At 55.0% G+C, this 110,869-nt stretch carries 117 protein-coding genes, 2 tRNA genes and 3 pseudogenes (2 of these 122 running past the window's edge); 60 read left to right on the top strand and 62 right to left on the bottom strand.

Annotation, left to right across the window (positions count from 1 at the left end; translation table 11 throughout):
- Positions 1 to 924 carry the 5' portion of a hypothetical protein gene (locus ABSB80_RS07410; protein WP_428369682.1) on the bottom strand. The gene continues 204 nt to the left of window position 1, outside the view, so the window shows 924 of its 1,128 coding nt (coding positions 1-924); its start codon is at positions 922 to 924; its stop codon lies beyond the left edge, outside the window.
- A gap of 171 nt (positions 925 to 1,095) precedes the next feature.
- On the opposite strand from ABSB80_RS07410, the gene ABSB80_RS07405 reads away from it, so the two are divergent.
- The 3 genes from ABSB80_RS07405 (at position 1,096) to ABSB80_RS07395 (ending at position 2,806) form a co-directional block, all read left to right on the top strand.
- Complete coding sequence (locus ABSB80_RS07405; RefSeq protein WP_428369680.1) at positions 1,096 to 1,611, top strand: RDD family protein; 516 nt, start codon at positions 1,096 to 1,098, stop codon at positions 1,609 to 1,611.
- Positions 1,612 to 1,814: 203 nt separating this feature from the next.
- On the top strand, positions 1,815 to 2,186 hold the full coding sequence (locus ABSB80_RS07400; protein WP_428369678.1) for a HEAT repeat domain-containing protein: 372 nt from the start codon (positions 1,815 to 1,817) through the stop codon (positions 2,184 to 2,186).
- Positions 2,187 to 2,242: 56 nt separating this feature from the next.
- A complete protein-coding gene (locus ABSB80_RS07395; RefSeq protein WP_428369676.1) occupies positions 2,243 to 2,806 on the top strand; it encodes a hypothetical protein in 564 nt (187 codons plus the stop codon).
- Between the two features lie 8 nt (positions 2,807 to 2,814).
- On the opposite strand, the gene ABSB80_RS07390 is transcribed toward ABSB80_RS07395, so the two are convergent.
- Positions 2,815 to 3,807, bottom strand: coding sequence for a histone deacetylase family protein (locus ABSB80_RS07390; RefSeq protein WP_428369674.1), 993 nt, complete (start codon positions 3,805 to 3,807; stop codon positions 2,815 to 2,817).
- 228 nt (positions 3,808 to 4,035) lie between these two features.
- Entirely contained in the window at positions 4,036 to 4,575 is a 540-nt protein-coding gene (locus ABSB80_RS07385; protein WP_428369672.1) for an archaemetzincin family Zn-dependent metalloprotease, read from the bottom strand.
- Between the two features lie 17 nt (positions 4,576 to 4,592).
- Here ABSB80_RS07385 and ABSB80_RS07380 point away from each other — a divergent pair, with 17 nt between their 5' ends.
- Positions 4,593 to 5,012, top strand: a complete 420-nt coding sequence (locus tag ABSB80_RS07380; protein ID WP_428369670.1) for a UPF0146 family protein — start codon at positions 4,593 to 4,595, stop codon at positions 5,010 to 5,012.
- Here ABSB80_RS07380 and ABSB80_RS07375 read toward each other — a convergent pair.
- Positions 4,989 to 6,389 carry a replication factor C large subunit gene (locus tag ABSB80_RS07375; RefSeq protein WP_428369668.1) on the bottom strand — a complete coding sequence of 467 codons (1,401 nt, stop codon included), beginning with the start codon at positions 6,387 to 6,389 and terminating at the stop codon, positions 4,989 to 4,991. The genes ABSB80_RS07380 and ABSB80_RS07375 overlap by 24 nt on opposite strands.
- Positions 6,390 to 6,494: 105 nt before the next feature.
- On the opposite strand from ABSB80_RS07375, the gene ABSB80_RS07370 reads away from it, so the two are divergent.
- The 3 genes from ABSB80_RS07370 (at position 6,495) to ABSB80_RS07360 (ending at position 8,660) form a co-directional block, all read left to right on the top strand.
- Positions 6,495 to 7,508 carry a methanogenesis marker 2 protein gene (locus ABSB80_RS07370; RefSeq protein ID WP_428369666.1) on the top strand — a complete coding sequence of 338 codons (1,014 nt, stop codon included), beginning with the start codon at positions 6,495 to 6,497 and terminating at the stop codon, positions 7,506 to 7,508.
- Positions 7,493 to 8,257 carry a methanogenesis marker protein Mmp4/MtxX gene (gene mtxX / locus ABSB80_RS07365; protein ID WP_428369664.1) on the top strand — a complete coding sequence of 255 codons (765 nt, stop codon included), beginning with the start codon at positions 7,493 to 7,495 and terminating at the stop codon, positions 8,255 to 8,257. Before ABSB80_RS07370 ends, mtxX begins: the two co-directional genes overlap by 16 nt.
- 196 nt (positions 8,258 to 8,453) lie before the next feature.
- Entirely contained in the window at positions 8,454 to 8,660 is a 207-nt protein-coding gene (locus ABSB80_RS07360) for a histone family protein (protein ID WP_292544835.1), read from the top strand.
- A 426-nt stretch (positions 8,661 to 9,086) separates the two neighbouring features.
- Here ABSB80_RS07360 and hisB read toward each other — a convergent pair whose 3' ends face one another.
- From hisB to ABSB80_RS07315, 9 genes are all read right to left on the bottom strand, one after another.
- A complete protein-coding gene (hisB, locus tag ABSB80_RS07355; protein ID WP_428369662.1) occupies positions 9,087 to 9,668 on the bottom strand; it encodes an imidazoleglycerol-phosphate dehydratase HisB in 582 nt (193 codons plus the stop codon).
- A complete protein-coding gene (gene hisA, locus ABSB80_RS07350; protein WP_428369660.1) occupies positions 9,665 to 10,375 on the bottom strand; it encodes a 1-(5-phosphoribosyl)-5-[(5-phosphoribosylamino)methylideneamino]imidazole-4-carboxamide isomerase in 711 nt (236 codons plus the stop codon). The genes hisB and hisA overlap by 4 nt, the downstream gene beginning before the upstream one ends.
- Positions 10,376 to 10,379: 4 nt before the next feature.
- The gene (hisG, locus tag ABSB80_RS07345) at positions 10,380 to 11,294 is read right to left on the bottom strand and encodes an ATP phosphoribosyltransferase (protein ID WP_428369658.1); all 915 of its coding nucleotides are present in this window, start codon (positions 11,292 to 11,294) and stop codon (positions 10,380 to 10,382) included.
- A 7-nt stretch (positions 11,295 to 11,301) separates the two neighbouring features.
- Positions 11,302 to 12,504 (bottom strand): methionine adenosyltransferase, encoded by a 1,203-nt coding sequence (locus tag ABSB80_RS07340; protein ID WP_428369656.1) that lies wholly within the window; start codon positions 12,502 to 12,504, stop codon positions 11,302 to 11,304.
- A gap of 545 nt (positions 12,505 to 13,049) precedes the next feature.
- Positions 13,050 to 13,550 carry an HD domain-containing protein gene (locus tag ABSB80_RS07335; RefSeq protein ID WP_428369654.1) on the bottom strand — a complete coding sequence of 167 codons (501 nt, stop codon included), beginning with the start codon at positions 13,548 to 13,550 and terminating at the stop codon, positions 13,050 to 13,052.
- On the bottom strand, positions 13,543 to 14,064 hold the full coding sequence (locus ABSB80_RS07330) for a transcription factor (protein ID WP_428369652.1): 522 nt from the start codon (positions 14,062 to 14,064) through the stop codon (positions 13,543 to 13,545). The genes ABSB80_RS07335 and ABSB80_RS07330 overlap by 8 nt, the downstream gene beginning before the upstream one ends.
- Positions 14,064 to 15,140 (bottom strand): ATP-grasp domain-containing protein, encoded by a 1,077-nt coding sequence (locus ABSB80_RS07325; protein WP_428369650.1) that lies wholly within the window; start codon positions 15,138 to 15,140, stop codon positions 14,064 to 14,066. Before ABSB80_RS07325 ends, ABSB80_RS07330 begins: the two co-directional genes overlap by 1 nt.
- The gene (locus ABSB80_RS07320) at positions 15,137 to 15,667 is read right to left on the bottom strand and encodes a tRNA (cytidine(56)-2'-O)-methyltransferase (RefSeq protein ID WP_428369648.1); all 531 of its coding nucleotides are present in this window, start codon (positions 15,665 to 15,667) and stop codon (positions 15,137 to 15,139) included. Before ABSB80_RS07320 ends, ABSB80_RS07325 begins: the two co-directional genes overlap by 4 nt.
- 1 nt (position 15,668) lies before the next feature.
- Positions 15,669 to 15,941: a MarR family transcriptional regulator gene (locus tag ABSB80_RS07315; protein WP_428369646.1), complete on the bottom strand. Its 273-nt coding sequence runs from the start codon at positions 15,939 to 15,941 to the stop codon at positions 15,669 to 15,671.
- A 102-nt stretch (positions 15,942 to 16,043) separates the two neighbouring features.
- Here ABSB80_RS07315 and ABSB80_RS07310 point away from each other — a divergent pair, with 102 nt between their 5' ends.
- On the top strand, positions 16,044 to 16,454 hold the full coding sequence (locus ABSB80_RS07310) for a hypothetical protein (RefSeq protein WP_428369644.1): 411 nt from the start codon (positions 16,044 to 16,046) through the stop codon (positions 16,452 to 16,454).
- Positions 16,455 to 16,585: 131 nt separating this feature from the next.
- Here the strand turns inward: ABSB80_RS07310 and ABSB80_RS07305 are convergent, their stop codons facing one another.
- The 3 genes from ABSB80_RS07305 to ABSB80_RS07295 are packed head-to-tail and all read right to left on the bottom strand — an operon-like array spanning position 16,586 to position 19,187.
- Positions 16,586 to 17,299, bottom strand: coding sequence for a UPF0280 family protein (locus ABSB80_RS07305; RefSeq protein ID WP_428369642.1), 714 nt, complete (start codon positions 17,297 to 17,299; stop codon positions 16,586 to 16,588).
- Complete coding sequence (locus ABSB80_RS07300) at positions 17,296 to 17,682, bottom strand: DUF362 domain-containing protein (RefSeq protein WP_428369640.1); 387 nt, start codon at positions 17,680 to 17,682, stop codon at positions 17,296 to 17,298. Before ABSB80_RS07300 ends, ABSB80_RS07305 begins: the two co-directional genes overlap by 4 nt.
- A complete protein-coding gene (locus ABSB80_RS07295) occupies positions 17,679 to 19,187 on the bottom strand; it encodes a homocysteine biosynthesis protein (RefSeq protein WP_428369638.1) in 1,509 nt (502 codons plus the stop codon). Before ABSB80_RS07295 ends, ABSB80_RS07300 begins: the two co-directional genes overlap by 4 nt.
- 90 nt (positions 19,188 to 19,277) lie before the next feature.
- Here ABSB80_RS07295 and ABSB80_RS07290 point away from each other — a divergent pair, with 90 nt between their 5' ends.
- The 3 genes from ABSB80_RS07290 (at position 19,278) to ftsA (ending at position 21,872) form a co-directional block, all read left to right on the top strand.
- Positions 19,278 to 19,985 carry a Nif3-like dinuclear metal center hexameric protein gene (locus tag ABSB80_RS07290; protein WP_428369636.1) on the top strand — a complete coding sequence of 236 codons (708 nt, stop codon included), beginning with the start codon at positions 19,278 to 19,280 and terminating at the stop codon, positions 19,983 to 19,985.
- Complete coding sequence (locus tag ABSB80_RS07285; RefSeq protein WP_428369634.1) at positions 19,982 to 20,320, top strand: SWIM zinc finger family protein; 339 nt, start codon at positions 19,982 to 19,984, stop codon at positions 20,318 to 20,320. The genes ABSB80_RS07290 and ABSB80_RS07285 overlap by 4 nt, the downstream gene beginning before the upstream one ends.
- Before the next feature lie 190 nt (positions 20,321 to 20,510).
- A complete protein-coding gene (gene ftsA, locus ABSB80_RS07280; protein ID WP_428369632.1) occupies positions 20,511 to 21,872 on the top strand; it encodes a coenzyme F390 synthetase in 1,362 nt (453 codons plus the stop codon).
- A gap of 70 nt (positions 21,873 to 21,942) precedes the next feature.
- On the opposite strand, the gene ABSB80_RS07275 is transcribed toward ftsA, so the two are convergent.
- Positions 21,943 to 22,992, bottom strand: a complete 1,050-nt coding sequence (locus ABSB80_RS07275; protein WP_428369630.1) for a cobalamin B12-binding domain-containing protein — start codon at positions 22,990 to 22,992, stop codon at positions 21,943 to 21,945.
- Positions 22,993 to 23,527: 535 nt separating this feature from the next.
- Here ABSB80_RS07275 and ABSB80_RS07270 point away from each other — a divergent pair.
- A complete protein-coding gene (locus tag ABSB80_RS07270) occupies positions 23,528 to 24,262 on the top strand; it encodes a hypothetical protein (RefSeq protein ID WP_428369628.1) in 735 nt (244 codons plus the stop codon).
- Between the two features lie 25 nt (positions 24,263 to 24,287).
- On the opposite strand, the gene ABSB80_RS07265 is transcribed toward ABSB80_RS07270, so the two are convergent.
- Complete coding sequence (locus ABSB80_RS07265) at positions 24,288 to 24,437, bottom strand: DUF7557 family protein (RefSeq protein WP_428369626.1); 150 nt, start codon at positions 24,435 to 24,437, stop codon at positions 24,288 to 24,290.
- An 87-nt stretch (positions 24,438 to 24,524) separates the two neighbouring features.
- Between ABSB80_RS07265 and ABSB80_RS07260 the strand changes: the two genes are divergently transcribed.
- The 3 genes from ABSB80_RS07260 to ABSB80_RS07250 all read left to right on the top strand — a co-directional run bounded on the left by ABSB80_RS07260 (position 24,525) and on the right by ABSB80_RS07250 (position 29,505).
- Positions 24,525 to 25,787, top strand: coding sequence for an IS5 family transposase (locus ABSB80_RS07260; RefSeq protein ID WP_428369624.1), 1,263 nt, complete (start codon positions 24,525 to 24,527; stop codon positions 25,785 to 25,787).
- A gap of 384 nt (positions 25,788 to 26,171) precedes the next feature.
- Entirely contained in the window at positions 26,172 to 28,913 is a 2,742-nt protein-coding gene (gene alaS, locus ABSB80_RS07255; RefSeq protein WP_428369802.1) for an alanine--tRNA ligase, read from the top strand.
- Positions 28,906 to 29,505: an ArsR/SmtB family transcription factor gene (locus ABSB80_RS07250; RefSeq protein WP_428369622.1), complete on the top strand. Its 600-nt coding sequence runs from the start codon at positions 28,906 to 28,908 to the stop codon at positions 29,503 to 29,505. Before alaS ends, ABSB80_RS07250 begins: the two co-directional genes overlap by 8 nt.
- Positions 29,506 to 29,876: 371 nt before the next feature.
- On the opposite strand, the gene ABSB80_RS07245 is transcribed toward ABSB80_RS07250, so the two are convergent.
- The 3 genes and pseudogenes from ABSB80_RS07245 to ABSB80_RS07235 all read right to left on the bottom strand — a co-directional run.
- On the bottom strand, positions 29,877 to 30,698 hold the full coding sequence (locus tag ABSB80_RS07245; protein ID WP_428369620.1) for a hypothetical protein: 822 nt from the start codon (positions 30,696 to 30,698) through the stop codon (positions 29,877 to 29,879).
- Positions 30,699 to 30,873: 175 nt separating this feature from the next.
- Complete coding sequence (hisH, locus tag ABSB80_RS07240; protein ID WP_428369618.1) at positions 30,874 to 31,479, bottom strand: imidazole glycerol phosphate synthase subunit HisH; 606 nt, start codon at positions 31,477 to 31,479, stop codon at positions 30,874 to 30,876.
- A 217-nt stretch (positions 31,480 to 31,696) separates the two neighbouring features.
- Positions 31,697 to 31,935: pseudogene (locus ABSB80_RS07235) on the bottom strand (phosphoadenosine phosphosulfate reductase domain-containing protein); the annotation flags it as partial.
- Positions 31,936 to 32,072: 137 nt separating this feature from the next.
- Between ABSB80_RS07235 and ABSB80_RS07230 the strand changes: the two are divergent.
- Positions 32,073 to 32,333, top strand: a complete 261-nt coding sequence (locus ABSB80_RS07230) for a hypothetical protein (protein WP_428369616.1) — start codon at positions 32,073 to 32,075, stop codon at positions 32,331 to 32,333.
- A complete protein-coding gene (locus ABSB80_RS07225; RefSeq protein ID WP_428369614.1) occupies positions 32,330 to 32,701 on the top strand; it encodes a hypothetical protein in 372 nt (123 codons plus the stop codon). Before ABSB80_RS07230 ends, ABSB80_RS07225 begins: the two co-directional genes overlap by 4 nt.
- 93 nt (positions 32,702 to 32,794) lie before the next feature.
- On the opposite strand, the gene ABSB80_RS07220 is transcribed toward ABSB80_RS07225, so the two are convergent.
- The 4 genes from ABSB80_RS07220 to ABSB80_RS07205 form a co-directional block, all read right to left on the bottom strand.
- Positions 32,795 to 33,133: a hypothetical protein gene (locus ABSB80_RS07220; RefSeq protein ID WP_428369612.1), complete on the bottom strand. Its 339-nt coding sequence runs from the start codon at positions 33,131 to 33,133 to the stop codon at positions 32,795 to 32,797.
- Between the two features lie 655 nt (positions 33,134 to 33,788).
- Positions 33,789 to 34,868, bottom strand: coding sequence for an alkene reductase (locus ABSB80_RS07215; RefSeq protein ID WP_428369610.1), 1,080 nt, complete (start codon positions 34,866 to 34,868; stop codon positions 33,789 to 33,791).
- Positions 34,869 to 34,994: 126 nt separating this feature from the next.
- Positions 34,995 to 35,468: a YbhB/YbcL family Raf kinase inhibitor-like protein gene (locus ABSB80_RS07210; protein WP_428369800.1), complete on the bottom strand. Its 474-nt coding sequence runs from the start codon at positions 35,466 to 35,468 to the stop codon at positions 34,995 to 34,997.
- 166 nt (positions 35,469 to 35,634) lie between these two features.
- Positions 35,635 to 37,914 (bottom strand): PGF-pre-PGF domain-containing protein, encoded by a 2,280-nt coding sequence (locus ABSB80_RS07205; RefSeq protein WP_428369608.1) that lies wholly within the window; start codon positions 37,912 to 37,914, stop codon positions 35,635 to 35,637.
- A gap of 353 nt (positions 37,915 to 38,267) precedes the next feature.
- Here ABSB80_RS07205 and ABSB80_RS07200 point away from each other — a divergent pair, with 353 nt between their 5' ends.
- From ABSB80_RS07200 to ABSB80_RS07190, 3 genes are all read left to right on the top strand, one after another.
- A complete protein-coding gene (locus ABSB80_RS07200) occupies positions 38,268 to 39,884 on the top strand; it encodes a hypothetical protein (RefSeq protein ID WP_428369606.1) in 1,617 nt (538 codons plus the stop codon).
- A 142-nt stretch (positions 39,885 to 40,026) separates the two neighbouring features.
- A complete protein-coding gene (locus ABSB80_RS07195) occupies positions 40,027 to 40,452 on the top strand; it encodes a hypothetical protein (RefSeq protein WP_428369604.1) in 426 nt (141 codons plus the stop codon).
- A gap of 1,014 nt (positions 40,453 to 41,466) precedes the next feature.
- Positions 41,467 to 41,874, top strand: coding sequence for a hypothetical protein (locus ABSB80_RS07190; protein WP_428369603.1), 408 nt, complete (start codon positions 41,467 to 41,469; stop codon positions 41,872 to 41,874).
- 88 nt (positions 41,875 to 41,962) lie between these two features.
- Here ABSB80_RS07190 and ABSB80_RS07185 read toward each other — a convergent pair.
- Positions 41,963 to 42,034, bottom strand: a tRNA-Gly gene (locus ABSB80_RS07185).
- Between the two features lie 146 nt (positions 42,035 to 42,180).
- Between ABSB80_RS07185 and ABSB80_RS07180 the strand changes: the two genes are divergently transcribed.
- Together ABSB80_RS07180 and hemA are read left to right on the top strand one after the other, a co-directional pair.
- The gene (locus ABSB80_RS07180) at positions 42,181 to 42,807 is read left to right on the top strand and encodes a precorrin-2 dehydrogenase/sirohydrochlorin ferrochelatase family protein (protein ID WP_428369601.1); all 627 of its coding nucleotides are present in this window, start codon (positions 42,181 to 42,183) and stop codon (positions 42,805 to 42,807) included.
- On the top strand, positions 42,800 to 44,074 hold the full coding sequence (gene hemA, locus ABSB80_RS07175) for a glutamyl-tRNA reductase (protein WP_428369599.1): 1,275 nt from the start codon (positions 42,800 to 42,802) through the stop codon (positions 44,072 to 44,074). The genes ABSB80_RS07180 and hemA overlap by 8 nt, the downstream gene beginning before the upstream one ends.
- Positions 44,075 to 44,112: 38 nt before the next feature.
- Here the strand turns inward: hemA and ABSB80_RS07170 are convergent.
- The 6 genes and pseudogenes from ABSB80_RS07170 to ABSB80_RS07145 form a co-directional block, all read right to left on the bottom strand.
- Positions 44,113 to 44,576 (bottom strand): annotated as a pseudogene (locus tag ABSB80_RS07170) (TATA-box-binding protein); the annotation flags it as partial.
- A 78-nt stretch (positions 44,577 to 44,654) separates the two neighbouring features.
- Positions 44,655 to 46,922: a hybrid sensor histidine kinase/response regulator gene (locus tag ABSB80_RS07165; protein ID WP_428369798.1), complete on the bottom strand. Its 2,268-nt coding sequence runs from the start codon at positions 46,920 to 46,922 to the stop codon at positions 44,655 to 44,657.
- 236 nt (positions 46,923 to 47,158) lie between these two features.
- Positions 47,159 to 47,548, bottom strand: a complete 390-nt coding sequence (locus tag ABSB80_RS07160; RefSeq protein ID WP_428369597.1) for a response regulator — start codon at positions 47,546 to 47,548, stop codon at positions 47,159 to 47,161.
- 124 nt (positions 47,549 to 47,672) lie between these two features.
- Positions 47,673 to 48,212: a chemotaxis protein CheW gene (locus tag ABSB80_RS07155; protein ID WP_428369595.1), complete on the bottom strand. Its 540-nt coding sequence runs from the start codon at positions 48,210 to 48,212 to the stop codon at positions 47,673 to 47,675.
- A 15-nt stretch (positions 48,213 to 48,227) separates the two neighbouring features.
- Positions 48,228 to 49,679, bottom strand: coding sequence for a methyl-accepting chemotaxis protein (locus ABSB80_RS07150; protein WP_428369593.1), 1,452 nt, complete (start codon positions 49,677 to 49,679; stop codon positions 48,228 to 48,230).
- A gap of 32 nt (positions 49,680 to 49,711) precedes the next feature.
- On the bottom strand, positions 49,712 to 50,317 hold the full coding sequence (locus ABSB80_RS07145; RefSeq protein WP_428369591.1) for an acetate uptake transporter: 606 nt from the start codon (positions 50,315 to 50,317) through the stop codon (positions 49,712 to 49,714).
- Between the two features lie 177 nt (positions 50,318 to 50,494).
- Here ABSB80_RS07145 and ABSB80_RS07140 point away from each other — a divergent pair, with 177 nt between their 5' ends.
- The 4 genes from ABSB80_RS07140 to ppcA all read left to right on the top strand — a co-directional run bounded on the left by ABSB80_RS07140 (position 50,495) and on the right by ppcA (position 57,450).
- Positions 50,495 to 52,540, top strand: a complete 2,046-nt coding sequence (locus ABSB80_RS07140; RefSeq protein WP_428369589.1) for a PAS domain S-box protein — start codon at positions 50,495 to 50,497, stop codon at positions 52,538 to 52,540.
- A 1,028-nt stretch (positions 52,541 to 53,568) separates the two neighbouring features.
- Positions 53,569 to 53,850: a DUF1922 domain-containing protein gene (locus ABSB80_RS07135; protein ID WP_428369587.1), complete on the top strand. Its 282-nt coding sequence runs from the start codon at positions 53,569 to 53,571 to the stop codon at positions 53,848 to 53,850.
- 545 nt (positions 53,851 to 54,395) lie between these two features.
- Positions 54,396 to 55,646, top strand: coding sequence for a BaiN/RdsA family NAD(P)/FAD-dependent oxidoreductase (locus ABSB80_RS07130; RefSeq protein ID WP_428369585.1), 1,251 nt, complete (start codon positions 54,396 to 54,398; stop codon positions 55,644 to 55,646).
- A gap of 337 nt (positions 55,647 to 55,983) precedes the next feature.
- A complete protein-coding gene (gene ppcA / locus ABSB80_RS07125) occupies positions 55,984 to 57,450 on the top strand; it encodes a phosphoenolpyruvate carboxylase (RefSeq protein WP_428369583.1) in 1,467 nt (488 codons plus the stop codon).
- Between the two features lie 1,292 nt (positions 57,451 to 58,742).
- Here the strand turns inward: ppcA and ABSB80_RS07120 are convergent.
- From ABSB80_RS07120 to ABSB80_RS07095, 6 genes are all read right to left on the bottom strand, one after another.
- A complete protein-coding gene (locus tag ABSB80_RS07120) occupies positions 58,743 to 59,192 on the bottom strand; it encodes a phosphate-starvation-inducible PsiE family protein (protein ID WP_428369581.1) in 450 nt (149 codons plus the stop codon).
- Complete coding sequence (gene cobA / locus ABSB80_RS07115) at positions 59,167 to 59,952, bottom strand: uroporphyrinogen-III C-methyltransferase (protein ID WP_428369579.1); 786 nt, start codon at positions 59,950 to 59,952, stop codon at positions 59,167 to 59,169. The genes ABSB80_RS07120 and cobA overlap by 26 nt, the downstream gene beginning before the upstream one ends.
- Positions 59,949 to 60,833, bottom strand: coding sequence for a hydroxymethylbilane synthase (gene hemC, locus ABSB80_RS07110; protein WP_428369577.1), 885 nt, complete (start codon positions 60,831 to 60,833; stop codon positions 59,949 to 59,951). The genes cobA and hemC overlap by 4 nt, the downstream gene beginning before the upstream one ends.
- Complete coding sequence (hemL, locus tag ABSB80_RS07105) at positions 60,824 to 62,074, bottom strand: glutamate-1-semialdehyde 2,1-aminomutase (protein WP_428369575.1); 1,251 nt, start codon at positions 62,072 to 62,074, stop codon at positions 60,824 to 60,826. Before hemL ends, hemC begins: the two co-directional genes overlap by 10 nt.
- Complete coding sequence (gene hemB / locus ABSB80_RS07100; RefSeq protein WP_428369573.1) at positions 62,067 to 63,044, bottom strand: porphobilinogen synthase; 978 nt, start codon at positions 63,042 to 63,044, stop codon at positions 62,067 to 62,069. Before hemB ends, hemL begins: the two co-directional genes overlap by 8 nt.
- 119 nt (positions 63,045 to 63,163) lie before the next feature.
- Complete coding sequence (locus tag ABSB80_RS07095; RefSeq protein ID WP_428369571.1) at positions 63,164 to 63,892, bottom strand: flavodoxin family protein; 729 nt, start codon at positions 63,890 to 63,892, stop codon at positions 63,164 to 63,166.
- Positions 63,893 to 64,064: 172 nt separating this feature from the next.
- Between ABSB80_RS07095 and ABSB80_RS07090 the strand changes: the two genes are divergently transcribed.
- The 3 genes from ABSB80_RS07090 (at position 64,065) to ABSB80_RS07080 (ending at position 65,699) form a co-directional block, all read left to right on the top strand.
- Positions 64,065 to 64,286: a DUF2769 domain-containing protein gene (locus tag ABSB80_RS07090; protein ID WP_428369569.1), complete on the top strand. Its 222-nt coding sequence runs from the start codon at positions 64,065 to 64,067 to the stop codon at positions 64,284 to 64,286.
- A gap of 79 nt (positions 64,287 to 64,365) precedes the next feature.
- A complete protein-coding gene (locus tag ABSB80_RS07085) occupies positions 64,366 to 65,028 on the top strand; it encodes a hypothetical protein (protein WP_428369567.1) in 663 nt (220 codons plus the stop codon).
- Positions 65,029 to 65,099: 71 nt separating this feature from the next.
- Positions 65,100 to 65,699: an NAD(P)H-dependent oxidoreductase gene (locus tag ABSB80_RS07080; RefSeq protein WP_428369565.1), complete on the top strand. Its 600-nt coding sequence runs from the start codon at positions 65,100 to 65,102 to the stop codon at positions 65,697 to 65,699.
- A 216-nt stretch (positions 65,700 to 65,915) separates the two neighbouring features.
- On the opposite strand, the gene ABSB80_RS07075 is transcribed toward ABSB80_RS07080, so the two are convergent.
- The 4 genes from ABSB80_RS07075 to ABSB80_RS07060 all read right to left on the bottom strand — a co-directional run bounded on the left by ABSB80_RS07075 (position 65,916) and on the right by ABSB80_RS07060 (position 69,208).
- Positions 65,916 to 66,776 (bottom strand): metal ABC transporter permease, encoded by an 861-nt coding sequence (locus tag ABSB80_RS07075; protein ID WP_428369563.1) that lies wholly within the window; start codon positions 66,774 to 66,776, stop codon positions 65,916 to 65,918.
- Positions 66,776 to 67,531, bottom strand: a complete 756-nt coding sequence (locus tag ABSB80_RS07070; RefSeq protein ID WP_428369561.1) for a metal ABC transporter ATP-binding protein — start codon at positions 67,529 to 67,531, stop codon at positions 66,776 to 66,778. Before ABSB80_RS07070 ends, ABSB80_RS07075 begins: the two co-directional genes overlap by 1 nt.
- The gene (locus ABSB80_RS07065; RefSeq protein WP_428369559.1) at positions 67,522 to 68,472 is read right to left on the bottom strand and encodes a metal ABC transporter substrate-binding protein; all 951 of its coding nucleotides are present in this window, start codon (positions 68,470 to 68,472) and stop codon (positions 67,522 to 67,524) included. The genes ABSB80_RS07070 and ABSB80_RS07065 overlap by 10 nt, the downstream gene beginning before the upstream one ends.
- 313 nt (positions 68,473 to 68,785) lie before the next feature.
- Complete coding sequence (locus ABSB80_RS07060) at positions 68,786 to 69,208, bottom strand: metal-dependent transcriptional regulator (protein WP_428369557.1); 423 nt, start codon at positions 69,206 to 69,208, stop codon at positions 68,786 to 68,788.
- Positions 69,209 to 69,427: 219 nt separating this feature from the next.
- Here ABSB80_RS07060 and ABSB80_RS07055 point away from each other — a divergent pair, with 219 nt between their 5' ends.
- Complete coding sequence (locus ABSB80_RS07055) at positions 69,428 to 69,577, top strand: hypothetical protein (protein WP_428369555.1); 150 nt, start codon at positions 69,428 to 69,430, stop codon at positions 69,575 to 69,577.
- A gap of 2 nt (positions 69,578 to 69,579) precedes the next feature.
- On the top strand, positions 69,580 to 70,332 hold the full coding sequence (locus ABSB80_RS07050; RefSeq protein ID WP_428369553.1) for a coenzyme F420-0:L-glutamate ligase: 753 nt from the start codon (positions 69,580 to 69,582) through the stop codon (positions 70,330 to 70,332).
- Here ABSB80_RS07050 and ABSB80_RS07045 read toward each other — a convergent pair.
- On the bottom strand, positions 70,326 to 70,484 hold the full coding sequence (locus ABSB80_RS07045; protein ID WP_428369551.1) for a preprotein translocase subunit Sec61beta: 159 nt from the start codon (positions 70,482 to 70,484) through the stop codon (positions 70,326 to 70,328). The genes ABSB80_RS07050 and ABSB80_RS07045 overlap by 7 nt on opposite strands.
- Positions 70,485 to 70,529: 45 nt before the next feature.
- Between ABSB80_RS07045 and ABSB80_RS07040 the strand changes: the two genes are divergently transcribed.
- The 7 genes from ABSB80_RS07040 to ABSB80_RS07010 all read left to right on the top strand — a co-directional run bounded on the left by ABSB80_RS07040 (position 70,530) and on the right by ABSB80_RS07010 (position 78,492).
- Positions 70,530 to 71,570, top strand: coding sequence for an amidohydrolase family protein (locus tag ABSB80_RS07040; protein WP_428369549.1), 1,041 nt, complete (start codon positions 70,530 to 70,532; stop codon positions 71,568 to 71,570).
- Between the two features lie 29 nt (positions 71,571 to 71,599).
- Entirely contained in the window at positions 71,600 to 72,037 is a 438-nt protein-coding gene (locus tag ABSB80_RS07035) for a universal stress protein (RefSeq protein ID WP_428369796.1), read from the top strand.
- 5 nt (positions 72,038 to 72,042) lie between these two features.
- Entirely contained in the window at positions 72,043 to 72,891 is an 849-nt protein-coding gene (locus ABSB80_RS07030) for a CBS domain-containing protein (protein ID WP_428369547.1), read from the top strand.
- 83 nt (positions 72,892 to 72,974) lie between these two features.
- Positions 72,975 to 73,616: an archaeal proteasome endopeptidase complex subunit beta gene (psmB, locus tag ABSB80_RS07025; protein WP_428369545.1), complete on the top strand. Its 642-nt coding sequence runs from the start codon at positions 72,975 to 72,977 to the stop codon at positions 73,614 to 73,616.
- A gap of 23 nt (positions 73,617 to 73,639) precedes the next feature.
- Positions 73,640 to 75,550, top strand: a complete 1,911-nt coding sequence (locus ABSB80_RS07020) for a beta-CASP ribonuclease aCPSF1 (protein WP_428369543.1) — start codon at positions 73,640 to 73,642, stop codon at positions 75,548 to 75,550.
- A 4-nt stretch (positions 75,551 to 75,554) separates the two neighbouring features.
- Positions 75,555 to 76,610: an MFS transporter gene (locus tag ABSB80_RS07015; protein WP_428369541.1), complete on the top strand. Its 1,056-nt coding sequence runs from the start codon at positions 75,555 to 75,557 to the stop codon at positions 76,608 to 76,610.
- Positions 76,611 to 77,508: 898 nt separating this feature from the next.
- Positions 77,509 to 78,492, top strand: a complete 984-nt coding sequence (locus ABSB80_RS07010) for a tetratricopeptide repeat protein (protein ID WP_428369539.1) — start codon at positions 77,509 to 77,511, stop codon at positions 78,490 to 78,492.
- Positions 78,493 to 78,889: 397 nt separating this feature from the next.
- Here ABSB80_RS07010 and ABSB80_RS07005 read toward each other — a convergent pair whose 3' ends face one another.
- Positions 78,890 to 80,062 (bottom strand): ArgE/DapE family deacylase, encoded by a 1,173-nt coding sequence (locus tag ABSB80_RS07005; protein WP_428369537.1) that lies wholly within the window; start codon positions 80,060 to 80,062, stop codon positions 78,890 to 78,892.
- 19 nt (positions 80,063 to 80,081) lie between these two features.
- Positions 80,082 to 80,582, bottom strand: a complete 501-nt coding sequence (locus ABSB80_RS07000) for a hypothetical protein (protein WP_428369535.1) — start codon at positions 80,580 to 80,582, stop codon at positions 80,082 to 80,084.
- A 336-nt stretch (positions 80,583 to 80,918) separates the two neighbouring features.
- On the opposite strand from ABSB80_RS07000, the gene ABSB80_RS06995 reads away from it, so the two are divergent.
- A complete protein-coding gene (locus ABSB80_RS06995; protein ID WP_428369533.1) occupies positions 80,919 to 81,053 on the top strand; it encodes a hypothetical protein in 135 nt (44 codons plus the stop codon).
- Between the two features lie 40 nt (positions 81,054 to 81,093).
- Here ABSB80_RS06995 and moaA read toward each other — a convergent pair whose 3' ends face one another.
- Entirely contained in the window at positions 81,094 to 81,972 is an 879-nt protein-coding gene (moaA, locus tag ABSB80_RS06990) for a GTP 3',8-cyclase MoaA (RefSeq protein WP_428369531.1), read from the bottom strand.
- Between the two features lie 10 nt (positions 81,973 to 81,982).
- A complete protein-coding gene (locus ABSB80_RS06985) occupies positions 81,983 to 82,564 on the bottom strand; it encodes an RlmE family RNA methyltransferase (protein ID WP_428369529.1) in 582 nt (193 codons plus the stop codon).
- A gap of 98 nt (positions 82,565 to 82,662) precedes the next feature.
- Between ABSB80_RS06985 and ABSB80_RS06980 the strand changes: the two genes are divergently transcribed.
- A complete protein-coding gene (locus ABSB80_RS06980; protein ID WP_428369527.1) occupies positions 82,663 to 83,406 on the top strand; it encodes a DNA polymerase sliding clamp in 744 nt (247 codons plus the stop codon).
- A complete protein-coding gene (locus ABSB80_RS06975) occupies positions 83,406 to 84,530 on the top strand; it encodes a DNA primase large subunit PriL (protein WP_428369525.1) in 1,125 nt (374 codons plus the stop codon). The genes ABSB80_RS06980 and ABSB80_RS06975 overlap by 1 nt, the downstream gene beginning before the upstream one ends.
- Before the next feature lie 416 nt (positions 84,531 to 84,946).
- Here ABSB80_RS06975 and ABSB80_RS06970 read toward each other — a convergent pair whose 3' ends face one another.
- Positions 84,947 to 85,153 (bottom strand): hypothetical protein, encoded by a 207-nt coding sequence (locus tag ABSB80_RS06970; RefSeq protein ID WP_428369523.1) that lies wholly within the window; start codon positions 85,151 to 85,153, stop codon positions 84,947 to 84,949.
- Between the two features lie 95 nt (positions 85,154 to 85,248).
- Here ABSB80_RS06970 and ABSB80_RS06965 point away from each other — a divergent pair, with 95 nt between their 5' ends.
- Genes ABSB80_RS06965 through dapB form a run of 5 tightly spaced genes read left to right on the top strand, consistent with a single transcriptional unit; the run spans position 85,249 to position 88,384 of the window.
- Positions 85,249 to 85,800, top strand: a complete 552-nt coding sequence (locus ABSB80_RS06965) for an HDIG domain-containing metalloprotein (RefSeq protein WP_428369521.1) — start codon at positions 85,249 to 85,251, stop codon at positions 85,798 to 85,800.
- Positions 85,801 to 85,847: 47 nt separating this feature from the next.
- Positions 85,848 to 86,393, top strand: coding sequence for a thiamine-phosphate synthase family protein (locus tag ABSB80_RS06960; RefSeq protein ID WP_428369519.1), 546 nt, complete (start codon positions 85,848 to 85,850; stop codon positions 86,391 to 86,393).
- 26 nt (positions 86,394 to 86,419) lie between these two features.
- Complete coding sequence (locus ABSB80_RS06955) at positions 86,420 to 86,611, top strand: 30S ribosomal protein S17e (protein ID WP_428369517.1); 192 nt, start codon at positions 86,420 to 86,422, stop codon at positions 86,609 to 86,611.
- 8 nt (positions 86,612 to 86,619) lie between these two features.
- On the top strand, positions 86,620 to 87,612 hold the full coding sequence (gene dapA, locus ABSB80_RS06950; RefSeq protein WP_428369515.1) for a 4-hydroxy-tetrahydrodipicolinate synthase: 993 nt from the start codon (positions 86,620 to 86,622) through the stop codon (positions 87,610 to 87,612).
- 7 nt (positions 87,613 to 87,619) lie between these two features.
- Positions 87,620 to 88,384, top strand: coding sequence for a 4-hydroxy-tetrahydrodipicolinate reductase (dapB, locus tag ABSB80_RS06945; RefSeq protein ID WP_428369513.1), 765 nt, complete (start codon positions 87,620 to 87,622; stop codon positions 88,382 to 88,384).
- A 60-nt stretch (positions 88,385 to 88,444) separates the two neighbouring features.
- Here dapB and ABSB80_RS06940 read toward each other — a convergent pair.
- The 4 genes and pseudogenes from ABSB80_RS06940 to ABSB80_RS06925 all read right to left on the bottom strand — a co-directional run.
- Positions 88,445 to 88,732 (bottom strand): annotated as a pseudogene (locus ABSB80_RS06940) (transposase); the annotation flags it as partial.
- Positions 88,733 to 89,348: 616 nt separating this feature from the next.
- Positions 89,349 to 89,750 (bottom strand): cupredoxin domain-containing protein, encoded by a 402-nt coding sequence (locus ABSB80_RS06935; protein WP_428369511.1) that lies wholly within the window; start codon positions 89,748 to 89,750, stop codon positions 89,349 to 89,351.
- A gap of 101 nt (positions 89,751 to 89,851) precedes the next feature.
- On the bottom strand, positions 89,852 to 90,685 hold the full coding sequence (locus ABSB80_RS06930; RefSeq protein WP_428369509.1) for an NAD(P)H-dependent oxidoreductase: 834 nt from the start codon (positions 90,683 to 90,685) through the stop codon (positions 89,852 to 89,854).
- Positions 90,633 to 90,866 (bottom strand): DUF2769 domain-containing protein, encoded by a 234-nt coding sequence (locus tag ABSB80_RS06925; protein WP_428369507.1) that lies wholly within the window; start codon positions 90,864 to 90,866, stop codon positions 90,633 to 90,635. Before ABSB80_RS06925 ends, ABSB80_RS06930 begins: the two co-directional genes overlap by 53 nt.
- Before the next feature lie 384 nt (positions 90,867 to 91,250).
- Between ABSB80_RS06925 and ABSB80_RS06920 the strand changes: the two genes are divergently transcribed.
- The 5 genes from ABSB80_RS06920 (at position 91,251) to ABSB80_RS06900 (ending at position 94,065) form a co-directional block, all read left to right on the top strand.
- Positions 91,251 to 91,424: a ferredoxin family protein gene (locus tag ABSB80_RS06920; RefSeq protein ID WP_428369794.1), complete on the top strand. Its 174-nt coding sequence runs from the start codon at positions 91,251 to 91,253 to the stop codon at positions 91,422 to 91,424.
- A gap of 5 nt (positions 91,425 to 91,429) precedes the next feature.
- The gene (locus ABSB80_RS06915; RefSeq protein ID WP_428369505.1) at positions 91,430 to 91,603 is read left to right on the top strand and encodes a 4Fe-4S binding protein; all 174 of its coding nucleotides are present in this window, start codon (positions 91,430 to 91,432) and stop codon (positions 91,601 to 91,603) included.
- 543 nt (positions 91,604 to 92,146) lie between these two features.
- Positions 92,147 to 93,166: an aspartate-semialdehyde dehydrogenase gene (asd, locus tag ABSB80_RS06910; protein ID WP_428369503.1), complete on the top strand. Its 1,020-nt coding sequence runs from the start codon at positions 92,147 to 92,149 to the stop codon at positions 93,164 to 93,166.
- Positions 93,167 to 93,182: 16 nt separating this feature from the next.
- Positions 93,183 to 93,464, top strand: coding sequence for a DNA-binding protein Alba (gene albA, locus ABSB80_RS06905; protein WP_428369501.1), 282 nt, complete (start codon positions 93,183 to 93,185; stop codon positions 93,462 to 93,464).
- Between the two features lie 121 nt (positions 93,465 to 93,585).
- Positions 93,586 to 94,065 carry a hypothetical protein gene (locus tag ABSB80_RS06900; protein WP_428369499.1) on the top strand — a complete coding sequence of 160 codons (480 nt, stop codon included), beginning with the start codon at positions 93,586 to 93,588 and terminating at the stop codon, positions 94,063 to 94,065.
- A gap of 242 nt (positions 94,066 to 94,307) precedes the next feature.
- Here ABSB80_RS06900 and ABSB80_RS06895 read toward each other — a convergent pair whose 3' ends face one another.
- From ABSB80_RS06895 to ABSB80_RS06880, 4 genes are all read right to left on the bottom strand, one after another.
- Positions 94,308 to 95,441: a DUF373 family protein gene (locus ABSB80_RS06895; protein ID WP_428369497.1), complete on the bottom strand. Its 1,134-nt coding sequence runs from the start codon at positions 95,439 to 95,441 to the stop codon at positions 94,308 to 94,310.
- 66 nt (positions 95,442 to 95,507) lie between these two features.
- Positions 95,508 to 96,368 carry a coiled-coil protein gene (locus tag ABSB80_RS06890; RefSeq protein ID WP_428369495.1) on the bottom strand — a complete coding sequence of 287 codons (861 nt, stop codon included), beginning with the start codon at positions 96,366 to 96,368 and terminating at the stop codon, positions 95,508 to 95,510.
- A 504-nt stretch (positions 96,369 to 96,872) separates the two neighbouring features.
- Positions 96,873 to 98,039, bottom strand: coding sequence for a cell division protein FtsZ (gene ftsZ, locus ABSB80_RS06885; protein ID WP_428369493.1), 1,167 nt, complete (start codon positions 98,037 to 98,039; stop codon positions 96,873 to 96,875).
- A 10-nt stretch (positions 98,040 to 98,049) separates the two neighbouring features.
- Positions 98,050 to 98,229 (bottom strand): ribbon-helix-helix domain-containing protein, encoded by a 180-nt coding sequence (locus ABSB80_RS06880; protein ID WP_015285751.1) that lies wholly within the window; start codon positions 98,227 to 98,229, stop codon positions 98,050 to 98,052.
- Between the two features lie 196 nt (positions 98,230 to 98,425).
- On the opposite strand from ABSB80_RS06880, the gene ABSB80_RS06875 reads away from it, so the two are divergent.
- The 3 genes from ABSB80_RS06875 to ABSB80_RS06865 all read left to right on the top strand — a co-directional run bounded on the left by ABSB80_RS06875 (position 98,426) and on the right by ABSB80_RS06865 (position 101,388).
- Positions 98,426 to 99,433: a pyridoxal phosphate-dependent aminotransferase gene (locus tag ABSB80_RS06875; RefSeq protein WP_428369490.1), complete on the top strand. Its 1,008-nt coding sequence runs from the start codon at positions 98,426 to 98,428 to the stop codon at positions 99,431 to 99,433.
- The gene (locus ABSB80_RS06870; protein ID WP_428369488.1) at positions 99,421 to 100,023 is read left to right on the top strand and encodes an NTP transferase domain-containing protein; all 603 of its coding nucleotides are present in this window, start codon (positions 99,421 to 99,423) and stop codon (positions 100,021 to 100,023) included. Before ABSB80_RS06875 ends, ABSB80_RS06870 begins: the two co-directional genes overlap by 13 nt.
- 126 nt (positions 100,024 to 100,149) lie before the next feature.
- Positions 100,150 to 101,388, top strand: a complete 1,239-nt coding sequence (locus tag ABSB80_RS06865) for an ornithine cyclodeaminase, nickel-pincer nucleotide-dependent (RefSeq protein ID WP_428369486.1) — start codon at positions 100,150 to 100,152, stop codon at positions 101,386 to 101,388.
- Positions 101,389 to 101,735: 347 nt separating this feature from the next.
- Here ABSB80_RS06865 and ABSB80_RS06860 read toward each other — a convergent pair whose 3' ends face one another.
- Positions 101,736 to 102,722 (bottom strand): archaeosine biosynthesis radical SAM protein RaSEA, encoded by a 987-nt coding sequence (locus ABSB80_RS06860; RefSeq protein WP_428369484.1) that lies wholly within the window; start codon positions 102,720 to 102,722, stop codon positions 101,736 to 101,738.
- A gap of 28 nt (positions 102,723 to 102,750) precedes the next feature.
- Here ABSB80_RS06860 and ABSB80_RS06855 point away from each other — a divergent pair, with 28 nt between their 5' ends.
- From ABSB80_RS06855 to hypE, 5 genes are all read left to right on the top strand, one after another.
- Positions 102,751 to 103,551 (top strand): hypothetical protein, encoded by an 801-nt coding sequence (locus ABSB80_RS06855; RefSeq protein WP_428369482.1) that lies wholly within the window; start codon positions 102,751 to 102,753, stop codon positions 103,549 to 103,551.
- A gap of 355 nt (positions 103,552 to 103,906) precedes the next feature.
- Positions 103,907 to 103,991: transfer RNA gene (locus ABSB80_RS06850), tRNA-Ser, on the top strand.
- A gap of 161 nt (positions 103,992 to 104,152) precedes the next feature.
- Entirely contained in the window at positions 104,153 to 104,377 is a 225-nt protein-coding gene (locus ABSB80_RS06845) for a HypC/HybG/HupF family hydrogenase formation chaperone (protein WP_428369480.1), read from the top strand.
- On the top strand, positions 104,377 to 104,715 hold the full coding sequence (locus ABSB80_RS06840; protein ID WP_428369479.1) for a hydrogenase maturation nickel metallochaperone HypA/HybF: 339 nt from the start codon (positions 104,377 to 104,379) through the stop codon (positions 104,713 to 104,715). Before ABSB80_RS06845 ends, ABSB80_RS06840 begins: the two co-directional genes overlap by 1 nt.
- Positions 104,716 to 105,711, top strand: a complete 996-nt coding sequence (gene hypE, locus ABSB80_RS06835) for a hydrogenase expression/formation protein HypE (RefSeq protein WP_428369477.1) — start codon at positions 104,716 to 104,718, stop codon at positions 105,709 to 105,711.
- A gap of 113 nt (positions 105,712 to 105,824) precedes the next feature.
- Here hypE and ABSB80_RS06830 read toward each other — a convergent pair whose 3' ends face one another.
- The 5 genes from ABSB80_RS06830 to ABSB80_RS06810 all read right to left on the bottom strand — a co-directional run bounded on the left by ABSB80_RS06830 (position 105,825) and on the right by ABSB80_RS06810 (position 110,525).
- Positions 105,825 to 107,189, bottom strand: coding sequence for an ATP-binding protein (locus ABSB80_RS06830; RefSeq protein ID WP_428369475.1), 1,365 nt, complete (start codon positions 107,187 to 107,189; stop codon positions 105,825 to 105,827).
- Positions 107,190 to 107,306: 117 nt separating this feature from the next.
- A complete protein-coding gene (locus ABSB80_RS06825) occupies positions 107,307 to 107,861 on the bottom strand; it encodes a DUF447 domain-containing protein (RefSeq protein WP_428369473.1) in 555 nt (184 codons plus the stop codon).
- Positions 107,849 to 108,670 (bottom strand): triphosphoribosyl-dephospho-CoA synthase, encoded by an 822-nt coding sequence (locus tag ABSB80_RS06820; protein WP_428369471.1) that lies wholly within the window; start codon positions 108,668 to 108,670, stop codon positions 107,849 to 107,851. The genes ABSB80_RS06825 and ABSB80_RS06820 overlap by 13 nt, the downstream gene beginning before the upstream one ends.
- Positions 108,642 to 109,790 carry a methanogenesis marker 9 domain-containing protein gene (locus ABSB80_RS06815; protein ID WP_428369469.1) on the bottom strand — a complete coding sequence of 383 codons (1,149 nt, stop codon included), beginning with the start codon at positions 109,788 to 109,790 and terminating at the stop codon, positions 108,642 to 108,644. The genes ABSB80_RS06820 and ABSB80_RS06815 overlap by 29 nt, the downstream gene beginning before the upstream one ends.
- 282 nt (positions 109,791 to 110,072) lie before the next feature.
- Entirely contained in the window at positions 110,073 to 110,525 is a 453-nt protein-coding gene (locus tag ABSB80_RS06810) for a PDDEXK family nuclease (protein ID WP_428369467.1), read from the bottom strand.
- A gap of 77 nt (positions 110,526 to 110,602) precedes the next feature.
- On the opposite strand from ABSB80_RS06810, the gene cfbA reads away from it, so the two are divergent.
- Positions 110,603 to 110,869: the 5' portion of a sirohydrochlorin nickelochelatase gene (cfbA, locus tag ABSB80_RS06805; RefSeq protein WP_428369465.1), read on the top strand. Its footprint extends 135 nt past the window's final position; the window shows 267 of its 402 coding nt (coding positions 1-267); the start codon lies at positions 110,603 to 110,605; the stop codon falls past the right edge of the window.

Below are 110,869 nucleotides of genomic sequence, written 5' to 3'. Positions count from 1 at the left end.
CTGTTCTTTCTCACGGGCCCCCCCAAACCGTTCCTCGAGAGGGATCTCCGCACTCCTTCCTGCGGGGAACTGCTCGCGGTCATTCCGGCCACGCGGCCTGCGTTCATCAAATGAGATCTCGCGGCTGGGCCGGGCTGAGGCTGCCGGCCCCCGCGGGACAACCGACCCGGGTGAGTCGGCACTCGGAATAAAATCGATACCGGAATCATCGGAGGAACGGGAAGGCATACGGGGCCGCTGGTCGCGCCCGGATGCACCGGTATCCGCTGAAGCATGCTGTGCTCCGGTATACGCGTACCGGCTCCGCCCCGGCACTCCGGCCCCCCCGCTCCGGATCTTCGATACCTGCTCGTTGACAGCATCCTCGCGGTCGCCCGCGCTCCATTCCGTGAACATCAGGAACTGGAGGAACGACTCGGGCTCGCGGAAGACCGAGGCGCGTATGCCCCCGAAGACGATCGTCCGGTCCACGTTGCCATACCACCCTCCTGCCCGTTCCGTGATCGCCTCGTCACCGGGTTCGAAGACGTACACCCGTTCGATCTCGCCGTTCCGCCCCCAGCCGGTCTCCGTGATCCCGTTCTCTTCGAAGGTGAAGAGCTTCCCCACCGCACCGTACTCCCCTCCTTCCCGCACCGCGATCCTCCGGGCACCGTCCTCGTAGCGGAATGTCCTGGGCCGCTGGCCGAAAGCAAAGCTCTCTTCCAGCATGCCGTACGGATCGAAGACGAACCTCCGGAGGATCGTATCCTGTCCCGTCGGATCCCGTTCCGTCATGATGTTCGTGGATGGATCGAACAGGTAGAGCCTCTTCAGGTTCTTTCTGGCATCCAGTACCCGCACGCCCCCGTTTCCATACTGGTAGAACCGGGCGATGGTCCCCTTGCGCGTGCCCGCAAATTCGGTTATGACTGCGTCTGTCATAGCAACCGATCACTCCATAGGATCAAGGTAATCCGTTTCAGGATTGTTTTTAACGTTATCAATTACGGCGGGAAATAGTTTTTCCACAGGATATCCGGACAATGCGGATGGTATGCACACTATACCAAAGAGTAACCTTCATTCATCACGGCAGACAACAGAGATCCTGATATGTCTGACGAACCAGAAACAACCGGGCCGGTACCTGTCAACCCGGCCCCGGAGAAAACCTTGTACCTTGCCGCATGGAGTGCCCGGTTCTGGGCATGGCTCATCGATTTTATCCTCATCATCCTCTTCCTGGATATCGTCCGTGGCATTTTCTATCCATTCTGGCCGATTCCCCCGTACTGGGATTTCGGGCACTGGGAACCCTTCGAGTTCGGGTTCCAGACACTGTTCTTCTTTGCCTACTGGACGGTCATGGAGGGGTTCCGTGGCCAGTCGATCGGTAAGATGTGCATGAATCTGAAAGTCGTCAACCGGGACGGGTCGAAGATCTCCTATAGTACTGCCGCAATCGAAAGTTTCGGCAAGGCGTTCCTCCTGCCGCTTGACTGCCTCATCGGGTGGCTGGCCATGCCGGATACCAAGTTGCGGGTATTCAACCGGATCTCGCATACGGTAGTGATCAAGTCCGATTACAAGGAGCCGGCCGGAATCATGTATGTGAAGGATAAAGAGTAATTACAACCGGATTTTTTTCCTTGTCTTCGAGGTTCGAGGGGTTATCAAACCCCGAGAAAGAGAAGGGAGGCAAAAGCCGACCTTTGACATCTGAAGACCTCTCGGAATAAAGTCGAAGATTTCTGATGAAATCTTCTCCTCCTCGACATCTGAAGACCTCTCAGATTCACAAGTTTTTTGTAGGTTGACTCTGACGGTACATCATGGATGACCAGGAACCCGGGGAACGTGCCGGGCCGGAGGAGGGAGCAGAATCCCCGGATAACTCCCGGAAATATGAGGAGAGGCTCGCCCATTTCATAGCGCTGCTCTCGGACGACGACGAAAGCACCCGGTGGAAGGCCGCGGAGATGCTGGGCCGGATCGGTGATGACGATGCGGTTGAGGAACTGATCAGCACGCTCTGGGACGACGATGCGCGGGTGAGGCTGAAAGCTGCCTGGGCTCTTGGAATGATCGGCGATGCCCGGGCGATTCACCCGCTCCAGCGGCTGTACCGGATGGAGAACGAGGGGGCACAGGAGATCATCAGGGAAGCGCTCGATGCGATCAACCGCCGGAGATCGGTGGGATAAGGTTCCCGCGTGAGGTTTATCCGCTTTCGCGGGCTATAGGAGAATGGAACGGCACCATGGAGGATATCGAATCCCTGTATCGGAAGGTCGACGGGAAGATCCTGCTCGAGATCAAACTCACCTCCATAATCCAGCTCTTCAACTCGTTCGATCCGGCACCGTTCCACGAGAAAGAGCTGGATCCTGCAGCAGAGCGATATATCGTCGAAACGGTCAAGGACTTTCCCGCCAAAACTGAATTCAGGATAATCATCTATCTCCCCAAAGATCTTGCCCATGGGGAACAGGCAGGGAAGATCGCCCCGGCAATCCACAACCATTTCAAGTACAAGATGCTCGTGGCGGACAGGAAATACCGGGCCCGCATCCGCCACGGAAGGGCAACCCTGTTGATCGGTCTTCCGTTCCTCACCCTCTCGCTGCTCGCCAGGCAGTTCTTTGCATCTCTCGGGGATTCGCTCCTGCCCCAGCTCCTTGCGGATGCACTCCTCGTCATCGGGTGGGCGGCCATGTGGGAGCCGATTACCGTCCTTCTCTACGAGCTCTGGCCTATCCTCCAGCTGAAAGCAACGTATGAGAAGATCAGCAGGATGGAAATCGAGATCCTTCCCGCCACGTGAATCACTCCCTATCTCACCAGGGGAATATGTTTTTTTACCCGGGCAATCATCCGTTCCGTACCGGGAAGGGGGGTATTTTTTTCCGCCTGGTCCCCTGGTACCGGGGAGGAGAGTGCTGAAAGAATACCGGAGATCGCAGCGCCATGGGAAGGTCCGTAACCGCCTTCCAGCACCAGCGCAAGGGGGCATTCGACAGCCTCCAGAAGGATCCGGGTCAGGTAAAGGAGATCATCCGGCCGCAGGTTCATATTCCCGAGAGGGTCATCGGACAGGTTGTCTTGCCCCGCCGAGACGATCACCGCACCGGGCCGGAACCGTCCGAGGGCCGGGGCAAACAGTTCTGAGAATACCGCCACAAATTCTGCCCGTCCTCCGCCGGCCGCAAGGGGAGCATTGATCGTATACCCCTCACCTGCCCCGGTACCGGATTCTTCGATTCTGCCACTATAAGGGAAGTGATGTTCCTGGTGCACTGAGCAGTACAGTACCTTATCCGTGCCGTAAAATGCGTGTTCGGTCCCGTTACCGTGGTGGACATCCCAGTCAACAATGGCAACCCGGTCAACAGCGTCAAGGGCGTGAGCAGCGGCGATCGCAGCATTGTTGAAAAAACAGAAACCCATTGCCCGGTCATGCTCGGCATGGTGACCGGGCGGCCTGACGAGAGCAAATGCGTGCTCGCCGTCAAGCGTGCGATCGAGGGCCATGATCGCTGCGCCGGCCGCATACCGGGCAGCAATAAAAGTGCCATGGGTCACATAGGTGTCCGCATCAAGCCAGCCGGGAATTGCCGCCGCACAAGACCGCTGCCGGAGCCATGCGGTATAATACGGGGTATGTACCCGGTGCACAGATTCATCCGGTGCAGGCCCTGCGATTCTGCGGGGGATCCCCGGGGGAACTCCGTGGAGTACATTCACCATGCGGGCGTTACACTCGGGATGTCCGGGAAGATCATGTCCGGCACTGGCCGGGCTGACGATAATGCAGCAGTTTCCCATTGCTCCCCTCCACCAGGGATCATACGGATCGGATACGGGACAATTGCCGGTCCCGGTTAATCCGTTTTGTGTATCCGGCGTTCTTCACCACCAGGATATTCCAAAAGATAGGGACGACAGAACCGTGCCGGCCCTCCGGAACCATTTCCGGATGCTGCACAGGTACCCGGAAAAGGACAGAAGAGTGGAGACAGAGAATCCAGGGAGAATGAAATATACCGGGTCACTTCAGCAATCTGAAAGAATTGCTGCAAGATGTTCGCGGCAGACGGGACAGAGCATCTTCTTCTTGCGGTCAAGTTCGTCGAGGGTATCGGGTTTGAACATAATGCATTCCCTGTTCCCGCAGTGATCGAGGCCGAGGAGATGCCCGATCTCGTGGGCACCTTCCTTCGTGATCCGGTCGATCAGGTCGTCATCGTTGTTCTCCCGCCCGTAATATTCGTTGTCGAGACGGGCGGTAGAGACGACCGCTGCACCCACCTGCTGGCGGGCAAGGCCGAAGACAAAACTGTTGCCGTTCCGGAAGAGATCCTGATTGACGACAAGAAGGACAGGTTCCGTGATACCGTGGCTGTGCTTATAATTCTGGATGCTGTCGAGCAGCGCCTGGGCGTCTATCTGTTTCCTGCTGACCACATATCCCATCATCCTGACCTGGTTCTCGGAGACCGTAGACTGAACGCCGAGAACGGCAGAGATCATGCGCTTGACCGGCGTCTGGAGGCCGGCCGGGGAGAGGGCATCCCAAAAGATATGGATATGCATCGCTATATTCTGTTGGAATGGGCTCCTATAAACATATTGAGACGTGCGTGGGCAGGTTCATCTCGGAGCATTACAAACGCGCCGTCGAGGTGGGTATTGGCAACAACCCGGGCGCAGCGCTCCGGATTCACAAGGCAGGGATTCCTGTCAGATGTACCGACATTCACCGGAAAGAAGTATCGCCGGAAATTGTTTTTACCGTTGACGATATATTCGATCCCAATCTCACGGTCTACTCCGGAACCGACGTGATCTACGCGATCCGCCCGGCTGAAGAGATGATCCCGCCTCTCATTGCACTTGCAAAAAAGATCGATTGTGATCTCCTCGTCTATCACCTGGGATTCGAATCGTATGGGGATGGCGGGGAGAAGATCGACTGCGGAGTGATCCTCCACCGGTATTACCGGGGATCAGAACCCGTCGAAGAGGGTTGACTGGGTCTTTGCGGTGGCCTTTTTTTCGGCCGGTTCTTCGGGGTCCGCATTTTCTGCGGGTAATCCGCGTGGGATCTCTTCTCCGGGAATTTTTTCTTTCTTCGGTTTTTTCTGCTGCTCTTTCTGCTGCTCCTTTTCTTTCCCTTTCTCTTCCTGGACAATCATCCTGATAATTTCTGCTGACCGCGCCCGGTCGTTCAGGAAAAAATTGAGCTGGTCGTAATCAAACGACATCTCCTTTGAGTAGCCTGCAGGGTCATGCTCGATGAGCATGGAAATAGTACCAAGATATTCCTCCCGCAGGGTGCTCTGCGGGACGTGGATCAACCCTGCGATCCTGTTCAGGGTCGCAACCCGGATCGCTTTCTGTTTTTTTGCAGTTGACATCTTCTGCCACCGCTCCGGTGGCATAATACGGGCGTGGATCCCTCTTCCCCCTGCCGCATCGGCCACCCCCAGCAACATTACCGCGGTTGCATATCTCCAGAGGGTATAATACTGCCTGCGGTACGTATAGCCGAGGTATTCATCAGCCCGGGAAAGGTACCGGTACGCCGATTCCACCGCTGACATATCAGGGATGAGATGTACATTCCCTTCCACCCACTGCTCAACGGTCTCGGGGGTGTCCTCAACCTCGTAGGAAAGACGGATCAGATCATCATCCGGGATTTTGCCAAAAATTGCCGCGATCAGGGAAAAAATGGAGACGCGTACGTCCTTCTGCGAAGTGTGGACCTCTGAATCGTCAAGACTGTCCCTCCCGATTGCAGAAGCATAGAGCATATTCACCGCGGACCGGATGTCCCCCTCGGCACTTTCTGCTATGGCATGGACGGCAGCCTCGCTGCAGGCAACCTTTTCAGCGGAACAGAGATATTTGAGCCTGGGGGCAATAGAGCGTGCCGGTATCGCTTTGAACTGGACAGGCTCGCAGCGTGCGCGTATTTCCGGGGAGAGCCCGTACAGGTCATTTGCAATCAGGATCATCGGCTGCCGCGCCCCCCTGATGCATTCGATGATTGCCCTGGCACCGCCACGATCTGCAGTCCCCTGCAGGTTATCTGCTTCATCGAGCACGATCAGCTTCCGGAATGATCCGGTCAGGCTCGCCGTAGTGCTCCCCTCACCCGCGATACGTTCAATCACCGCCGCAGTCCTCTGGTCGCTGGCGTTCAGCTCGATGACCTCCCAGTTCATGTCATTCGCCAGAGCGTATGCACAGGAAGTCTTGCCGATACCGGGCTTGCCGTAGATGAGCACGGGCCGCGATCTTCTCGTCCATGTCCTGGCCCATTCCGCTATCTGTCGTACCGCAGTCGTATTCCCGACGATATCCGCAAGGTGTGCGGGGCGGTACTTCTCTGCCCAGTCCATACAAACACGTTGACCGTATATCAAATAAATTATCTCTGATGAACGAAAATAGCATACAAGCAATAATTTAAGCAATAATTTTTGAGTGTTCATCCAGGTGATGCCGTGGTCCACAGCTGCTCCACAGAGACGATCGCAAAAGTAGTCCGGGAATATGAAGGCGTCAAAAGGAAGCACGCTATCGGCGAGATGGTCAAAGCGCTGAAAATCGATGCTCCGCATGTTGTCGCTTCATTCGGCGAGGATGCAGCGGTGATAGAACATAACGGCGAGGCGCTTCTCCTTGCAGCCGACGGTATATGGAGCAGGCTCATGGAAGCAGATCCGTACTGGGCCGGCTACTGCTCGGTTCTTGTCAATATCCACGATATCGCTGCCATGGGCGGGCGGCCCATCGCGATGGTGGACATCTTTTCCATTGCCAAAACAACCATACAGGAACAGGTCGTCAGAGGTATGCATGATGCGTCCGCCCAGTTCGGAGTTCCTATCGTCGGGGGCCACCTCCACCCGGATGCCCCCTATAGCGTAATCGACGTTTCGATCCTGGGATCGGCACAACTCGACTCGATAATCTACAGCCATACTGCACAGGAGGGGGACTGCGTTGTTGCTGCAATCGACCTGAACGGCCGGGTTCACCCCTCCTGCGCCCTTAACTGGGATTCTGTCACGATGAAGTCTGCCGCGGAAGTCAGGGCGCAGATAGCAGTTCTTGAGACTATCGGCAGGAGACATCTCGTAACCGCTGGTAAAGACATCAGCAATCCCGGCCTTATCGGAACACTGGGCATGCTGCTCGAAGTGAGCGGGAAAGGGGCCGAGATCGATCTTGGCCTGATACCGAAACCCGCCCTTGCGGAGCACGGCATGACCTTCGAGCAGTGGGTCAAGATGTATCCCGGAATGGGTTTCATCCTGACTGCAAAAAGGGCGGACGTGGAAGAACTCGTCCTCCTTTTCGGCGGCGTCGGCATGACGGCAAAGGTCATCGGCGTAGTCGACAGTGTAAAATCCCTGCGAATCACCTATGACGGGGATGAAACGCAGGTCTTCGATTTCATCAAGAACGGGATCATGCACCTTACCGACGAGGACATTGCATGCATGGGGCGTTGAAGCGAATCGGGATCGGGATCGACGGCGATGCAGAAAAAGTCGTTGAAAGCGTCCTGAGTATTGGCGGAAAATTCAGGATCATCTGTTACTGCCGGCCCGGGACCATCGCAACGCGTATTTCGGAAAATGCAGTCGATATTGCCGAGCACGCGCACCCGGAACAGGCGATGGTTGACGATCTGTCTGCAGGAAGAATCGATGCTGCCGTGAGGGGGACCCTCCCTGCAAATGCCACCCTGAAAGCTTTGAAAAAAGCAGAGGGGGTGGACCATCTTGAACGCATTGCACTGCTTGAAACAGTCAACGGCAAAAAATTCCTGCTCACTCCGGTCGGTGTTGACGAGGGCTGGACCGTTGCCGAAAAACTCGAGTTGATCGACAAAGGGCGGGCAATCGCAAGGAGATTCGGATTACCGGAAAAGGTCGGTATCCTTTCCGGGGGACGGCTCGGAGATATCGGTCGTCACGAGCAGGTTGACAAGAGCATGGCGGAAGCGGAACTGGTAGCACGGCTTTCGGGTGCGACACACTGTGAGATCCTGATCGAGGATGCCGTAGAAACCTGCGGACTCATCATCGCACCGGACGGCATCTCCGGCAACCTTGTCTTCCGTACCCTCACATTTCTGGGAGGCGGCCATGGTCATGGCGCGCCTGTGGTAAATATCAGCAGAATTTTCGTGGATACTTCGCGCGCCTCACCAAATTATGCGAATGCGCTATTGCTCGCAGCATCTTTGTTGGAATAATTTAAAACTCCTAAAAATCCCCCGTTTTCCTTAAAAAACGATATAATCAAATAAAAAAATATTCTGCGAAATTCTGGACTCCGTTTTTCACTTGCTTTGCAGTGCGTCCCCCAATATCGTATTGCAGGATAAATTACAGCATTTTCCCAAAAAGTATTTATATATACCAACAGGATTTCTTTTTGAGGTAAGAAACATGGCAGATTTACCTATTGCCGCAGTTGTACGGATTGCAAAGAAAAACGGAGCCGAAAGAGTAGGAAGCGATGCTGCTGAGGCACTTGTTGCAAAAGCAGAGAAATACATCGCCCAGCTCACGAAGGAAGCGAACAAGCTTGCCGAGCACGCAGGCAGAAAGACGATCAAGAAAGAAGACGTTGACCTGGCAGCAAAGTCCAACTGATCAACTCTCTTTTCTCTTAACAATTCACGATAAATTGTAGGTTTCTTCCCTATTCTATCGTCTGTTTTTCATTCGCCATTCCTACGGTCTCCCCCGCGACAAAGAAGTGCCTGCCCGTGGCGGCACTTCGGCTCGTGGGGGTTGGGGAGCGTGGACTCATTTGCAATAGAATCCCATCCACCGCCGAAACTGCGAAGTTAGGGGGGCCGACGTTCGGCATTCCTCCTCTCGGAAATTATAATGAGCAAATTGCTTCACTTGAAAATTGGGCCGAAGAATTATCTTGAAAAACGGATGACGGAATTTTAAAGAGTGGGTGCTGTTGCGTTAACGGGACTTACCGGAAATGATATCGTCGTAATCCATCGATGTTGACTATTCAAACGTCCCGACAACGCAACAGAACCCGGGATTGAGACCTTCCTTTCAGAACTTTCCCTTCGTGCTCCGGATCGCCTTCCGGTTTCCGCTTATCGACAGTGCCTCGCCGAGCGCAATGCCGAACGCCTTGAAGACCGCCTCGCACTCGTGATGGTCATTTTTGCCGGAGAAGGCGATATGGGCGGTAATACCGGCTCTCGAACAGAGTGTGTAAAAGTAATGCTCGAAGAGATCTGCCGGAATGCTGCCGACGATTTTGTTGCCGAAAGTACCGCTGAACACAAGGTATCCCCTGCCGCCACAGTCCAGTGCGACCTGTGCAAGGGACTCGTCCATCGGAATAACAGCATGCGCAAAACGGCATATCCCGCGGCCGTCGCCGATTGCCTCTTTAATGGCATCTCCCATAACAATACCGATATCCTCGATAGTGTGGTGACTGTCCACGCCGAGGTCCCCCTGTACCGTACAGGTAAGATCGAATCCGCCATGTTTTGCCATCGCTGTGAGCATGTGGTCAAAGAATGCCACGCCGCTGTCGACTGAAACGTTCCCTGCTCCGTCAGGGTTCAACCGAATCGCTATCTTCGTTTCCTTTGTTTCCCGCTTCACATTCACCGCTCTCATGTACATTCCTCCAGTGCATCTTTCAATGCTATCTTCCCGCTGTACAGCGCAGAGCCAAGAACTGCACCCCAGGCCCCGGCGTCCCGCAGGCCCGCAACATCCGATCGGGCAGAAACTCCGCCGGCGACCACGACAGGGATGTGTACCTGGTTTATCAGCCGCTTCACCGGCCCGAACCGGACACCCTGCTGCAGGCCTTCGATATCCACATTGGTGTACAGGAGCGATCCTGCCCCGGAGCTTTCGAACCGTTTCGCCCAGTCAAGGTAATCGCCTGCAGTGTCCTGCCATCCGTGCACGGCAATCTGCCCGCCCCTGGCATCAACTCCTGCCATCACCCGCTCGCTGCCGAACTCATCCGCAAGGGCCCCGATGGAATCCGGGTCCTCTGTTGCAAGCGTTGAGATGATAATCCGTGAGACACCGGTATTCAGCCAGCGGGAAGCGTCGTCCACTGATCGGATCCCGCCGCCCAGCTCGATCTCGACGCCGGTCTTCTTTACAAGATCGATGATCAGCCCGGCATTTTTTGAAGACCTGCCAAATGCCCCATCAAGATTGACGATATGGAGGGCATCCGCTCCCTGGTCAAGCCAGCGTGTTGCACAGGTAAGCGGATCGCCGTACGCCGTGGCGCTCTCCCGTTTTCCCTGGACCAGCTGGACGCAGCGACCCCCGAGGATATCGACTGCAGGAAAAATTCTCATGCTATCAGCGGACCATCCGTTGGATCGCCATGACAAGGATATCTTTTGCACCCGCACGCTTCAGGGCGTTGATAAGGGAGTAAACCCGTTCCTCGTTTACCACCGCATGAACCGCGACCAGGTTCTCGTTCGATGCGACTTCCATCACGGTCGGACCGGACAGCCCCGGCAGGACGCGTTTCACCGCATCGAGTGACGAGCGTTTTACGTTCATCATGAGGTAACACTGGCCGCGAGCCCGGATCACGCTCTCCAGCGCAAGGTGGATCTCATCGATCTTCTCTTTTTTATTCCGGAGAGACGCCCTGTTCGCTATCAGGCAGGTTGAGGTTCCAAGTACCTCGTCGATCACGCGGAGACGGTTTGTCCTGAGGGTAGTTCCCGAACTTGAAAGATCGATTATGGCATCGGCAATTCCCAGGTGGGGTGCCGCTTCGCATGCGCCGCCAACGAGGACAATCGTTACATCCACGTTCTGTTTTTCAAAATATGCGCGGGCGATAACCGGGAACTCGGTGGCCACCTTGAGGCCGCGAAGCTGTTTTACCGAGGTGATATCAGAATCCTCATGAACGGCTAGCACAAGCTTTGCTTTCCCGGACTCGAGGTCAAGAAGTTCTTCAACATCTGCCTGCCGTTCAACAACCATATCATGACCGGTGATCCCGAGATCTGCAGCCCCCGTGGCAACATATTCCGGGATATCAACAGGGCGGGCGAATAAGATCTCCACATGGGGATCGAGCGTCCGCGTTATGAGACGTCGTTCACCGTTCTCTGCAAGGTGGAGCCCGCTTTTCTCCACGATTTCCATGATGGGAGTTGCGATCCTCCCCTTATTGGGGATCGCGAGCCGTACGACATCAGAAAAAGAAGGGGTGTCACGGGGTTTCTTTGGAGATTTTGCAGATTTTGTCATTGTTCTATCAGAATGTCTTGAGCTCGCCACGGATTACTTTCTCGGTAATGTCAGTTACGTTCTCGAGCCATTCGTCAACAATACTGTCAATCTCACCCTGGATCTTCCCCATCTTGACACCGCAGGCCGGCAGTACCTGGATACTGGCTACGAGCGGGCGGTCGATAGGCTGGCCGATCTGGGACAGGAGACGGACGTACATCTCTTCAATCCCCTCCACCCGTGATACGCAGTCTGTCGCAATCTGCGTGGAGAGCAGGTTGTAGATCTTGCCGATATGGTTGATGGGGTTCTTCCCGCTCGTCGCCTCCATGCTCATCGGGCGGTTCGGCGTGATGAGCCCATTGCAGCGGTTGCCCCGCCCAACCGATCCGTCGTCACCCATTTCAGCCGAAGTGCCGGTGACGGTGAGATAGATACTGTTGTTCTTGATATCATCGCCGGTATTGACGTGGACGACAACCTTTCGCTTGGTGAACTTCTTTGAGATCTTGCCAATCTGCTCTTTGAGGATCTCCATGTATTCCGTGTACTGGTGGATATCGGCACAGTATTTATCAACAACGGCACAGGCAACCGTCAGGGTTATGGTCTCGCCGTCCCGGAGACCCATGATCTTGATGTCCTGTCCGACGGCAGGATATTTCGGGCGCAGTTTTTCATCGATAAAATCGCTGACGCCTTTCACGATATTTTCGACATCGGAGAACGGGGCATGCCCGACACCGAATGACGTATCATTCGCCCGGGGTACTCTCCCGTTCTTGGGCTTGAATACATCGCGGAGGTCGGTCGAACCGGTCCCGAGCCGGCAGTCCATGATGACATCACGTTCGAGGTTCAGGGTCTTGAAATGAGTACGAAGATAGTCCCGTGTTGCTTCAACTGCAATAGCATCCGTCGGGATCGAAATATCGTTGAAACGTTTTGTCGCACGCCCGTCAATCAGGATAAAGATGGGGCGGATAACTTTCCCGCCGCCGAATTTTGGCACGGATTCACCAGCGACAATTTCTCCCTGATCCGTATTGTGATGCAGGACTACCCCGAATTCGTCGAGATATTCCCTGCAGAGGGCCCGGCTGATCGCCTCTGCAACACCATCGGCGATACTGTCGGGATGTCCGAGACATTTTCTCTCAACGACTTCAATACGCTGCTTTTCAAGGGGTATCTGGTCCAGTGCTTCGATCCTGATATTTCTCTTCATTGATTTCCTCGTGGAACTTCGGTAATAGTACAAGGGACTGGAGTTCATATAACAATTTCTAAAAATACAATTGTTGCCTTATTTTTATTATTGTGAGTAATTTTTTTTCTGTTCAGGTATGGATTTGCCATCGGCCACGGTCAGTAAAAAATAAGATCTGGATCAAAGAGACTGGAGTGACTGAAAACATTTCATTTACGCGGATTTTTTCCGGAAAAATCCGAAAAAAAGAAAATTCGGCTTTTTAGAGTTAATCGCTATTCGTTGGAGACGCTCTTTTGGGAGACCGCTGTTCCCGAAGGGAAGAGCAGGTTGGAGAATGCGGCATCTCATCAGAGATGTGGCAGAGGGAGTTTGGAAAAACTCCCTCTTGTCGAAAGTCATCAGACTTGAGACATAAGAAGAGCCGAAGGCTCTTCGACATGAGAGAGGGGGTCACGCTCATAACCGTTGAAGAATATATGTGAATCTCACGATAAAATAGGATTTTTCCAGAGCGGAAAAAATGGAAAAAAATTCATGCCGGTTCAGAACCGGTTCTCTTTTCAGCTGCACAGCAGCTCGACTTCGAGGGAAAGCCGGTACATCCGCTTTCGGGCTTTCCGTGGAAGCGTAAACGCGGAGGCCAGGCAGCTCTCAATACTCTCCTGCTTCCGGCCGGCAATCAGGTTATCCGAGTGCGTTACAATCTTCTCCTCGGTCGTCACCGGCATGCAGTCCCGGGGAGAGAGCCCGAGCAACGTACACTCGTCGGCGGTGAGGCCGGCACCGGTATGGCACTCGACAATCCGGGCGACTGCCTCGGGAAACGCCTGTTCGCGGAGGAGGTCCGCACCTGCCTGGGCGTGCAGGATGGAATGGGTCCTGCTCCGTCCGATATCATGGAGCATCGCACCTTCTTCCACAAGACCGGCATCCACCTCAGGGTTGTGCCCGGCATATTCGCATGCGCACCCCCGTACAGCCCTGCAATGGGCTATGACTTTTTTGCTGCACCCTGCCTCGTGCAGAAGATCTTCGTACTTTTTCTGCTTCCGGTCAGGCATGGCCGAGCGACTTTTTTATCGCTTCTATCCTGAGCTTGAGGGATTTTAAGAGCATCTCGTTGTCGAAATGTCCCAGCGGCTGGTCGCAGTCGGGGCACCGGAAATCGGTGTTCATGGCAAGGGGGAAGGTGAAGATGAGGTGACACTCTTTGCAGATATAGAAGTCGTTCTCCTCTTCGAACCGTTCCCTCCGGGAGAGTTTCTCAAGGACGAGCCCCATGTCCTCCCGGATCGCATCATAGATCCGGTCGGTCCGGAGCTGCCAGAGATAGGTGAGCCAGCCGGTCTCGTTGTTCTTGATCCGGTGGTACTCGGCGAGCCGCTTTTCATAGAGGGTATAGAGCGTGTGCCGTACCGAGTTTAAATTGATACCCGTACTTGCCGCGAGATCTTCGTCGCTGTGTTCCCCCTCTTTTGGGAAGCGCTCGAGAAGATTGAGCCCTTCATCGCCGACAAGGCGGTGGAGATACGCACGTATTGCCGGATCGTTCAGCGTTTCTTCGGTTGGATCCATCAGCGCATATATTGTCGGACGGTAGTAATATGCTTATCCAGCACCGACAGCGCTTCCGTGCGGGTGGCACCGCTGCCGTACACGCTGACAACTGCCTGCCCTTCTTCAAAGTGAGTTCCGGGCCACGGGATGTCGGCAACGAGGCCCTTCAGCAGTGCAAGGTCAGCGTTGACGGTCAGATCCCTCTCTGCAAAGAGGATCCTGCGGGCAGCCACCTGGTTCGGGGGTGGTACGGAGTCCGGAAGTCTTCCCGCACAGGAATCTGCATGGAGCTGGAACAGGCTGCACCCGCACGCCATCTCAACGGTATCGACTGTCGCCTGGAAGCGCGGATTCACCTCAATTGCCCATGCCTTCCCGTCACCGGCCACGAAATCGATCCCGATGGTCCCGCTGCAGCCGCTCGCTGCTGCGATCCGTTCGGCAGCTGCGACCATGCGTGCATGGAGCGGGTGGTCGAGCGGTGTTACCGAACCGCAGAAACCGAATGCCGACTCTCCCCTGCCCTGGAGGAACTGCTCGTTCGTGGCAACGGCCCGCGCGCCGACACCGTCCGTGATACAGCAGACGCTCGCGGGCACGCCCCTGGCCAGTTCCTGGCGGATGGAGGGGACATCAGGGTAGAGCGATTCCCAGGCACGCAGCTCTTCTGCGTTCTGAACAACCGCATTCCGCCACCCGCCGGCCCCTCTCCGGGGCTTGACCATGGCGGGAAACTCCCCGGCCCCCAGGAGCCGGGGGACCGGGACGTCCAGCTGCTCAAAAAAATGCTGGGTATCCAGCTTGTCAAGAAACCGGGCGATCTTCTCCCGGGGGGTCCCGCAGAGCGGGATCGTCACCGGCAGGTCTTCTGCCCCGGACGTTGTGACGAACAGGTCAAATGCATGGCGGCGGGCCATCCGTTCAATCGCATCGGGAAGGTCTTCGAGAGTCTCGAACTTCTCCTGGTCCCGGGTGCACCACCCGAGATCCTGGTCGCAGAAGTGATCGACGGCACACACTTCATACCCTGCACGATACGCCGACTGTGCGACGTGGCGTGTCGCAAAGCCGGCGACCAGGACCCTCCCCTTCACCGTCCCTCCGTCTGCTTCCCTGCCTTTGAGGGAACGATGCGGATCTGCGCCCCGGGAAATTCGTTCCGCAGTTCCTCCCCGGAGAAGAGGTGGTCGAGGAAGAGCGCCAGGCTCGAGATCTCGGAATGGGGCTGGGCGGTGACAGCCACATTGTAATCTGAAAGGCCGTAAATCTCGCCGGGGACCTTCTCCGCTCCGACGATGACGAGTATCTTTTTACGCGGGCGTATCTCGCCGACAACGTCCGGCAGGTTCAGGCCGTACATCGTCAGGTGGACGACCGATCCCCCGGAGGCCTTCCACTCCTTGATGCAGGAGCGCCACTTCACGTTGTCCTCGCAGAAGAAGTCCCCGCCCCAGCGCCCCACCACGTCAGCAATGCTCCGGACAACCCCCTTGTCGGATGCCGCAAGGTACATCCCCGCCGCGCCCAGCGCCCGCCCGGTCAGGCCGACGTGGGTGGTGACGCGCTGGTCGCGTTCGGGACGGTGGCCGATCCGGAGAATGACAACCTCGCGTGCCGGCATATCAGGTTTTCCTCTGTCGTACAACCCCATTTTCGATGGTGAACGGAAGGCTTTCATCATATTTTGCCTGGTTCCGGATGAGGGACTCGCCGAACGTCAGCACCCGTGCCTGTTCCCCGTCCCGCTCGACGAGGCAGAAGCGTTCGAGGCGTGCCAGGGAGGCTTCGACTGACGACCGGTCAAGCCCGCTCGTATCGACAAGCATCTCCACGCTGGCCGGTGATGCCGGGGGGATCAGGTGGTAGACCAGCCAGTCCGCATCCTCTTCTTTCACCTGTATTCATTCCATGCGGAGGTGAATAAGGGTTGTTGTCCCGGGCCGCACAGGGGTGAGGTCTTCAGTGATTTTTTTATCCTCCGCAACCAATACGTGGCAATGAGTACTGACCGTTCGGCAGTCCCGTATCCCACGCTGGTTGCCACAGCCGACAAACTCCTCGATGACTGCGAGGACGATGTGGTCTGCCTCTCGATAAGGATAGGCTCTCTTGATGCGGACCTGCAGAGCGAACTGCTGGTCTCCGACCTGCTCAATGCGTACCAGGTGTTCTATTACTCCTTCCGGACCGCCCCGGATGATCTTCTCAGGGAGCGCCTCGAACTGGAGCCCGCGTCCGCGCTTATCCACGGCCTGAAGATCGCCGAGATCGATCTCCTTGAAATCTCCTTTTTCATCAGGGACAATGAGCCCCTCATTACGATCAGCGACGGGGAAAAGGTTGTAGCTGAATATACGGGCCGGCATGCCTATGCTGACGCGATGAAGTACGTGGAAAATCCGCAGTGAGATCAGGATTTTGGTTCACCGCCGGCATTCTGAAATACTAGTCCGGATCCTTTCAGATAATGAACGTATCAGTAACCAGTAAAGTCTCCGCAGAACACCTTTTTTGTAGAGGTCAGGTCAGCCTCAGGCTATTATTGCCGGTCCCCGGCACTGATCAGCTGCCCGTCCACCACCGCGTGGACGAGAGGCGGGAGTTCGCCCCAGCGGACTGTTATCCCGCCCATGATGGCAAGGACTCCCCCGACCTCCCCAGGATCGAGCAGGTCGAGGACCGTGCGGTCATCGGGCCGGATCCGGTTGCAGACCGCGGTAGCCCATGCGTCGGCAAGGGCAACATCGTGCGAAAAGATGGTCACGGCGTCGGCAATACCGAACGAGATGGAAGGGCCCACCGTTGCCGACGAGGTGCAGATGCCGAGGATCCGGTCCTGTGGCGGGACAACGAACGCGACCCGGTTGGAGAGTGCAGCCTCGCCTGCGTGGACCCCGACCCTCACCGGGCGGTCGCTCACGAGGGCAATGTCGCCGCCGTTGTCGATAACCCCGAACGGTGCCCCTGCGGCCTGCATAGCCTCGACCCCCGCCCATGCGATCGCCCCGGCAACGGCAGCCATCGGCCCCACTCCCGCCCTGCGGGTCGCACCAGCCATGCGGACGATGATCCGCTCGTCCGAATCCGGCGTGTAGGGATCGAAGGTGGCTGCAAAAAAAGGGTCGCGGGCGATATGCCGTTCGAGCGCCTGCCGCGCCGCGAGGATGCCCTCCTTTGCCGCGGCGATGTGGGCCGGGTCATCGGCGAGGATCGTGGCTATGGTCTCCCGGAAGCGGAACGGCTCCCGGATCATAGCGGCAGGGAGAGCGCCCGGTGCGGGCACGCATCGACGCACTTGCCGCAGAGGATACACCTCTCCTCGGCAAGGACCATCTTCCAGTCCGGGTCAAACGAGAAGACTTCCCGGGGGCAGACACTGATACAGGCACCGCAGTCCACGCACTCGCTCTCATTCTTGTTTATACCGTGCTCGAGGATGCGGACCTGGGCGCCAAGACTGGTCATGGAGTCCCGGACCAGCCTGCACTGGTCGTCCGGCACGTCAATCAGAGCCTCTCCCTCGGAAGAATCGATCACCGCACGCTCGACATTGATCAGGACACCGGTATCGCGGACTACCTGCGCGATGATAGGTTTCCTCCCTTTTCCGCGCGAGAAGTTGACCAGGAGTTTCATTTCAGCCACCTCCCCCCGAGGAGTTTCCCGAGGTCCATCGCTGTCAGGAGAGCCACCACCCGGTGCTGCGGGTCGACCACCGGTAAAGCGCTGATATTGTTCTGTTCCAGTTTCCTGATGGCAATATCCACGGACTCATCCGGGGTCGTCGTGATCACCTTGGTCTTCATAATATCCTTTACAAGATGCGCCTTGCCGGGGTTTGCCACGGCCTTGGAGACATCGAACGTCGTAACGATGCCGACCAGGACCTGGTCGACGTTCACCACGGGCAGGTGGTTGGTCTCCCCCCTGAGGAGTTTCTTTGCCGCGGTCCTGATCTCCTCGGTCTCCCCGATGGTGATCACGCTCTTGTCCATGATGTCCAGAACCCGCGGTCCCTTGGCGGACTGGTGCATCGGCCGTGCTACCTTTGCCGGATCGATCATCCTTGTTGGCAGCGAGAGCTGCATGGTGCCGTTCTCCACCCATTTCTTCAGCTCGAGCGCAACCTGACGGGCCCTGCGGAAACTCGAGAGCGCGGAGGTCCGTACCTCCTCGCCATTGAGCTCCACGGTCCCGCTGCGGAGCTCCGCATAGGTGACCTTCCTCATGACCGGGCGGCTCCGGCTCGGGACCCCGTAATCGAGGATATCGACGCTGATATCCTCATCGCGGATCGCGGTGGCGCGCACGACATCGATGTCGAGCACCGGGAGCGGTACACCGAGGCCGACATACAGAGTCACCCCGTAGCCGGTCATGGTCGCGGCTCTCAGGAAGTCCTGGGACATCTGCTTGAGGTCGCCGGTGACCATCAGGGTGCCAAACCCCCCGGCCGGGGAGTGCTGGGTGCCCTCTCCCACGACCATTCCCGGGGCCCCGCACAGAAAGATCGGGACGCCGCTGCCGATCAGCCTGAGCTTCGGGTCGTTCGAGAGCGGGTTTAAGAGGCCGGCACCCGAGTAGGTGATATTGGTGCACCCGGGAAGAAGGGTTCCCATGTAGGTACTGAGCGTCCGATCCGTCGTGTTCGTTGCCGCATTGTAGCGCTGGTAGGCATTGCGCGGGTTGCACATGATCGCCTGGTTGAGGTTCTCGAGGACGAGCTCCGTTGTGATCGTCCGCCTCGGGTAGCAGTCCGTCCCCCGTGAACTCGCGCGCAGTTCCACCGATTTCCCGGCAACAAGATCCTCTAACACGTGGGCCCCTCCGTATTCTTCCTCCAGAGTGTCGGACTGCTGGGTTGCGCCGATGTAGGTATCCACCGCCGCCAGCCCTCCGTAGGCCTCGACATTGTTGAGCCAGATCCGCTCCATCCGTATCGGGGGTTCGGCATGCCCGAAGTTGATGAACGCACCGGAGGAGCACATGGCCCCGAAGGTACCGGTCGTGACAACGTCGACTTCTTTCAGGGCGCCCTCTTCCCCGAGTTCGGCAACGATCGCGGGCATCTCCTCCGCGGTGACCACGCGTGCGCTTCCCTCCCGGATGCGTTCATTGATCTGGCTGATGGACTTCTGCATGCCTTGGGATATGTTTTTATGAATATTAAAAGTAATTGCTATTACCTCAAGTAATAAATGCTATTTAATCCCTGACGCCCATCTTCCTCTATGCATGTTCGTACCTTCATCGAGGGGATGGAACGGCTTGCCCCACCGGAACTTGCGGAGGAGTTCGATGCCGGGAAGATCGGTCTGGTTGTTGAAGGGAGGACGGAGATCGCAAACGTCTTCTGCGCACTGGACGCGACACCGTTCGTGGTGAAAGAGGCGGCCGCCGGAGGAGCTGACATGCTCGTCGTCCACCATACCCCCCTCTGGACACCGCTCACGGCAATGACCGGGCGGACGGCGCTCCTGATGCGCGACATTCTCTCGTCCGGCATGAACCTCTATGTGATGCACACCAACTTCGACCGGGCGGACGGCGGAGTGAACGATGCACTTGCCGGGCTCCTCTCTCTGGGTGATAGTATACCCATGTCGCTTGGAAAAGTCGGCAGCTGCACCATCCCCCTGCCGGAAATCTCCCGCAGGCTCGGGGGAAACCTTCGTGTCTGGGGTAAAATTCCGCAAATCAAACGGCTTGCGATTGTTGCAGGCAGCGGGTTTGACATGGCGCTGCTGGAAGAGGCCCGGGACCTCGGTGCCGATGCGTTCCTCTCGGCGGAGATGAAGCACTCGGTGGCCCGCTCGGCCCCGCTTCCCTGCATCGAAGCCACCCACTACGCGCTCGAAGCCCCGGCCATGCAGCAGCTCGCGGTCCGGCAGGGCTGGGAATATATCGACGATCCCCCGGTTCTCACGTCCGTCCCATGAGCGATATATGGCAGCACCTTTCCGAAAAGAGGGTGCTTGATACAGCCCTGTGTGAGGAGATCGAGGCGGTGTTTGGCAGCCGCGGGAAGAAGGCACTGGCCGCGATCGATGCAAATAAGATCAAAAAGTATCTCGATTTTTTCGTTGTCGAAGGAAAGACCGCCCGCTATATCGTAGACGAGGACTTCTGCACGTGCGGGGACTTCATGTACCGGGGCAGGACCTGTTGGCACCTGCTCGCCGTCAGGATCGCCCGGGTCACCGGAACGTTCGAGCGTGTCGACAGCTGGTACCAGGATCAGCTGAAGACCGCTCCCGAGCAAAACCTAGATTAGCGTTCGGCGGCAACTAAACCCATGAGACATGATTTGTCAGGCTCGTAAAAACCACAAAAATGTGGCAGAGATCATATTTTTATTATACTTCGTCCGATGGAGAGATCTGATACCTGCTCGACTAAAACCGGCCTTTTCCGGTCCCTTTCCCCTCAGCAATCTATAAACCTCTTTTCTCCCATCCTCTGTATTGGCAATGTCGAAGTACCATAACCCCGGGATCGAGACGATGAACCGGGACGGTCTCGATTCCCTGATCGACGAGCGAGTGAGGTATACCGTCCGGTATGCCCATGAACATTCCATGTTCTACCGGCACTGGTTCGAAAAGAACGGGATCAACCCGGGCGATATCCGGGTTCACGAGGACCTGCTGCAGCTCCCCGTCGTTTCCGGCCGCACTATACGCGAGCACCAGCCGCCGAACACTCCGGATTTCCAGTTCTGTTCGACGGCCTGGGGAGACATCTTCACCATCCAGGAGACGAGCGGTACGAGTGGGACACCCAAGAGTTTCTTCCTCACATGGGACGACTGGAAACGGTATGCGGAGAAGTATGCCCGGAGTTTTGTCTCGCAGGGGTTCGGCCCCGATGACCGGGTGATCGTGTGCGCTTCCTACGGCATGAACGTGGGGGCGAACACGATGACGCTTGCAGCCCAGAGGCTCGGGATGACCGTCATCCCATTCGGCAGGTGTGACTTCGCTTCGAGGGCCATCACAGGATACCGCCCGACGGCGATCGTGGGGAGCGTGTTCAAGCTCCTCCGGTTGGCGCACCGGCTGGAGCTGGAAGGGATCCGGCTTGAAGACACCTCGATCACGAAGTTGGTCGCCGGGGGCGAGAGTTTTGCCGATGAGTCTCGTACGTACCTCGCAGAGATGTGGGGATGTCCGGTGTACAACACCTATGGGAGCACCGAGGGGACGATGTGCGGGGAGTGCACGGAACTCGCCGGGCTCCATGTCCCGGAAGACCTCGTCCACCTCGACATTTACGATCCGCAGATGAAAGCGTTCGTCTCCGATGGCAACTGCGGGCGGGTGGTCCTCACTACACTCCTCCCGGAGGGCTCAAAGGCGGGCACCCTCCTGCTCAACTACGACACCGAGGATACGACGGCAGTCCTTTCCAGGGAGCAGTGTGCCTGCGGCAGGACGCACCTGCGGATCTTCAACCCGCAGAGGGAGGCCGAAACGGTCTGGATCCTCGGGGATTCCGTGAACCGCGTGGACGTTGAGGCCGGTGTCTTCCAGCCGGAGAACATGCAGTTCCTCAATGGCGAATACGAGGCATTCATCTACGATGGTGGATCGCCGGGGGAGGTCGTGATGCGGGTGAGCGTGGAGTGCACGGATCCGGAGATCGCTGACCGGAGGCTCATCGAAGACCGTTTTATCGGGCATCTCTTAAAAAACAAGAAGAATCTGGTGCAGCATTACGGGGATAGGACCTTCTCCGTGCTGTTCAACTTTGTCCAGCCGGGGGAGCTTGAGCTTCACAAACTCAGGGGTCGGCCAAAACGCCTCGTCGACCGCCGGTCCATATAATGTGCATATCACGGATCCCCGGGGGGCTTGCCTGCCGCAGGGAAACCCGTTTTCTCCCGCATGAGGCCGCTCACCGGCGTTCAGGCACGAGACGGTTGGCGACGGCGACCGCTTCTTCTGCATTTCCTGCGCACGCGTCGGCGCCGATCTGTTTCCAGAGGTCAGGAACAATCCTGAACGGATATCCGCCCACGACGATCTTTGCCCGTGCAGTCCCCCGGTCCGCACGCAGCGAGCGGATAAGGTACTGGATATCAGGAAGATTGCGCTGCATGGTCGTGGACAGCGCGATCATGTCGGCCTTACGGTCCCGCACTGCCTCAAGGATACTCTGCACCGGTGTGTTTGCCCCGGTATAATAGGTGTTCCACCCGTCCATCTCGAAAAAGTCGGCCACCATGCGGATCCCGACATCATGAAGGTCCGTCCCGACAGTGGCAGCGATGAGGGTTGTTCCCCTTCGGCCCATGCCTCCGCTGCCCGAAGAGAGGAGCCGGTCGTGCAGCCGGGCCATGAGCGTTTCGACAGAAGCGGTTACGAAATGTTCCTGAGCGATACTCACCTGCTGCAGCTGCCAGAGCCTTCCCGTTTCCCGCAGCACCGGCTGGAGGATGTGGAGATAGACATCCCTCACGGGTGTGCCGGACCTGACCGCATCATCGAGTACCCTCCCAGCCCGCTCCCGATCCGCCGCGGTGACGGCGGTGAGGAAGGACCGGGCAACGTCAGCGAGAGGGTTGTCCGGGGTTATGCAGGAGGGAATGTCCGGGGAGACATTTTTAAGGACGGCCAGACTTTCGGTAATCATGGTCGCGGCGCGGGTGCGGAAATCCGGGGGCAGTTCCTTTTGGAGGACTTCGCCCAGCGCATCGAGAACAAGGGATACATGGTTCTTCGGGAAGTGCAGGGCGGTGAGATGTACCTTTGCCCAGCAGGTATGATCGATGAAAACAGCCGGATTATCAATCGCAAGCGATTCCTCGAGACTGTTGATATGATCCCTGAGCTCTTCCAGTACCCTCATCTTCTGGAAAGCGCTTGAGTTACGCCAGGTGCCCGGGTGTCTCTTCCCGAACTGGTCCAGGGCCTTTCCTGCCAGGTAATCCCGATCCAGGTTCACGGGATGGTATATGGGTAAAACGGCCTGATTCATTCGTGTACCCCCTCTTCCGGTTCTGAGAGAGAATCTGGCTGGAGGGTTATTATTTTTCCCTCTGGATCGATCAAGGTTGATGGGAGCGACATGGAACGAGGGGGCTCACCGGAAAGGGTTTGCTGACACCCGCTATCGTTCTTCCCCACTCTGGAACGCGAAGCTCCGGCCATCACCCAATCGCGGGCAGTCCGGATTGAGGATGACCGCCTCTGCCCCAAGGACACCTGGTACCAGGACCAGCTGAAAAATACCGCGAGCGGCTTTGCACGTAATGTCGCTTCTGCACGTAAAGTCGGGATCTTGCACGAAAAGTTGGAGGAATCGTGAAATCTATTAATTGGATCTCAATCTCGCTTCATGCGAAATTCATCTTATTGTCTATATTAACAATAGGCATGATTACTTACAGTAATGAGTTGAAATCGTTTATCGGGTATTACTATTTAGTTGCAATGGTTACAATATATTTAATTCATAGAGATTTTAAGATAATAATGAAATGATCATATTCGTTTTAGCATCCTTATTTTTCGAAGTAAACTTCTTTTTAATCCCACTTGCTCCGCAAATAATAGATTTTACCCAGAAAAAAATATTGCCCGTCCTATCAGTATCTGGAATTCTTTACCCGGAGTATGCAATCCTAGCAGTAATGCTAATATATCTTTTTTATTTTGTATTTTTCTTGCTTTTGGATTTGACGGCATATCTTGGAAACTATAACAAAAAAGAGGCTAAGAAAAATAGATTTAATTATACCTTAAAAATAATAGGGTGCTATCTGGTGCTCACATTTCCAGTATATTTAACAATTTTCACTCTTGTCCAATTACCAGCAAACCCTACAATCGTAGATTATGGGTTAATGTTTCCAGTAATGACTTCATTTTTAATTTCTCTAAGATTTCTCGCGAATCCCACAGAATTTATTCACAACTGGCGTTACAAAGAAATCCCTCTCGAAGATATAAAAAAACATGCGGCTTATATTAAAGAGCAAGTCATTTCATTTTATTTTGCATTGATCGAAGCTGGAATTTTTATCATATTGATTGGGATTGTTTTTAAAGATACAAAAGAGAGATTGACTTCGAATCTAATTGGGATGTTTAGTTCCCCAGAAAATCTCGCTGTATTTATTATCTCATACTTGCTTTCATTGGTTCTATTAGGTCTATTAGGAGAGTTGTATTTGGATTATGCTAAAGTAATTGATATAAATCCAGAATCCTGAAAATTATCCAGAAATCAACGAATACTTATTTCTTGCACTTGCACTCTCGGTGAACCTTGATCAACCTCTTGATAATCACGTCGTAAGTTTCACCCTTCGTTCCAAGGGTCTGTAACTCATCTCTTGTTTCAATCATTACCTGAATTGTCGTGTTATTCTTAGTTGTGGTTGCCATAAATATCATAGCCGCTATTCTTATTTAAGTTCTGCTATAGCCACCATAGTGTTTATATACTTATAGTGCCTATAATTACTATAGTGAGTGGAGAGGAAGATGATGACACGATCACATGAACCATTGAAAACCACAAGGGAAGAACGCGGAAAAGCAATCGCAGAAAAGAGCGGTCAGATCCAGAAAGTCAAAGACAACCAGTACAAGGTAAAGTCACAGTCTGGCAACGGTTCCTATGAAATCAAAATCGGCAAGAACGGAGCCGAATGCAGTTGCCCGGACTTCCAGAACCGGCACCAGCCCTGTAAACATATCCTTGGGCTTCGCTATTTCTTAGAAGTTCAGAAGGACACCCCCGAGGGGACAGTCACCGAAAAGGTACACCTGACCTATTCTCAGGCATGGAGCGCATACAACGCCGCACAGACCGAAGAGATCAAGTTGTTTGACGCTCTCCTGAAAGACTTGGTTAAGGCAATCCCTGAGCCAGAACAGAAGATGGGGCGCCCGCGCATCCCAATGAGTGAAAACCTCTTCTGCGCTATCCAGAAAGTTTACTCTCAGTTATCCAGCCGCCGCGCTCACAGCCTGTTCCAGAACGCGGTAGAGAGAAAACAGATCGACCACGCGCCCTACTTTAATGCACCATCAGCACTCTTCAACAAGCCCGAAATAACGCCCCTCCTTCAGGAATTGGTCACACTATCAGCATTACCCGTTGCTGAGCTGGAAACAGATTTCGCGGTGGATTCTACGGGCTTCCGAACCACATCATTTAGCGAATACTGCGGAATGAAACACGGTCAGAAGAAAGCGCACCGATGGATTAAGGCACACATGGCAACCGGCGTTAAGACCAACATTGTTACCAGTATCGAGATCACCGCTGAGAACGTCCACGATTCCACGCAATTCAAACCTATCATCAAAGACATCTCAAAGAACTTCAATATCCGCGAGATTTCCGCCGATAAAGCGTATTCATCACGGGATAACTACGAGGCTGTAAATGCTCTCGGCGGGACTGCATATATCCCCTTCAAGAATAATGCAACCAGTAGGACTCTCGGCTCACCGATCTGGAATAAAATGTACCACTACTTCCAGCTCAATAAGGATGAATTCATGGAGCACTATCATAAGCGCAGTAACACTGAGTCAACCAACGCAGCGATAAAGAGGAAGTTCGGTGAGACCCTGAAATCAAAGAACCAAGTCGCTCAGGTGAATGAACTTCTGGCAAAGATTATCGCCTACAATCTGACGGTAGTAATTCACGAGATGTATGAGAACGGGATCACACCGGACTTCCTGAGTAAAACCCCGATGAACGGAACGGCAACAAAATAATTTCTTTAAATTGTCTTTTCTTATTAGGGAAATAGAAAGAATTTAGCAATCCCCGAAATTATTTCGTTTGAAAAGAACTTTACTGCAACAATCACTGTCGTGTATACAAGAAAGCACATCCATACAAATACCCCCGGAAGCAGCACAGCCACGAATACCAGAAATGCGATTAAAATAATAAGATTTTCAATGCGAATATTCATCTAAATTCAGAAGATAATTTTCCCTGAGCTGCCATCAACCTATCTCACTATTGCATTCTGCACGTAAAGTCCGGTGTCTGCACGTAAAGTCAGGTCAAATACCCACTTTACGTGCAAAGCCACCGCGAGCAAAACCTAGATTAGCGTTTGCGGTCAACAGTACTGACGATACGTGTTACTTATGCTCGAAGAGGAATACCAGCTCGAATATTTCAAGACCCAGGGGCTGACGCGGAAGATCTGCAAAAGCTGCGGTTCGGCATTCTGGACCCGCGACAGCTCGCGCGAGATCTGCGGGGACGCCCCCTGCGAGCCCTATACCTTCATCGGCAACCCGGTCTTTGCGCCCCACACCCTCGACAGTATGCGCGAGGCATACCTCTCCTTTTTTGAGAAGCAGGGGCATACCCGGGTGGAACGGTACCCCGTGGTGGCACGCTGGAGGGACGACATTTACCTCACGATCGCGTCCATCGCGGACTTCCAGCCGTTCGTGACCGGCGGTATTGTTCCCCCGCCGGCCAACCCGCTGACCATCTCCCAGCCCTGTATCCGGCTCAACGACCTCGACTCGGTCGGCAGGTCCGGGAGGCACCTGACCACGTTCGAGATGATGGCGCACCATGCGTTCAACACTCCCACGGAAGAGATCTACTGGAAAGACCGGACCGTCGAACTCTGCGACCAGTTCATCGCGTCCGTCGGCGGGGACATCAACCTGGTGACCTACAAGGAGCACCCGTGGATCGGCGGCGGGAACGCCGGGCCGAGCGTGGAAGTGCTGATCGGCGGGCTCGAGGTGGCGACCCTCGTCTTCATGAGCCTCGGGCGGCAAAAGACCAAGGACCCGGGCTACGAGCTGAACGGCGAGATGTACTACCCGATGAAACTCAGGATCGTGGACACCGGCTACGGCCTCGAGCGGTTCGTCTGGGCATCCAAAGGTTCTCCTACGATCTACGACGCCGTATTCCCCGAGATGGTCAGCAGGGTGATGAGCTCGGCCGGGCTCAGCCACCTGCTCGACAACAAGGACTATACCAAGATCCTTGCCCTCAACGCGAAGTTTGCCGGGCTCATGGACATCTCCGGCACCAACCTCTTCAACCTGCGCAAGAAAGTGGCGGCTGCAATCGAGGTCTCACCGGAGAAACTCGACAAGATGATCACCCCCATCGAGAAGGTGTACGCCGTTGTCGACCACACCCGCTGCCTTGCCTACATGCTCGGGGACTGCATCGTGCCCTCGAACGTCAGGGAAGGCTACCTCGCCCGGCTGGTCATCCGCCGGACCCTGCGCATGATGGCCGAACTCAAGATTGAAGAGCCCCTTGCCGATCTCATCGAGCAGCAGACCAGGATCATCGGCACCCGGAAGTTCGAGCAGGACCTTGGCGTAGTCCGCGAGATCGTCGACCGGGAGACAGAGAAGTACGCGTCCACCCTCGAGCGCGGCACCAGGATCGTCCAGAAAGTCGCAAAGACCTACAAGGCGAAGAGCCAGCGGGTCCCCTTAAGCGAGATCATCACGCTCTACGACTCCCACGGGATCCAGCCGGAGATGATCAAGGATATCGCCGCCAAGGAGGGTGCCGTGGTCGATCTCCCGGACAACTTCTATTCCATGGTCGCGGACATGCACTCCGGGTCGAAGAAGGAAGCCGAAGAGGACCGGACCGGGAAGTATGCCGAGCGGGTGCAGGGCCTCCCGCCGACCAAGAAACTCTATTACGAGCAGCCTTCGGAGATCGAGTTCGAGGCCGTCGTGCTCGACTTTTTCGACGGCTATGCGGTGCTCGACCAGACCCTCTTCTACCCGGAAGGAGGGGGCCAGCCCGCAGATACCGGGACGCTCGTTTCCGCGGAGAGCATGGTCCGGGCCGACGGGGTCGTCAAGGTCGGCGAGGTCATCCTCCACCACGTGGGCGGGGGCGTCCTCCAGCGCGGCGACCGGGTGAAGGGGATGGTGGACGAGGAACGGCGCTGGTCGCTGATGCGGCACCACACGGCTACCCACATCCTCCTCCATGCTGCAAAAGAAGTGCTCGGCGCCCATATCCACCAGGCCGGGGCCCAGAAAGGCAGCGAGTCCTCCCGCGTAGACCTCCGCCACTTCAAGCACATCACGGCCGACGAACTCCGCCGGATCGAGATCGCGGCAAACCGGATGATCATGGCAGGCCAGCCAGTGGAGATCACGGTCGAGGACCGGACGAAAGCCGAACAGAAATACGGGTTCTCCCTCTACCAGGGAGGAGTGCCCCCGGGCAGGACCATCCGTATCGTGAAAGTTGCCGGGGACGTAGAGGCGTGCGCAGGCACCCACTGCCGGAACACCGGTGAGGTCGGCGTCATCAAGATCATCCGGGTCGAGCACATCCAGGACGGTATCGAACGCATCGAGTTTGCTGCCGGCGTTGCTGCAATCTATTATATGCAGCATCTCGAGCAGATCGTTGCATCTGCCGCAGATACCCTGTCCGTTCAGTTCGAGAACCTGCCGCCGACAGTATCCCGCTTCTTCCTGGAATGGAAAGACCAGAGGAAGGAGATCGAGCGGATGAGCGCAAAACTGGTCGAGCTGGAGATGCAGTCACTGGTTGCCGAACCGGTCGGCGGCGTATCGGTCGTGGTCAGACGGATCGACCTCCCGCAGAAAGAGCTTTCGGCCATTGCCACCTCCGTTGCGGAAAAAGGCGGCGTGGCACTCCTCGCCGGTGCCGGTGAGACGGTCCGGGTGGTCCTCGCGTCAGGAGACCCCCGGGTGAATGCCGGGGAGATCATCAGCCAGGTCTGCAGCCTGCTCGGGGGAAAAGGCGGGGGGAAGGCAGCGATGGCACAGGGTGGCGGGCCGGATGCGAACCAGCTGGACCTTGCACTGAAGGTCGGACGCGAACGCATCCTTGCGGCACTGCATGGCTGACCCTGTCCTTGTCCTTGAACCCGGCGACGAACGGGCTCAGAAGATCGCAAAAGCGATGTCCAGCCAGACCGCCGGGGAGATCCTCCGGCTGCTCGGGGAGGGCCAGAAGAGCCTGACCGACCTTGCCGAACGGCTGTCCCTCCCGATGAACACGGTGAAATACCATGTCGAGAACCTGCTCGATGCCGGGCTGATATCGGTCGCCGATACCAGGTACAGCGTAAAAGGGCGTGAAGTAAAGATCTATACCCTCACCAACCAGGTCCTCATTGTCGCCCCCCGTCAGTCCGATGTCCGCTCGCTGTTGCTGAAATATGCGTCACTGTTCTGTATTGTCGCCGTTGCCTCTCTCACGGTCGCTGTCATCCTGCCCATGCTTGAAGAAAACGTGAACGCCCCCGTCATTACGCCCGCAGCTGCCGGAGTGATGCGGGAGACACCTGCGGTGGCATTGAAAGCGGGCTGGGATGGGATTGCCGCCCCCCCGGCTGCCGCTGCGATTGATCCGGCACTCGCCTTCTTCCTTGGCGGGGTTCTTGTTATCCTTGTACTGCTCTGCTACGAAGCGTGGCTCTGGAAGAGACGGGGATGAATGGCAAAGCCTTTCGGGTTTGTCTGAGGAAAAAGTTGTCACTTTTTCGGCTTTGTAGAAACCCTATTTTTCTGATCATTTGCTTATATTTTGTTGCGGTTAGGAGGGTGACCCCCTCTCTCCCCCAGCGGGGGAGGCATCCCAAGGGGAGCATCCCCTTGACCCCCGGTTTTTCGGGTTTTTTCATCAACCTCTTGAAGAACTATCCCTATATTGGAGGATGCCTGAGCGGCGGGGGCGGAAGCATGAAGTGCTGGAACCCCCAAGAGTGCGACTGCATGTTTTCTCTAAGGATTTCAACAGAGCCACGGTTTCTACCCGAAGATACGGGGAATATATCGTTGATATCGGTATAAAAAAGTGTACTACCTTTACTGCCTGTTCATTCTCACCAGAATCAGGCCTGCAATGGTAACAGCACCGATGACCGGTAATGGTGAGAGGGGTGACTTGGTCTCCGTAGGCCACGGGGTCGGGACCGTAATGGTGGTCACGGTTGTCCGCACCGGTGCAACGGTCGTCGGCACAGCGGTTACTGCCGCCGTTGCAGGTGCTGCGACCGTGAAGGTAGCCTTCCCGATATATCCGCTTGCATCCGAGAAATCCACCTCATATTCTCCTGCCGACGTGACGATCACGTTCTGGCTGAACGTTCCCGCACCCGTTCGCATAGCGCTGGTGGTCCCGATCCACTGTGGCCCGAACATCCGCCCGTTCGGGCCGGTGACTTCAATCTCAACACCTGCAGAGCCTTCTTTTGCTACAGAGCCCGCGATCATGAGTGCGTTATCAAGGTCCTGGGTCAGGGGCGATGTCACCGTGAGATCCCCGGAGCGGTCGATCACCTGGACAAACTGAAGGGTCACCGAATCGGACCGGGCGGTCAATGACCCGGGGACCTGTGCTTCGACCTTGTAATTTCCCCCGGGCAGGCCGGTAGTATCGAAAATCGCAGTCTGGTTTTTCTGGTCACCCTGGCTGGTTACGGTCTGGCTACTGACTTCGGTTGCGGTATACTGCGTCTGGTACAGGACAACCGTAAATGCGGTACCAGCCGGGAAGTCCCCGCCGAGAGTACACTGGAGCGGGACACCGGCCTGGACCGTTGCGGGGCAGGTGAGGTAGACCCCGTAGGCCGATACTGTTCCCACGATGCACATCAGGAACAGTACGATGAATATGAACCGTTTCATACCTACAGGTTCGAATGGCTGAAATTAAAATGATATCCTTTGGACTCAGCGTGAGGATTATGAGAACATACCTGCAGGTTATGGGAACAGCCGCCGGACTCCCGGAACATAATCAATAATCAAAAACTGAAAGACCGGAAAAGAACGGTACAGGCAGGAAAGGTGCGGCCGCGGATCAGATCATGCCGATGAAATTTTTCAGGATCCGGAGACCTGCGGCCCCGCTTTTTTCCGGGTGAAACTGGACACCGTACGCATTGCCGTTCCCAACCGATGAAGCGAACCGGCAGATATAGTCAGTGGACGTGAGCGTATACTCCGGCAGGGTATCCGCATGGTAGGAATGAACGAAGTACACGTATTCTTCTTTCCCGAGACCGGCAAAGAGCGGGCAGTCGTCCTTCGCGAGGGTGAGCGAGTTCCAGCCCATGTGGGGTACCTTGAACCCCGGCACGCGGGGGAACCTTCTGACACCCCCGGGAATGAGCCCGAGCCCCTCGTGGAGCCCGTGTTCCTCGCTCGTCTCCATAAGCATCTGCATGCCAAGGCAGATGCCGAGGAGCGGTACATCGCATGCGGCGTCCACCACGGTCGTTTTCAGTTCCCCGAGCTGTTCCATCCCTTCATGGAATGCCCCGACCCCGGGGAGAACAAGGCCTTCAGCAGCAGCGATCTCTTCCGCACTGCCGGTTATGACCGCATCCGCCCCGGCTTTTTCAAGCCCCCGGATAACGCTGCGGAGGTTTCCAAGACCGTAATCAACAATGGCTATCTTCGTCATCCTCACGTTCCTCCCGGATCCGCCACCGCCCCTCCTAGACCCATGCCGGCGGGAGTCCCCGAGCCCGCTGCCATTCCGACAGCCGGCTGGTCCAGTTCCCCCGGAGGTCCGGGTATTCCTCTGCGATCATATGGATCAATGCCATATCGCTTGACGGGCACATGAAACAACCGATCCGGCCGGGGCAGCGCCCGTACAGGATGTTCCAGGGTGCCGAATCCGGCACCTTGTTCAGGAGCACCAGGTGCCCCTCCGGAATGAGGGGGGCCCCGAAACGCTCTCCGTAGATCCGGTTGATACGCGCCACGCCGGGGGAAATGCTGGGCGTGCATCCCCCGGCGGGGTCAGCGGTACCCCGCGGGTCTCTGCGCCGCAGGAGCACCTGCGGGCCAGTACCGGAGAATGGCAGGTATCGCACCAGTGCAGAAGGATCCTGCCAGGATATGAGGGGGGCATCTCTCTAATCATACGTCATGCGGGGTTAAAAATGGAAGCGGGACGCTGCAGGCCGCCGGACTCCTGACGGCAGTTCAGGTGCGTTGCTGATGCGGGAGTATTGATATATACCATTCTTTCCCACTTTACTGGGACGCATGATTGACACATGGCTTGTTGCCGCACTCTGCTTCACTCTCCTGACATTCGGAGCGCTCTTCCGGGTGAACCGCGCCAGGACATGGTACGACGGACTTGTAGCGGCAGTCGTTGCCATCACCCTTGCAGCAGGGGCAGGACTCTTCCTGAGCATCACGCTGGGAAACCTCCTTGTCCTTGACGGGACCATCATCGCAGCGCTGACGGCCTACCTCATCGTCATTGCGCTCGCAAAATTCCCGGGAGGCGATCGGGAATGAATCCGGCAGCCGACATCCTCATATGGGTTCTCCTGGTCGCCGGGGTGGGTTTTGCAGCCCTCGGGTTCACCGCCCTTCTGATATTTCCCGATATCCGCAGCCGGATGTATACCGCGGTAAGGGCAACCATCATCAGTGCCGGAGCGTCTGCAACCGCCGTTATTGTTTTCGGGCTGAATGCCCTGCTCGGGGGCGGCGGTTACCAGTACCTTACGCTCATCCTGCACACCCTGGTTCTGTTCTGTGTCATCGTAACTGCCAGTCTGGTCATCTCCGGGATAATTCTTGAAAAGACCCGTTCCCCGGAATTCTGTACGGCATCCGCCCGCACAGCTCCTGCGGAAACGGATGAAAAAGATACATCCTGAAAAAAAATTCTGATATCGTCTCTCCTGCTGAATTCCACGGTGGCAAAAAATTCGTGGGAAAAAGAACGCCCGGAACGTCTCTCCTGGCCGGAATTATTCTTCAGCTTCCCGGGCCTCTTCCGGCTCCATGAAACAGAGCACCCCGGATATCCCCAGGATGATAACCGCGGGCAGATAGAGGAAGAGCAGGTTGAGCGTCCCTGCGAGCGGGACGGACAGGGTGATGAAAATCGCCGAAAAGAGGAGCATCCACCCGGCAAACCGCGTCTCTCTGTTCGCGATTGCGGCCCCCATCAGCCCGAGACTTGAGAAGAGTGCGGTCTGGACACCGGAGAGGGTCACGTCATGCGATGGTGCAGACAGTATGACAAAGAGTGCGGTCAGGATCCCGAGGACACTCCCGGTGACCCCCAGTATGAACTGTTTTTTCATGTTTTTTAAAAAGGTGTGGGTGAGGATAAATGTTGCCCTCCGGAAAAATGCGGCCCGCTCACTGCCTGCAAACGACTGGTATACCCGGAACACCTTCAGAATGCGCGTTTTTTTCCAAACGGACGGTCATTTTTGAAATTGCAAATCCTTTGATTTGTTGAGTTTTTTGAAAACCGGGCAAAATTGTAACAATTGCGCATTTTCTGATGTATTACTTTGATAATCAGTTTTTTCCTAATATCGCGCCAATTTTCTTTGGTAAAAGTGGTGGTTTAGTGCAATTCTATGCCTCAAAATGCCATTGCGACCAAAATATTTATTAATTGATAGATTAAGAGAAAATATAACCCTTTCCGGTAGGAGGTGGAAACCACATGGCAGCAGCAAAGAAGGCGGCAAAGAAGCCGGAAGCAAAGAAGCCCGCAAAGAAGGCGGCAGCAAAGAAGAAATAATCTTTGCAGTTATTTTACACATTTTTTCGCAGCGATTTTTTCTGGATCCCCAAGAACGGATTCCGGAATGGGTTCTTGAAACCCGGCAGATACGCAGTTTTTTCAACAACCGGCGCGTGACGCCAGAACCGGCACGCTACCGGATTCAACCGCCCGGGACCTGGCATGCCAACATGAATTTTCCGGCAATAAAAAATCCCTGGTTATCCAACCAGCACCGGATAATCGGTATATCCTCTCTCTTCACCGGTATAGAACGTTGCAGCATCCTCCTGGTTCAGGGGTGCGTGCTTCCGGAACCGCTCGGGAAGATCCGGATTGGCGAGGAACGGGACGCCAAACGCGATGAGGTCGGCGACACCCCCCTCTATTGCTGCTGTTGCACTCTGCTCGTCATATCCCCCGTTGAGCATGAGAGCTCCGTCGAATTTCGCCCGGATGACGGAAGCCAGCCGGTTACCGGCTGCCGGGACCGGCGTCCTGCCTCCGAGAGACTCGACCAGGTGGACGTACCCGATACCGATCCTGCCCAGCCCCTCAACAAGGCAGGAGAAGGTCTCCCGGGGATTTGAATCCGCCATGCCATGGACCAGGAAATGCGGCGAGATCCGGTACCCGACCCGTTTTCCGCCAAAGACCCGGGCAACTGCCCCGGCGACCTCGAGGGGGAGGCGTACCCGGTTCTCTATGCTTCCGCCATAGGCGTCGGTCCTCCGGTTCGAACCGTCCCGCAGGAACTGGTCCAGCAGGTAGCCGTTGGCCCCATGGACCTCGACGCCGTCAAAACCCGCAGCCTTCGCATTCACCGCCCCGTCCCGGAACTGGCCGATGACGGAGGGGATCTCGTCGATCCCGAATGCACGGGGGACCGGGATCATCTTCTTGGCACCGGACGGCGTGTGGATCTCCTCGCCAACGGGGAGCGCTGAAGGAGCCAATGGGAGTGCGCCGCCAAGGAAATCCGGGTGCGACATCCGCCCCACGTGCCAGAGCTGGAGAAAGATCTTCCCGCCACCTTCGTGTACGGCTGCGGTCACTTCCTTCCAGCCGGCGACCTGCTCCTGCGAGTAGATCCCGGGAGTCCGCTGAAAACCGACACCCATGGGGCTCACCTGGGACCCCTCGGTTATGATGAGCCCTGCCGATGCCCTCTGCCGGTAATAGGTGACCGAGAGCGGGCCGGGAACATTGCCTTCGAGTGCACGGCAACGGGTCATGGGTGCCATGACCATGCGGTTCGGGAGCGTGAGATCGCCAAGAACATACTGAGAGAACAGGCTCATCATTGCTCCTTTATATCAGGGAACGGATTGATCCCGACCTTCTCCGGGCAACCCGGGAATGGCTCCGGTCTCCTGCCGGCCTGGGACTGGGCGGACGGGGTTTTCCCTGTTCCCCCGGAAAAGATATCACCTCTGGTATGTGGCAATAGCCTGGCCCCCGTACTGCACCATGTGGCCTTCCATGGCCTTCGTGAGGACGTCCAGGTTTGAGCCCGGCGGGATCTCCAGTTTTTTGTCAAGCCCGTACACGTTGAAATAGTACGTGTGGACTTCCCCGGGTGGCGGACATGGGCCGGTATACCCGATCTCTCCGAACTCGTGCTGCCCCTGGACTGCATCAAACGGGCGGGTGATCACAGCCTCTTTTGGAATATTTTCCGGAATAATGTCCCGTGCCGCGATATTCCAGATGATCCAGTGGGTGTACATCCTGTCAGGACCGATGCTGTCCTGCAGGATGATCGCAAGGTACTCCGAATGGATCCGGTCGATATGGATCTCCGGTGAGATGTTCTCCCCGTCGCAGGTATATCGTTCCGGGAACATCTGGTAATCGAAACCGGTACTGATAAGCAAATTTTCTGTCTGCTCCTCTGCCATGTATGCCACGACCTGTAAGATTCCTGTCTCTGTGGACGGAGGTGTTGTTATATCCAGGGAAGATAGTCCCATTCCCTGTTTTCAAAAAATGAAAGGTAGTATCCGGACCGGATGGTGCAGGGAGGCATACCCGGGAGAGACCCGGGTTCTGTGAATGTCTCCGGGATCAATCGTACTTCCGGAACAGCGCCGGGTTCTGCCTCCGGATCCACCAGCGCCGGATCAGGAGGATGGCAACTGCGATGAGGATGATAACCGCACATGCAATCACCAGGGTCATCAGCGGAAAACCTTCTTCCGGCAGCGGGGCCGGGGAAGGGAGCGGTGGTGTGGCCGTCGGGTGAATGAGACCCGCTTCCGCCATGACCGGTGTCGCAGGTACGGGAACCGTGGTTACGGCCGGGGATACCATTCCACTCTTTACAGTAGAGTTCGGGTTGTTTCCTGTCGCGTTCAGCCTGCCTGCAATCGCAAAGTAACTGAAGCCGGGGGTTGTTGCAATGTAATAATTCAGGTCTCCAGCAGTATGGTCCAGCCGGGTCGGGAGCTCCTGCCACCCGTTGTCATGATTCCGGAGCATGACAACCACACCCGGAGCGAGCCCGTGCCCGGCAAGCCACGCACTGCTGACCGTGAACAGGATATCCGCGTGGTCAACCGAGGACTCCGGGTTGACCCAGTTGAGATCGATGCGCTGGTAGCCGGCAACCTCACGCCCGCTGATCTGTAAGGCCGGGCCGGGAGTTACCTGCTGGACCATGAGCTCTGACTCACCGATATTTATGGATGGGTACACGGTGACTGACTGCACGCTCACAGTGTTCCCGGTTGCCGGGGGAGCAAACGAGAAGGTGACCGGGCTTCCTGCCGGAGCCGCCTTGCCAAAGGCGGCCTGCACCCCTCCCGAGGGGGAACTGCCCGAGTCCATGGGCGAGGGCCCCGGTGGAGAGACCACCGTTACGTTGAACGAAGCACTTGTTCCCGGAACGGTGTTTCCCAGCGTATCCTTACCGACAAGGCTGACCTGGTAGGTACCGGGGGTCGTCAGGGTGGTGAACTCGGACCCGAACTCGAAGAGCGAGTTATACCGCGTCGTGCTCCCGGGCGTGAAGTACCGGGAGAGATTGACGTCATGGGACGCAGCGAGGACCAATCCGCCGCTCGAATTCGTAATGGTGTAGGAGATCTGGGAGGTCCGGCTGCTGATCGAGTACCAGTATGGAGCCGAAGTTGTCGTTACGGCCGACGCGATCGGTTTGGTGACCCCGAAGACGATGAACTCCTGCCCCTGGGTGACAGTAACGCCACCGGACAGGTCTGTGTAGACCGTCTTTTGCGCGGTATCGTTCGGGTCATAGAGGTTCTCGTAACTTGAGGGGGGCGTAGAGCGGACCTCGACCCGGGTGAGGGCGAGCCGGTTGGAGCCGCTGAATGGGTTGATCGTGGACGCGATGTTCCGGGAGGTTCCGGTCGTGTCTACGTATTTCAGGAACGGTTCCCCGTTGCTGTAATAGAGGAATGTCGTATTCGGCGAATCCTGGAGGTTGTACCGCAGGATCGGGGCCATTTCGACCGAGTACGTCGTACTGGCGGAGTTGATGTTGTACAGAAACATCGTGTTATTGGCGACAGCAATGGTATCGAGAATCGTCCCGCTGAGATCGTTCACCACTTCGATCCCGTTGTTGGGGTACGCCCGGAAAACGAAATTGGACCAGTTTGATCCGCCATCCGAGAAATAGCCGGGGAATGCATCGAAATACGTCCGGAGGTTGTGCTGGATGGCATAACTGATGCGGGCATTCTTGTTGTCCGGGGGGCGGTTCGTGCCAAGCGCGGTGTTGGTGATACCGAAGGTGATATTCTCTGCAACAACCTGACCCGTGAGGGTATCGGAGAGACCGGTCACGAGAATCGTATAATTCCCGGCGGTCAGGTCCTGGAGGGGTGTCCCGGAGCTGTCTTTGTAGGTCGTGTTGTAGGTCTTTGTGACGCCTCCGAGGACAAGCCCTGCATAATACCGGTCCGTCACCACGACTTTGTTGTTGGGATCGGTGAAGCCGCTCCCGTCCGGGTTGATCACGATATCCGGGACATACCCTCCTTTGACCGTGATGCCGTTGACGAAGGAGAAGTCGAGGCAACTCTGGTTTGTGGTACCGCTCACCGGATCGACATGGCTCTGGATCTGGCGCAGGGAGGGTCCGATGCAGTTCACTGGCGAGGAAAAAGTGCAGGAAGATGTAGGGAACAGTTCAATCTTCACGTCGCCGGGGGTCGCGAGCGGGGAGGCCGGGAAGACACCGTAGACATAGAAATCCCGCATTTCGGCAAAGCTCGTCTCGTTCGCGCTCGGCTGGGTTATAACAAGATCATTTGCTGCGTGAACAGCCGGGATCAGGAAAAAGATGATGAAAACCAGAAAAACCGCGGAGACTGCCTTCACAGAAATCCGGTTGAGATAAGAATTGATATATTTTGTGAAATGTGTCTGCGCACGGATTCCGGTGTTGTAATCTCGTGTAAGGTATCCGGTCGCGGCCCGGGAACCATCGCGGTGGAGCCGGACCCTCTCAGATGGGCAAAATATGAGCTGAGGATCTCAGGGAAAAGCACGTAATCCCGCCCGGTTATCCCGGACAGGATCCCTCCGTGTACCAACGCGGAGGTGCCGGGAAGATTGCAAACTCTTTTCACCCTGCGCCCGGATTGTGATATATGCATCCGCCCCCTCCCCTCCTGTCTCTTCCCCGTCGATCTCCCGGGATCTTTTTTCTTGCCGTTCTCCTCGTTTCCCTCATGCTCGCCACCGCCCTGGCACCTCAGGTCTCCGCGCAGGTCCCGGGCAGGGGATCGCTCCTCGCGAATGAAGAGCTGACCTCCCGGTACTTCGATGCGATCCGGGACAACCCGGCAGAACTCCGGGCGTTTTTTGCAGATATGCCAAAGGGCGGCGACCTCCACACCCACATCAACGGGGCGATTTACACGGAGACTCTCATCGATCTCGCAGCCGCCCAGAATCTCTGCGTCGTTCCCTCCGACGGCACGGTCTCCCCGCCTCCCTGCAGCGGAAGCGGGACGGTGCCGGTCCGGGAGGCGTACCGGAACGCGACACTCTACCAGAACCTGATCGACTTCTGGTCGCTCCGCGACTATACTCCGGTCACCATGTCGGCCTACGACAGGTTTTTCCTCGTGGTCTTCCCGAAGATCGGCCTCATAACGAGGAACGCGAGCCCGGTCCTGAGTGCCGACAGGTCGGAAGCGGCGGTACAGAATATCCAGTATATGGAAACCATACTCCAGATCCGCGATGAGACCGGCCGGGCAAACGCCCTCTCATCCTCTCTCGGCTATGACAGCAATCTCAGCCGGTTCCGGGAGAACCTCCTCGCAGCGGGTATCGGGAATATCGCACAAAATGCAACGCTGGCACTTGCAGACCTCTCCCGCTCCTCAGACGAGGCCCTCGGGTGCGGAACCGCGGGAGCGGATCCCGGCTGCAACGTCACGGTCCGGTATCTGTACCAGGCGTCACGCACCCTGCCCAAAGAGAACGTGTTTGCGCAGCTCCTTCTCGGGTTCGAGGTGGTGAACCGCTCCCCGCTTGCCGTGGGCGTCAATATTGTCGGGGCAGAGGACGATTATACCGCCCGCACCGATTACTCCCTCCACATGGAGATGGTGGGGTACCTCAGGTCCGTCTATCCCGCCGTGAATGTCACCCTCCATGCGGGCGAACTCGCCCCCGGGCTGGTACCGCCACAGGATCTCCGGTCCCATATCCGGGACGCGGTCGTAACAGCCGGAGCGCAGAGGATCGGGCACGCGGTCGACATCGCCTCCGAAGAAAAGTCATCGGATACGATCCGGCTGATGGCAGGCAGGCATATCGCGGTCGAGGCCCCGCTTGTCAGCAATGCGGAACTGCTCGGCGTGGAAGGCGGGGCACACCCCTTCCCGCTCTATATCGAAAACGGCGTCCCGGTCGTGCTCGCCACCGATGACGAGGGCATCGAGCGGACCGATCTTACGGAGCAGTTCGTGATTGCGGCCGGGAGCTACCCGGAGGTGACCTACCTCGACCTGAAGCAGTGCGTGAGAAACAGCCTGGAGTTTTCTTTCCTGCGCGGCGGGAGCATCTGGGCAGGGACCGGGGAGTATTCGCGGACGGTTTCAGCCTGTTCCGGAGACGTTCCCGGTTCCCCCGACCCGTCGGCGGGATGCAGCGCGTTTCTCGGGAGCAGCGAAAAAGCCCGGATGCAGTGGCAGCTGGAGCGCAGTCTTGCGGACTTCGAGGAGCAGATCGCATCGAACCCTCCGGTAACTACGCAGGCCGGCATTGGCCGGCAGTCATGGCTCCTCCCGGTCATGCAGTACCAGGGTTCTCCCCACCCGTTCTCTCTCGTTTAGGAGTATTCGGTTCCTGGCCTGACCCTCATCGCCCTGTCGGTCAGAAAACGCTCCCGGTATCGTTTCAAAAAGTGTTTCAAATTTTGGTTTTCAGGTAACTGCCTATAAACCCCATCTTCACATGCTTTTGTGGAGATTCAACATGTCCGCTACAAACAGTCAAGGAACCTGTATCGCATTCAGGACCCCCCGGCCGGAACAATTCCACACGGCCGCGGGAGACTTCCTCTCACAGGCCTTCCCGGGCAAGGCAGTCGCCGGAATGCCAGACCGGATTGGCGACAGGTTCCGGTCGGCCGGGATCGATATCAGCCCTGAGGAATCCAGCGAACTCGATATCTTCGATGAGTTCCTGGTGCGCCATGTGCAGGTGAACCGGATCTGCGATGTCCAGTGCATGCTGCTCTGGAGTGAATGGGTCCGGACCTTCCGGTGCCGGATGCCCGGATTCCCAAACCTGATCCGGGAGAACGAGTTCCGCAGTGTCATCACGGACACGTTCGGGGTAGAGATCGCGGACGACGGATTCCGGGGTAACGTGTATCCCGGCATCCGGTTCGTGCCGTAACTGCCGGTGCAATCCTTCCGATGGCCGGTCTCGTGCTGTGCATGGAGGGACAGACACGAATCCTTTTTTAGCAAACTGTTGACCCGGACCAGATAACAGATAGTTTTGTTATACCCTATGGATTGGCTGGGGGCATGTGGGTTGCAAAGGTTATTGGAACCGTGGGGGGGGGTCGAGCGGGTACAAATGGATTGTGAGGAGTGAAAGGCATGCAAGCGATGATAGGCAACCGTCCCATCAGAATGATGCTTGACGCGCAAAACGACTTCGTGTTTTGCGCTACGCACTTACCTTGATCGGGAATATCGCCAAGGGAGTTTCAAAAAGAGATGGATACGCGATAGCTATTGATTGGTAGGTTGAATCAAAAATCAAAAATACCTAAAAAGACTTTTATAGAAAATATTTATCAAAACCATCACTGACAAGTCGCGGGATTTAGATGCCTAAGCCCTCACTTTGTGGATCCATGACAATGCCTTCACAGATCCAAGCGGTGTTCGTGTGCGCAATATTTCGTCGGTTCAAGTCAGGAAAAACACGGGATGAATTGCTTTTTAATGATGACGAAATAGATAAAAATTCTTTGATACTATGGCAAGGACGAATTAACAAAAAATCATCAGAAATCGATGAGGTTTGATAGAAAGTGCTCTGTAGAAATCCTATTTTAAAGGAGTGATCTCACCGAAGACAAGACCAGATGTTATCGTCAGATGGAGCGGCTTTCACTGTCAAAACCCCTGCGGGAATTCTGGTACATCAAAGCCCGCTGCGGGCCCGGCTGTACCTCTTTTCCCCCGAACCATAGATTTTAGAGGTCATAATTCGGAAAAATGCGGAACCGGCCAGGAATAATCGGGCAATCTCCGGCGGGAACGGATGAGGTCGTATATAGCAACGTTATGGAGACCCAAAGCGGGAGGGGATGGGGTTTGGGACGCGGCGAAAAAATTTTAACAAGGCCGTTGTCTTTTTGTAATAGGTATATAATACTCCTTGTCGAGACTTTCTATGGTTAAAAAGCTCTTAAAACCGAAGAGAGCGCCCCGAGGACAAAAGATGATAGTTGATAAAATCAAGGCTAATATCCCACCAATGACGATAATTCCAAAACCAAAAGCAAAAAGTGATTTTATTGTCAAAGGTTGGGGAAAACGACGTGAAGAGAATGCTTTAATTTATAAAATTCCTAATAACAAAAATCCAAAAAGGCCTTATGAAAAAGGAATTACCGAATCTGAATGGACTCTTGCGTATAATCAATTAAAGAAAACGGGAGATTTTACCCGTGACTGGTTCAATGAAAATCTTCCGGCTTGTGCAAACGAAGGAAGCTGTAATTTCACGACAATTGGAGGAATATTTGAGAAATTAGAGCTGGCAAAGTATACAAGTGATGGCATATATAAAAAAATCTAGAACCTTACCCTACCATTTTTTACATAATTAGCAGTCAACATTGTATTATTTTAAAAAATAAGTAAGCCCCTTTGACATCAAAACAGAGTGCGCCGACCGGGACTCGAACCCGGGTTTAGGCGTTGGCAACGCCTAGTGATAACCACTACACTATCGGCGCAGTGTGCTCTACAGTGTGGGAATTCAAACAATTTAAGTATATCGAAGATTCAGGGATGCGGGAAGGGATCTGGGCCCGTTTCTGCCGGTGAAGACCGGATCAAATATGACAGGATTTTTGAGTATGATCACTCTATCTTAGAGCAGATGATCCCTCTCTTCGTGGATTGTTCCGGCAGGCGCATCGTGATCTTCGGAGGGGGGGAGGTGGCCGCACGGAAGGCCGCCTACTTTGCCGGGAAGGCCGATGTGACGGTCGTGAGCCGCTCCTTCTCGGAGAAGTTCAACGGGATGCAGGTGACACGGCACACTCTCGACATCGGCACGGTCCCGGACGAATGGCTCGCGAACTTCATCCACGGGGCGTTCCTGGTCATCGGGGCGTTATCGGGGACCGGACAGAACAACCGGATCGGGGGGCTGTGCAAGGAGAGGAAGATCCTCTTCAACAACGCGGACGGGGAGCCTGGCGACGTGATCCTGCCGGCGGTCAGCGGCGGCAGCGAATATACCATCGCGATCAGCACGGGCGGGAAGAGCCCGGCGGTGGCCCGCTTCCTCAGGGAGCAGATCGACCGGGGGTTCCCGGCCCTGGACGCCATGGTCCGGCTGCAGGAGCGGCTCCGGCAGGATCTGAAGAAGACCGAGCCCGACCAGGAGAAGCGGAATGCCATCCTCCGGAAAGTGCTGGACGACCCGGCCGTCTGGGAGTCCCTGAGGACAGATCCCGCCCGGGCGTGGGAGACGGTCAGCGGGAGGTACCTCCATGAATGACCCGGCAGTCCCACTCGCGATCGCGGGGGTCAGCCACCACACGGCGAACGTGATGACCCTCGAAGGGTTCCGGTTCGCGGACGAAGCGGAGTTCCTTGCCGCTGCACGCGAACGCTTCGGCGGCGTCATCCTGCTCCAGACCTGCAACCGGGTGGAAGTGATCGTGGAAGGGGACCGGGAAGCCCTGGGAGAATTCCTTCTCGGACTCGGTCGGAAGGACTTCTTCATCCACGACGGCAGCGGTGCCCTCCGCCACCTGTTCGCTCTCGCGTCCGGCATCGACTCGATGATCGTCGGCGAGGACCAGATCATCGGGCAGCTCCGGACCGCGCTCGGGAATGCGCAGGAAGCCGTCACGGCGAGCAGCCTCCTCGAGACCTGTCTCAACAAGGCGATCCATGTCGGCATCGAAGTGCGGAGGCGGACGCTCATCAACCGGGGGGCGGTCTCGGTCGGGTCCGCCGCCGTCCAGCTCGCCGAGGCGGAGATCGGCACGCTCGCCGGCCGGCACATCCTCGTTGTCGGCAGCGGGGAGATGGGGCTTCTCGTGGCCCATGCGCTTGCGGCCAAGCACCTGACCGCCATGTACGTAGCCAACCGCACGTACGGGCGGGCGGTCATCCTTGCAAACAAGATCGGCGGGAAAGCCGTGCGGTTTGCGGAACTCTACCATTACATAACCCTCTCTGACGTGGTGATCTCCTGCACCTCCGCCCCCCACCCGGTCATCCACCGGAAGGAACTCGCCTGCGCCATGAAGGACCGCTGCTGGCCCACCGAGGGCCACCCGCGTCCCCTGATCCTCGTCGACATCGCCCAGCCCCGGGACGTCGAAGACGGGGCAGGGACCGTAGACGGCGTGCGCCTCTTCACCATCGACGACCTCCGCACGGTCAACGAGCAGACCATGGGCACCCGCAGGGCCGAGGCGGAGCGGGCGCACGGGTTCGTGGAGGCGGAGCTCGCAATCTTCCTGCGCCACCTCAACCGGAAGACCGCCGACGACCTCCTCGCTACGCTCCACACGTGGGCGGAGACCGTTCGGGTGCGGGAGCGTGAACGGGCGATCACCCGGATGGGCACGGTTGACGCGAAGACCGCCGGGATTGTCGACGACCTCACCCGGGTGCTCACGAAGAAGCTCCTCACGGACGCGACCTTTGCCATCCGCTCGTGTGCCGAGGAAGGTGACCTTGCCGCTGCCGAGGCATTGGTGAAGGCCATAACGCAGGGCGACCGCTTCCCGGTGACGGACAGCCAGGAATGAGCGAAAACTGTTTTCATCCTGCAGAAGTCGAAGAATTCTGAAGAGAAGATCAGAACGACGATCTTGGGATCTTTGATCCGATATACAAGCCCGGGGAATTGTTCGGGTTCGTACTCGATATTTTCAACGTTGAATGTGATAACTACCTTATCGAGATTGATGTATTTACCGAGATCATATGAACAGACCATATTGGTGATCGCAACTTTGGGCTCTTTAAGGGTGCCAATACCCGCCTCATTTAACGATTTGATGATGAGAGCAAGTCCTTCTTTAAGCGCCTTATTGTTACGGATGCCGGTGAGCACTATCTTGACTTACGAAAAGATCAGGGACGCCATCCTGGGATCCGCAATACGATATACTGCACCGGGAAACCGTTTCCTATTGAGTTCGCAGCTCTTGACTTTTTTGACGACTCAACAAGATCGATGGAATCGGCGATGATACCGGCTGCAACGACATTCTCGACCGTCAAGGATTCGTATTTTTTATCTGCCATCGTCCATTCTATGATGTTCTCCGAAACATAGTACTAATGGACAATCTTTATGGTATGTCCCTTTTGTCCGTTTCGACATTAACGGTATCCGCCATTCGGGACGGTGATCTCAAACCGTGCACCTTGTTCTCCATTTTCCCTGATGGTAATACCGGTGATCGCAAGGATCTCGCGGACTAGGAAGAGCTCGAAACCCCGGTAGCTGCCCTCCAATTTCTGGAAGATCTTCTCTTTCATATCCGGCGGTATTCCCGTTCCATCATCCTCACAAGTGATCGCCAACCCCGAACCGGTGATCTGGCTGGAGAAGCGGATCGTTGTGACGGTCTTCCCGTGACGGATGGCATTGTCCATCAGGTTGTAGATCACTTTCTCGAAGAGCGGGTCTGCATAGATCTCCATCCTGCCAAGATCCTGAACGATCCGGACTTCGGTCCTCTCGAATGACGGTGCCGTACGGGCGATCACCCCGGCCACCAACTGCCAGACCGGTTCGCGTATGCCGACCTCCTCATACCGGATGTTGAAGTTCATCTGCTGTTGGATCAGCCCGGCGAGATCCTTGATCTGATAGAGAAATCCGTCCCGCTTGTCGGTATCCCTGGAAGCAAGGGCCATATCCACGGTTCCGAAGAGTCCGGTGATAATGTTGAGGAGATTGTGACGGGTGATCGTATTCATCAGGTCCAGCTTCCGGTTGGCCAGCTCGATCGCCTGTTCGGAACGTTTCCGCTGCGTGATGTCGCGGGCGATAGCAAGGACTATCTTCCGTCCTGAGAAGGGGAAGATATGGATGTTGACCTCGATCGGGAAGATCGACCCGTCTTTCCTCCGGTGTTCCGCGGAAAAGGTATGATACCCGGTCTTGCCGAAAACCTCAGCGATCTGCGGTATTTTCTTCCGATGCTCTTCGGATACAATATCCTTCACGGTCATTCCCAGCAGTTCCTCCCGGGTGTATCCGAGCATGCTGCACATGGTGCTGTTCACTTCGATGAACTTCCCCGGGGACCAATCTGCTTCCATACCGTGGATATAGATCTCATCATTGGCATTGTTGAAGACGCTTCGGAACTTCTCTTCGCTCTCAATGAGCGCCTGTTCTCGCGCCGCGATCTCGTTATACTGGCCACGGAGTTCCTCATCCTGAGCAGCGAGCTGTTCGTACGCGGAACGGAGCTCGGATTCCGCGTGTTTGCGCTCGGAGATGTCCCGGATTGCCTCAATTGCCCCGACAATTTCACCGCTCCGGTTATAGAGCGGGCTTGCCTTCGCCATGACCGTGATCTTATGCCCACAGGGGGCTGACAGCGCAGTCTCGGCCGAGATCTGGGAGCCATCGCGGACGATATTGGTATAATACCGTGCCACTATCTCGTCGGGCTCAAAAATGAGGTCGATAAGGAGGGGTCTCCGGAACCCGTAAAAAGGTACTGAGTACTCGTATTCTCCCTTGCCGAGAACCGATCCAGCCGGCGTTCCAGTCATCTCTTCGATCGCCCTGTTCCAGGCGATGACACGCCCGTCATCGTCGATCGCAAACGTGGCGTCCGGCAGGAAATTAATGATATCAGCGAGCCGTTTCTCCGATTCCTTGATCGCTGCTTCTGTTTTCTTCTGTTCGGTAACATCCCGCATGGTGTGGACGACACCAATGAGGACCCCAGACGGGTTAAGGATAGGGTCAACAACGATGTCAAACCAGCGGTTATTCATTTGGAGCTCTGCCTTTTCACGCTTCAGGGACTCCATCATCTGCACGGTAGGGCACTCGGGAATATGGCTTTCTGTCCCGTGCATTACTTCCCAGCAATGACGGCCTTCGAGACTTTCTCCGTTTTTCACCCCGGCAATCTCATACATCGTCTGGTTGCACCGGATGATCTTTTGGGCAGCATCCAACAGGCAGATCCCATCGCTCGTGGCTGCAAATGTTGTCTCCCAGTCGCGTCCAGCCTTCCGAAGCGCCGATTCCGCCCTTCTGCGGGCCACCGCCTGGCAGATCTTGTGTGCGAGCTCGGTGAACTGTGATACCGGCTCCCCACCTTTCTGGAGATAGAAATCTGCCCCTTCATTTAAGGCCTGGATGACAACCTCTTCACGTCCTCGTCCGGTGAAAAGGATAAACGGGATAGTATTTCCTGAAGTTCTTACTTTCTTTAAAAATTCGATACCATCCATACGTGGCATCTGGTAATCAGAGATGATGGCATCGTAGTGTTTTGTATTCAGAAGAGGAAGTGCAGCTATAGCAGAGGTAATGATGTCAACGCTGAACTGCCCGCTCTGCTCAAGGAAGAGTTTGCCGATCTCGAGCATGCCAAGCTCATCATCGACATAGAGAATGTTATAAATAATTCGATCTCCTTGAATGATAATAACTCATTTCATCCTATGTAATTATTAAAATTTATTAAATTTTTTTTATCTTTTCGGCTCTACAAAATCAACTTTCATCGGCAGCTTTCCCAAACCTTCTGATCTCAAGCAGGCTGGGTTCGTCATCTTCGTCATCAATGTAGAGAACCAAGATAATGATACGTGTCCTCCCTGTCTCAGGTAGATCGGATCCTTCTGTTGGTTTATGTTTCCACATGAGATGCCGGAACTATTGTCCGGATAGTCTTCTCGAGCTCATCAAAGCTCGAACCGGAATAAGGTAATTTCGGAACAAAAGCAACCCGACCATACCGTGTGGCTTCAGCTTCCATACCGCGGTTCTGCTTTAAGATAAAGAAAACAAAGGGGGTCATTATTCCCTTCTGCCGGGTTTGTCGAAGAAGATCGATACCTGATGATTCCTTGAGATTGTAATCAGTGACAATGACATCAAAGGAGATGTAGTCCATTTTCCGCAACGCTTCTTCGATCAAGAGTGATGATTCGACCACCATATCCTTATGTCTCTCAAGAAAATGGCCGAGGGTGTCCTGCAATAACTGCCCGTTGTCTACATAGAGTACGGCAATCATAAACTAACCCCACGTCTCAGTACCTATCTCTGCCCGAAAAAAGGGGATATTCTTTTCTGTACCATTAGGTTCCAGTCTCAGTCTCATCTTAACCAAACCCCCTCAAAGCCGGCAGATTATGCCGTCAGGCCGATGTGTTAACATCCCTCAGCAGCTGCTTGATATCGATCCAGATGATCAGTTCGTTCTTTTCCTTGTCCTTGACCTTCACCCTCCGCTTGATAATTCCAATGAGCGCTGTATCCTCCTTGCTCATCGATGCAGAGGTATAATCCACCTGATTTGGCTCAAATGTCGAAACCGACGTTACATCATCGACGAGGATCCCGATCTTAGTACCCGTGATCTTGTCATCGAGCACAATAATCCGGGATGATTCGGCTGCGATCTGACCGCTCTCGGTGATATTGAGCCGGTGCTTGAGATCGATGATAGTCGTGATTTCGCCCCGGAGATCGATGATCCCCTTTACATATGCCGGCACGTTGGGAAGTTTGGTGATCGTGGTGTATTCCACGACTTCCTTGACATCAAACAGGTCGATGGCAAAGAGTTCCTTGCCCAGGGCGAACTCCACTACTTGGATGTTGCCCTGCCGTTTCCTGGCTGTATCTTCCGGGTTTTGGGCCTGCGCCACTTGTGGCTCGCTTGTTTTTGCCGCCATTGTAACGCACCCCGTTTAATCCACCTTGAATTTCTTGTTTGCTTCCATTGCCTCGACGGCAACTTTATTTACGGATTCCACCATCCGGGTGATCTCGTCCAATGCCGCTGATGATTCTTCAGTAGCTGCCGCTGCATCACTGGCTTCCTTCGAGGTCTGTTCCACCAGACGCGCCACTTCGCTGACACTTGCCGTGATCTCTTCGGTTGTTGCCGCCTGCTCTTCGGTTGCCGCCGCAACCTCAGTCGCGCTCGTAGCCACCTTCTCAACGGCAGTTGCGATCTTGTTGAAGAACTGCAATGTCTCGGTCACCATTTGTGATCCGGTTTCGACAATACCCTGCGCATTGTTCATCGCGGTGGACGCGTTCTGGGTGCTCTTTTTCAGGGAGGTAATCATCTCCTCGATCCGCTCGGCAGAGTTCCGGGACTCCTGCGCCAATGATTTTACTTCCGTTGCGACAACGGCAAAGCCGCGCCCCGCATCACCGGCACGCGCAGCTTCGATAGCGGCATTGAGTGCCAGCAGGTTTGTCTGGTTGGCCAGTTCTCGGATGAGTAAGACGATCTTGGAGATCTCCCCCATCTGCTTTTCCACGTCCGATACGATCTCATATACCTTTGCAGACGATGTGGAGATCTCCCCCATGCTCTTCTCCGCCTTGGTCGCAAGTGCTGCGCCGGACTGGGAGAGGTCATTGGTCTGTTTGGAGAGGTTCGATACCGATTCCATGCTTGACGTGATCTCCTCAACCGCTGCGCTCATGTCCTGCATTGCTTTTGCAATCTGTTCAACGCCATCCGATGCCTTTTCCGCATTGGTACTGACTTTACTCGCGTTCTGTGCGATCTGCTGAACACCTTTGGAGCCTTCTTCGATGCTGCGGGTCGCATTCTCCGCTGTCGAAACCAGGTTCAGCATCCTCTTGTTCACATCGGCAATGCTGTTTTCAAGGTTGATGACAATCCCTCGGACCGCATCCCGGAGTTTGACGATCTGCTCATAGGTCTCTTTTGTGTCCTCATCCGGCTTGGTAATCTCATACCGGACGGTCAAATCCCCTTGAGCCATCTTGGCGTAGACCTTACTGAGTTCTTCAACTTCGTGAGCCATGAACTGCTGGCTCTTGACAATCTTGGTAATCTCATTGTACGTGACATAGACGTACTTTACGTCCCCTTTTTCACTCAGCAGCGGTATATTGGTCCGGACGACGACATGTAGTCCTGATGGCGTTTCAAAGGTGCTCTGGCCGATAGTTATCCTGCGGCCGTTGACAGCGTCAGCCAATGATTCACCTGAGTCTTTGAGGTACTTGATCATTCCCTGTGCCCGGAAATCGGAGTATTTTATAGCCAGTAACCGGTCCTTGCTGTATCCGACCAGCTTGCAGAATGCGTCGTTTACCATGAGGAACTTGAGGTTGGCATCCACGACCGCATGCGCTAGCGGATTCTTTTCAAACATTTCCGTTAAGTCTTGTAATTCTACCATATCGTTCACCCGAGTCGGATAACCTGTTCTTTATACACTTCATTCATTACCTGTCCAAGGCCCGTGTACATCGCAGAGAGCCCGCAGATAATGCCAACGACACCGGCAATCTGGAGGACAGCAACACTGCCGGTCATGTTCCCCGCGATCAGGAGCAGGAACAGTACCGTCAGGAGTCCGAAAACTACCTGGAGCGCTTTTGACAACTTTAATGTGATGATGAACATCACCAGTGAGAATAAACCCCATAAGGTGAGGAACGATACGAGCGCTTCTTTCTGGAGCGGGCCGCTCCAGCCAAGCACCGGCATGAGGATCAAGCCAACAAGCGAGATCCAGAAAAAACCGTACGAGATGAACGCGGTCGTGCCGAACGTGTTGTTCTTTTTCCATTCCATAATACCTGCGATGATCTGCGCAATACCGCCGAAGAATATCCCCATCGCAAAGATCGCTGAACCCATCGCAAAGAACCCGGCATTGTGCAGGTTCAGAAGCACTGTGGTCATGCCGAATGCCAGAAGGCCCAGCGGTGCCGGGTTGGCCGTTGTGTCGGCAATTCTGATTGCATCCTTAATATAATTGTTTTCAGTCACTTTACTCACCAGCATAGTTGAATGTTGAAATCCCAGAACCGGTTTCATCCGGTTTGAAGGGTAATTATTCCATTATTCTTTATAGTATAAAAATATTCCGTATAATGATGATTATCAAAATTGATTAATGATAACCAACAATAATAATATATACTGTCAACTAGCATTAATATTCGAGGAGTTGATGATACTTTGGAGAGAGAAAATGAACTGGAAAGAATCAAAGATCTATTAAAAATCAGTCCGAAAGGGCTGACCATTGAAGAAGTATCAAAGAATCTTTCGCTCAACCGGGCAACGGCAGCAAAATACCTCAATTCTCTGGTGATGTCGGGCCAGGCAGACATGCGGGAACTGGGACGGGCAAAGCTTTTCTATCGTTCCCAACGGCTCCCGTTGACCAACCTGCTGAGTCTGGCATCGGATCTCATTCTCATCTTGGATAATGATCTCTTCATCCAGGAAGCCAATGACCCATTCCTTGCCTGTTTCAAGGTTTCAAAAGAGGAACTTAAAGGGAGGCAATTAGAGCATTCATCTCTTGCCTCCTATTTTACTGAAGAACATTTTGCTGCCTTGAAACAGGCACTTGATGGATCGGGCAGTATATTTGAGATTGATATAGAAAGGATTGGTAAACATCGATATTTCAGAATGAAATTCATACCGCTTGTTTTCGAAGCGGGCGGGCGTGCAGTTGGTATTATCTTCGAAGATATTACGGAAATGAAGAAGTACCAGCAGGAGCTTGAAAAACGGGTGATGGAGAGGACTACGGAACTCGTTATAACCAACGATGTGCTTGAGAAACAAATCCAAGAACACCTCCGGTCAAGGGATGCTCTGAAGGAAAGTGAAAGAAATTACCGCCGGATTGTCGAGACCGCAAATGAAGGTATCTGGCTGATGGATAAAACGCTGGCCATAATCTTTGCCAACCGGAAAATGACAGATATCCTGGGCTATTCTTCAGAAGAGATGGTAGGCCAGGATGTAACGGCGTTTATCTTTCCGGAAGACATCACGGATCATACTGTCAAAGTGGAACACCGTAAAGAGGGGTTGAGCGAGAACTACGAACGCAGGTTTAGGCATAAAGATGGCAGGGAATGCTGGATGCTGGTCTCTGCTGTACCCATACGGGATGAAGGAGGACGGTTCAACGGTTCATTTGCCATGTTGACGGACATTACCGACAGGAAACGTCTGGAGTCTGAACTGAGACAAAAAAGCAGGTACTATGAACTGTTGCTGCAAACGTCAACAGATGCAATCCATATCATCGATAAAAACGGGAACCTGCGCGAATGGAATGATGCATTCTTATCCCACCTCGGATATTCCCCCACCGAGGCGGCATCACTGAACGTTGTGGATTGGGATTCGGAAGTGAGCCCGGATCAGGTGCTGGAGCGTATAAAATCAGGTAATGTGAAGAGCATCAAATTTGAAACACATCACCGCAGGAAGGATGGGATCCTGCGTGATGTGGAAGTGAACGCAACCCGCATCACCATCAATGGGGAAGACATGCTCTATGCATCGGCGCGGGATATCACGGAACGCAAGCAGGCGGATGAAGCAATAAAAAGGGCAAATAAACAGGTCAGCCTTCTGACCAGTATAACCCGGCATGATATTCTTAATCAGCTATCCATGCTGGAAGGATGTATTTTTCTCATGAAAAACCGGTCGGGTGATGAAAACTTTGCAGATCTGATTCAAAAAGAGGAGAATATTGCTGGTACGATCCAACGCCAGATCGTGTTCACCCGGGATTACCAGAATGTGGGTGTGCAGCCTCCCCAGTGGAAGAATATAAAAATAACCATTTCATCGGTGATCACAACGATGGATATTGGGAATGTATCCTTTGTAATCGATACGGGCAATCTGGAAATTTACGCTGACTTCCTTATCGAGAAAGTATTTTTCAATCTCATCGAAAATGCCATCCACCATGGTGAGCATGTCACCCGGATACACGTATCGTACCAGCAGTCAGAAAAAGAATTGGTTCTTGTCATTGAAGATGACGGCATTGGTATTCCCGAAGAGGATAAAGATAAGATTTTCACCAGGGGATTCGGAAAAAATACAGGATACGGGTTATTCCTCGCCCGGGAAATTCTTGCGATTACGGGAATCACCATACGGGAGACCGGAGAACCGGAGAAGGGAGCGCGGTTTGAGATGACGGTGGCGAAAGGTGCGTACCGGTTTACCGGTGACAAGTGATCGGTACAGGAATAGGCCGGAAAGACCTCATTTCTAGACTGAAGAATTCATTGGATAAATAATGAGTCAGATTGACCAAACGGTTCTGTTGCGTTGTCGGGACGTTTAAATAGTCAACATTGCTAGGTAACGACAATATCATTTTTGTTAAGTCCCGTTAACGCGACAGCACCGTGTTATGTTGTTATCATAAATTTCTGTTTTTTCACAGTCAACAATGTGTTATCTGATGAATTCATCTCCAATTAATCCTCGCTGATGCGACGAAGGAACACGAGAAGAAAGCCATCAGGCTCTCTTCGCTGATGTGACGATTAATTCCCCGCCGCTCGTGCAGCTTGAAAATATTCTGATAAATATTTTCTCACGCCTGCCATGCCTTTGGCGATGGCAGCATCCCCCCTATCGAGATAGTCTCTCAGAAGGTTAGTGAAAATCTCACCGAAAATGGGGTCGAAGATTTACTTTGTAAATCTTCTCCTCTTCGAGGTCTGAAGACCTCTCAAAGATTCAAGGGGATGCTTCCCTCGCGTTGCCCCCCTCCGGGAAGATAGCTGTTCCCGAAGAGAAGAGCAGGCTGGAGAATCCGGCATCTCATCAGAGATGTGGCAGAGGGAGTTTGGAAAAACTCCCTCTTGTTGAAAGTCATCAGACTTGAGACAGGAGAATGCTTCAGTGTCGTCGGACCTGAAGCAGGAGAAGAAGAATCTTCTCCTGACCGAAGGTCTTCGGTAGAATTTGTCAGAGTTCTTCGACCTGATAGAGGGAGTCACCCTCATAATCATCGAAGAATAAAATCAAATCACAGGATAAATAGGATTTCTCCAGAGCCGAAAATAGTGTCTTGTATGCGCCGGGTTTTTTGGGCATCCATCGTTCAAAGATGGTCTGATCTGGCTTGGTGATCCTACGAAATGGCAGATCCCGGTTTTCGGCGGCCGGTCGCCCGATTGAGGGTGATGGCGATGGACTGTTTTAACCATCCGCCGATATATTTTTATGAGGATAACACCCATCACCTGATTACCATGTACCTCATCATCCGCTGCCCGGGATGCAGGACATTCTCCTACGTGGACCGTTTCCAGCGCTGGAAACTCTGTCCGCTCTGCGGGCATGCGCATGAGGTTGTCAAGGCACCTGCGTATCTCGAAGTCGAGGATTACCACGAGGCCGAGCATATCGTAAAACAGATGGAAAAGCACCTCCACGCTACAAAAAAAAGAGATTTCACGCCGGAGGAGACCGCAGAACTCCGGCACCACTATGCCGAGGCCCTGCGCAAGAGGGCAAAAAGCAACCATGCCTAAATCTGTTTTTCGGTTTTTTTGTTTTTCCTGCTTGAAGAGATAAAAAAAGACGTTCTTGGGGGCGACGAACCTCACGGAGCGTGAGGTGAGGTGGGAGAAGAACGCGAAGCGTTCTTCGACTATTCTCGAATCCACAGTCGAAGAATCCTTAAGGATTCTTCTCCAGTCAGTCCTCGCTAATGCGACGACTGCCTCCCCGCCGCTGTGGCATCCCCCACAGCGTGATAATCACTCAGAATATTAGTGAGAAATTTTCAGAGAACGGGAGGAATTGATGGGGGTCGAAGATCGGCTCTTGCCTCCCTTCTCCTCTTCGAGGTCCGAAGACCTATCAGAGATTCAAGGGGGCGCTTCCCTTGGGCTGATTGAGTAGTCATCAGACTACGAAATCGAGAAGATGCATTCGCATCTTCGCTGCCTCCCCCTCTGGGGGAGAGAGGGGGTTACCCTCATGAATCCTGCCGGATAGTAAGGTGACTACCAGACGCCGGGCCCGGGGACGATCTATCTAAACCGGGGCAACCTACTGTACCCTGGAGGCAATCGTGATCAAGGCTGCAGATGCCGTGATGATCGGGGGCGGGCCGGCCGGGCTCTTCTGTGCAGTCCATGCTGCCGTACCGGGGCACCGGGTCATGCTCCTGGAAAAAAATGCGATGCCGGGCGCCAAGCTCCTGCTCACCGGGTCGGGGCAATGCAATATTACTCACGCAGGCACGGTCAGTGAATTTTTGTCGCACTATGGAAAGAACGGCAGGTTCCTCAGGGCCGCGCTGCACGGGTTCTCCAATGATGACCTCATCCAATTTTTCTCCGGGCGGGGGCTGGCGATGGCTGCTGAAGAGAACGGGAAAGTGTTTCCGGAGACCCGCGCCTCGGCTGACGTGCTCTCGGTGCTCATCCGCGAATGCCGGGAAAAAGGGGTGGAACTGAGGTGTGCGGAGCAGGTTGAGAAGATTGTGCAGGACCGGCAGGGGTTTATCGTACAGACCGGTAAAACGGTGTACTATACCAGCGCAGTCGTCATTACAACCGGCGGCATGTCCTATCCGGTGACCGGCTCGAGCGGTGACGGGTACCGCTTCGCTGCAGCACTCGGCCAGCCGCTGACGGAGACCGCACCGGCACTCACTCCGCTCAGGATCAGCAGCTTCCCGTTTGCCGCACTCTCCGGTATCTCGTTTGAGTCCCTGCCATTCTCGGTCTGGAGGGACGGGAAGAAAGTTGCGGATCATTCCGGGGATCTCCTTTTCACGCACTTGGGACTTTCCGGCCCGGGCATCCTGGATGCTTCGCGGGATATCCGGGCAGGGGATGGTATCCGGTTGTCGTTTGTGGGCGCCATGAGACGCGAGGAGTTTGCACAGGATCTCGCGCGGCGCGTGCAGGAGAACCCCGGCTGGCAGGTCCGGACCATCCTTGCCGCGTACCCGATCCCGGAGCGCCTCAACAGGAAACTGCTAACCTTGTCCGGGATTCCGGATGACCTCACCTGCGCCCACTTCTCGGCAGCGCAGCGATCGAAACTGGTCACGAACTGTACGGAATTCCCACTGACAGTTGCTGCGCTCGGGGGATATCCGGTCGCGATGGCCACCCGCGGCGGCGTTGCGCTGGAGGGCGTGAACCAGAAGACCATGGAATCAACGATCGTGCCCGGGCTGTTTTTTGCCGGCGAAGTGCTGGACATCGACGGGGACACCGGGGGCTACAACCTGCAGGCCGCGTTCTCGACCGGGTACCTGGCAGCGCTGGGGGTCCGGAAGAGGTGGGAGAGCGGCGGTCATCCGCCCTGACCAGACCCGCTTTTCCACCGCATGACCGGTCACAACGGTCTGAAAAGCCAGGCATTTTTCAGCAGCCGTTCATACAATCTAGAAGACGTTCATTCGCGTCTGTTTCAAGCCGGGGTCGGGGGATCGGTTAAAATTTTTCATGCAAGGCCTGGTTGAAAAATTCCAGGCGGGGGGGCAGCCGTGGGCCGGTGAGAGGGGGCGTCTGGCACGAGCCGGTGAGGAGAGCAGGTGCCGGCCCGGGTTGTGGATTCCGGAACTCGTCAACCTCAAAAATAAATATGGTTGACGATAACAAGTTATAGACGAGGGACCGGATAACCCCGCGCCGGTGAATCCCATGGATGAATTGCCCAGGATCCCAAAATGCATGAGCACCCAGCACCCGGACAACGTCCACGTACCTTTTTTTGCAGAATCGTCCGAGCTCGGTGGCGAGGATGAAGTCAGGGAGGCATATTATGTCTACTCGCATCTCAGCTGCCGGGAGCAGATGTGGGACTGCGAAGGAAAGGAAGTGGACAACTTCGTTGTCAAGAAGCTCCTCACCACCTATTCCCCTTTCTTTTCAGAAAAAAAACTGGGACGGGATATCTTCCTTACCCTCCGTGTGCCAAACCCGCAGGTGGAGAAGGCCGAGGCAAAGATCGTGCTCGAGACCCTGGAAAGCATCCCTCGCTCCTTCGACAGTGCAAAACTCTTCTATAAGGAAGATATTGCGCCTATCTTTGAAGTCATCCTGCCGATGACCGATTCCCATACCGCCATCGACAACATCTACCAGTATTATTCGGATTTTGTGATCGGCAAGCAGTACAAGCGGCTCGGCGGAAGGGATACCACCATCGCCGACTGGATCGGGACGTTTGGACCCCGGCATATCAACGTGATCCCGTTATTCGAAGACCAGAAGAGCATGCTCGGTGCCCACACAACGGTACGGCGGTACCTGCTCGACAAGCAGCTCCCCTACCAGCGGGTCTTTCTTGCCCGCTCGGATCCGGCCATGAACTACGGGCTTGTCAGCGCAGTCCTGCTCAACAAGATCGCCCTTTTCAATCTGAACGCCCTGCAGGAGCGGACAGGCACCCCGCTCTTCCCAATCATCGGGGTCGGGTCCGCACCGTTCAGGGGCAACCTGCGGCCGGATACCGTGGACCGGGTCAGCGCCGAGTATCCGTCAGCACATACCTTCACCATCCAGTCCGCATTCAAGTATGACTATCCGCTGGATGCGGTACAGACTGCAGTCAGGCAGCTTGAACAGCGCGAGGTTGTCGCACCGGCGGCCATTGATGAAAAACGGTGCTGTGAGATTATTGAGAGATATACGCAGGCCTATATTAACGAACTTCTCCCGCTTACGGACATTGTCAACCGGGTTGCAGCCTATATCCCGGGCCGGCGCAAACGAAAACTCCATATCGGCCTGTTCGGCTATACCCGGAGTACCGGCGGGGTCACGCTGCCCCGGGCGATCACCTTTACGGCTGCCATGTACTCGATTGGCGTTCCTCCCGAGATTCTCGGGTTATCTGCGCTTGACCGGGATGACCTTGCGTTTGTGCGTAAAGTGTACGTGAATTTTGACCGGGATCTTCTCGATGCGATCCGGTACATGAATCCGGATTCGCCGTTCCTTTCATCGTCCATGAAGGAAGCAGCGGAGCGAATCTGCGGAGATGAGGTACATGATGTGCACCGGCAGGTCACCAATTCGATTCTCCAGTCGCTTCACGATAACCGGAACAAAGATCTTCAGCCAATGATCCTGCAGGCAGCAAACATCCGGAAGTTTCTGGGATAGGATCAGCGAAAGGATTACCAAAGGAGCGCATCAGCCCGTGGCGGGGGTGCCGGACCGGCATGGCCGGGGAGCGGTGCCAGGGACAACTCCGCCAATCCCTGCCATTTCATTTCACGACCTGATCTCCAGGATTCCGGTTCCCGGATCATCCAAAAGGCAACAATTAGACGTTTTTCAGAGGCTGAAATGCCCCTCAAACAGATGAAAGGACGACGATGTGGGCATATCTGAAAAATGATGTGCCATAATTCGCAAAAAAATGTGACTATCAAAGATCCGACATTTCAAATCAGGCTCCGTTTGGCAAACGGAGGCCATTTATGGCAGTTATTTTTCAGAAGGATTGCAGATCCCGGGCACCACGAAAACAAAGGGTTTACGCTGGAGAGCATTGCCCGAAGGTGGTTTTCGTGCAGTGGGTAGGGTGGTACCGGGAACCCTGGAAGACATTATCCGGGATCTTGGGGGACCTACTCTCTCCAATTTGCACTTCTCCGTCGGAGATTTTCTTCCTATATTGGTGGCGCAGGTCCCGGAGAGGCAATAATTCGCGAAAATGGGGGACTAATTCCATGGATTTTCTCATTTTCACGTCGGAGAATGAAGGACGTATTTAGCCGCATTTGGAGGGCCGATCTCCGTCCGGATCGACCCCCAGTAGGTCAACACGGAAAAACCGAGGTTTTTCCTGAAAGTTCGGGTCTATCGACACTCACCTAATAAAAAGAACCCCTGTTTTTGGGCCCTGATCTATATTTTCCCATCGTATATCGCTGTGGACTTGGGCTAGGGACAAGGAGGAGGTGAATGACATTTTCCAATGAGAGGGCTGATAAATATTTTTTTTATCAGGGTCCGGTTACATTTCTTCAAGCAAGTTCCGGTTGATCCGGAATAAAATTTCAATCGCGATCAAGCTTGCGATCAAAAATTTCCAGGCAAGGTGCGATTGAAAATTTTCCGGCAAGTTCCGCTTAAGTTTTTTCAATCAAAGTCCGGTTGAAAATTTTCAAGCAAGGTTTGGTTGATCTGGAAATGATTCTCAATCGCGATCCGAATAGCAATGAAAAAATTTTGAGCGGGGTCTGGTTGAAATTTTCCGGGCGGGGGCTGGCCCGGTCGCGTGATAGTACAGCAGTTAGCCGGTGCTCCTGTGGCAAAATCCCGGTCGATTTGGAATGACAAGAGCGGGGTTTATGTACTGAACTAGCTGCGATGGATAATCGACAGGATGGAGATTTTATAATTTTAATACTCCACTATAAAAAAACCATTAAAAAATAATCGTTCTCTCATCCCTGCTCTTTCTGCTGCAGCCCGCCCTTCCCGATCGTGAACCCGGCTTTCCTGATCAGGTAATAGGCTCCCGCCAGCCCGATGATCACGACGCCGATCCCGATCATCTCGATGCCGGTCGTGGTCGCCGGGTCGAGGAGGATGACCTTCCGGGCGATCGCGATGATCGCAAGGAGCACGACAATCTCGACGTGGATGGCTTTCTCCCGGAAATACTCCATCATGGTGTCCAGCAGTTCGACACCGATCAGTACCAGCAGGAAAGCACCCAGGAGATTCACCAGTTCGTAGTTCTCAGACAGCCCGGGAGGGGGGTTCGTCAGCGAGGTTACCATGGTCCACGCAAGTTCCGCTACAGCAAAGGCAAGGACCACCATCAGCAGGATGATGAGCGTGCCATATAGGATCTTTTCAAATTTCTCAACGATATCCAGCATATCTTTCATCTCCGCTCTCGTACGGGATCAGGTCCGGCAGGCCAGGGTCATAGAGGTTCACGATGTCGCCGATGACGATCACGGCCGGGGGCCTGACACCGGCTTTTTTTGCTGTATCCGCGATGCCCGCGAGGGTCCCCGTTGTAACCCTCCGGTCCTTCCTCAGGCCCCGCTCGATGATGGCGACCGGGGTCTTCGCCGGCTTTTTGTTCTTCAGCAGCGCTTCGGCAATCTTCGGAAGGTTCGCAACGCCCATGAGGATGACGATGGTCCCCCGGCTCTCCGCCAGCAGTTTCCAGTCAAGGGCCGGGCCGGGTTTGGCCGGGTCCTCGTTGCCGGTCAGGATAGTCACCTGAGAGGCATATCTCCGGTGGGTGAGCGGGATACCGACCGATGCAGGAACGGCAAGGGCGCTCGATATGCCCGGCACCATCTCGACCGGGATCCCGGCAGCGCGGACCGTCTCCAGCTCCTCCCCGCCGCGGCCGAAGAGGAACGGGTCGCCGCCCTTGAGCCTGACCACTACCTTTCCTCTTTTAGCCCGGTCCACCAGCAGGGCCTCGATCTCGTCCTGCTCGAGGGTGTGGCTGCCGCCGTACTTGCCGCAGTCGATCTTCTCGGCCCGGGCCGGGAGCGAGGCGAGGATCTCTTCCCCGGGCAGCTGGTCGAAGAGCACGACATCGGCCATGTCGATCACGTGCCTCCCGCGCCGGGTGAGGAGCCCTTCGCCGCCCGGGCCTGACCCGACAAGGTACACTTTACCGCTCATGCATGGATCCCCAGTTTTTTGTATGCATCGTCGATCAGGTCCTGTGCCCCCGCCCGCAGCTGCCGCCCCTGCTCACGGGCCTGTTCGATGGTTTTGATATCCGTCTCGATCCGTTCCGTCCGCTGCCCGTCCAGCGAGAGGACCTCTGCGATGAGGTGCCCCGCCCGGCAGTAGATGCCGAGCGGTGTGAAACATCCCCCGCCCAACTGCTCCATGACCGCCCGTTCGATCGCGACATCCGTCCGGGTCTGCGGGTGGTCGAGTGCCGACAGGACCTCCATTAAGGAGGGGTCGGCCCGGCTCACGACCGCAATGGTACCCTGGTTGGGCGACGGGACGAATTTTTCCGGGGGAAACCGCTCGCCCTGGATCCGGATCCCGAGCCGGGTCAGCCCGGCCTCGGCAAGGACGATGGCGTCGTACTCGCCGGCGCTCATCTTCCGGATCCGGGTGTCCACGTTCCCGCGAAGGTCCTTGGTGATAATATCCGGGTCGTGGCGGAGGAGCTGGGCGCGCCTGCGGGTACTCGAGGTGCCGACAATCTTCACGGATGAGATCGCGCCCCGGTGGGCAAGAAAATCGGCCGCGGAATCGCGCTTGAGCACGGCAGCCGTGACCAGCCCGCTCGGGCGGTAGGCGGGGATATCCTTCATGCTGTGGACTGCACAGTCGATCTCCCCGGCAAGGATTGCATCGTCAAGGGCCCGGACAAAAACCCCCTGGCCGCCGATCTCGTGGAGGGGCACCTGGGTGGATGCATCCCCCTGCGTGCTGACGATCACTTTTTCCGACCCGATCCCCAGTGCGGTCAGTTTCCTGATGACCGTCTCTGTCTGGACGAGGGCCAGCTTGCTGCCCCGGGTCCCGATCTTTACCGGCATTGTGTGTACGCCCGTGCGAGGGTTGCAAGGTCCTGATCGCTGTGCGCTGCCGAGAGGAAATTGGTCTCGAACTGGGAGGGCGGCAGGAAGATGCCGTCATCCAGCATCCGTTTCCAGAAGGTCCCGAACGCCGCGGGGTCGCATTCCTTCACTTCCCGGTAGTTTTGAGGGGGCTCGCTCCGGAAGAAATACTTGAACATCGAGCCGAGCCGGACGAAGGATCCGTTCCCTCCCTCGCCAAGCGACTCCCCGAGGGCCCGGGTCTTCTGGTCGAGGCTGTCGTACAGGGAAGGGTGGCTGTGGAGGTAGCGCAGGGTGGCGATACCCCCGGTCAGCGAGAGCGGGTTCCCCGAGAACGTCCCTGCCTGGTAGACCGGGCCCTGCGGCGCCACCAGTTCCATGATCTCCCGCCGCCCGCCAAAGGCACCGATCGGCAGCCCCCCGCCGATGATCTTGCCGAGCGTAGTGAGGTCCGGCCTGACCCCGTACTTCACCTGGGCTCCGCCGATCCCGACACGGTAACCGGTGATGACTTCGTCGAATATGAGGAGCACGTCGTGGGCCTTCGTGATCTCCCGGACCTCCCGGAGGTAATGGTCCTCCGGCAGGACGGGCCCGATGTTGCCGAGGACGGGCTCGAGGATGAACGCGGCAACATCGTCATGAGCGGAAAGGACGGATTCCAGCATCCCGGGGTCATTGAACGGCACCTGCAGGGTATGGGCGACAAGATCGGCAAGGACGCCGGCCGAGTCGGGGACCCCCATGGTCGTGGCACCTGAACCGGCTTTGACCAGTACTCCATCGTGGGCCCCGTGGAACCCGCCTTCGATCTTGACGATGTCCTTCTTTCCGGTGAAGCCGCGGGCGAGCCGGATTGCCGCCATGGTCGCTTCCGAACCGCTCGAGACGAACCGCACCATCTCCATGCCCGGGTGGTCGGCGGTGATCATGCCGGCAAATTCAGGTTCGAGCGGCGAGGGCGTACCGTAGAGCCAGCCGTCCCCGAGTCGGGCCGCGATGGCATTCTTCACGAGCGGGTGTGCATGCCCGAGGATGAGAGGGCCGTAGGCCATGCAGCAGTCGATGAGCTGGTAACCGTCGACAACAGTCAGGCGGGAACCTTCGGCCCTTGCTGTATAGAACGGGTAGGGCTTGATCGCCCTCACCGGGCTGCTGACGCCGCCGGGCATCAGGGTCTTTGCAAGCCCGAAGAGCTCGCTGCTGCTCTTCTTATTCATCGAGCCACCCGGCGGCCTCGCCTGCAAAGTACGTGATGATCAGGTCGGCACCCGCCCGCTTGATACAGGTCAGGCTCTCGAGTACCGTCTCCTTCTCCTTCAGCCACCCGTTCGCCGCAGCGCTCTTTATCATCGAGTATTCGCCGCTCACCTGGTACGCGGCCACCGGCAGGCCGAGGGTCGCGACTTCCGAGAGCACGTCGAGGTAGAACCCCGCGGGTTTCACCATCAGGATGTCGGCCCCCTCCTCTGCGTCCATCCGGGACTCGAGGAACGCCTCGCGGCCATTCGCCGGGCTGATCTGGTAGCTGGTGCGGTCGCCAAACGCGAACCCGGAGTCGGCCGCCTCCCGGAACGGGCCGTACAGGGCCGATGCGAACTTTGTCGAATAGGACATTATCAGGACCTCCCCGAACCCTGCCGCATCCAGCGCCGTGCGGATCGACCCGACCATGCCGTCGAGCATGCACGACGGGGCCACGATGTCGGCACCTGCCTCTGCGTGGCTGAGGGCGATCCGGTTCATGAGTTCGAGCGACGGGTCGTTGAGCAGGTCGAGGCCGCAGCGGGTCTCCCCGACGATCCCGCAGTGCCCGTGATCGGTGTACTCGCAGGCACAGACGTCGGTGATGACGACCATGCCCGGGACCTCTGCCTTCACCCGCCGGACAGCCTGCTGGACCACCCCTTCCGGTTCGTACGCGGACCGCCCTTCCGGGTCTTTCTTCTCCGGGACCCCGAACAGCAGTACCGCCCGGAGGCCTTTCTTCCACAACTCCTGCGCCGCACTCCCGATGCCGCTGACCGAGTACCGGGACTGTCCCGGCATCGAATCAATAAGTCGTGGGGCCGCGATCGTCTCATCGACAAAAAGCGGGGCCACGAGATCATCTTTTGTCAGGGTGATCTCGCGCAGGAGCGGCTGGATATTCCGTGACCGTGCCCTCCTCATCCGTCTCTGGGGAAACATGCTCTGATGCCACTCCTGCTTCCTTTCTGGTAAGTACAGTTTGAAGATCCATCGTATTTATGATTACAGTATCGCTGTCCGTGTGGGTGATATACTGGATGCCTTCTCCTGGCGTGGTACTACGTGGCCGTCTCTTCCGCTACGTGGCGCCGGAGGGCGCAGGCAAGGCGGATGGAACTCGCCACCAGGTTCTGCAGATCTTCCCGGGTGTACCGGTTGTTCTCGATCAGTGCCCAGTCCTTGGTCGTGTCCTCGTCGTTCTCCCCCACCCATGAGGCAATCGCGATCTCCGGGGTATGGAACCCGAGCCATGAGAAGAAGTTGAGGAGATTTCCCGCCACGTGCTGGATCCCGTCGACGTGCCCGATGATGATGAGGCCGGCCACCTTGTCCCGGATCATCCGGTTCCCGAACCACGAGTACTGGTTCTCGATGGAGTTCATCCGCTCAACGAATTTCTGGACGAGCGCCGAGTGGTTGTTCCAGCGGATCGGGGTCGCGAGGAAGAGGACGTCGGAGGACAGGACGGCATCGTACACGACCTGCATCTGGTCGTCGTCATACTTGAGCGAACTCTGGCAGGGATAAGTGCAGTACGAAGGGTTTTCGGAGTAATTCCCTTCGCAGTCATAGATCCTGAGGTCCTTTAAGCGCAGGGACGTGGTCTGGCATCCGTAACTGCTGCACGCTTCTAGGGCACGCCCGAGGAGGCGTTCGGACTTGGACATCCCCGTCTGCTGGCGGCTCGACCCCGAGATCCCGAGCACCCGGATGTCCCGGCAGGCGGCCCGGTCAGGGACCGGGACGATATTGACACCGAACTTTCTTCCGACAAGTGGCGCAGGCATGGAGTATAATTTTAAGACCACCCTCTTATTCTTTTTGCCGTACTTTTTCCCGTCCCCCGCACCGGGGGCGGCACTAGTATTATCTGGGAGCGTCCGATAATCTACGTACTGATCCTGTCCGGCTCCAGCAGGACGGGCATGGGGGTATGGGATGACCGGAGACCTGAAAAAAATGACCGAAGAGAACAGGGGAAAGTGCCTGTGCGAGCCGTGCCCCACCTACAACGAGTGCATGCGGGCCGGCGATGAACTCCTGTTCTGCCTGACCGGCAGATCCCCTGAGTGCACCTTTGAGAAGAAGGGCTGCGCCTGCCCTGCCTGCCCGGTCTTTCTGGCGCTGGGCCTCAGGAAAGCCTACTACTGCATCAAAGGTCCTGAAGGCGGGCAGCAATAATCCGCGTGCAGACAGGGGCTGAATGCCCGGTCCGGCACAGACAAACACCTTTTTGTGCCGGTCATATCGATACTGTACCATGGTTGTTTCGCGCTCCCTGATCCTCGTATTTCTTGTCTTTTCTCTTCTCCTGGCCGCTGGTTGTACCCACAGTACACCGGCCCCGGTTCCGGTCACCGCCACGGTCTCTCCCGCCGCAGGACCGGTCCTGGCAGACCTCGCCCTGACCCCGGCGGATCTCCCCCCGGGGTTTACCCTGGTCGAGAGCAGGGCAAAAAACAGTTCCGATATCGGGACACTGGCACGGCAACTCGGCTGGCAGGGGGGGTATATCGTGCGCTACTCCAGCGCCCCCCCTGCCGGAGGCAGGCAGACCGCGATCGTCCAGTCCATCGCTGTGTATCCCGCGGGGACCATACCCGATATTGTGAAAATGGTTGATACCCAGGACCAGTCCGACACGGACCTGAGTTATACGAAGATCAGTACCGGCGTCCCGGGAGATCAGGGCACAGGATTTTACGGCAAAGCGAGTGCCCCGGTCCTGGTAAAGCCCACCAATGTGAACCCGCTTGTCTCCGGGCCGGAGAACCATGATGTCGAGGTGCTCGCGAAAGACGATATCGCGGAGGTCGTCTTCTCCCGCGGGACCACCTTTGAAGTGATCAGCGTGACCGGCCCCGGGGCGGACGTGGCTACCGTGACAGCACTTGCAGAGAAAGCGTACGTGAAGATCCCGTAGGCCTGCCACCATTTTTTATCTGGTAACCCCAACAGGTCAGGTAGGATCAGAGAGATCGTGAGAGGACGGGAATGGAGTTCAAAGAGATAGTAATGCAGCGGTACGCCACCAGGGAGTTCGATGGCAGGATGGTGGAGGAACCGAAACTGTTTGCGCTCCTTGACCTCATCCGCTACTCACCGTCGGCGTTCAACCTGCAGCCCTGGAAGGTCAAGGTCGTCACCGCTGCCAAGATCAAGGCACTGCTGCGCCCGTTCGCGCATGACCAGCCGCAGATCACCACCTGCTCGCACCTGCTGGTCTTCTGTGCCAATACCGAACTGGAACGGCTTGCCGACAAGGTGCTCGAGGTCATGGACCTGACCGGGATGCCGGAGGATGATATCCGGCGATATGAAGCCATGATACGGGGCTATATCGGGCCCATGAGCCCGGAACAGCGCCTCGGTTTTGCCCGCGAGCAGGTCCATATCGCGCTTGCAAACGCGCTGAACGGCGCAAAATCGCTCGGGCTCGACTCCTGCCCGATGGGGGGGTTCGAGCCGGCCGCGTTCGCCGAAGCCCTCTTCCTGCCGGAAGAGTACGTGCCGGTGGTCCTGTGCGCGATCGGGTACGGGGCCGATACCCCTCACCCGAAATGGCGGCTCCCGCGGGAGGAGATCTTCTTTTAGAATCCGAAGAGGTTCGTCAGAACCTCGAGGAGGAGAAGAACTCATCAGAGTTCTTCGACCTCGAAGGTCGGCTTACGCCTCCCTTCTCGATCTCGAAGTCCTGACGGACTTCTTCTCTTGTCTCCATGACTTTGTCATGTCGACATCCCCAAGAGCGTCTATGATGAAAACCGATGATTTCTACAAGACCCTGTCTTCGTGCAGGGTATACCGTGGCTACCGGTTACACTGGTGATGCCAGCCCCCGGCGGATTTTTTCGGCATTTTCGGTAACAGCCGCGCCACAATGGCAGCAAGGATGAAGAAACAGATGGTAACAAGGACAATTGACCCGCCCGGGGCGAGGTTATACATGAATGACAGCTGTAACCCGGCAAAGACCGAGAAGACCGCGGTACCGCAGGCAGCGAGTACGGTCCGCTTGAATGGCATTTTCAGTTGTATCATCGCAGATGCCGGGATTACGATCAGGCTTGATACCAGGAGAACACCCACCAGCCGCATCGCAACGACCACGGTCAAACCGGTCAGTATCGTGAAAACAAGTTCCAGTGCCGGCACCGGCAGTCCTGAAACTCTGGCGAACTCCGCATCAACCGTGATCCCTACCCATTCCTTCCAGAACAACAGCAAAATACCGATGACTATTACCCCGAGACCTGCCGCAAGGTAGATATCTGTCTGGTTTATACCGAGGATTGTCCCGAAAAGAAAGGAGAGGATGTCGACGGCCACGTTTTGCGTGATGCTTACGAGGATAATCCCGATTGCGAGCCCTGCTGCGAACAGGATCGCGATCGCAGCATCCGAGGCCACCCGTAATTTACCGAGCGCGTGGATACCCAGTGCCCCGAGCACCACCCCGGCAACGGCCGTGTATAACGGGTAAATTCCCGTGAATAACCCGAACGCGATCCCGCCAAAGGCTACGTGGCTCAGCCCATCTGCGATGAGTGAGAGTCTCCGGAGGACGAGGAACACCCCGAGGCCCGAACAGGTGACTGCGACGATCAGCCCCCCTATCAGGGCGCGGACTCCGAACTGGTAGGCGAGAAATTCAAGGACCATAATCGGCATCAGGTGCTTTTGCCTGCCTCTATCATCAGGTTCCACAGGCCTTCCGCGTTGAGGTTCGCAGCAGGGCCATCGTAGATCACCTTCCGTTGCAGGAATATGACCCGTCCGGCATGCGCTGCCAGATCAGGCAGGTCGTGCAGGATCATCAGGACGGTGATCCGGTGCGCTTTGTTCAGGTGAGTGACCAGTTTATAGAACTCCTGCTTGCTCTGGGCATCGACACCGTTGGTCGGTTCATCGAGGGCGATGATATGGGGCCTGCCGACGAGTGCGCGGGCGATCAGGGTTCTCTGCTGCTGGCCACCGGAGAGGTCTGAAAACAACTCGTGCTGCACATTTTCAAGACCTGCTTCTGCGATTGCATTGTCGACAGCCCTCTTACTGTCGGAATTCATGCGCCTGAACAGTCCTACCTGGCCGAACGTTCCCATTTCGACGACTTCCCGGGCAGTAACCGGAAATTGTTCCTGCCTGATGACCGGGTTCTGGGGGACATAGCCGATGCAGGGCCTGCAGGGGGTCATGCCCTCGCATTCATCGATATGGCAGGTGAATGCAACGGTTCCCTTGTCGGGCTTCAGGAGGCCGACCATGATCTTCATGAGGGTGGATTTTCCCGAGCCGTTCGGCCCGGCAATTCCCACGAGCTCCTCCTGGCGGATCGAGAGAGATACATCTTCGAGGACAGTATTTGCCCCGTAAGCAAACCATACGTTGTCCAGGGTGAGACAGACCTGTTCACCTGTCACTGGCATACCATCGCCTTCCTCATCTCCTGGAGGTTGTTCTCCATGATCGCCACGTAATCGGTATCCTCCGGCGTCAGGGGGCCCGAAGGGAGTACCTCCATTGTGGTGAACGGATACACGGGAAGATTGAGTTCGGCAGATACGGATTTACTCAGGTCTTCAGCTTCATCCGGTTCCGCGAGGACTCCTCTGACATGCCGTGCCTTTGCCTCACTGACGATGGCCGCCATCTGCTGAATGGATGGTTCCGCGTCGGGACTCATCCCGGCAATGGAGATCGGTGTCAGGTTGTACGCCGCCGCAGTATAGTCAAGGAAGGCGTGTGAGCTCAGGAACGTCCTGGTGGTGCAGTTCGAAAACCCTGCCTTGTAGTCGGAGTCGAGCTGTTTCAGCCGTTTTTCAAATGCCGCAGCATTATTCTGGTAATCAGTCGCATTTTCCGGGTCTGCTTCTGATAGTTGTTGGGCTACGTAGGGTACATAATACTCTGCGAGCTGCGGCGATAACCAGAGGTGCGGGTCCTGGGTCGGGTTCGGGAAGTTCGCGTACCGGCTCTTCATCTGGTCGTAGACAGGTCCCGGGATGGCATCGGCAAAGGTTGCAAGGTGTATGTCAGGGTTTGTCGAATCCGCAAGGGTTGCTGCCCAGGGTTCGAGAAACGGCCCGTCATAGAAGAAGATCTTCCCGTTTTTCAGAGCTACTGCATCGTCCGGTGTCGGCTCATAATCATGGGGATCGGCCCCGGGAGGAAGTATCTGGGTGATGGTGATATGATCCCCGCCAACGGGTGCGACGAGGAGCGTGAACGGGCGGAACGATGTGATTACCGGTAATCCGTTTCCTGAACCGGTAGCTTGGGCTGATCCTGAGCCGGTATCAGTTGAACCTGCCGTGGTAGTATTTGCGGGTGCCGCACCCGGTTGATTAGGTTCCGGTGATCTGCTCATGCAGCCGGTTGCTGCAGCGAGCACAAGAATGATTACCAGAGCCGCGATCGGCAGAATCGATTTATATTGTCTTTGTACCATCCGGACCACAATCCATCGCTTGACACCCGTCTCTTTTCTGCAAATCTGCTTCGCTGGGTGTCCATATAAAAGTTATGAGAATTTTGGACTGTTCCCAAATTTTTCTTCATGTTCTTTCAGGGTTGGCCAGAAACGCATCCGAAGCAATTTTTCAGAATGCCCACCAGCGGCCGCCCGGAGAGAGCGGGTGTAATCGATACCGCCGGAACAAATATTCAGGTTCCCGGCCTTATTACCCGAGGCAGCCGTCATCATGCGTAATATCCCCGCAGATACCCCGGTTCGGATGTCCCATGGCCCTGCACATCCGGTCTACGGCATCCTTCGAGACGAAACTCTCAAACCTCGAGACCTCACGACAGGCATGTTCGTGCGAAAGACCAAAATGCGTCAGCGCCAGTGCGAGAATCCTGTGTCTTTTTATCAGGAATTCTGCCGTGTTCTTTCCTTTCTCTGAGAGAGAAACCCCGTAATACGGTGTGTAAACCAGAAGCCCCTCACCGGCAAGTTCGACAATGGTTTTTGTAATGGTTGAAGGGTCCACGCCAAAACCTGCGGCCAGGTCATTCGTCTTCACAGGACTGTTCTTCCCGTTCATGAATTTGATATATTCGACTTTCTTTGGCGAAAGTTCAAGCCCGGTATCCCTGCTCATGGGTACAATGTTCATGGGTAAACCAAAAAATGTTTGCCATCAGTCCAAAAATATCCGGGGATCAGATTTGCTTGAATGCCGTGATAATGAATTCACTTCGTGCACACCTCCGCGGAAGCCCGGTATCTCCGATTGGATACAAGAGGGGCAGGTCCGGATACGCGGAGCCCTCATACCTGAACGATCTTCATGGTGCCGGGGTGAACTCGATCCGTTCATATGTGTTTTTCCAGAGCGAAGAAAACGAATGCCGGCATTATCCGGATTGTCATCGATCACAGCATCATGATACTGGCAACGTGCTGCCATGAACTATCCGCGTACGCGATCCGAAACCGCTATATCGGGCGATCATTCATAGAGATGTGACTATGGAACACATACAGGTCATGGGTGTGCAGGGACTGCCGCTCATCCATGCGGGCGATAACATTGCAGCAATGATCTGTGAACGCGTGCCGGTGTGGGACAACGATATCCTCTGCATCGCATCGACCATCTATTCCAAGGCCCGGGGGTACACAAAACTGCTCTCCGCCATCACCCCTTCAGAGCGGGCCGTGCGGCTGGGGAACCTGAACGGCGAGGACCCGCGTTTTGTCCAGGCCGTGCTGGACGCGTCCACGGACATCATCATGGAGCACCCCTTCATCCTCTCCGAACTCGCGTTCGGACACATCGGCGTGAGAGCCGGGGTGGACCAGAGCAATATCGAGGACGGCATGGTCATCTTCCTCCCTCCGGATCCTATGAAAGCCGCAGACGAAGTACGGGCTGAAATCCGTTCGATCGCCGGTGTGGATATCGGTGTGATCATCACTGATACCTGCGGGAGGTCATTCCGCCGCGGCCAGACCGGCAACGCCATTGGGTGGAGCGGTTTTCCGGCAATCCGGGACTTCCGTGGCGACACAGACCTGTTCGGGCACGTGCTCAAGATCACCGAGGAGGCGGTCGTCGACGAGATCGCCGGGTTTGCCAACTTCGTGATGGGGGAGAGCAACAATGGTGTCCCTGCAGTCGTCTTCCGCAACTGCCCGAAGTGGACCGGTCACGACAGCCTGTATTTTACGAACAACGAGGATATCACAAAACGCGTGCTGAAAAAAGAGTGGGGTCAGTAGACGACATTCAGGATGAGGATGAAGATGCCGAACGCCGCGGCGACGGCCATGACGGTTATGGGGCTGATATGGACAGCCCGCCGGTCCTCGCTCTCATAGTAGTTGACGAGACCTGCTGAGGAGAGTAATCTCCCGCCTTGCTTCTTTGCCATGCAAATATATTTCATTTCTCGATATATAAAGGAGAGTTACGCCGTATGAAAAAGACGCAGCAGCAGGTGTCCGGACTGGCACTGGTCGGGGAGGATCTCGTACCCTCGCGGGTGGATATTTTTATCGAGGACGGGACCATCACGGCGGTCGAGGAGAACCGGAACGTCCCGGAAGTCTGGGTCTGCCCGGCATTTTTCAATGCCCATACGCACCTTGGCGATACCATCGCCATGGACTGTGGTGCCGGGGGGGATCTTGCTGCGCTGGTCACACCGCCGGACGGGCTGAAGCACCGGTTGCTGGCGGCCGCCACACGGGACGATCTTGTTGCCGGGATGCGGTCCAGTATCCGCGGGATGATTGCCGGGGGGACCGCCGGGTGTGCGGATTTCCGGGAAGGCGGCACCGGGGGGGTTGCAGCCCTGCGCGAATCCGTCCGGGGGCTCCCGTTCCGGACCTGTATTTTCGGGCGCGGCGGCGGGGAGACGGTTGCTGAGGGTCTGGGGATCAGCAGCGCCAGAGATGTACCCGACACGGAACATCTCGTGGCAGAAGCACGCCGGGCCGGGAAGAAAGTGGCGTTCCATGCCGGTGAACGGGACAAGGACGATGTGGACCTGGCACTTTCCTTCGACCCGGACCTCATCATCCATGCGACCCATGCGACGAAAGGCCAGCTCCGGCAGTGCGCTGAAAAAGGAATCCCAGTCGTTGTCTGTCCCCGCTCCAACTGGACGCTCAGGGTTGCATCATCCTGCCGGCACCCCCCGCTTGCCCTGATGGAGGAACTCAGCTGCAGGATCTATCTCGGTACCGACAACGTGATGTTCGTCGCCCCGGATATGCCGTCCGAACTGTCGTTTGCCTCAACGGTCTACGGTCTGGAACCGTCGCACCTGCTCCGGGCTGCGATCCGCGGTTCTGAAATGACCGGCTCACCGTTTTTTATCCGGGTTGGGGCGAGGGCGAACCTCGTAGTCATCGATCCCAGGCGTTCTTCCCTGCACTTCTCGCGCGATCCGCTCACAACGCTTGTGAAACGGGTGGATTTTGCCGTTTTCGGCAATAACGTTTTTAATTCGTAAATCCAATAAAAGAGGCATGTTTGTTTTTGGTGATACCGGTGTTTACTAATATCCTAGTCGCACTGGACGGCTCGGAGGCAGGCCAGCGCGCATTTACCCGCGCCACAGAGCTTGCAAAGGCCGGGAACGCACAGATCCATGCCGCATATGTCGTGGAGACCGGCCTCTTCGCCTCCCTCCCCACGGACAATACCGTGGAACTGATGTACAATGTCCTCCAGAAAGAGGGCGAATCCGTCCTGGCGAAAGCAAAAGCCGAGGCAAAGGATGACGGTCTGGCACTCACCGCGCACCTGAAATTCGGTCATGCCGGCAATGAGGTTGTGACCCTTGCAGAGAAGATAAAGGCCGACCTTATTGTTGTCGGCTCCCACGGCAAGAGCCAGACCGACCGGTTGCTCATCGGGAGTGCCAGCACGTTTGTCGTCACCCACAGCAAGGTTTCGACCCTGGTGGTGAGATCATAACAGATATGATTGTAAGAAACTACATGACATCCGACGTGGTCCACGTCGAGATCCCTGGGAACCGCGACGATGTCCTGAAGATACTCAAGCGGACGGGGATCTCCGGTGTCCCGGTCATCAAGAACAGGAAGATCGTCGGGATCATCACAAGGAAAGACCTGCTCCGCAAACCCGAGGAGACCCAGCTCGGCCTGCTGATGACGGCAAAGCCGGTCGTCATCGAACCCGATATGGAGATCCGGGAAGCAGCACGCCTCCTGGTCACCCGCCGGATCCGGCGCCTTCCCGTTGTAGAAGACGGGATCCTCATCGGCCTCCTCTCGGTTGCCGATGTCATCCATGCCCTCGCCCAGCTCAAGGTCAAGGAGGAGATCAAGGAGCACTATACCAGCAGGACCTTTGCGCTCTGGGAAGAGACCCCCCTCCCGGTGGTCGGCCGCGTCATGGAGATCTCCGGTGTGGACGCCATCCCGATCCTCGACGCGGAGAACAAGCTGCAGGGCATGATATCCGAGCGCGACCTGATCAGGAACTCGTCCATCGAGGACTCGGTCGGGGTGAGCGATTTCTCGAACGGGACTGACGACGATGAATGGACCTGGGAGAGCATCCGGGACAACCATACCATCAGCTTCGGCATCTCCAAGGTGCAGCTCCCCAACCGCCCGGTCAAACTCGCGATGGTCAGGAACGTCGTGTCCGTGCCGCTGAATGCGGAAGTGAGCGAATGCGCCCTCAAGATGCGCAGATCAAGGGTCGACCAGCTGCCGGTCGTGAACGGCGACAAGAAGCTTGTCGGCATGCTGTATGACCGGGAGCTTATCCGGGCATTCTGCCGAGAAGATCCGGAATAACAACCTTTAAGTTTCCCGATATCATCTAATACTTTAAGCGCTTTTAATAATTTTTGGCGTTCATTTGTTTTTACGGTGTTAATATGCCTGAACAGTTACAGGAGTCCATGAAGGGGACAACAACCATCGGCATCGTCTTTGCCGGAGGAGTGATCCTCGCAACCGAGAAGAGGGCGACCATGGGCTACATGATCGCCAGCAAGAAGGCGAAAAAGGTATACCGGGTCGCAGACCGGATCGGCATGACAACCGCCGGCGGTGTCGGCGATGCCCAGCAGCTCGCACGCATCCTGACCGTAGAGTGCAGCCTCTACCATATCCGCAGGTCCCGCCCGATCACGGTCGGCGCGACGGCCACGCTGCTCTCGAATTACCTCAACCAGAACCGCTACTTCCCGTATTACGTCCAGCTCCTCGTCGGTGGCATCGACGACAACGGGCCGAGCGTATATTCGGTCGATGCGATGGGCGGGGCTACGAAGGAAGAGGAGATCGTCGCCACCGGTTCCGGTTCCCCCATGGCCTACGGTGTGCTCGAGGACCGGTTCCGCCCCGGCATGACCGAGGACGAAGCGATCGACCTCGCGATCCGCGGGCTGAAATCCGCCATGAAACGCGATGCAGGGTCCGGGGAAGGGATCCATGTTGTTGTGATCACAAAAGACAAGTATCAGGAGCTCAGCGAGGATGACCTCAAGAAATATCTTGCCAAAACTCCTGCATAACCTTTTTTTAGGACGACTTTTTTATGCAAATTGAAGAACGACTCAAAGAGCTCAAAGACAAGATCAACGATAAGGTGCCCCGCGGCATCACGGTAACCCAGGTCGAGTTCGAAGGACCCGAGCTCGTGATCTATACTGACGATCCGAAACGGTTTGCCGATGAGGCGGACTTAATCAAGATCCTGGCCCGCGACCTGCGCAAACGGATCGTGGTACGGCCGACGATCCTCGAGGACCCGGAAAAGGCGTACAATGATATCAAATCTGTCGTGCCGGAGACAGCCGGGATCACCGATATTTTTTTCGATGCCGATACCGGGGAAGTCCTCATCGAGGCGGAAAAACCCGGCGTGGTCATCGGCAAGAACGGCAGCACGCTCCGGGAGATAACCAAGCATATCGGGTGGACCCCCAAGGTGGTCCGCACTCCCCCTATCGAGAGCACCACGGTCAAGCAGGTGAGGCAGTACCTCCGTTCTGTCAATGAAGACCGCAAACAGTTCCTGCGCACCATCGGCCGCAGGATCCACCGCGACATCCCCGGGAAGGAAGAGACCGGGACCAAGAAGGACCAGTGGGCACGGGTCACCATGCTGGGCTGCTGCCGGGAGGTCGGCCGCGCAGCGTTTCTCCTCTCGACCCCGGACAGCAAGGTGCTGATCGATTGCGGGGAGAAACCCGACAATTCCAACGGGACCCCGTACCTGTACGTTCCTGAAATTCACCCGCTCGCCCAGCTGGATGCGGTCGTCCTCACCCACGCCCATCTCGATCACTGTGCGCTCATCCCCCTCCTGTACAAATATGGCTACGAGGGCCCGGTCTACGCGACCCCCCCGACGCGCGACCTCTCGGCCATGCTCCAGCTCGATTATCTCGATGTTATCCACAAGGAGGACCGGAAGGTCCCCTACTCATCGAACGAGGTGAAGACCTACATCCGCCACTCCATCACGCTCAATTACGGCAGCGTGACCGACATTGCGCCGGACATCAAGCTCACGTTCCACAACGCGGGGCATATCCTCGGCTCGGCGATCGCCCATTTCCATATCGGCGACGGCCTGTACAACATCGCGTTCACGGGCGATTTCAACTACAGCAAGAGCCGCCTCTTCAACCCTGCCATCAACCAGTTCCCCCGTCTCGAGGCGCTCTTTATGGAGAGCACCTACGGCGGAAGCAACGACTTCCAGCAGGCGCGATCGGATGCCGAGGCCCGGCTCTACGAGACCATCAACACGGTTCTCCAGCGGGGCGGCAAGGTGATCATTCCTGCGTTCTCTGTCGGGCGTTCCCAGGAAGTCATGCTGGCCCTCGAAGAGGGAATGCGCCTTGACAAGATCCCGAAGGTGAAGATCTACCTGGACGGCATGATCCGCGAGGCGACCGCCATCCACACGACCTACCCGGAATACCTGAATACCGAGCTCCGCAACCTGATCTTCCGCGAAGGAATGAACCCGTTCCTTGCCGAATGCTTCCAGCAGGTCGACAGCCAGGAGCTCCGCGAGAAAGTGATGGCGGGCGAACCCTGCGTCATCATCTCGACAAGCGGTATGCTCAACGGCGGGCCGGTCATGGAGTACCTCCTGACGCTCGCCCAGGACGAGAAGAATGCGCTCGTCTTTGTCGGGTACCAGGCCGATGGCACCCTGGGGCGCCGGATCCAGAAAGGGTGGCGCGAGGTGCCTCTCGGACGGAAGGGGACTATCACCATCAACCTCGAGATCGTCACGGTCGACGGGTTCTCCGGCCATTCGGACCGCCGCCAGCTGATGAACTATATCGGGCAGATCCAGCCGCGCCCGGAGAAGATATTCTGTATCCACGGCGACGAGAACAATACCATCGACCTTGCCAGTTCGATCTACAAGCGCTACCATATCGAGACCCACTCTCCCATGAACCTTGAGACCTACCGTATGGTTTAAACCGATGAGAACTGCGGTCACGCTTTTTTTTGGGATCTTTACCGTGATGGCATTGTCCAATGCCATCGTCCCGGTCCTCCCCTCATTTTCAAATACATCGTCGTGGCAGGGTGCGATCTACTCCGCGTACTTCCTCGGCGCCGTCATCAGCACGCTGCCGTCCGGGATCCTCTCGGACCGGTTCGGCCGGGTCCGGATGATGCGGGCCGGGTTCTTACTCACGATCGCGAGCGGCTTCCTCCTCTCGGTCACGACTGCCGAAGTGCCGGCCCTCGCGGCCCGGCTCATCGAAGGGATCGGGGCCGGGCTCTTCGTTGTCCCGGCGTTGTCCGTGGTCAATGCGGGGGAGGACCACAAGAAGATGAGCGGGTACTTCATGGCCCTGCTCAACGTGGGCCTCGTCATCGGCCTCGTCGGCCCCGGGCTCCTCGCCACCGCGACCGGCCAGCCGGCCGCCGGGATCGTCCTCTTCACCCTGCTCGCGCTCGTGCCGGCCGGTGCGAGCCTCTTCCTCCGGGAACCGCCGGCCTCCCCCGCCACCCACGGGGATCTCCCGGCCTTCATCGCCCTCGTGAAGGAGTACCGCTGGATCTGGTACTCGTCCATTGTCCTGATCGGGATCACCGGGGTCGTAACCTCCCTGTACCCGAAGTTCAGCGGGGCAGCGCCCGACCTCCTCGGCCTCTGGATCGCGGGCATGAGCATCGCCACGATCCTCGCGGTCCTCGCCGTCTCCCGGTTCCACTTCGATGAGATCCTCGCGATCCGGATCTCCGCGATCCTGATGATGGGCGGTGTCGCGGTCTCGTTCATCTCCCCGGCCGGGTTCCTCGTGCTCGGGGCCGTGGCCGGCATCGTCATGATCGCCCAGATGGCATTCCTCGCAAGGATCCACGACCACCAGGGGACCGCGATGGGGCTCTTTACCACCGCCAGCTACCTCGGGATGGCTGTGCTGCCTTTTATCGCCGGGATCGTTGCTGACGCTGCCGGGTTCTTTGCCGCTTTTGTCGTGACGGCAGTCGCGGCGGTGACGGTAGCGGTGGTGGTGAGGGGGTAGTTACCGGAATAAAACCCCGGTTTTCCGGATCTCTCTCCAGACCGGGACCCTAATAGACATACACTCCACTCACCATAAATCTCCGTCGGAGACCTTCTCCCGGAATCGGGTATGCAGGCCCCCGGGAGGCAATAATTCCCGAAAATGAGGGAGTAATTCCCCTGATTTTGCTCATTTTTACGTCGAAGAAAGGGAGGACATATTTAGCAGCGTTCCAGCGGCCGATCTCATGCCGGATCAGGCTGTGGCAGGCTGAAATGAAAAGAACTCCCTTTTCAGGGTTCGGGTTCATGTCGGAGAAACTGTGATAATCTGACGTGTCCCTGGAGGAGATCTGCCGGACCCCCTCTTCATGCAAATCCACTAGGAGTTTCGTGCTAAACAGGGGGGTGTCGGATCTGATTCCGGGCGCTCTACGGGCTCCGTTTCCCGGAATAGTCTGAACGGAGCCCTATACGAGCCCGGATTCGGAAGGTCGCAAACTCCGAAAAAGGTGGTTCCGGGGGGATGGTTTCAGGGTAGAGAAGTGGGGTTTTGGGAATGGGAATTTTATCCAGGCCGGAAAAAAATTTCCGGAAATTTTTGTTGTTTGTAAAAATTCCGGCATGAGAAAAAAAATTCTGAAAAAATTTTGAGAAGACGTTCCGGGAATTTTTTAAAGAAAAAGTTTCGGTAAAAATTTTTCATTGCGGAAAAAATCCGGAAAAAGTTCAAGAGAAATTTTCTGGAAAAATTTTGAGGGAAAAATTTCCTGATGAAACTGCGTGCAAAACAAATTTTTTTATAATCGGTTGTAAGGGACCCGGCACAACCATGCGTTCCGCAGTCAGATTTGGATAGGGAAGAGTTACGAGAAATCAATACATTCATCTGCGATTAAGGGAAATTTCGTCATAATATGCAGACCAAGGCACTCATACTGGTTCTCATCCTTGCCCTCCTGTTCATTCCTGCCGTCCATGGCGAGGACGCCAACGACTGGTACACATACGGACAGAATGCCCTCGTTGTCGGGAACTATGCCCTCGCTCTCACTGATTTCAATAACGCTCTTTCCGTCAGCGCGAACTTTGCATCCGCAATGTCAGGCGAGGCGGTTGCCCTGAACGGACTGGGAAATTATACCGGTGCAATCCCGTGGGCAGAAGAGGCGCTGACCTACCGGCCCTCCGACCCGGTTGCGCTGAATGCGCGGGCCTTTGCCCTCTACAAACTCGGGCAGTATAATGACTCCGTCACCGCGTACAATACGCTGCTCGCCGTCCAGAGTAACAACAAGGACGCCTATTGCAACGAGGGGTATGCCTATACATTCATGAACCAGTCTGAAAATGCGATCTCTTCGTTCAAGCAGTGCCTGGTACTGGACCCCGCCAACGTCGAAATCTGGAACCAGGTGGGCCTGGCCTATATGAGTCTCGGCGCGTACGATCAGGCACTGTCAAAATTTAACCAAGCGACAAGCCTGACGATAAAGAATGCCACGTACTGGAACAACAAAGGGCTTGCTTACAAAGCCCTCGGCAGGCCGGCGGATGCGCTGACCTGTTTCCAGACCGCACTGGGGATCGACCCGAATTATGCCGATGCGCAGAACAACGCGCAGTCCGTGACGGGCATGATGCAGAATTTCAACATTACCGGCACCATCACCCCGGTAGTTACCATCAGCCGAATCGGGACGTTGTATACTACTGCGACACCGACCCCGCCGCCAACCGTGGCAATCACTACGGAACCCTCCGCCGGTATCACAACTCCGATCCCGGCAACTGCCACCCCTGTCCCGACGAAAACGACCTACTCCCCCCTCCTGCCCTTTTCTGCGCTCGGAGCGGTGGCGGCTGCCAGCGGGATTATGCTTGCGCTGAAGAGACGATAATTTTTTGCGTGCAGTACTTCCCACTTTTTTCCGTTAGAAAATTTCCGCTTTATTTTTCTCTCTGCAGAAAACCTGTCAGTGTCCCATTTTTGTAAACCGGCTCTTCTCCAGCCTGCTCTCCCTTCGGGAAGAACAGTCTCCTCATAGGGTGAGGCAGCGAAGATGCTATCGCATCTTCTCGATTTCGTGATCTGATGATCACTCAATCATCCCAAGGGGCGCATCCCCTTGACCCCCGTCTATTATTCCTTCCTTTTCTGAGAATTTCTCGCTAACCTTCTGAGTGATTATCCTATCGTGGGGATGCCAGAGCGGCGGGGGCGGAAGCACTAAGTGCTGGAGCCCCCAAGAGCGTCAGAACATTATTCCAATGATTTCTACAGATCTCTTTTTACTTTCATTTCCCCGCATACGCGCGCATTACGCCCTGGTATACCGCCGATGCCTTCTCGAGCGATTCGATAGTAACCCGCTCGTTCACCGCATGGAGCGTGGAGATCTCGCCAGGCCCATATTCAATCACGCTGAACCCGGCACGCCGCAGGTGCCGGGCATCGCTTGCTGCCCACTGGAAGATGGGAAAGACGGGGCCGCCAAATACCTTTTCCACTTCATTGCAGGTTATGGCAACGAGTGGATTTCCGGGCTCTGTTACCGACGGCTCATAGGTTTCCAGGGATGAAATCCTCCCGTTCAGGGCCTGCGCGGTAATTCCTGCAATGATGTCAGGGATCGAACATCCCCAGGGGATCCTCATCTCGAGCTCGAGGCTGCAGTGCTGCGCGACCACGTTGGATTTTTCACCGCCGTTGATTGTCCCCGGGTTGAAGGTCAGTTTTTTCAGGATATCGCTCACACCCGCGATCCTGAACTCATCCCCGAGCACCGCCGATGACCGTGCGATGATCTCTTTGAGTTCGTCACTGACCGGGTACTCCCGTTCGTGCAACTCTTTCATGTAGTCGAGAAGTGCGACCGCTTCCATGATTGCACTCACGCCGACCGCGGGATAGAGCGACCCGTGGGCTGGCGTCCCCTGGAATTGTATATCCATCCGGCAGAGCCCTTTCTGCCCGATACACGGGTGGCGGGCCGGTGCCGGTTCCGCGATCAGGCAGTCGCACGGGCTGATCTCTTTCCTGGCAAGGAGGTGCTGTATACCATGTTCCCCGCCGGTCTCCTCATCGCAGACAAAGACGAGCGCAGCGGGAACTTCGGCACCGGTATCTGCAATGGCTTTGCATGCGGCAAGGATCGCTGCACACCCGCCTTTCATGTCCGTAGCGCCACGACCCCAGACGACCCCGTCTTCTATTGTCCCGGAGAACGGAGCGTGAGTCCAGCCCTCGTCCAATGCCGGCACGACATCCACATGACCGCAGAACATAAGACGGTCGCCCGGTTTCCGGGACACGAGGTTGCACATGCCGCCCGTATCTTCCGACACGTCTGACCGCATGCCAAGACCCTCAAGGAACATCCGGATATACTCGATGATCCCGTCTGTCCGCCCGGGGGGGTTCTCGCTCCTGATTGCAACAAGATCCGAACAGATCCGGCTGACATGCATGACGGCGGCTCCGGTCTCCTTACCGTGAACGATAATCCCTGAAAAGCGCGGCGAGCGAGGCGTCTTCGTACAGGCTTTTTAAGAACTCGGTCTCAAAAAATTCGTCGATGATAGCGTAAAAGAAGTCCGCAGGGATCGGGTTCCTGCTGTCCGGGTCGAGAACGATCCGGAAACTCCGGTAGCTCGCCGGGTCTTCGGTATCATAGATCATCTGCCAGAGCGATGGGAGCGACGTGAATTTCTCCGGGTGGTTTTCGCGGAGCCAGTTGACAAAGCCCGGGAACCTGGCCCGGTCGCCTTTCTTCTCCTCGTCAATCCTCCAGCGCAGGTACTCGCCGCCCATGATATTTTTCGGGGAAGCAAAGTTGTAGGAATAGATCCCTGCGGTATAATCGATATGGGCGAGGGCATCGATGAAATAGAAATAAAGGACCTTGTCAAACCCGGCCGTGTCCTGGAGGATCAGGGACTTTTCATACAGGTAATCGAGGACCGTCAGGTATTCGTTCTCATCCTTCATATCCACAGGTTCGTTATGGCATTGTAAATATATTGCCGTCATGCCATGAGGGAAATGGGCTAGGAAGAAATTCTATCCGACATCGGCTCTTCTCCAGCCTGCTCTCCCTTCGGGAAGAACAGTCTCCTCATAGGGTGAGGCAGCGAAGATGCTATCGCATCTTCTCGATTTCGTGATCTGATGATCACTCAATCATCCCAAGGGGGGCATCCCCTTGACCCCCCTTCTGTTATTTCTCCCGGTTTCTAATAATTTCTAGCTAACCTTCTGAGGGACTATCCCTATATGGGGGGTGCCCAAGTGGCGGGGAATTAATCGTTGCATCAGCAAGGATTATTGGAGAAGAATTCATCGGAATTCTTCGACTGCGGAGCGACAGCGTTCGAAGAACCCTCCGGGTTCTTCTCCAGCCTGCTCTTCCCTTCGGGAACAGCAGTCTCCCCCAAGAGCGTCAACGATGAGAACCAATGATTTCTCCAAGATCTGAGAAAAGAGCGATCGTTCCGGGGAGTTACCGGTAAAACGGTTCGCGTTCTGCCACGGCCTTCCGGAACAGCGCTTCAAGTTCTGCTCCGTGTTTTCCCCGGATGTCGATATGGTTGTCAGTACGCATGAGGCAGGGCTTGAGTTTGCCGTCAGAGGTGACCCTGAGCCTGGTGCAGTATGCGCAGAACTCGGTATTGTGGACCGGGCGCACGACCTCGACTTCGGCCCCGTCAAGACAGTATTTTTTCCGGTGGTGCATCCGCCGGGTCACGATCTGTTTTGAACGCGACGCAAGGGATTGTTCGAGACCGTTCAGGTCTCCGTGGTAATCGCATTCGTTGAAGTTCATCAGTTCGATCAGCTGGAGGATCAGGTTCCGGTTGCCGCGGACGAAGGCGAGGAAATCATCGACCTCCTGGTCGTTGATGCCTTCGAGCAGGACCATGTTGATCTTCACGGGGGTCAGTCCCGCTTCGAGAGCAGCAGTTATCCCGTTGAGGACATCGGATAACCGGTCGATACCGGTGATCTTCCTGTAGGTGTCCGGGTTCAGGCTGTCAAGACTGACGTTCACCCGTCTGAGGCCGGCATTTTTGAGGTCCTGTGCCAGACCCGCGAGGAGCGTGCCGTTCGTGGTCAGGGAAGACTCCATGCCCTTTGGCACGGACCGGATTATCTCCAGGAGATCGGGGCGGAGGAGTGGTTCGCCGCCGGTGAACTTGACGCTACGGATCCCGAATTCTGCCGCGAGCTGCAGGATCTCGGCAATTTCCGGAGCAGACAACTGGTCTTTTGATGCCTTCTCACCCTCGCGGTGACAGTAGATGCAGGACAGGTTGCACTGTTTGGTGAGGCTGATCCGGATATTGGTCACCGGGCGTTCGAAGGAATCCTTGAGAACCATGTAGTACTGTTCATCCTGTGAAATTTTTTGCGATGATGTAGAGTTCAGTGCTTCCTTTCCGGGTCGATCTGGTAATGCAGGTCTTGACGGAATAAAAGTGTGCCTTGGTCATGGCGTAGAGCTCGGGAAAGTCCGTTCCCTGGAAGGATTTCACAACGAAATTTCCTCCCTGTTTCAGGACCCTGCAGGCAAACAGGAGGGCCTGTTCGTCCAGCTCGATGATCCGCGCCTGGTCGTAACTTTTATGCCCGGAGAGTCTGGGTGCCGCATCGCAGAGGACGACGTTGACCACGCCAAGCATGGACCGCACTTTTTCCAGCACTTCCGGGTCATTGAGGTCGCCCTCGATCGTCTCGACCCCTTCAAGTGCAGCGATCGGGTTGAGATCGATGCCCAGGACCCAGGCCTGCGTCAGCGTACGCTCCACCTGGAGCCAGCTCCCCGGGGCAGCCCCCAGGTCGACGATATTGTCATCCGCCCGGATCACGGAAAACTTCTGCTGGATCTCCGTCAGCTTGTATGCGGCACGGGAGCGGTACCCCTCATGTTTCGCCCGAAGGTAGGTCTTGTCATAACCCCATTGTGAACCCATTATCCTGATCGTTCCCCTCAAATTCCGGGTAAAACCCAAAACGCTATAATTAAAGTATGACGATATACTGTATAAGAGATTGTGTTAAGGGGTAAGCGATGTTAAAAGCAACGATTGACACAGATATATTCAGGGAAGCTATCGAAGCGATCTCGGCTCTCATCCCTGAGTGCCGGCTCCATACGGACGAGGGCGGCATCTCCACGCGGGCGGTCGATACCGCCAACGTGGCGATGATCGGCCTGACGCTCAAGAAGGAAGCGTTCGATTCGTACAAGGCAACGACGAGCCAGCTCGGCATTGACCTGATGAAGATGAAGAACATTTTCGGCATGTCCGGGAAGGGCGACCTCATCAGCATCGAGATGGCCGACAACGCCCAGAAGATGTCGGTCTCGGTGCACGGCTACCACTATTCGATCACGCTCCTCGACACCAATACCATCCGGAAAGACCCGAACCCTCCCACCATCAACCTGCCGGGCAAGATCGTGATCAAAGGCGAAGACCTGAACAACGCCATGAAGGCCGCGGCAGTGATCTCGGACAAGATCGCGCTCGGGATCAACCCGAAAGACCAGACCTTCTATCTCGTTGCTGAAGGCGACACGGATAACATCCGGCGTGAATTCTCCAAGGACGAGCTCGTATCGCTCACCCCGGTGGAAGCCCGTTCGCTCTTCTCCCTCGATTACCTCAAAGACATGGGAAAGGTCATGAGCAGGGCGGCAGAAGTCGAGATTTACCTGGGCGTCGACCACCCGGTCAGGTTCTCGTTCGATATTGCGGGTGGCAACGGGCATGTCGAGTACCTCCTCGCACCCAGGATAGAGGCTGACTGATGGACTACAGCCCATCGGCAAAGGAACTTTCCCATTTTCCCTTTTTAAAAAAAGCCCAGAACCATGTCAAGAACTCTTTTCCCCCGGTCGATGTGCTATTGGCCGGGAAGAAAGGGGCGTTCCTGACTGAACTTGCCGTGAAACGGATCAACCAGGCCCTGTCCTCGAAAAAGACCATCGTCGCGCATTTCCAGAACCGCGACGACGACGAGATTGCGGGGTATGTCCTTTCCCGGATCCTTGTTTCCTGCATCAACGACAAGCAGCTCTACGACCGCCTCACCCGGTACGAGGCCGAGCGGGCGTACTATTTTCTCAATTCCGAGACCGGATCGGAGAATGAGAAAGGCTGGAACGAGAACACGGTCTTCGATGACGACAATAACAGCCGGATACTCGTTTACCTGGCACAGGAATTCCGGATCAACCTCACCGGAGACCGGATGCCCCTGGCAGATTATGTCGAGATAGTCTCCCCGCTGCACGAAGCCCGGTTCAAGCTGGTCAACCGTCGGGTGGAGAACGGGTATGTCGGGGTCAGGAAGGAGGAGCTGCTCGAGCTCCTCCGCGAACGGATCCGTGTCATCCTGCGGCGGGACCTCCCCTATCATGTCCCCAAGAAGATCTGCGAACAACTCGGGCCGGCTGCCGAGCAGATAAAAAAAGAGTACCAGGAGCAGATGCTCCGCCAGTTCGGTACTATCGAGGAGAGTGCGTTCCCCCCCTGCATGCAGGCCCTCATCACCGCGCTCACTGCCGGGACCAACCTGAGCCATGCCGGCAGGTTTTCCCTGACCACCTTCCTCCACACGATCGGCATGGATGTGAGCGGCATCGCCCAGCTCTATGCCCGCTCACCGGACTTCGACCCGGAGAAGACCATGTACCAGGTGGAGCACATCACCGGGCGGGGTGGTTCCGGCACCGAATACAACGCGCCTGCCTGCGCCGCGATGCGGACCACCGGGCTCTGTGTCCACCGGGACCCCCTCTGCGAACGAGTGGCCCATCCCCTCAGTTATTATACGATAAAAAAGAAGGACAGAACGGCAAAAGGGCAGAAAAAACCGGAAGAGAAAAAGGAAGAGAAGAAAGAAGAGAAAACGCCGGCACCGTCTACGTAATCCTTCTTCAGGTCGGGAGATCGTCAAATTAATCCCAACGCATTTCTAGGAAAAACATTCAGATACGATTTATGGGGGTTGAGACCCCATTTCCCCTTTTGGGATGGACGCCGCCGCCCCTGCGGCGGATCAGTGACGAAAAAAAAAAAGATTCTGAAAAACTTTCCTGCCCCGCTGTGCTCGAAGTTCCTGCGAACTTCTCACACTTCGCGGTTCTGATGAACCACTCAGTTCTCGTAGAGGCCCTGAGGCGGGAGTCCCTCACATAGTTTCATTATTTTATGTACCGGATCGAATGGTACCGGTCACGGACCCGTTTTCGTTGGGGAGATTCAGGAGGGTAGTCGCTGCCATTCCGGAAAATTAAAAGGAGGCGGGTGGAATTTATCCCCACCGGAAAAATAAATACGGCCGTATCAGGTGATCTTCTCGTTGACCAGGTATCCTGCGCCGGAGAGGAAGACGATGAAGATGATGATTGCCGCAAGGTAGGCAAAACTTGCCACATTTTCAAGGGGCAGCGCCAGAACGAGGTGGAATACCATGGGCAAAACGGCAAGCAGTACGATCAGCAGGATAAAAGCGATCACACCGATGATCACATCAAGAAGTCGCGCGTCCATTCATAGCATTTTCGCCACGGGAGAATATAGGTTTATCCGATATGCACAGGACCTCCCGTTACCCTCATGACCCCCCGGCTCCAAACCATCTGCCTATGGAACGGACCGAAGCAGTTGCACTTCTCGCACGGTATGTCCATGATAAAAATCTCACCCGGCACTGCCTTGCCACCGGTGCCGTCATGAAGAAAGCCGCTGAATTCCTGTCAGAAGACCCCGTGGCATGGGAAACGATCGGGATCCTCCACGATATCGACTTCGAGCTCACCGGCGGCGCCATGGACCGCCACGGTACTGAAGGAGCCGGGATCCTGATCCGTGAGGGTATCGACGGAGAACTGGCGGAAATCATACAACGCCACAACCACTTCCTCCATCGCGGGACGTACGAACGCCCCGTCGAGATCGTACTGCAGGCAGCAGACAGCGTATCCGGGCTGGTGATCGCGTGCGCTCTCGTAAAAGCCGGGAAGATCTCTGACGTTACCCCGAAGACCGTAGGAAAAAAGATGAAAGAAAAAGGGTTTGCGGCCGGGTGCGACCGGGACCGGATCGGGCTCATCCGGGCAGTGATGGATCCCGTAGTCTTCTACGACCTGGCAATACAGGGGCTCAGGGAGATCCGGGCCGAACTTGATCTTATCTGACAATCACCGGCAGGTTTAATTGCGCACCCGGTAACTTCTGGAATGGTATGAACAACCCGGCACAGGAACGAAACGACGTGATGGACCGGCTGGCCCAGGCCGTTGCCCTGCTTGAAGGGTCACTGGACCGCCGCCTCATCCCTGAACACGGTGTCTCGCTCGGGTATGCCATCAGGGGTGCGCGGGACAGCCACGGTATTGCGGCCGTGCAGGGGGGAATCGTGGCCGGAGAGACAAAACCCATTGCCGCAGGCCCCTGCGGGTTCGGCATGGATGACGGAATAGCAAGGATTATCCTGACCGCAATGAAGTTCGACCCGCTGATGCGGAGTGCCGCGTCGGTTCAGTTCACCGGGCGGGCGCGTGCGGTGCTGGAGGATGACCTGTTCCTCGAATGCGTTACCGGTGATCCCAAACAGGTATCTGAGGGAATCAGCACGATGGACTGGGGTGTCGCCTCCTGTTGCAGGGATGGGGTACCGGACGTGATATTCAGGCCGGGTGCGGGGGGAAACGTATCCCGAATCCTTCTTTTCGGCGAGGATCCGGTCGGCGTTGCAAACAATATCATTATCTGCTCAAACCGCATTTAAAATATAGAATTCTTGAGGAATCTTACATGGGAATCAAGCCGTCATATATCAAAACACTCGGTAACGAACTTGTTGCGAAGCAGCGCGACAACTTCTCGAATAACTTCGAAGAGAACAAGCAGCAGCTCGGTACTTCCGCAGTCATCGGGAGCAAGCGTGTCCGGAACCGCGTCGCCGGATACATTACAAGAAAAATAAATACCAAAAGACGCTCATAACCCTATTCATGTTTGAAGGCGTCCTTCCGGCAATCATAACCCCTTTTAAAAGAAACCCTTCCATGAGCCTTGACATCCAGGGCCTTGACCGCAACATCGGGTTTCTCCTCTCCCGTGGCATCCACGGGATTGTTCCCTGCGGCTCGACTGGCGAATCTGCGACTCTTACCTTTGAAGAGCACGAAAAGGTCATTGAGCTCACGGTCGGGAAGGTCAACGGAAAGATCCCGGTGCTCGCCGGTACAGGTTCCAACAACACTGCCGAGGCAGTGCGACTGACGAAGGCCGCCAGGAACGTCGGTGCGGACGGGGTGCTTGTCATAAGTCCGTACTACAACAAGCCGAACCGGGCAGGTCTCATCAAGCACTACACGAAACTTGCGGACCTTGACATCCCGGTGGTCATGTACAACGTGCCGGGGAGGACCGGCCAGAACCTCGAGCCGGACCTCGTGGCAGAACTGGCGCAGCACCCCAATATTGTCGGCATCAAGGAAGCAAGCGGCAATATCGGGCAGATCTCGCGGATCATCGAAGAGACGCAGGACGAGGATTTTACCGTTATATCCGGTGACGATAATATCACCCTGCCGATCATGGCGCTTGGCGGGTCCGGTGTGATCTCGGTTGCGGCCAATGTCGATCCCTCACGGATGGTCGCAATGTACGAGGCGGTAACGTGCGGCGACTACCAGAAGGCGCTGGTGCTCCACTATGCCCTCTCTCCCCTGTTCCGCTCCATGTTCATCGATACCAACCCGATCCCGGTGAAGAAGGCGGTGGAACTGATCGGTCTGGCAGGCGGCCCGGTCCGGCTCCCGCTCGATGAACTTGATGAGAAGAAGACCGAGCAGCTGAAAAAAGTGCTCTCCAACATTCCCACAAAGGGAGCGGCGAAGGCGGTTGCGAAGACCTCCGCGAAGAAGGCAGCACCGGCCAAAAAAGCGGTGAAAGCAACGGCAGCAAAGGCAAAACCTGCACCGAAACGGCGCACGCGGTGAACGGGCCATGGCGAGAGTCGTCGTATGTGGCGCCTCCGGGCGCATGGGGCAGACCATAGGGCGGATGGTCAACGAGTCGAAGGGCCTCGAACTCGTGGGGGGCATCAACCTGAAGCCCGGCTCCTTTTTCGGGGTGGAGATCGTCGGGGCGAAGGATGCCGAAGCGCTCCTAAAGAGGACGAAGGCCGAGGTGCTGATCGACTTCACGGTCGCTGCCGCGGCCGTGGAGAACGTGAAGATGGCGGCCCGGAACAACGTGGCCATTGTCGTGGGCACGACCGGCTTCACACCGGCGCAGCGGGAGGAGATGGAGAGGGCGATCGAGGGGCATGTCCCGGCGGTTATCTCCAGCAACTTCTCGGTCGGCGTGAATATCTTCTGGCAGCTCGTCCGGGAATCGGCAAAGCTCCTCAGGGACTATGATATCGAGGTCATCGAGGCCCACCACCGGAACAAGAAGGATGCCCCGAGCGGCACGGCAAAGACGATCCTGCAGATCATTGAAGAAGAGGCCGGTGCCCGGAAGAAGCAGTACGGGCGTGAAGGTATGACCGAACGGCAGAACGAGATCGGCGTCCACGTGATCCGCGGCGGGGATATTGTCGGGGACCACAAGGTCATGTTCTCGAAGAACTTCGAGACTATCGAACTCTCGCACCGGGCATATGACCGTTCGGTCTTCGCCAGCGGTGCACTCCGGGCTGCCCGCTGGGTCGCAGGGAAGAAACCCGGTATCTACGGCATGAGCGACGTGCTCGGCCTGAGGAAATAATCACTCTCTTTTTAAAATGCTGATTAGCTAATTTGCATGAATTGCATTTTCGGCTATTGCCTATCCTGATCGCCCGACCGTGAGTTCTTTGATCTGCGCTTGGAATTTACGTCCTTTCAGAGCTTCCCCGAACTTTCTTTTCAAGACGGAAAATACGGTTTCGACCTTATTCCTTTGATGATATTTTTCCTTATCAAATGAAAGTGCGGGTCTTCTTCGGCAGTACCCGGAGATCCATTTTCGTTTTCTGGTTCTGACCGGGATAAGAGAATAAGCGTTTAAGTCATCTCGGATCAGTCTGTGAATATCTTCAGAATCATATCCTTTATCGAGGACATAGGTATCAGACTTTCTTGTTCGGTGACATTGAACGGGGGGTTTTTCCGCATGAGATGAGGTATGTCATGGACCGGTTGCCCGGTTTACTGACATTATTTCGTCTCCTCACCGTTTATTCGCATAACCGGGTAAGGAGACGCCGTACCTTAGCTTTTGTGGTCAGGTGTTTACCTCGGAAAACATAGGATTTCCTATGAAAATCATCTACGTTGAGTTAACCATTTATCACCAACCGAAACACATTCGGGAGTCGGTTTATCCGATTTTCATGGTTCCGGAGTGGACGTCATAGGTTCATTTCCGTTTCTACAGAGCCATTTTTTCTAATGATTTATTTACAGAGCCCCTCAATGTAATATTGAGATTATGATTACTTCCCTGGGTCATATCGTGATTTTTGGTCTTCCTATCGCCCTCTATTTTGGGATTATTACGTTTATCTCCCTTATCATAACTGCCACAATGGGTATTCTTGTGTTAAAAGGACTCTACCATATTCCCTTCAAATGGCATATGAGAATGGCCGCAGTGACTTTTATTTTTGCACTCATTCACATAACCCTGGTTATCTGGCAATTTTTCTTCTGATTGAAATGAAAACAGCGATTTAAAATTTATGAAGAAATCAGGTTACTATAACCGTCGCCTTCATCGATGGGTGAATACTGCAATGGTACGGGTAGGTTCCGGGCGAGTCGAATCTGAAGGAATAGGTTCCACCATTCGGTAAAGAATCGCTCGAGAATAATGCCCCCTCAGCGATTGACCCCCCTGCATCATTGAGGACCCGGTGGTTTGCAGAGTCCTGGTTCACCCATGTTACCGTCGTTCCCCGTGGGATGGTGATGCTTGCCGGACTGAATGCAAAGTTCTGGATATTGACCGTCGCAGCTCCTGTGACCTGTGCCGGTGTGGTTGCCGGAGTCTGCGGCGACGACCCGTAACCGGTACATCCGGTCACGGCGATGAATGTTCCAAGGACAACAATCAGGATCGCCCAGTAAAATTGTTTAGGTGTGCATTTCATTCGAATCTCTCCGACATATCCTCTTACCCGAGAAGAATAAAAGGATTTGTGAATAGTAGATCAAACGTTTGTTCTTACAGACCGCAAATTTCCCGTTTATCTCATTCACAGACAGGTACCAGTTTTCCCTTCAGCTTGCCTTCAATATCAAGGCGCAGCATTTCTACTACGTTGTATGCCATCCCCTTGACTTTCAGAATCACGAGAGGGTCATTCCTGAGATATTCCGTATCGGTATTCGTGTTGAACTGCGCCCCATGGGTACGGTACGAGACGCCGAAAGGTGCGAGAATATACCCCATCTGCTGAAAATACAGGTAGATGTCCATCGCGGTCTTTGTTGCACCGTCTTCGTGACCGGAGACCGTGATGCCCACGATCTTGCCTTCCGTCAACCCAGGTTTTTTTAACAGGTAGAGGTTCTGGATGCAGTTCAGCCGGTCGAGAAAATCCTTGAGCCGTGCCGCCATATTGTTCCAGTTTATGGGGGATGCAACGATGACCGCCTTCGAAGCGATGATCATCTCGTGGAACGCCGGCATATCGTCAAGCTGATCACGGCACGGGTATCTGCACGCATTGTCTCGCATACTGTAGCAGCACCAGCAATGGTTGATGATGAATTCATTGATGTTAAAGCGCCGGTAACTGATGCCTTTTTCTTTGAGGACCTCCTCGATGAGGTCGATCATGTATCCGGTATTGTTCGCCCGGTGATTGCTGCCATTGATGAGAAGGACATCAAATTTTTTCCCGTCATATCTGAGTTTCTTTTTATCGGTTATTTCTTCAAATTCCCGGAAAGTACTGGCGCACTGCGGGCATTCTTCCGGTGGACTCTCGCCCCGGTGGATGAATCCGCACACATGACATTTCCAGACATTACCTGGTAGCGAGCTGGTCAGTTTCGGTTCCTCTGGTGCAGTAATAGACATGCAAAAATCCCTCTTCTTCGAGTACCGGGCATCCCGGGCAGAGACAGCCCTGCTCTTCTTGTATGCAGTTGCTCTTTCCGGTATTCGCAAGACAAAACGCAATCTCTTCTTTACAGTCAACAAAACTCGGGCACATCCGACAGAGACAGAGCCCGATCCCTTTTTTCCGGTCCATAGTCATAGATTCTTCCCTTTTTTTCATGTTTATTTAAACATTGTTAAAAGGGGCTCTGTAGAAAAGCTATTCGCCAGAAGACGCATGGAACAGGATAAGGAGACTCCGTACCTCAGCTTTTGTGGTCAGTCTTTTACATCGGAGAGCATAGGATTTCTCCATGGCCTAAATTGCCTGATCCCGGATTTCACGGCTGAAAATGAGGACCGGGCATCAGAGTCATGGTCGAAGACCCTACGGGTCTTCTCCATTCCCCGTGCCCTGATGGACATGGAATCATAGTCGAAGATTCTGAAGAATCTTCTCCACTCCCTATCTCCTGATGGAGATAGGTCGTAATAGAAACCTATTTTTTGTCTTTTGAGAAATATCTATGATGGAGTGAACGAGTTGGTAGCTGTTGTTGACAACGATAAGTGTACCGGATGTGAAACCTGCGTGAGCGAATGTCCCGCATCGGCAATCGCCCTCGATAATGACAAGGCAAAAGTTGACAAGGAGATGTGCGTTGACTGCCAGACCTGTGTCGATGTATGCCCCTCTGAAGCCATAACCGTGGAGTGAATGAATTGGTAGCCGTCGTTGACAACGATAAGTGTACCGGATGCGAGACCTGCGTGAGCGAATGTCCCGCATCGGCAATCGCCATGGAGAATGATAAGGCGAAAGTGGACAAGGACATGTGCGTTGACTGCCAGACTTGTGTCGACGCCTGCCCGTCAGAAGCAATTCATATGGAATAAGGCTGGAATAATTGCCGGCCCCTTTTTATGAAATTTTTCAAAGGGAATTCATTTTTGCGGAGTCCCCCGCCAGCAGGTTCAGCGTTGGTTGGCTGAACCTTATTCCCGGAAACGGTTTTACAGTTTGGGGAGGTTCGTGAACCGGAGATGGTACTCTAATGCAGAGTTGCAAACCCTGCTCTTAAAACAACATTGGTTTTCGCCAATGCCTGAATTCATATTCAAACTCGTCGCGAAATGACGTTTCTTGTAAGCAATATCTGAATTCATATTCAGACCGTCAGGAAACGAACGTTTCTTGTAATGTCTGAATTCATATTCAGACCGTCAAGAAACGAACGTTTCTTGTAAGAAATACATACTACACCACCGATTCCAAACAGACAAATCCCCGTCTCAGTTGAGACTGCGATCGGTCATATACGGTGCGTCCCGCATGATAATTATAAAAAACAACGTTTTTATCATCATAAGTGAAATGGGATTTTACAACCCGCCATCATTTCAAACGGGGAAGAACACATTAGACAGGACCTGACACCTATGATCAATGTTGGAGTGCTCGGTGCAACGGGCGCGGTTGGTCAGCGATTTGTTGAACTTTTAGCGGATCACCCCTGGTTCAAACTTACAACGCTAGCCGCCTCCGGACGCAGTGCGGGAAAACCTTACGGGAAGATCGTCAAATGGCGCCTTGATACGCCGTTTCCTGAGAACATCGGAAAACTCAAAGTCGTCCCGACTTCGCCTAAGGCCATGAAGGGTGTCGACCTTGTCTTCTCCGCCCTTCCTGCAGAGATAGCAACGGATGTCGAGACCGAGTTTGCCGACGCGGGGATCGGGGTCTGCAGCAACGCAAGTTCCCACAGGATGGAACCGGCCATTCCCCTCGTGGTGCCGGAAGTGAACCCGGAACACCTCGGCCTTATCGACGTGCAGCGCGATGCCGGCAGGGATGGTTTCATCGTTACCAACCCGAACTGTTCCACCATCATGATGGTGGCAGCCCTCGCACCCCTCCGCACATTCAGGTTTACGGACGTCCGGGTCGCGACCATGCAGGCTATATCCGGGGCAGGGTTTGAAGGAGTTGCGGCGATGGCCATCTGCGACAACGTCATCCCGTACATCGGCAAGGAAGAAGAGAAGATGGAGACCGAGACGCTCAAGATCATGGGGGCCCTGAAAGGAAACAAGGTGACCAACGCGCCATTCAAAGTCAGCGCCAGTTGCCACCGCGTACCGGTGATCGACGGACATACCATGGCCGTCTGGGTGGATATCAAAGAACCCGTGGAAAAACTCAAAAAAGCGTTCCAGAACTATAAACCGCCGATCAAGGGACTCCCGACACAGCCGGCGGAATCCATCCATTTCTTCGAAGAGGAACCCGACCGGCCCCAGCCACGCCTCGACCGGATGCGGGGGAAAGGAATGACGGTCTCGGTGGGCCGACTCCGTGAAGGTGTCCGGTTCGTTGCGATGGGGCATAACACCATCCGCGGCGCCGCCGGGGCAAGTGTACTGAACGCAGAACTGATCACAAAGAAGAAGTATCTCTGAAAAGGGATGGGAACCTATGCAGCAGCTGAAAGAGAACACAGTATTCGTCGGAAATAAACCGGTCATGAACTACGTCCTTGCCGTAGTCACTCAGTTCAACAATGGTGCAGACGAGGTGGCAATCAAGGCACGGGGCAAGGCAATATCCCGTGCTGTCGATACCGCAGAGATCGCCCTGAACCGCTTCCTTGATGGAGTAACAAAGAAGGAGATCGTGACGTCGACCGAGATCATAGATACCGACTCCGGAAAGACCAATGTCTCGTCGATTGAGATAGTCCTTGCCAACAACAAATGATTTTTTTCACTATCATCTGATATCTTCAGGGATTCCTGAATGACCTGCCGGGGTGATCACGTCCCTCGATCCGGGAACATACCCAAAACAATTTAAATTGAATTCACGAATTTATTATGCCATGCGAGCCCGTGCGGTCGCGCTTCTTATCCTGATATCTGTCTGCATAGTGGCTCCTGCTTTTGCGGCAAATGAAGACCGGTACAGTTACATTACGGTTGAAGATGTCCAGATTCAGCTGAATAACGGTACTGCGCTGATTCATGTGAACTATACTGTCGATGAAGGGACCCGTTTCATATTCTTTTTATTCGGCAAACAGGATCTCAAGAACAAACTGCTCAAGATCCTCAATTATGATGACGCCCAGATGATACATATCGACCTGAACAGTGCTGAATTTTCGGTGAACAACGCGTCGTTCTCATACGGAAACGGGATTTACTGGTATCCTTCGCATGATTTCAACGTGGTCATCCCCACCCTTACCGTCAAATCGCCTCAGGTCACAAGAAATCTCACCATGGCAAATCAGTTCCCCGGGGGAATGGGATATTTTGCCCATGAAGAGATACCCCTGAATGTGTCGGGATTGAAATAAGATCTTTTAGAATCTTATATCCATAGCGATCGTGGAACTTTTTCTTAACCGGATACTGTCTTAACCGGATACTGGCGCGCAGGGGGTGTCACCCGGAGAATTTCCGGGAGCGTCGGATATATCCCGTGGCTGTCGTGCCGTGCACAATGGAGTTTTGTGCATGCCGGGTGTCGGGTGATAGGGATCCCTGAACAAAACCCGATATTCAGATCGCGGGAAAAAAACAGAGCCGGTGAGAAGAATTACATGACTTCGATGATCTCCTGGTTGTGGAGCTCTGCCATTTTCCTGTTGACAAGAAACTGGATGGCAACGCCGGCTATCGCAGAGATGATACCTGCGATGGTAGCGTAGAGAATATTTTTTGAGGCTGCATCGGCGGACAACGGGAAGTCCTGAACACCGTAGGATATGATGATATAGACGCTTGCGGCATAGAGGATGAGTCCGATAGCAGTAACAAAGAACGGAAATACGATGACCTTGCCAAGATTTTCCCGCTCATTTACATACACATCATAAATAACGCCGACCGACGTGATAAGTCCGGCAACGATGAGCCACTCCACGGAACCGTACACAAATGTCATAAGGTACAGGACAAGTCCAAGGCTTGCGTCCGATGAGTAATATATCAGGACATTACCGAACCCGAAAGTAAGTCCGATAATGACGAGGATGACGGTAGCAGCATAGGTTACAAACGAAAAACGGCCGCGCGAGAGCGACAGCCTGAGCGCATCCATGACGCCGTGAAACAGTTCATCGAAGCCGAACCCTTTGTAGAGCAGGTAGCACCCGATTACTCCTACTACGATGATGGTGGCGGCACCCGGGGCACCAAGCAGGTATGCGCTGGCATACAGAAGCATTGCGAGACCGACGGGAATGAAGACCATGCGGGAGATTTTGGGGTCATCGAAGAATTTTTTCAGGATGTAGTACGTCCCCTCAAGATTGGGCATCTGGTTGACGATCACCCTGCGGATACTTGATACCGGAATTTTCGACTGGATGATCGGGATGACGTACTCGTCCTCGGCACCATCCGTTACAAGGACGCAATTGGTGGCGTGCGTCTCGGCAATCACCTTTTCGAGCGACGCGGCAATCCTCCGGTCCCCTTCTATCATGTGCAGGTGATCCCCGGCAACCACCGCAATGGCCGTCTCTTCGCCTTTCGCCGTGAGGTCGTCATAAATCTTGATGGCAGAGAAGATCGCATTGACGTCAGAGTCTTCGGGATCGGCCAGAGCCAGCGTATTAGCCGCTTTCAGACATGCCGCGCGGCCGATGCACGGACTATCGACCTTGGCCTTCCATCCGATATCATCGTCGCGATCGACACTCAGGACTAACGTCCGCCCCTGCGTCATTATATCAATAAATCGCCGTAAATCTATTAAATTATTGCTGACAGCGTAAAAAAGAAAAATACAGGATCAGATGAGTTTTGAGCGCTGGAGGAGCAGTATATCGTCAGTGGTAAGTTTTTCTCCTGCCCGGAAATTCTTGAACAGGCTCTCTGCCTCTTTCCTGACTGCCTTCTGTTCTTTGGTGACCTTGACCTTTTTCGTCTTCTTGCGGAGCCCGGATATTACCTTGTCATAATCGCGGAGCTCTTTCTGGCAGGCAATGAAGAACTTGTGTTCGGAGTCGGCCGATTCCTGTGCCTCGACGAAACTCTTGTGGGCTGCATCCGCAGCTTCACGGGACTTGTCAGCCTTGCGGTAGGACTCGACCATGAGATCGTGGTGCTTCTGGGCGAGCTCTGCGACCTCGGTCACTTTTGCATGAAGGTCGGACGCCTGCTTGCGTAAGTCACGGGCTTCGGAAACCTTGGTGCGCATCTCCTTGTTCTGTTCGAGCTCTGCTTCCTGTTCCCGCACCTGACCTTTCATCTGCTTGATCTTCTCGATCAGCTCGCGTTCTTTGTCAGTAGTGAAGACTTCGGTCTGCTGCCGGTACTCCATATACTCGATCTGCTTCTGGAGTTCCTTGATCCCGCGGTTTTTCAGGGTACCGTGTTCTTTCTTGAACGATTCGATCTCTTCAAAAAGGACGTTTGCCCTGTCGTTGAACTCGTTGCGCTGCCCTTTGATATCAAGGACGTCCTGGTTGGATTTGTCGCGGAGATCCTTGTTCTTCTGCGCCTCTTCCACAAATTCCCGGGTCTGGTTGTTGAGTGTGTTGCGCTCGCGGGCAGATTTGCTCGCTGCAGCATTCAGTTCGTTGCGGCGGTTTTTGTGTTCTTCAGACTCGGCAAGAATTTTCTTTCTTTTTTCCATAAGGTCATTCAACATGCGTTACCACTCCCCATCACATTCCCCTTTTCTGGAAGGCACGAGCTTTTTTTATGTGAGGCATATGTGACCAAAAGAGCAAAATGTTCGGACTCTCCTGATTCTCTCATTTGACAACTCTGCATGCAGGATGCAGGGCGAAAAACATCAGAAAAGCTAATCAGCGCAGAATTCAGGCAAGACTCCGGTACGAAGTCTTTGTTCAACACTCTGTTCATGATGTTCAACTCCCGATACCGGGGTGTAACCGTCCACAGGGTCCCACCCCCATCCTCCCAGTGAAGGATTGGTCGAATGTACTATATTTTAAAGGAGCGGAGGATTATTAAGTGTTTCGCCGGTTATCAGGGGTAAATATTCCCGAATTGAAAATTTTTAGAAAAACGAACAACCTGACAAAAAGGATGTTGGTCGTTGGATACACCAACAATTCCTGAATTACTGTGGGGGATGGAATGTTTCCCTTCGATTTTTAGGTTAGTATTTTTGTGCGTGGCGTGATGATTAACCGACCCATTCGAGGACGCCGCCACCGCTGGGCTGGTCACGGCCGCTTCTCTTGGCTACCGGCATCTCGACTGCCTTGGGGTTTGAGCGTTTGTTCTCGATGTCTTCGATCATGGTCTTGTAGGACTGGCGAGTACCGAGGATCTGCGCGCTCTTGACACCGGTCATGATGGCAAGCACACGGATTTTTCCCTCCATGTCGCTGCGGACGCGGGCACCCCAGATGACATCTGCATGGGGGTCGAGTTCGTACGTAAGCGAGGTCGCGACTTCTTCTGCATCCTGCAGGGTAAGGTCAGTCCCGCCGGTAATATGGATCAGGCTGCCGGTTGCGCCACGGTAGTCGATGTCGAGCATCGGGTTGGAGAGGCATTCGCGGACAACGCTCTCGGCCTTGTTCTGCTGCTTGCTCTCACCGACGAGCATGACGGCAACGCCACCCTTGGACATGATTGCACGGACATCAGCATAGTCGATGTTGATAAGCGAAGGCTCGGTGATCGTTTCAGAGATACCCTTGACGGTTTCACCGATGAGCTGGTCCATGACCGAGAACGCCTGGCCCAGCGGGAGATTCGGGACAAAGTTTTTCAGCCGGTTGTTATCAAGGACGATGACTGAGTCGGCTGCCGAAGCGAGTGCCTCAAGACCTTCCTCTGCGCGGATCAGGCGCGCTTTCTCGACCTGGAACGGGTAGCTGACCATCCCGACAACGATGGCGCCCTGTTCTTTTGCAACCTGGGCGACCACGGGTGCGGAACCGGTACCGGTACCTCCTCCCATACCTGCTGTGATAAAGACAAGATCTGCGGATTCAAGAATTGCCTCAAGCGTGGGGCGTGCCATCTCGGCTGCGCGCTTACCGACATCCGGGTAACCGCCGGCACCGAGACCTTTGGTCAGGGATTTGCCGATCAGGACGCGTTTGTCGGCCTGGATCATGTCCAGGTGCTGCTTGTCCGTGTTGATCGCGATTGTCTCTGCACCGGAAACGCCCATGTGGTGGATGCGGTTTACCGTGTTGTTTCCTGCACCCCCGCACCCGATGATGACAATTCTCGGTTGTCCGACAAAGTCATCTTCCATTGCGTTCGTGCTGCCGGGCTTGTTCAACTCTTTTTCAAGTTCGGCATTTTTTAAAGCGTCGTTAATAATGCTCTGCATGTTTACCCTCTCAAACCTTGAATGAAACCTGGTCGCTTTCCTTCAGGACACGGCTGGCGCGTTTTTCTACAAGTTCACGTACCGCTGCCCTCACCGCTTCCGAAACATTGGGATACTCGCCTGAGTCCACCATCTGCTGGAGCAGGTTGATCTGTTGTTCGGGCAGCCGGAGCGTGATTCTTTGCATCATTGTATCTCACATTTCTGACATATGTCTGGCTTCTGTCGTTCATATGTCAGACAAAGAGAATCCTAGTGTCTGACTTAACCAGATGAATCAAAATAGCACATAAGGATATATAAATCTTTTTCTTTGCCTGCAGATCAGGGTTCACAATGCATTTAAGACTGGTAATCCAAATATTCTGGAAAAAGAGCGATATATCATGGCTGTTGACTTTCCAGTAAAGGCAATACATGGGGGGACCGGAAAGCGGCAGCGTGAAAAAACCCGGAAAAACGTGCTGGATTTCAGCGCGAGCACAAATCCGTTCCCGCCAAAAGTCAACTGGGAGCCGGATCTGCATCTGCTTGAGTATTACCCGGACGATTATTATACCGAACTCAAAGAACGGATCGGCAGCATTTTTCATCGGGATATAACGGAAATCTGTGTCGGCAACGGCTCGATTGAACTGATCCGGGTATTTTGCTCCGTAGTTTTCAGAAACGGGATCAGCAGGAACCGGTTTTACCTTCAGTCTCCGACATTTGGTGAATATGAATTATCCGCACGCCTTTCGGCGGCAACTCCCACTATCGTACCTTCTGATGCCGGAGTGTATTTTTTATGCAATCCCAACAATCCTACCGGATTATTAACGAAGAAGGAAAAAACGCTTGCCCTGCTGGATGAAATGAAATATCACAAAGGCATTCTTTTCTGCGATGAGGCATTTATCGAACTCTCCGATCCCAGCCAGAGTGTGGCGGAGATCTCTGACCCCAGCCTCTTTGTTCTGCGTTCGCTTACCAAGAGTTTCGCAGTACCGGGTATCCGGTTCGGTTACGGTTTTGGGGAACCGGCACTCATCGAAAAAATCGAAACGGCGCGGTCTCCCTGGAGCGTGAATGCTTTTGCGGAGTCATATGCCCTGGAAGCACTCGGGCACATGGAAGAACTGGAAGGATCACGGTCAGCGATTGAACGGGAACGTCACTGGCTCAGTTCTGCAATTTCTGCACTTGGCCTCCGCAGTTATCCTTCTTCTGTGAATTACATCCTTGTTGAATGCGGACAGGACGCATCATCCCTGTGCAATGAACTTATCCGGAAGGATATCCTTGTCCGGGACTGCACATCGTTCGGGTTGCCAACATCCATCCGGATCGCAGTCCGCACCCACGAAGAGAATATCCAACTTATCGAGGCGCTTGCAGCATGCGTGCACTGATCATGGCCGGGGGGGTGGGGAGCCGGCTCAACCTTGGAGAAAAACCGCTTATTACCTTGTGCGGCCGGCCAATGATTGAATACATCACTGATGCGTTCACGGCTGCTGGTTTTGAACCGGTTGTTGCTGCATCCATGAAAACACCCATGACCATGAACTGGTGCAGGGCAAGGGGCATTGAAATGTGTAAAGCTGAAGGCAAAGGATATGTGGAGGATATGGTGGAATCTGTGCTTGGCCTGGAGGAACAGGGACCACTTTTTATCTGTGTTTCGGATATCCCCTGTATAACTCCGGATATCATCCGGTTCATCTTCGCGTCCTATCAGTCTACCGGTAAAGACGCCTTGTCAACCTGGATCCCTGCAAAACTGGTAAAATCCTGCCGCGGGGGGATGCCGTACCGGGAGACTGTCGATGGCATTGACTCCTGCCCGGCAGGACTCAATATCCTCCGCGGGGACCGGATCGGCGAAGTCCAGGACGAGTGCTCTCTCCTCCTCGACGAACCCTGTCTTGCGGTCAATGTCAATACGCGGGCAGATTTTGCACAGGCCGAAAAGATTTTAAAAATACATCCTTCGTTCTGATAGGGGCACATGGACCGGAAAAATGCTGCCAATATCTTCCAATTCATGGCATTCAGCAAAAAATACGCATAATTCTGCCTTTTTCAGGAAATGCATATTAAGGGGCATCGCCTAAGTTCTTGTACTATGGTGGAGTCGCAGGAGATTGAGCTGCAGGGTCACATTATTGATTCCGGTATCATGACCCAGCTCTTTGACCGGGTCATGGACATGGGAGGAAATTTCGAGATCCTCGTGTTCGAAGTGGGTAAGAAAAAGACCGACCCGAGTTATGCCCGCCTGCGTATTGCCGCATCGAACAAGGAGAAATTGCGCGCAATCCTTTCCGAGCTCCACCGGCTCGGTGCCCGTCCGCTCGAAGTGAAAGATGTTCACCTTGTCCCGGCAGAAGCTGATCGCGTTGTGCCCAAAGGGTTTTACACGACCACCAACCACCCGACCCAGGTGAAATGCAGCGGTGAATGGGTTGCGGTCGAAGCGATCGAGATGGATTTCCTTGTTGTGGTTGATCCCGTAAAAAAGCGTGCAGTGTCCAAACCTCTCGGGAAGATCCGGAAGGGTGACCTTGTCGTCGTGGGGGAACAGGGTGTGAGCGTGAGTTACCCTGAACGCCCCCGCGAGCAGAGCGCGTTCGAGTTCATGCATGGGACTGTTTCGCCGGAACGCCCGAGTGAGACCCTCATCGCAAAGATCGCACGCGAGATCCTCGAAGTGCGGAGAAATGGTGGGAAAATAGCACTTGTGGGGGGTCCTGCAATCATCCATACCGGGGCGGACAGGGCCCTTGCCGAGATTATCCGCAAGGGTTACATTGACGTACTCTTTGCCGGCAACGCCCTTCCGACCCATGATATCGAGTACAACCTTTACGGTACTTCCCTTGGCATGGATATCTCGACGGGCAAACCGGTGATGGGGGGCCATAAGCACCACCTCTACGCGATAAGCGAGATCATGCGTGCCGGATCGATCAGGACGGCGGTGGAAAAGGGCGTGATCAAAAGTGGGATCATGTATGAGTGCGTCAGGAACAATGTACCGTTTGTCCTCGCCGGCTCCATCCGTGACGATGGGCCGCTGCCGGATGTTATTTCGGATGTGATGATTGCGCAGGACGCCATGCGGGAGCATATCCGGGGCTGCAGCATGGTACTGATGATCGCGACGCTCCTGCACTCTATAGCCGTAGGTAACTGCCTGCCTTCAAATGTGAAGACCGTCTGTGTGGATATCAACCCCGCGCACCTGACGAAGCTGATGGACCGCGGTACTACGCAGGCAATTGGTATCGTCTCGGATGCGGGGACATTCCTGCCCCTGCTCGCAAAGCAGCTCGAGATCCAGAGCGGCGGTGCGAAGAAGTGAGAAATTTCATTTTTTTATTTTGTTCCGTGTACGTGAATGTACAGGGGTAGTCAAAGAATAAAAAATGAAAACGATGAATTACGAGTGTTCCCAGCCCCAGGGCCCTCAACGGGCACGGCGGGGCAGGGAGGTTTTTCAGTCACAAATCTGTAATGAGGAGCCGGTCGTCGTACCAGCGAGGGACGATTAATTCCCCGCCGTTCGGGCATCCCCTCATGGCGATATTCTCTCATAAGGTATATGGGACACCATCGGAAAATTCCCTAGCGGGTAATACCGAGGAATCGCTCAGCGCAGGGGTGGGTCAAGGGAGGGGACAGGCACTGTCCCCTCCCTGATTGCTTACTCTACCGTGTCAGAGGCATGCAGTATGGTCTCTCTTCTGCCAGCACGTATTCCCACTCTTTCCTGCATCCGCAATCGATGTCCAGTAACGCCCCGATCAAATCGCGGTCCGCATTCAGTGAATAGTCGCGTACTCCTTTGACGATATCGTAATCGCATTTCCCGCAGTTGTGCGGTCCGCGTTTCTGGCCACCCCCCAGCGGATCACAGGTGATGTGGACCGGTGCATTCTCAAGGATCTTCAGGATGCTCCAGAGATAGGGTGGGCGGTAAGCACCTCTCTTCCAGTAAAATTCCAGTTCGGTATTACGCTGGACGGTACACGGATTCATCGAGATCAGGTCCGCATGTCCGGAAACATCCTGAATCGAGGTCTGCATATCTGCCATCGCCTCGCCTTCCGTCAGGAAGAGCGGTTTGAACAGCAGGTATGCTTTCACGCCAGCTCCCGCTGCATGGGCACGGTGGGCAGCGTCCGCGAAATCTGCAAAACGGAAACCCTTGTTGATGCTTTTTTCCCGGATGAGGTCATTGCTGGTCTCAAGGCCCATGGCACAGTAGAGCGGGATCTCCCAGCTCCCGTCATCGATGCCCCCGATGAATTGTTCAAGTGTTTGCCGGGTGACATACTCCGGGCGTGTCTCTGCGATGACCAGTTTTCCCCGGAATGCAGCTGCAATGTCCGTAAGAAATGCAGGCGGAACTTCATCCGGATCAAAAAAACTCCCCGAGGTGAAAATTTTTATCATGCGGTAATCTTCGGATTTGTACTGGTCAATAATCCAGGCAAGTTGTCCCCGGAGTCGATCAAGTAGTGTATCGCACGACAGGCCGCTGTACCTTTCGTGCCGATAGCTGCACATCCGGCAGGCAGACCATGCACAACCGCCGCTCTTGAATATCACGGTGAGGCAGTCAAGCAGATCGTTTTCGTATCGCTCCTGTCCCCGCCACGATGCGAGCGGTTTTTCCCCTGTGTAAGAAATCATTAACATCCTATTAGTTGATCTGATATAGATGAAAAAGATCGTCCTGCTGGTGATGGGGCTTCTCTTTCTGTCCGGGTATGCAGCAGCCTACGAAGTGAATATCGATACACCGGTTACGCTTACCCTCGGTGAACCTCTCGTTGTCACAGGGACGACCACTTTTGGTATCGGGACGCCGTTTGATGTCGTGCTCTATTACCAGCTTACGACCGCGACAGAAATCAAACGTAAGACGGTGTATGTCCAGTCCGACAAGACCTTCACAGCGGTTTTCGATACAACCGACCTTAAGGCAGGGATCTACAAAGTTGAAGTGCCGGCGAACGGACTGGGAGACTCGGTAACCATGCGCCAGATCCAGCTGGTCGACCGTTCTGATGACCTTGACCTTGCCTCTCCGGCAACCCAGAACTTTACAGGAAACCTGTATGTAGCGGGAACGATCAAGGGCGAAATAAATTCCGGAGTCCAGATCGTGGTTATCGGCCCGGACAACCAGGTACTCTATGGCCCTCAGTATGTGAATACGAATAATAAAGGCGATTTTTCCACCGACGTTCCCATACCGGAACCCGGGGAATACGATGTGAGTTTTACGGATTCCAGAGGCTTTATCAGTACCCGTACCCTCTCGGTAATCCCCCAACAGTCCCAAACCGGAACGTTCGTGGAGACAGCATCACCGAATTCCTTGGGAGCTTCTGCACAGGCCGGGACTGGCAGCCAGACGACTCCTGTTGAAACCCAGAAATCATCCGAAGTGGCAGTTTTTAGTGCAATGGGAGCGGGTGCTGCGACGTTCTTATTCTGTGCCCGCCGGAAAAAATAGTTCCTGGCCGGAACCCTCAGTCCTCTCATTCCAATATAACTATTTTAAAGGTTTCTTTCCCGCAATCGGTGCAGGCCTTGTCCTTTTGATACTCACTGTCATACGGTGAGCCCTCATACCGGAACGAATGCAACTGAAATGTAAAGAAATCCTGTACTATTTGGAGCTGTCACAGAGGGGATCAAAAGTTCTGGTGGGCGCACAAAGAAAACTCATCGGGTGACAGGATAATGGTTTGTGAATCTTGAAATTGCTGTATAGAGTGAACGGCAATGTTTTGCTTAACCTTTATCTATTTTCGAATCGTGTTTATTAAGATAAGATATAGGTGGTCAGTACATCTTTATCTCAAAGAGCCGGGGTAGTCTAGTCCGGGAAGGCGGTAGCCTTGAAAGCTACTGGTGCCCTGCACCTCAAGAGTTCAAATCTCTTCCCCGGCGTCAGAAGCATAACCGGAAATTCTTTTCACGGAACGTACAAAAAAACAGATTTGGCTGCCGGGAATACATTGCCGGGTCTATGCCGCATATCCGTTCCCTATCATCGTTTTTATGTGATTGAAACTCACACACTAATGACAGATAAAAGAGAGGATTTTTTTATGTGTGTGGCAGTTCCCGCGGAAGTAATTGAAATAAAAGAGGGAAATATCGGCCTTGTGGACTATGGCGAGCTCAGGCAGGAAGTGAAGCTTGACCTCGTCGATGTAAAAGTCGGGGAGTTCGTGCTCGTCCACGTCGGGTTTGCGATCCAGCGGCTCTCCCGCGAAGAGGGACTCGAGACCCGTGAGATCTTCAAACAGGTCTATGCGGCAATGGAGAGTTGATGCACGAGTACTCCATTGCGTATGACCTTTATGCAACTGCACGGTCTGCCGCACACGAGCATCACGCGATAAAAGTAAAAAAGATCAGTGTGGACGTCGGCAGGATGGCGATGGTGAACCCGGAACAGGTCGTATTCCTTTTTGACACCATCAAAGAAGATGATCCTCTCTTTCAATATGCTGTTCTCGAATGTCATGAGATATCCCCGGAGACCAGATGCGCGTGCGGGTATAGCGGGAATGAGATTTACCTGTGCCCGAAATGCGGGGCACTTCCGGAACTGGTGAAAGGCAGGGAGATCGTTGTCACCAACGTGGAGATCGAGGTGGAAGATTAGATGAAAGTCACCATGATGCACGGTGCCGGTGGTGAAGTGATGGGGGAACTGCTCCAGACCCTCACCAAATTCCGGCATAATAATGCCGGCGGTATCGGACTGGAGGCCATGGATGACGGTGCGGTTATCCCCTTCAATGGAGAGAACCTTGTATTCACCACGGATTCCCACATTGTACGGCCGATCTTTTTCCCGGGCGGGGATATCGGCCGGATCTCGGTCTGTGGCACCGTCAACGATCTCGCAATGATGGGAGGCAGGCCCATTGCCCTGTCATGCGGCATGATCATAGAGGAAGGTTTCGATATCGACGATCTTGCACGGATCGTTGCCTCCATGGATGAGGCCCTCGGTGAGGCGGGTGCAAACCTTGTCACCGGTGATACGAAAGTCATGGAGAGAGGTGCACTCGACGGGATTGCTATCAATACCTCGGGAATCGGGATAGCCAGAAAGATCGTGCGGGACAACGGGCTCGTGCCCGGAGATGTGGTCATCGTTTCCGGCACCCTTGGGGATCATGGCCTTGCCATCATGGCACACCGCGAAGGGTTTGACCTTGGAGAACAGATAAAATCAGATGTAGCCCCCCTCTGGAAAATGATGGAAAAGGTGCTCGATGCCGGGACGATTCATGCCATGAAAGACCCGACCCGTGGCGGGTTTGCCAGCGCAATCAATGAGATGGCCCGGAAAAGCGGCGTGTGCGTTCGGGTGCAGGAAGAGTATATACCCATCCGAAAAAATGTGAAAAGTGCTGCGGGAATGCTGGGCATCGACCCTCTTGAAGTCGCCAACGAAGGCAAAGTAGTGATGGGTGTCCCGGCGTCCGAAGCAGATGCTATCCTTTCAGCTCTCCGTTCACACCCCTATGGAAAGGACGCGATAATTGTCGGGAACGTCACCAGAGGGGCCCATGTTATCATGGAAACAAAAATCGGCGGTGAACGGTTTATTGAGCCTCCGATGGGTGATCCGGTCCCCCGCGTCTGCTGAAAATTTTCAAAAAATTTTTATGCAGAATCATCCATCCTCCATCTCTACAGTTTTGCAGATTTGATTGCGGCCGGCAGGATTTCCCGCATGCAATTCTTTCGGGTGCCGTGTACTTACGGTTTTTTTGTTTGATCGATAGAGCTCCCTCCAATCGACCGATATGCTTCCCGTGGTACGTGGATGATAAATCGCGCACCTTCCCCTGGGATACCCGTCTCCCGTACCGTCAGGTTGGTTATTGCGAGGATCTCCCGTGACAAGAAGAGGCCAAACCCGGTATGTTTAAAATATTCCCTCCGGAAAATATGTTCCTTCTCTTCATGGGGGATCCCGATCCCGTCATCTTCAACGATGAGATCGAGACTATCGGTGTATTCTTCGGACCTGATTATGATCTCTGTCACATGCTCCCCGTGGCGGATTGAATTGTCGATGAGATTGTAAAATACTTTCTCAAGGAGGGGATCGGCATATATCTCAACAGGAGGTATTGTGACATTTATAAGGACCGAATGGATGTCGATGCTTGCCAGGGCAAGTGATACCGTCTCCGCGACATTATGCCACTGGGGTGAATGCACGCCGATATTCTGGTAATCACGGGTGAACAGGATCTGGCTGCGGATCGCATTCGCAGCATGTTCCTCTTTGAGCAGAAAGTTGACCAGGTGGGGATCCGTGGTATCCTGTTTTGAGAGTTCGAGAAACCCGAGGAGTGCAGTCAACTGGTTGAGGATATCATGGCGTGTAACGTTATTGAGCAGGTTGAGTTTCTTATTGGCCTGAGTCAGTGCTTCCTGCGATAATTTATTGTCAGTAATATCAACGACTGTGCAGATGACGCCGGGTTCACCGGTTTCTGCGGCGGAGACAAGTGCCCATCGCATACTTCCGTCCCAGGCACGGAACCTGACTTCGATATCCCCGACCCTCCGCATGTCGCGGATCTTAGTGATGAAACATTCCCGTTCTTCCCGGTCCGGAATGAGGTCAGGGAGGGACTTCTGCATGAGCTCATCACAATCGTACCGGATCATATTGGCAAATTTCCGGTTGGCATCCATGATCCTGAGGGTCTGCCGGTCATAGCTGAATACCCCGGCCTGGGAATTGTAATATGCCCCGCAGCTCTTCTCGCCTTCCTTCCGGTATACCTGCGAATACGTGGAGATAAGGACCCCCAGTGAGACGAAGATGTAGAACCAGACCGTGGCAACCGTATACAACCGATTGTCCGGCAACCCGATGATAAAGACCAGCGCGATATACAACCAGCCTACCAGAACCGTCCCGTAGATACTCAGCTTCGGGCGTGAAAACGCGATAAGGACAATGGGGATGAGGTAAAAGTACGGGAATACATCGTAAATTCCCTTCTGGATACTGAAATAGGTGATCACTCCTGCAGCAATGATACTCCCGATGATACAGATATCATACAGGATCTGCCTTTTCCGGGTGATAGGCCGCATCGTCATGGTTCACGGAGAAACCTGTTTAGGGGAAAAAACGTTGAGTGCTTACACTCATATTCTTCGATGATAAATATATTAACTCTGATTTGAATCCGAAAAAAAATTTGCGGGCTCTTTCTTTCAGGCTAGATATTTCATCAAAAGTTCCATGGCTGCGAGTTCCTGTCTTCCGCCGCATTTCCTTACGATCCCCGCGTGATAATCGATCAGTTTTTTAAGGTCCGGATCCCGGTTTTTCCTGTACCGTGTTGCATATACTGCCATGTCAATAATACTGTTGAACCCCCGGTTCACCGGGCAGGCAAAGACCTCTTCAATAATCTCCTTTTCCAGGGTGAGCCTGACCACCAGTGCCTCGTTTGTCTTTCGTTCGACCGATGCAGTGAATGCTGCCCAGGCGTCAGCGCCGGCCAGCCGCTGCATTTTTTTCCCGCCAACGGGCTCTTCTACGAACGATTCGCGGGAAATGTCATCAAATGCAGTTTTGACATAGAGTACCGGATCATGGATCAGATTCGCCACGATCCAGCCATCCCTCACAATGTTATCGGCAGTGTGGCTCCCGATAAAGAGCACAAGACTTGCTTCCCCTTCGCGGAAGTGGATGCCTATAGGGGCAGCGTTGAACCCGGTAGTCGCAATGACCTCATTGATACCCTCAGTCAATAGTCCCATGACCAGCGTTCCCCGAGCGCGATAAAGAGGGATGCGATCAGGATGTCGGCGATGGAACCCGGATTGATACCCCGTGAAATGCACTCGCCGTCGAGATCCTCTGCCGAACGTTTCCCGTCGAGCACATCGCGCGCACTGTTCATGATCTCCTGCGCCACTCCGGCGCCGTGCTTCTTGATGATGAAGGTATCAGGTTCTGTTGCAAGGAGCGTGAGGAACGTCCGGACAATTGCCTGCCTGCCTGGGCCGGTCTCCTTGAGAATGTCCGCACCCCGCCGGGACAGGCGAAATCCGGTCACCCACTCGCGGGCCACCATATCACTTGCCGCAGAGTGCTGCATGATGTCAAGAAGTGTCATCCCGCGGTCGCGTATCAGGGTCAGCGTATGCGGGTCATTGACATCAAGTTCATCCGCTGCGTTCATCCTCACCGATGTCATGGCAAAGGCCTTGTAGAATGCTACGGCATCCGAGGTATCGGTCTTTTCTATGGCTTTCTGCGCACCGTGAATGTCTTTTCCGTAAATAAGCGGGATGAGAAGGATAAATGCCCCAAAGTGAGTATTTCCCCCCAGATGGCAGTTTGTATCACGGACTGCATGTTTGATGATCTCCCCGATCCTTCCAGTACCCAGTTCAGCTTCTTCAAAGGCAGAGCGGGCAAAGATGGTGGATGCCAGGAAATGTTCGAGCCGGGTATCAGGATAATCGTGGCAGCGGTCAACGTTTCCCGGCTTCGGGTAGGCGCAGACCTCAAGCATCATTGCAAGTTGCGCCCGTTCAGCGGCTGGTATCTGCAGGCACGTCATGGAAAACACGGCTCATTATCGTATCTGAAAGCTCGCGTTTGAGGCGCATATACTCTTTCTTTGTAAGTCCCGTCTGCCTGAGGGTCATATCCCGGAACATGCAAGGCGATGACGTCTTGCAGCACCAGGAAAGGCTGCCAAAACAGGTCTGCTTGCCGTCTTCGAGAGGGGTCCCCTTCACGGCACCGGTTTTCATCGCTATATAGTCTTCCCGGGGCATGCCGATGCGCGAAAGGGTCGGGATCAGCGGGCACTCTTTCACCGGCATGCAACAGAACGTGAGGGAACGGATATCCCCCCCGCGACAGAGCTGCTTTGGCGCATTGTACCATCCTTCTTCGTCCGCGTACCGGGTAATGGCAGCATCGAGCCCGGCAAGAGTCCGCATGTCCGAATGTCGCGCGAGAGAAACGATATCGGCACCATGGGAGAGCATGTCTTTCATGCGATCGAACGTGTTGATGGAATTATTGGCGATCAACATCAGGGGGCAGCTGTTCCTGATCTGCCGGAGCTTTGCCGTGCCGAAGTCCATGAGGTCCACGTGAAGAATGTCTGCTCCCGCCTCCCAGAGTTTTCCGGCTAACCGCCGGTCATCGTCTGCAATACCGGCCCTGATCTTCACCGATACCGTAACACCGGTCCCTTTGAGAGCACGGACAACGGCAAGGAGCTTTTCCACGTTCCTGAGATAATATTCCCCACACCCGGCTTCAACCATGGCCGGCTGGCGGCAGTGGGCATCGATCTCGTAGACGACCGTATCCCCGAGCACCCTCACCAGGTCGCAAAATGAGTCGGGGGTACTCCCGCGAAGGTTGATCCCGGTGATCACGCCGGATCCTTCCAGTTTCCGGATCTGGCTTGTAAGTCCGGTTACCGGATCATCATATAGGAATTCTTTACGGTCGCCTGCAGAAGCGATGGTCTCTGCGGCATTCATGGTCGGGTCATCAATGGAATATCCGCCGATAAAAGCGAGGCCGATGTGGCTTGCGCGTTCGAGCACGTATGCTGCATCGACAATTCCTGCCATTGATGCAACCGCCACGGGAGTCCTGACAACCCGGTCATTGATGAGCAGCCCGAAGCGCTCAAACGCATGGTCTTCGATATGCAAGTACCTATTAATCCCCGTCCGCGAACGAAAGTGAGCACGGGATTGTATTGAGGAGGGGCATGTGCCGGATCAGGAGAAGACCGGGAGCGAAGCGCACGGTCTTCGACATGCAAGTACCTATTAATCCCCGTTCGCGAACGAAAGTGAGCACGGGATTGTATTGAGGAGGGGCATATGCCGGATCAGGAGAAGACCGGGAGCGAAGCGCACGGTCTCCGGCATGCAGGAATCCAATCAAGACAGATCAACTTCGTGGCAAGCCACGTGGTTTTTGAATTTCTCTCAGAGTTGCTCGACACAATATCCATCCCTGGTCCGGCCCAGTGCGATGCAGTCCTTTGCGTCCTCAACGGTTATCCCTCTGTTGTTCCTGAAATGTTCTATAACGGTCGCCCATGGTATCAGGAACGCCTCATTTGCTTTTCCCGGCCCATGCCGGAATTCGATCGCAAGGTACCCTGTCCGCCCGGTCTTCGAGAGGAAATCCGATATTGTGTCCACCTGGTGGACATTATTCTTATCGGCATGAAAATGCTGGGAAAAGTAGAGCTTCTTATCCATAATGGATTTACATTCAATAGAAAGGTAATAGGAAGGATTGAGGGAGTCCACCAGCACGTCCACGTACTGGCTGGTGAACTTATGCTGCTTGAGCCGGTAGGCAAATCCCTGAATATGGTGTGTTTTGAAATACCGGTTCAGGCAGTGGACAATCTCCCGCTCGAAATCACTCATCGATTACTGGTGCGACGTCATCCGAAAAAAACCATTTGGTAAGAATTTTTAATCTGTCCGGTAATACTATTTGTTATATGAGTACAAAGGGAATGTTACTCGTAGGGCACGGGAGCACGATGCCCTACAACCAGGAGCTCGTCGAGAAGACTGCAGCTTTCATCAGGGCGCACAATACGGAGTTTATTGTCAAATGTGGTTTTATGAACATGAATAAGCCATCAATCAAGGAGTCACTCACTGAATTCCGGCTCGAACCGATCGATGTGCTCGTGGTAGTACCCCTCTTCCTTGCAAAAGGAGTCCATATAGAAAAAGACATTCCCGGTGAGATCGGATTGCCC

Source organism: Methanoregula sp. (genome assembly GCF_050010295.1).
Lineage (GTDB): Archaea > Halobacteriota > Methanomicrobia > Methanomicrobiales > Methanospirillaceae > Methanoregula.
This window is presented reverse-complemented; position numbering and strand designations above follow the sequence as displayed.

Coding starts and splice junctions, on each gene's coding strand:
- ABSB80_RS07405 (WP_428369680.1), top strand. CDS start 1,096: ATGTCTGACGAACCAGAAACAACCGGGCCGGTACCTGTCAACCCGGCC.
- ABSB80_RS07400 (WP_428369678.1), top strand. CDS start 1,815: ATGGATGACCAGGAACCCGGGGAACGTGCCGGGCCGGAGGAGGGAGCA.
- ABSB80_RS07395 (WP_428369676.1), top strand. CDS start 2,243: ATGGAGGATATCGAATCCCTGTATCGGAAGGTCGACGGGAAGATCCTG.
- ABSB80_RS07390 (WP_428369674.1), bottom strand. CDS start 3,807: ATGGGAAACTGCTGCATTATCGTCAGCCCGGCCAGTGCCGGACATGAT.
- ABSB80_RS07385 (WP_428369672.1), bottom strand. CDS start 4,575: ATGCATATCCATATCTTTTGGGATGCCCTCTCCCCGGCCGGCCTCCAG.
- ABSB80_RS07380 (WP_428369670.1), top strand. CDS start 4,593: ATGGGCTCCTATAAACATATTGAGACGTGCGTGGGCAGGTTCATCTCG.
- ABSB80_RS07375 (WP_428369668.1), bottom strand. CDS start 6,389: ATGGACTGGGCAGAGAAGTACCGCCCCGCACACCTTGCGGATATCGTC.
- mtxX (WP_428369664.1), top strand. CDS start 7,493: ATGCATGGGGCGTTGAAGCGAATCGGGATCGGGATCGACGGCGATGCA.
- ABSB80_RS07360 (WP_292544835.1), top strand. CDS start 8,454: ATGGCAGATTTACCTATTGCCGCAGTTGTACGGATTGCAAAGAAAAAC.
- hisB (WP_428369662.1), bottom strand. CDS start 9,668: ATGAGAGCGGTGAATGTGAAGCGGGAAACAAAGGAAACGAAGATAGCG.
- hisA (WP_428369660.1), bottom strand. CDS start 10,375: ATGAGAATTTTTCCTGCAGTCGATATCCTCGGGGGTCGCTGCGTCCAG.
- hisG (WP_428369658.1), bottom strand. CDS start 11,294: ATGACAAAATCTGCAAAATCTCCAAAGAAACCCCGTGACACCCCTTCT.
- ABSB80_RS07340 (WP_428369656.1), bottom strand. CDS start 12,504: ATGAAGAGAAATATCAGGATCGAAGCACTGGACCAGATACCCCTTGAA.
- ABSB80_RS07335 (WP_428369654.1), bottom strand. CDS start 13,550: ATGCCTGACCGGAAGCAGAAAAAGTACGAAGATCTTCTGCACGAGGCA.
- ABSB80_RS07330 (WP_428369652.1), bottom strand. CDS start 14,064: ATGGATCCAACCGAAGAAACGCTGAACGATCCGGCAATACGTGCGTAT.
- ABSB80_RS07320 (WP_428369648.1), bottom strand. CDS start 15,667: ATGCCGGCACGCGAGGTTGTCATTCTCCGGATCGGCCACCGTCCCGAA.
- ABSB80_RS07310 (WP_428369644.1), top strand. CDS start 16,044: ATGAGTACTGACCGTTCGGCAGTCCCGTATCCCACGCTGGTTGCCACA.
- ABSB80_RS07305 (WP_428369642.1), bottom strand. CDS start 17,299: ATGATCCGGGAGCCGTTCCGCTTCCGGGAGACCATAGCCACGATCCTC.
- ABSB80_RS07300 (WP_428369640.1), bottom strand. CDS start 17,682: ATGAAACTCCTGGTCAACTTCTCGCGCGGAAAAGGGAGGAAACCTATC.
- ABSB80_RS07295 (WP_428369638.1), bottom strand. CDS start 19,187: ATGCAGAAGTCCATCAGCCAGATCAATGAACGCATCCGGGAGGGAAGC.
- ABSB80_RS07290 (WP_428369636.1), top strand. CDS start 19,278: ATGCATGTTCGTACCTTCATCGAGGGGATGGAACGGCTTGCCCCACCG.
- ABSB80_RS07285 (WP_428369634.1), top strand. CDS start 19,982: ATGAGCGATATATGGCAGCACCTTTCCGAAAAGAGGGTGCTTGATACA.
- ABSB80_RS07270 (WP_428369628.1), top strand. CDS start 23,528: ATGATCATATTCGTTTTAGCATCCTTATTTTTCGAAGTAAACTTCTTT.
- ABSB80_RS07265 (WP_428369626.1), bottom strand. CDS start 24,437: ATGGCAACCACAACTAAGAATAACACGACAATTCAGGTAATGATTGAA.
- alaS (WP_428369802.1), top strand. CDS start 26,172: ATGCTCGAAGAGGAATACCAGCTCGAATATTTCAAGACCCAGGGGCTG.
- ABSB80_RS07250 (WP_428369622.1), top strand. CDS start 28,906: ATGGCTGACCCTGTCCTTGTCCTTGAACCCGGCGACGAACGGGCTCAG.
- ABSB80_RS07245 (WP_428369620.1), bottom strand. CDS start 30,698: ATGAAACGGTTCATATTCATCGTACTGTTCCTGATGTGCATCGTGGGA.
- hisH (WP_428369618.1), bottom strand. CDS start 31,479: ATGACGAAGATAGCCATTGTTGATTACGGTCTTGGAAACCTCCGCAGC.
- ABSB80_RS07230 (WP_428369616.1), top strand. CDS start 32,073: ATGATTGACACATGGCTTGTTGCCGCACTCTGCTTCACTCTCCTGACA.
- ABSB80_RS07225 (WP_428369614.1), top strand. CDS start 32,330: ATGAATCCGGCAGCCGACATCCTCATATGGGTTCTCCTGGTCGCCGGG.
- ABSB80_RS07220 (WP_428369612.1), bottom strand. CDS start 33,133: ATGAAAAAACAGTTCATACTGGGGGTCACCGGGAGTGTCCTCGGGATC.
- ABSB80_RS07215 (WP_428369610.1), bottom strand. CDS start 34,868: ATGAGCCTGTTCTCTCAGTATGTTCTTGGCGATCTCACGCTCCCGAAC.
- ABSB80_RS07210 (WP_428369800.1), bottom strand. CDS start 35,468: ATGGCAGAGGAGCAGACAGAAAATTTGCTTATCAGTACCGGTTTCGAT.
- ABSB80_RS07200 (WP_428369606.1), top strand. CDS start 38,268: ATGCTCGCCACCGCCCTGGCACCTCAGGTCTCCGCGCAGGTCCCGGGC.
- ABSB80_RS07195 (WP_428369604.1), top strand. CDS start 40,027: ATGTCCGCTACAAACAGTCAAGGAACCTGTATCGCATTCAGGACCCCC.
- ABSB80_RS07190 (WP_428369603.1), top strand. CDS start 41,467: ATGGTTAAAAAGCTCTTAAAACCGAAGAGAGCGCCCCGAGGACAAAAG.
- ABSB80_RS07180 (WP_428369601.1), top strand. CDS start 42,181: ATGATCCCTCTCTTCGTGGATTGTTCCGGCAGGCGCATCGTGATCTTC.
- hemA (WP_428369599.1), top strand. CDS start 42,800: ATGAATGACCCGGCAGTCCCACTCGCGATCGCGGGGGTCAGCCACCAC.
- ABSB80_RS07160 (WP_428369597.1), bottom strand. CDS start 47,548: ATGATTGCCGTACTCTATGTAGACAACGGGCAGTTATTGCAGGACACC.
- ABSB80_RS07155 (WP_428369595.1), bottom strand. CDS start 48,212: ATGGCGGCAAAAACAAGCGAGCCACAAGTGGCGCAGGCCCAAAACCCG.
- ABSB80_RS07150 (WP_428369593.1), bottom strand. CDS start 49,679: ATGTTTGAAAAGAATCCGCTAGCGCATGCGGTCGTGGATGCCAACCTC.
- ABSB80_RS07145 (WP_428369591.1), bottom strand. CDS start 50,317: ATGCTGGTGAGTAAAGTGACTGAAAACAATTATATTAAGGATGCAATC.
- ABSB80_RS07135 (WP_428369587.1), top strand. CDS start 53,569: ATGTACCTCATCATCCGCTGCCCGGGATGCAGGACATTCTCCTACGTG.
- ppcA (WP_428369583.1), top strand. CDS start 55,984: ATGGATGAATTGCCCAGGATCCCAAAATGCATGAGCACCCAGCACCCG.
- ABSB80_RS07120 (WP_428369581.1), bottom strand. CDS start 59,192: ATGAAAGATATGCTGGATATCGTTGAGAAATTTGAAAAGATCCTATAT.
- cobA (WP_428369579.1), bottom strand. CDS start 59,952: ATGAGCGGTAAAGTGTACCTTGTCGGGTCAGGCCCGGGCGGCGAAGGG.
- hemC (WP_428369577.1), bottom strand. CDS start 60,833: ATGCCGGTAAAGATCGGGACCCGGGGCAGCAAGCTGGCCCTCGTCCAG.
- hemL (WP_428369575.1), bottom strand. CDS start 62,074: ATGAATAAGAAGAGCAGCAGCGAGCTCTTCGGGCTTGCAAAGACCCTG.
- hemB (WP_428369573.1), bottom strand. CDS start 63,044: ATGTTTCCCCAGAGACGGATGAGGAGGGCACGGTCACGGAATATCCAG.
- ABSB80_RS07095 (WP_428369571.1), bottom strand. CDS start 63,892: ATGCCTGCGCCACTTGTCGGAAGAAAGTTCGGTGTCAATATCGTCCCG.
- ABSB80_RS07090 (WP_428369569.1), top strand. CDS start 64,065: ATGACCGAAGAGAACAGGGGAAAGTGCCTGTGCGAGCCGTGCCCCACC.
- ABSB80_RS07085 (WP_428369567.1), top strand. CDS start 64,366: ATGGTTGTTTCGCGCTCCCTGATCCTCGTATTTCTTGTCTTTTCTCTT.
- ABSB80_RS07080 (WP_428369565.1), top strand. CDS start 65,100: ATGGAGTTCAAAGAGATAGTAATGCAGCGGTACGCCACCAGGGAGTTC.
- ABSB80_RS07075 (WP_428369563.1), bottom strand. CDS start 66,776: ATGCCGATTATGGTCCTTGAATTTCTCGCCTACCAGTTCGGAGTCCGC.
- ABSB80_RS07070 (WP_428369561.1), bottom strand. CDS start 67,531: ATGCCAGTGACAGGTGAACAGGTCTGTCTCACCCTGGACAACGTATGG.
- ABSB80_RS07065 (WP_428369559.1), bottom strand. CDS start 68,472: ATGAGCAGATCACCGGAACCTAATCAACCGGGTGCGGCACCCGCAAAT.
- ABSB80_RS07060 (WP_428369557.1), bottom strand. CDS start 69,208: ATGAGCAGGGATACCGGGCTTGAACTTTCGCCAAAGAAAGTCGAATAT.
- ABSB80_RS07055 (WP_428369555.1), top strand. CDS start 69,428: ATGTGTTTTTCCAGAGCGAAGAAAACGAATGCCGGCATTATCCGGATT.
- ABSB80_RS07050 (WP_428369553.1), top strand. CDS start 69,580: ATGGAACACATACAGGTCATGGGTGTGCAGGGACTGCCGCTCATCCAT.
- ABSB80_RS07045 (WP_428369551.1), bottom strand. CDS start 70,484: ATGGCAAAGAAGCAAGGCGGGAGATTACTCTCCTCAGCAGGTCTCGTC.
- ABSB80_RS07040 (WP_428369549.1), top strand. CDS start 70,530: ATGAAAAAGACGCAGCAGCAGGTGTCCGGACTGGCACTGGTCGGGGAG.
- ABSB80_RS07030 (WP_428369547.1), top strand. CDS start 72,043: ATGATTGTAAGAAACTACATGACATCCGACGTGGTCCACGTCGAGATC.
- psmB (WP_428369545.1), top strand. CDS start 72,975: ATGCCTGAACAGTTACAGGAGTCCATGAAGGGGACAACAACCATCGGC.
- ABSB80_RS07020 (WP_428369543.1), top strand. CDS start 73,640: ATGCAAATTGAAGAACGACTCAAAGAGCTCAAAGACAAGATCAACGAT.
- ABSB80_RS07015 (WP_428369541.1), top strand. CDS start 75,555: ATGAGAACTGCGGTCACGCTTTTTTTTGGGATCTTTACCGTGATGGCA.
- ABSB80_RS07010 (WP_428369539.1), top strand. CDS start 77,509: ATGCAGACCAAGGCACTCATACTGGTTCTCATCCTTGCCCTCCTGTTC.
- ABSB80_RS07005 (WP_428369537.1), bottom strand. CDS start 80,062: ATGCATGTCAGCCGGATCTGTTCGGATCTTGTTGCAATCAGGAGCGAG.
- ABSB80_RS07000 (WP_428369535.1), bottom strand. CDS start 80,582: ATGAAGGATGAGAACGAATACCTGACGGTCCTCGATTACCTGTATGAA.
- moaA (WP_428369531.1), bottom strand. CDS start 81,972: ATGGTTCTCAAGGATTCCTTCGAACGCCCGGTGACCAATATCCGGATC.
- ABSB80_RS06985 (WP_428369529.1), bottom strand. CDS start 82,564: ATGGGTTCACAATGGGGTTATGACAAGACCTACCTTCGGGCGAAACAT.
- ABSB80_RS06980 (WP_428369527.1), top strand. CDS start 82,663: ATGTTAAAAGCAACGATTGACACAGATATATTCAGGGAAGCTATCGAA.
- ABSB80_RS06975 (WP_428369525.1), top strand. CDS start 83,406: ATGGACTACAGCCCATCGGCAAAGGAACTTTCCCATTTTCCCTTTTTA.
- ABSB80_RS06970 (WP_428369523.1), bottom strand. CDS start 85,153: ATGGACGCGCGACTTCTTGATGTGATCATCGGTGTGATCGCTTTTATC.
- ABSB80_RS06965 (WP_428369521.1), top strand. CDS start 85,249: ATGGAACGGACCGAAGCAGTTGCACTTCTCGCACGGTATGTCCATGAT.
- ABSB80_RS06960 (WP_428369519.1), top strand. CDS start 85,848: ATGAACAACCCGGCACAGGAACGAAACGACGTGATGGACCGGCTGGCC.
- ABSB80_RS06955 (WP_428369517.1), top strand. CDS start 86,420: ATGGGAATCAAGCCGTCATATATCAAAACACTCGGTAACGAACTTGTT.
- dapA (WP_428369515.1), top strand. CDS start 86,620: ATGTTTGAAGGCGTCCTTCCGGCAATCATAACCCCTTTTAAAAGAAAC.
- dapB (WP_428369513.1), top strand. CDS start 87,620: ATGGCGAGAGTCGTCGTATGTGGCGCCTCCGGGCGCATGGGGCAGACC.
- ABSB80_RS06935 (WP_428369511.1), bottom strand. CDS start 89,750: ATGAAATGCACACCTAAACAATTTTACTGGGCGATCCTGATTGTTGTC.
- ABSB80_RS06930 (WP_428369509.1), bottom strand. CDS start 90,685: ATGTCTATTACTGCACCAGAGGAACCGAAACTGACCAGCTCGCTACCA.
- ABSB80_RS06925 (WP_428369507.1), bottom strand. CDS start 90,866: ATGACTATGGACCGGAAAAAAGGGATCGGGCTCTGTCTCTGTCGGATG.
- asd (WP_428369503.1), top strand. CDS start 92,147: ATGATCAATGTTGGAGTGCTCGGTGCAACGGGCGCGGTTGGTCAGCGA.
- albA (WP_428369501.1), top strand. CDS start 93,183: ATGCAGCAGCTGAAAGAGAACACAGTATTCGTCGGAAATAAACCGGTC.
- ABSB80_RS06900 (WP_428369499.1), top strand. CDS start 93,586: ATGCGAGCCCGTGCGGTCGCGCTTCTTATCCTGATATCTGTCTGCATA.
- ABSB80_RS06895 (WP_428369497.1), bottom strand. CDS start 95,441: ATGACGCAGGGGCGGACGTTAGTCCTGAGTGTCGATCGCGACGATGAT.
- ABSB80_RS06890 (WP_428369495.1), bottom strand. CDS start 96,368: ATGTTGAATGACCTTATGGAAAAAAGAAAGAAAATTCTTGCCGAGTCT.
- ftsZ (WP_428369493.1), bottom strand. CDS start 98,039: ATGCAGAGCATTATTAACGACGCTTTAAAAAATGCCGAACTTGAAAAA.
- ABSB80_RS06880 (WP_015285751.1), bottom strand. CDS start 98,229: ATGATGCAAAGAATCACGCTCCGGCTGCCCGAACAACAGATCAACCTG.
- ABSB80_RS06875 (WP_428369490.1), top strand. CDS start 98,426: ATGGCTGTTGACTTTCCAGTAAAGGCAATACATGGGGGGACCGGAAAG.
- ABSB80_RS06870 (WP_428369488.1), top strand. CDS start 99,421: ATGCGTGCACTGATCATGGCCGGGGGGGTGGGGAGCCGGCTCAACCTT.
- ABSB80_RS06865 (WP_428369486.1), top strand. CDS start 100,150: ATGGTGGAGTCGCAGGAGATTGAGCTGCAGGGTCACATTATTGATTCC.
- ABSB80_RS06860 (WP_428369484.1), bottom strand. CDS start 102,722: ATGATTTCTTACACAGGGGAAAAACCGCTCGCATCGTGGCGGGGACAG.
- ABSB80_RS06855 (WP_428369482.1), top strand. CDS start 102,751: ATGAAAAAGATCGTCCTGCTGGTGATGGGGCTTCTCTTTCTGTCCGGG.
- ABSB80_RS06845 (WP_428369480.1), top strand. CDS start 104,153: ATGTGTGTGGCAGTTCCCGCGGAAGTAATTGAAATAAAAGAGGGAAAT.
- ABSB80_RS06840 (WP_428369479.1), top strand. CDS start 104,377: ATGCACGAGTACTCCATTGCGTATGACCTTTATGCAACTGCACGGTCT.
- hypE (WP_428369477.1), top strand. CDS start 104,716: ATGAAAGTCACCATGATGCACGGTGCCGGTGGTGAAGTGATGGGGGAA.
- ABSB80_RS06830 (WP_428369475.1), bottom strand. CDS start 107,189: ATGACGATGCGGCCTATCACCCGGAAAAGGCAGATCCTGTATGATATC.
- ABSB80_RS06825 (WP_428369473.1), bottom strand. CDS start 107,861: ATGGGACTATTGACTGAGGGTATCAATGAGGTCATTGCGACTACCGGG.
- ABSB80_RS06820 (WP_428369471.1), bottom strand. CDS start 108,670: ATGACGTGCCTGCAGATACCAGCCGCTGAACGGGCGCAACTTGCAATG.
- ABSB80_RS06810 (WP_428369467.1), bottom strand. CDS start 110,525: ATGAGTGATTTCGAGCGGGAGATTGTCCACTGCCTGAACCGGTATTTC.